Source organism: Streptomyces smyrnaeus (assembly GCF_017676345.1).
Classification (GTDB): domain Bacteria; phylum Actinomycetota; class Actinomycetes; order Streptomycetales; family Streptomycetaceae; genus Streptomyces; species Streptomyces smyrnaeus.
The window spans coordinates 1-112,863 of record NZ_JAFFZM010000002.1 but is presented as its reverse complement, the minus strand read 5'-3'; the positions used below and the strand labels follow the sequence as shown (position 1 = coordinate 112,863).

General features: G+C 70.9%; 103 protein-coding genes, 1 tRNA gene and 2 pseudogenes. 53 read left to right on the top strand and 53 right to left on the bottom strand.

Annotation, left to right across the window (positions count from 1 at the left end):
• Window positions 1–53: 53 nt before the first annotated feature.
• Together JW613_RS03990 and JW613_RS03985 are read left to right on the top strand one after the other, a co-directional pair.
• Complete coding sequence (locus tag JW613_RS03990; protein ID WP_099882779.1) at window positions 54–707, top strand: PadR family transcriptional regulator; 654 nt, start codon at window positions 54–56, stop codon at window positions 705–707.
• A gap of 50 nt (window positions 708–757) precedes the next feature.
• Window positions 758–1,840, top strand: a complete 1,083-nt coding sequence (locus JW613_RS03985; RefSeq protein ID WP_209209323.1) for an inositol-3-phosphate synthase — start codon at window positions 758–760, stop codon at window positions 1,838–1,840.
• 153 nt (window positions 1,841–1,993) lie between these two features.
• On the opposite strand, the gene JW613_RS03980 is transcribed toward JW613_RS03985, so the two are convergent.
• From JW613_RS03980 to JW613_RS03970, 3 genes are all read right to left on the bottom strand, one after another.
• On the bottom strand, window positions 1,994–3,025 hold the full coding sequence (locus tag JW613_RS03980) for an alanine racemase (RefSeq protein WP_209209322.1): 1,032 nt from the start codon (window positions 3,023–3,025) through the stop codon (window positions 1,994–1,996).
• Between the two features lie 74 nt (window positions 3,026–3,099).
• Window positions 3,100–4,230, bottom strand: coding sequence for a lipid II:glycine glycyltransferase FemX (locus JW613_RS03975; RefSeq protein ID WP_099882774.1), 1,131 nt, complete (start codon window positions 4,228–4,230; stop codon window positions 3,100–3,102).
• Window positions 4,231–4,365: 135 nt separating this feature from the next.
• Window positions 4,366–4,668: a hypothetical protein gene (locus JW613_RS03970; RefSeq protein ID WP_099882772.1), complete on the bottom strand. Its 303-nt coding sequence runs from the start codon at window positions 4,666–4,668 to the stop codon at window positions 4,366–4,368.
• 261 nt (window positions 4,669–4,929) lie between these two features.
• Here JW613_RS03970 and rpsF point away from each other — a divergent pair, with 261 nt between their 5' ends.
• The 4 genes from rpsF (at window position 4,930) to rplI (ending at window position 6,651) form a co-directional block, all read left to right on the top strand.
• Window positions 4,930–5,220 (top strand): 30S ribosomal protein S6, encoded by a 291-nt coding sequence (gene rpsF / locus JW613_RS03965; protein WP_185017594.1) that lies wholly within the window; start codon window positions 4,930–4,932, stop codon window positions 5,218–5,220.
• A gap of 103 nt (window positions 5,221–5,323) precedes the next feature.
• A complete protein-coding gene (locus tag JW613_RS03960; RefSeq protein WP_209209321.1) occupies window positions 5,324–5,926 on the top strand; it encodes a single-stranded DNA-binding protein in 603 nt (200 codons plus the stop codon).
• A 23-nt stretch (window positions 5,927–5,949) separates the two neighbouring features.
• The gene (gene rpsR, locus JW613_RS03955; RefSeq protein WP_003978893.1) at window positions 5,950–6,186 is read left to right on the top strand and encodes a 30S ribosomal protein S18; all 237 of its coding nucleotides are present in this window, start codon (window positions 5,950–5,952) and stop codon (window positions 6,184–6,186) included.
• Window positions 6,187–6,204: 18 nt separating this feature from the next.
• Window positions 6,205–6,651 (top strand): 50S ribosomal protein L9, encoded by a 447-nt coding sequence (gene rplI, locus JW613_RS03950; protein WP_209209320.1) that lies wholly within the window; start codon window positions 6,205–6,207, stop codon window positions 6,649–6,651.
• Between the two features lie 200 nt (window positions 6,652–6,851).
• On the opposite strand, the gene JW613_RS03945 is transcribed toward rplI, so the two are convergent.
• Window positions 6,852–8,195, bottom strand: coding sequence for an MATE family efflux transporter (locus JW613_RS03945; protein ID WP_209209319.1), 1,344 nt, complete (start codon window positions 8,193–8,195; stop codon window positions 6,852–6,854).
• 473 nt (window positions 8,196–8,668) lie between these two features.
• Between JW613_RS03945 and JW613_RS03940 the strand changes: the two genes are divergently transcribed.
• Entirely contained in the window at window positions 8,669–12,742 is a 4,074-nt protein-coding gene (locus JW613_RS03940; RefSeq protein WP_209209318.1) for a replicative DNA helicase, read from the top strand.
• Between the two features lie 446 nt (window positions 12,743–13,188).
• Here the strand turns inward: JW613_RS03940 and JW613_RS03935 are convergent, their stop codons facing one another.
• Window positions 13,189–13,593 carry a type II toxin-antitoxin system PemK/MazF family toxin gene (locus tag JW613_RS03935; protein ID WP_209209317.1) on the bottom strand — a complete coding sequence of 135 codons (405 nt, stop codon included), beginning with the start codon at window positions 13,591–13,593 and terminating at the stop codon, window positions 13,189–13,191.
• Window positions 13,594–13,748: 155 nt separating this feature from the next.
• Here JW613_RS03935 and JW613_RS03930 point away from each other — a divergent pair.
• From JW613_RS03930 to JW613_RS03895, 8 genes and pseudogenes are all read left to right on the top strand, one after another.
• Window positions 13,749–14,008: pseudogene (locus tag JW613_RS03930) on the top strand (IS701 family transposase); the annotation flags it as partial.
• A gap of 245 nt (window positions 14,009–14,253) precedes the next feature.
• Window positions 14,254–15,471 carry an NAD(P)/FAD-dependent oxidoreductase gene (locus JW613_RS03925; RefSeq protein ID WP_209209316.1) on the top strand — a complete coding sequence of 406 codons (1,218 nt, stop codon included), beginning with the start codon at window positions 14,254–14,256 and terminating at the stop codon, window positions 15,469–15,471.
• Between the two features lie 91 nt (window positions 15,472–15,562).
• Window positions 15,563–16,459 (top strand): RNA polymerase sigma-70 factor, encoded by an 897-nt coding sequence (locus JW613_RS03920; protein ID WP_209209315.1) that lies wholly within the window; start codon window positions 15,563–15,565, stop codon window positions 16,457–16,459.
• Window positions 16,460–16,556: 97 nt separating this feature from the next.
• The gene (locus JW613_RS03915; RefSeq protein WP_209209314.1) at window positions 16,557–17,621 is read left to right on the top strand and encodes an NADP-dependent oxidoreductase; all 1,065 of its coding nucleotides are present in this window, start codon (window positions 16,557–16,559) and stop codon (window positions 17,619–17,621) included.
• A 214-nt stretch (window positions 17,622–17,835) separates the two neighbouring features.
• On the top strand, window positions 17,836–18,348 hold the full coding sequence (locus JW613_RS03910; RefSeq protein ID WP_307865783.1) for a hypothetical protein: 513 nt from the start codon (window positions 17,836–17,838) through the stop codon (window positions 18,346–18,348).
• A gap of 57 nt (window positions 18,349–18,405) precedes the next feature.
• On the top strand, window positions 18,406–18,708 hold the full coding sequence (locus JW613_RS03905; protein ID WP_209209638.1) for a hypothetical protein: 303 nt from the start codon (window positions 18,406–18,408) through the stop codon (window positions 18,706–18,708).
• A 39-nt stretch (window positions 18,709–18,747) separates the two neighbouring features.
• Window positions 18,748–18,951, top strand: a pseudogene (locus JW613_RS03900) (hypothetical protein); the annotation flags it as partial.
• A 130-nt stretch (window positions 18,952–19,081) separates the two neighbouring features.
• Window positions 19,082–19,918, top strand: coding sequence for a class I SAM-dependent methyltransferase (locus JW613_RS03895; RefSeq protein WP_307865782.1), 837 nt, complete (start codon window positions 19,082–19,084; stop codon window positions 19,916–19,918).
• Window positions 19,919–20,016: 98 nt separating this feature from the next.
• Here JW613_RS03895 and JW613_RS03890 read toward each other — a convergent pair whose 3' ends face one another.
• Entirely contained in the window at window positions 20,017–20,472 is a 456-nt protein-coding gene (locus JW613_RS03890; protein ID WP_209209313.1) for a MarR family winged helix-turn-helix transcriptional regulator, read from the bottom strand.
• Window positions 20,473–20,588: 116 nt separating this feature from the next.
• Between JW613_RS03890 and JW613_RS03885 the strand changes: the two genes are divergently transcribed.
• Entirely contained in the window at window positions 20,589–21,128 is a 540-nt protein-coding gene (locus JW613_RS03885; protein WP_209209312.1) for a hypothetical protein, read from the top strand.
• A 209-nt stretch (window positions 21,129–21,337) separates the two neighbouring features.
• Complete coding sequence (locus tag JW613_RS03880) at window positions 21,338–22,789, top strand: amidase (protein ID WP_209209311.1); 1,452 nt, start codon at window positions 21,338–21,340, stop codon at window positions 22,787–22,789.
• Window positions 22,790–22,840: 51 nt separating this feature from the next.
• Here the strand turns inward: JW613_RS03880 and JW613_RS03875 are convergent, their stop codons facing one another.
• The 4 genes from JW613_RS03875 to JW613_RS03860 form a co-directional block, all read right to left on the bottom strand.
• The gene (locus JW613_RS03875; RefSeq protein WP_209209310.1) at window positions 22,841–23,704 is read right to left on the bottom strand and encodes an alpha/beta fold hydrolase; all 864 of its coding nucleotides are present in this window, start codon (window positions 23,702–23,704) and stop codon (window positions 22,841–22,843) included.
• Window positions 23,705–23,956: 252 nt separating this feature from the next.
• Entirely contained in the window at window positions 23,957–24,682 is a 726-nt protein-coding gene (locus JW613_RS03870) for a dienelactone hydrolase family protein (RefSeq protein ID WP_209209309.1), read from the bottom strand.
• Window positions 24,683–24,839: 157 nt separating this feature from the next.
• Entirely contained in the window at window positions 24,840–25,616 is a 777-nt protein-coding gene (locus JW613_RS03865; RefSeq protein ID WP_372447896.1) for an SDR family NAD(P)-dependent oxidoreductase, read from the bottom strand.
• A gap of 120 nt (window positions 25,617–25,736) precedes the next feature.
• The gene (locus JW613_RS03860) at window positions 25,737–26,504 is read right to left on the bottom strand and encodes an SDR family NAD(P)-dependent oxidoreductase (RefSeq protein ID WP_209209308.1); all 768 of its coding nucleotides are present in this window, start codon (window positions 26,502–26,504) and stop codon (window positions 25,737–25,739) included.
• Window positions 26,505–26,770: 266 nt separating this feature from the next.
• Between JW613_RS03860 and JW613_RS03855 the strand changes: the two genes are divergently transcribed.
• From JW613_RS03855 to JW613_RS03845, 3 genes are all read left to right on the top strand, one after another.
• Window positions 26,771–27,622 (top strand): helix-turn-helix transcriptional regulator, encoded by an 852-nt coding sequence (locus JW613_RS03855; RefSeq protein ID WP_209209307.1) that lies wholly within the window; start codon window positions 26,771–26,773, stop codon window positions 27,620–27,622.
• Window positions 27,623–27,806: 184 nt separating this feature from the next.
• Window positions 27,807–28,409 carry a class I SAM-dependent methyltransferase gene (locus JW613_RS03850; RefSeq protein ID WP_209209306.1) on the top strand — a complete coding sequence of 201 codons (603 nt, stop codon included), beginning with the start codon at window positions 27,807–27,809 and terminating at the stop codon, window positions 28,407–28,409.
• A 107-nt stretch (window positions 28,410–28,516) separates the two neighbouring features.
• The gene (locus JW613_RS03845) at window positions 28,517–29,047 is read left to right on the top strand and encodes a YunG family protein (RefSeq protein ID WP_209209305.1); all 531 of its coding nucleotides are present in this window, start codon (window positions 28,517–28,519) and stop codon (window positions 29,045–29,047) included.
• 57 nt (window positions 29,048–29,104) lie between these two features.
• On the opposite strand, the gene JW613_RS03840 is transcribed toward JW613_RS03845, so the two are convergent.
• The 3 genes from JW613_RS03840 to JW613_RS03830 form a co-directional block, all read right to left on the bottom strand.
• Window positions 29,105–29,608: a GNAT family N-acetyltransferase gene (locus JW613_RS03840; RefSeq protein ID WP_209209304.1), complete on the bottom strand. Its 504-nt coding sequence runs from the start codon at window positions 29,606–29,608 to the stop codon at window positions 29,105–29,107.
• A gap of 125 nt (window positions 29,609–29,733) precedes the next feature.
• Window positions 29,734–30,195: a MarR family winged helix-turn-helix transcriptional regulator gene (locus JW613_RS03835; protein WP_209209303.1), complete on the bottom strand. Its 462-nt coding sequence runs from the start codon at window positions 30,193–30,195 to the stop codon at window positions 29,734–29,736.
• Window positions 30,196–30,297: 102 nt separating this feature from the next.
• On the bottom strand, window positions 30,298–30,849 hold the full coding sequence (locus JW613_RS03830) for a DUF2269 domain-containing protein (RefSeq protein WP_245225000.1): 552 nt from the start codon (window positions 30,847–30,849) through the stop codon (window positions 30,298–30,300).
• Window positions 30,850–30,974: 125 nt separating this feature from the next.
• Here JW613_RS03830 and JW613_RS03825 point away from each other — a divergent pair, with 125 nt between their 5' ends.
• The 3 genes from JW613_RS03825 to JW613_RS36715 all read left to right on the top strand — a co-directional run bounded on the left by JW613_RS03825 (window position 30,975) and on the right by JW613_RS36715 (window position 34,782).
• A complete protein-coding gene (locus tag JW613_RS03825) occupies window positions 30,975–31,685 on the top strand; it encodes an HAD family hydrolase (RefSeq protein ID WP_209209302.1) in 711 nt (236 codons plus the stop codon).
• A gap of 211 nt (window positions 31,686–31,896) precedes the next feature.
• Complete coding sequence (locus JW613_RS03820) at window positions 31,897–33,360, top strand: globin domain-containing protein (RefSeq protein WP_209209301.1); 1,464 nt, start codon at window positions 31,897–31,899, stop codon at window positions 33,358–33,360.
• Between the two features lie 57 nt (window positions 33,361–33,417).
• Window positions 33,418–34,782 carry a pyridoxamine 5'-phosphate oxidase family protein gene (locus JW613_RS36715; RefSeq protein WP_372447895.1) on the top strand — a complete coding sequence of 455 codons (1,365 nt, stop codon included), beginning with the start codon at window positions 33,418–33,420 and terminating at the stop codon, window positions 34,780–34,782.
• Window positions 34,783–34,824: 42 nt separating this feature from the next.
• Here JW613_RS36715 and JW613_RS03810 read toward each other — a convergent pair whose 3' ends face one another.
• Both JW613_RS03810 and thiC read right to left on the bottom strand, forming a co-directional pair.
• Window positions 34,825–35,328 carry an NUDIX domain-containing protein gene (locus JW613_RS03810; protein ID WP_209209300.1) on the bottom strand — a complete coding sequence of 168 codons (504 nt, stop codon included), beginning with the start codon at window positions 35,326–35,328 and terminating at the stop codon, window positions 34,825–34,827.
• A 288-nt stretch (window positions 35,329–35,616) separates the two neighbouring features.
• Complete coding sequence (thiC, locus tag JW613_RS03805; RefSeq protein WP_245224999.1) at window positions 35,617–37,419, bottom strand: phosphomethylpyrimidine synthase ThiC; 1,803 nt, start codon at window positions 37,417–37,419, stop codon at window positions 35,617–35,619.
• Window positions 37,420–37,613: 194 nt separating this feature from the next.
• Here thiC and JW613_RS03800 point away from each other — a divergent pair, with 194 nt between their 5' ends.
• A complete protein-coding gene (locus tag JW613_RS03800; RefSeq protein ID WP_209209299.1) occupies window positions 37,614–39,131 on the top strand; it encodes a YibE/F family protein in 1,518 nt (505 codons plus the stop codon).
• A gap of 63 nt (window positions 39,132–39,194) precedes the next feature.
• Here JW613_RS03800 and JW613_RS03795 read toward each other — a convergent pair whose 3' ends face one another.
• Window positions 39,195–39,413 carry a DUF5326 family protein gene (locus JW613_RS03795; protein ID WP_099886637.1) on the bottom strand — a complete coding sequence of 73 codons (219 nt, stop codon included), beginning with the start codon at window positions 39,411–39,413 and terminating at the stop codon, window positions 39,195–39,197.
• A gap of 167 nt (window positions 39,414–39,580) precedes the next feature.
• A complete protein-coding gene (locus JW613_RS03790) occupies window positions 39,581–39,898 on the bottom strand; it encodes a cupin domain-containing protein (protein ID WP_185017581.1) in 318 nt (105 codons plus the stop codon).
• A gap of 48 nt (window positions 39,899–39,946) precedes the next feature.
• Here JW613_RS03790 and JW613_RS03785 point away from each other — a divergent pair, with 48 nt between their 5' ends.
• From JW613_RS03785 to JW613_RS03770, 4 genes are read left to right on the top strand one after another with little or no spacing between them, the layout of a single operon-like run.
• The gene (locus tag JW613_RS03785) at window positions 39,947–40,324 is read left to right on the top strand and encodes a phage holin family protein (RefSeq protein ID WP_099882742.1); all 378 of its coding nucleotides are present in this window, start codon (window positions 39,947–39,949) and stop codon (window positions 40,322–40,324) included.
• Window positions 40,325–40,330: 6 nt separating this feature from the next.
• Window positions 40,331–40,825 carry a low molecular weight protein-tyrosine-phosphatase gene (locus JW613_RS03780; protein WP_209209298.1) on the top strand — a complete coding sequence of 165 codons (495 nt, stop codon included), beginning with the start codon at window positions 40,331–40,333 and terminating at the stop codon, window positions 40,823–40,825.
• Entirely contained in the window at window positions 40,825–41,832 is a 1,008-nt protein-coding gene (locus tag JW613_RS03775; protein ID WP_209209297.1) for a fructosamine kinase family protein, read from the top strand. The genes JW613_RS03780 and JW613_RS03775 overlap by 1 nt, the downstream gene beginning before the upstream one ends.
• A gap of 43 nt (window positions 41,833–41,875) precedes the next feature.
• Window positions 41,876–43,069: a cystathionine gamma-lyase gene (locus JW613_RS03770; protein WP_372447894.1), complete on the top strand. Its 1,194-nt coding sequence runs from the start codon at window positions 41,876–41,878 to the stop codon at window positions 43,067–43,069.
• A 14-nt stretch (window positions 43,070–43,083) separates the two neighbouring features.
• Here JW613_RS03770 and JW613_RS03765 read toward each other — a convergent pair whose 3' ends face one another.
• The 3 genes from JW613_RS03765 to JW613_RS03755 all read right to left on the bottom strand — a co-directional run bounded on the left by JW613_RS03765 (window position 43,084) and on the right by JW613_RS03755 (window position 47,210).
• Window positions 43,084–44,037 (bottom strand): hypothetical protein, encoded by a 954-nt coding sequence (locus JW613_RS03765; RefSeq protein ID WP_209209295.1) that lies wholly within the window; start codon window positions 44,035–44,037, stop codon window positions 43,084–43,086.
• A 322-nt stretch (window positions 44,038–44,359) separates the two neighbouring features.
• Window positions 44,360–45,739: a metallophosphoesterase family protein gene (locus tag JW613_RS03760; protein WP_245224998.1), complete on the bottom strand. Its 1,380-nt coding sequence runs from the start codon at window positions 45,737–45,739 to the stop codon at window positions 44,360–44,362.
• A 295-nt stretch (window positions 45,740–46,034) separates the two neighbouring features.
• Window positions 46,035–47,210 carry a LacI family DNA-binding transcriptional regulator gene (locus tag JW613_RS03755; protein ID WP_209209294.1) on the bottom strand — a complete coding sequence of 392 codons (1,176 nt, stop codon included), beginning with the start codon at window positions 47,208–47,210 and terminating at the stop codon, window positions 46,035–46,037.
• A 528-nt stretch (window positions 47,211–47,738) separates the two neighbouring features.
• Between JW613_RS03755 and hisC the strand changes: the two genes are divergently transcribed.
• The 4 genes from hisC (at window position 47,739) to cydD (ending at window position 55,210) form a co-directional block, all read left to right on the top strand.
• Window positions 47,739–48,845, top strand: coding sequence for a histidinol-phosphate transaminase (gene hisC, locus JW613_RS03750; RefSeq protein WP_209209293.1), 1,107 nt, complete (start codon window positions 47,739–47,741; stop codon window positions 48,843–48,845).
• A gap of 172 nt (window positions 48,846–49,017) precedes the next feature.
• Complete coding sequence (locus tag JW613_RS03745) at window positions 49,018–50,559, top strand: cytochrome ubiquinol oxidase subunit I (protein WP_209209292.1); 1,542 nt, start codon at window positions 49,018–49,020, stop codon at window positions 50,557–50,559.
• A 29-nt stretch (window positions 50,560–50,588) separates the two neighbouring features.
• On the top strand, window positions 50,589–51,596 hold the full coding sequence (cydB, locus tag JW613_RS03740; RefSeq protein WP_209209291.1) for a cytochrome d ubiquinol oxidase subunit II: 1,008 nt from the start codon (window positions 50,589–50,591) through the stop codon (window positions 51,594–51,596).
• A gap of 29 nt (window positions 51,597–51,625) precedes the next feature.
• Window positions 51,626–55,210 carry a thiol reductant ABC exporter subunit CydD gene (gene cydD / locus JW613_RS03735; RefSeq protein WP_209209290.1) on the top strand — a complete coding sequence of 1,195 codons (3,585 nt, stop codon included), beginning with the start codon at window positions 51,626–51,628 and terminating at the stop codon, window positions 55,208–55,210.
• Between the two features lie 13 nt (window positions 55,211–55,223).
• On the opposite strand, the gene JW613_RS03730 is transcribed toward cydD, so the two are convergent.
• The gene (locus JW613_RS03730; RefSeq protein WP_209209289.1) at window positions 55,224–55,598 is read right to left on the bottom strand and encodes a VOC family protein; all 375 of its coding nucleotides are present in this window, start codon (window positions 55,596–55,598) and stop codon (window positions 55,224–55,226) included.
• A gap of 8 nt (window positions 55,599–55,606) precedes the next feature.
• A complete protein-coding gene (locus JW613_RS03725) occupies window positions 55,607–56,473 on the bottom strand; it encodes an EamA family transporter (protein ID WP_209209632.1) in 867 nt (288 codons plus the stop codon).
• A gap of 210 nt (window positions 56,474–56,683) precedes the next feature.
• Between JW613_RS03725 and JW613_RS03720 the strand changes: the two genes are divergently transcribed.
• Window positions 56,684–57,559: a LysR family transcriptional regulator gene (locus tag JW613_RS03720; RefSeq protein ID WP_209209288.1), complete on the top strand. Its 876-nt coding sequence runs from the start codon at window positions 56,684–56,686 to the stop codon at window positions 57,557–57,559.
• A 52-nt stretch (window positions 57,560–57,611) separates the two neighbouring features.
• Here JW613_RS03720 and JW613_RS03715 read toward each other — a convergent pair whose 3' ends face one another.
• Together JW613_RS03715 and JW613_RS03710 are read right to left on the bottom strand one after the other, a co-directional pair.
• Complete coding sequence (locus tag JW613_RS03715) at window positions 57,612–58,028, bottom strand: nuclear transport factor 2 family protein (RefSeq protein WP_099882718.1); 417 nt, start codon at window positions 58,026–58,028, stop codon at window positions 57,612–57,614.
• 122 nt (window positions 58,029–58,150) lie between these two features.
• On the bottom strand, window positions 58,151–59,035 hold the full coding sequence (locus JW613_RS03710; protein ID WP_307865781.1) for a Cof-type HAD-IIB family hydrolase: 885 nt from the start codon (window positions 59,033–59,035) through the stop codon (window positions 58,151–58,153).
• Between the two features lie 297 nt (window positions 59,036–59,332).
• Here JW613_RS03710 and htpX point away from each other — a divergent pair, with 297 nt between their 5' ends.
• The 6 genes from htpX (at window position 59,333) to JW613_RS03680 (ending at window position 64,525) form a co-directional block, all read left to right on the top strand.
• Complete coding sequence (gene htpX, locus JW613_RS03705; protein ID WP_209209286.1) at window positions 59,333–60,238, top strand: zinc metalloprotease HtpX; 906 nt, start codon at window positions 59,333–59,335, stop codon at window positions 60,236–60,238.
• A 92-nt stretch (window positions 60,239–60,330) separates the two neighbouring features.
• A complete protein-coding gene (gene pspAB, locus JW613_RS03700; protein WP_209209285.1) occupies window positions 60,331–60,918 on the top strand; it encodes a PspA-associated protein PspAB in 588 nt (195 codons plus the stop codon).
• A gap of 185 nt (window positions 60,919–61,103) precedes the next feature.
• Window positions 61,104–61,736 (top strand): hypothetical protein, encoded by a 633-nt coding sequence (locus tag JW613_RS03695; protein WP_209209284.1) that lies wholly within the window; start codon window positions 61,104–61,106, stop codon window positions 61,734–61,736.
• Between the two features lie 295 nt (window positions 61,737–62,031).
• A complete protein-coding gene (locus JW613_RS03690) occupies window positions 62,032–63,018 on the top strand; it encodes an NAD-dependent epimerase/dehydratase family protein (RefSeq protein WP_209209283.1) in 987 nt (328 codons plus the stop codon).
• Between the two features lie 116 nt (window positions 63,019–63,134).
• Window positions 63,135–63,488, top strand: coding sequence for an arsenate reductase (glutaredoxin) (gene arsC, locus JW613_RS03685; protein ID WP_209209282.1), 354 nt, complete (start codon window positions 63,135–63,137; stop codon window positions 63,486–63,488).
• Between the two features lie 95 nt (window positions 63,489–63,583).
• Window positions 63,584–64,525, top strand: coding sequence for an amidohydrolase family protein (locus JW613_RS03680; protein ID WP_209209281.1), 942 nt, complete (start codon window positions 63,584–63,586; stop codon window positions 64,523–64,525).
• A gap of 12 nt (window positions 64,526–64,537) precedes the next feature.
• Here the strand turns inward: JW613_RS03680 and JW613_RS03675 are convergent, their stop codons facing one another.
• Complete coding sequence (locus JW613_RS03675) at window positions 64,538–65,044, bottom strand: hypothetical protein (protein ID WP_209209280.1); 507 nt, start codon at window positions 65,042–65,044, stop codon at window positions 64,538–64,540.
• Between the two features lie 238 nt (window positions 65,045–65,282).
• Here JW613_RS03675 and JW613_RS03670 point away from each other — a divergent pair, with 238 nt between their 5' ends.
• Entirely contained in the window at window positions 65,283–66,179 is an 897-nt protein-coding gene (locus tag JW613_RS03670; protein WP_209209279.1) for an LLM class flavin-dependent oxidoreductase, read from the top strand.
• Between the two features lie 76 nt (window positions 66,180–66,255).
• Here the strand turns inward: JW613_RS03670 and JW613_RS03665 are convergent, their stop codons facing one another.
• The 4 genes from JW613_RS03665 to JW613_RS03650 form a co-directional block, all read right to left on the bottom strand.
• A complete protein-coding gene (locus tag JW613_RS03665; protein ID WP_209209278.1) occupies window positions 66,256–67,449 on the bottom strand; it encodes a hypothetical protein in 1,194 nt (397 codons plus the stop codon).
• A 111-nt stretch (window positions 67,450–67,560) separates the two neighbouring features.
• Entirely contained in the window at window positions 67,561–68,559 is a 999-nt protein-coding gene (locus JW613_RS03660; RefSeq protein ID WP_209209277.1) for a MerR family transcriptional regulator, read from the bottom strand.
• Between the two features lie 104 nt (window positions 68,560–68,663).
• Window positions 68,664–70,475 (bottom strand): SDR family oxidoreductase, encoded by a 1,812-nt coding sequence (locus JW613_RS03655; protein WP_209209276.1) that lies wholly within the window; start codon window positions 70,473–70,475, stop codon window positions 68,664–68,666.
• Complete coding sequence (locus JW613_RS03650; RefSeq protein ID WP_209209275.1) at window positions 70,472–71,323, bottom strand: M24 family metallopeptidase; 852 nt, start codon at window positions 71,321–71,323, stop codon at window positions 70,472–70,474. The genes JW613_RS03655 and JW613_RS03650 overlap by 4 nt, the downstream gene beginning before the upstream one ends.
• A gap of 389 nt (window positions 71,324–71,712) precedes the next feature.
• On the opposite strand from JW613_RS03650, the gene JW613_RS03645 reads away from it, so the two are divergent.
• From JW613_RS03645 to JW613_RS03630, 4 genes are read left to right on the top strand one after another with little or no spacing between them, the layout of a single operon-like run.
• Window positions 71,713–72,687, top strand: a complete 975-nt coding sequence (locus tag JW613_RS03645; protein ID WP_372447908.1) for an ABC transporter ATP-binding protein — start codon at window positions 71,713–71,715, stop codon at window positions 72,685–72,687.
• Window positions 72,677–73,621 carry an ABC transporter permease subunit gene (locus JW613_RS03640; protein ID WP_209209273.1) on the top strand — a complete coding sequence of 315 codons (945 nt, stop codon included), beginning with the start codon at window positions 72,677–72,679 and terminating at the stop codon, window positions 73,619–73,621. Before JW613_RS03645 ends, JW613_RS03640 begins: the two co-directional genes overlap by 11 nt.
• Before the next feature lie 49 nt (window positions 73,622–73,670).
• Window positions 73,671–74,621 (top strand): ABC transporter ATP-binding protein, encoded by a 951-nt coding sequence (locus tag JW613_RS03635; RefSeq protein ID WP_209209272.1) that lies wholly within the window; start codon window positions 73,671–73,673, stop codon window positions 74,619–74,621.
• A gap of 22 nt (window positions 74,622–74,643) precedes the next feature.
• A complete protein-coding gene (locus tag JW613_RS03630; RefSeq protein ID WP_209209271.1) occupies window positions 74,644–75,366 on the top strand; it encodes an ABC transporter permease subunit in 723 nt (240 codons plus the stop codon).
• Between the two features lie 109 nt (window positions 75,367–75,475).
• Here JW613_RS03630 and JW613_RS03625 read toward each other — a convergent pair whose 3' ends face one another.
• The 6 genes from JW613_RS03625 to JW613_RS03600 all read right to left on the bottom strand — a co-directional run bounded on the left by JW613_RS03625 (window position 75,476) and on the right by JW613_RS03600 (window position 81,742).
• The gene (locus JW613_RS03625) at window positions 75,476–76,831 is read right to left on the bottom strand and encodes a CynX/NimT family MFS transporter (RefSeq protein WP_209209270.1); all 1,356 of its coding nucleotides are present in this window, start codon (window positions 76,829–76,831) and stop codon (window positions 75,476–75,478) included.
• A 52-nt stretch (window positions 76,832–76,883) separates the two neighbouring features.
• Window positions 76,884–77,672 (bottom strand): FadR/GntR family transcriptional regulator, encoded by a 789-nt coding sequence (locus tag JW613_RS03620; protein ID WP_245224997.1) that lies wholly within the window; start codon window positions 77,670–77,672, stop codon window positions 76,884–76,886.
• 129 nt (window positions 77,673–77,801) lie between these two features.
• Entirely contained in the window at window positions 77,802–78,383 is a 582-nt protein-coding gene (locus JW613_RS03615) for a chorismate mutase (protein ID WP_307865780.1), read from the bottom strand.
• Between the two features lie 173 nt (window positions 78,384–78,556).
• Window positions 78,557–79,402, bottom strand: coding sequence for a hypothetical protein (locus JW613_RS03610; protein WP_307865779.1), 846 nt, complete (start codon window positions 79,400–79,402; stop codon window positions 78,557–78,559).
• Between the two features lie 273 nt (window positions 79,403–79,675).
• Window positions 79,676–81,079, bottom strand: coding sequence for an FAD-binding oxidoreductase (locus JW613_RS03605; protein WP_209209268.1), 1,404 nt, complete (start codon window positions 81,077–81,079; stop codon window positions 79,676–79,678).
• A gap of 42 nt (window positions 81,080–81,121) precedes the next feature.
• The gene (locus tag JW613_RS03600; protein ID WP_307865778.1) at window positions 81,122–81,742 is read right to left on the bottom strand and encodes a TIGR03086 family metal-binding protein; all 621 of its coding nucleotides are present in this window, start codon (window positions 81,740–81,742) and stop codon (window positions 81,122–81,124) included.
• 120 nt (window positions 81,743–81,862) lie between these two features.
• On the opposite strand from JW613_RS03600, the gene JW613_RS03595 reads away from it, so the two are divergent.
• Window positions 81,863–82,870, top strand: a complete 1,008-nt coding sequence (locus tag JW613_RS03595) for a helix-turn-helix transcriptional regulator (protein ID WP_209209266.1) — start codon at window positions 81,863–81,865, stop codon at window positions 82,868–82,870.
• Here the strand turns inward: JW613_RS03595 and JW613_RS03590 are convergent.
• Complete coding sequence (locus JW613_RS03590; RefSeq protein WP_209209265.1) at window positions 82,852–84,531, bottom strand: MFS transporter; 1,680 nt, start codon at window positions 84,529–84,531, stop codon at window positions 82,852–82,854. The two genes, JW613_RS03595 and JW613_RS03590, sit on opposite strands and share 19 nt — an antisense overlap.
• A gap of 84 nt (window positions 84,532–84,615) precedes the next feature.
• Here JW613_RS03590 and JW613_RS03585 point away from each other — a divergent pair, with 84 nt between their 5' ends.
• The gene (locus tag JW613_RS03585) at window positions 84,616–85,647 is read left to right on the top strand and encodes an Lrp/AsnC family transcriptional regulator (RefSeq protein WP_307865777.1); all 1,032 of its coding nucleotides are present in this window, start codon (window positions 84,616–84,618) and stop codon (window positions 85,645–85,647) included.
• A gap of 28 nt (window positions 85,648–85,675) precedes the next feature.
• Here the strand turns inward: JW613_RS03585 and JW613_RS03580 are convergent, their stop codons facing one another.
• The 9 genes from JW613_RS03580 to JW613_RS03540 form a co-directional block, all read right to left on the bottom strand.
• Window positions 85,676–86,524, bottom strand: a complete 849-nt coding sequence (locus tag JW613_RS03580) for an HAD family hydrolase (RefSeq protein ID WP_209209264.1) — start codon at window positions 86,522–86,524, stop codon at window positions 85,676–85,678.
• A complete protein-coding gene (serS, locus tag JW613_RS03575) occupies window positions 86,521–87,798 on the bottom strand; it encodes a serine--tRNA ligase (protein ID WP_209209263.1) in 1,278 nt (425 codons plus the stop codon). Before serS ends, JW613_RS03580 begins: the two co-directional genes overlap by 4 nt.
• Before the next feature lie 624 nt (window positions 87,799–88,422).
• On the bottom strand, window positions 88,423–89,352 hold the full coding sequence (pheA, locus tag JW613_RS03570) for a prephenate dehydratase (protein ID WP_099882675.1): 930 nt from the start codon (window positions 89,350–89,352) through the stop codon (window positions 88,423–88,425).
• Between the two features lie 42 nt (window positions 89,353–89,394).
• A complete protein-coding gene (efeB, locus tag JW613_RS03565; protein WP_209209262.1) occupies window positions 89,395–90,780 on the bottom strand; it encodes an iron uptake transporter deferrochelatase/peroxidase subunit in 1,386 nt (461 codons plus the stop codon).
• Window positions 90,781–90,799: 19 nt separating this feature from the next.
• Window positions 90,800–92,746, bottom strand: a complete 1,947-nt coding sequence (locus tag JW613_RS03560) for a copper resistance protein CopC (protein ID WP_245225047.1) — start codon at window positions 92,744–92,746, stop codon at window positions 90,800–90,802.
• 134 nt (window positions 92,747–92,880) lie between these two features.
• Entirely contained in the window at window positions 92,881–93,411 is a 531-nt protein-coding gene (locus JW613_RS03555) for a copper chaperone PCu(A)C (RefSeq protein ID WP_209209260.1), read from the bottom strand.
• Entirely contained in the window at window positions 93,408–94,070 is a 663-nt protein-coding gene (locus JW613_RS03550) for an SCO family protein (protein WP_209209259.1), read from the bottom strand. The genes JW613_RS03555 and JW613_RS03550 overlap by 4 nt, the downstream gene beginning before the upstream one ends.
• Window positions 94,071–94,191: 121 nt before the next feature.
• Window positions 94,192–94,920: a YcnI family copper-binding membrane protein gene (locus JW613_RS03545; RefSeq protein ID WP_209209258.1), complete on the bottom strand. Its 729-nt coding sequence runs from the start codon at window positions 94,918–94,920 to the stop codon at window positions 94,192–94,194.
• Window positions 94,921–95,103: 183 nt separating this feature from the next.
• Window positions 95,104–95,994, bottom strand: a complete 891-nt coding sequence (locus JW613_RS03540) for a hypothetical protein (RefSeq protein WP_209209257.1) — start codon at window positions 95,992–95,994, stop codon at window positions 95,104–95,106.
• A 289-nt stretch (window positions 95,995–96,283) separates the two neighbouring features.
• On the opposite strand from JW613_RS03540, the gene JW613_RS03535 reads away from it, so the two are divergent.
• Window positions 96,284–96,727 (top strand): ATP-binding protein, encoded by a 444-nt coding sequence (locus tag JW613_RS03535; protein WP_099882664.1) that lies wholly within the window; start codon window positions 96,284–96,286, stop codon window positions 96,725–96,727.
• Window positions 96,728–96,795: 68 nt separating this feature from the next.
• Here the strand turns inward: JW613_RS03535 and JW613_RS03530 are convergent, their stop codons facing one another.
• The 3 genes from JW613_RS03530 to JW613_RS03520 form a co-directional block, all read right to left on the bottom strand.
• The gene (locus tag JW613_RS03530) at window positions 96,796–97,836 is read right to left on the bottom strand and encodes a PP2C family protein-serine/threonine phosphatase (RefSeq protein WP_245225045.1); all 1,041 of its coding nucleotides are present in this window, start codon (window positions 97,834–97,836) and stop codon (window positions 96,796–96,798) included.
• A 155-nt stretch (window positions 97,837–97,991) separates the two neighbouring features.
• Window positions 97,992–99,431 (bottom strand): aminopeptidase P family protein, encoded by a 1,440-nt coding sequence (locus JW613_RS03525; RefSeq protein ID WP_209209255.1) that lies wholly within the window; start codon window positions 99,429–99,431, stop codon window positions 97,992–97,994.
• 171 nt (window positions 99,432–99,602) lie between these two features.
• Window positions 99,603–101,273: a PP2C family protein-serine/threonine phosphatase gene (locus JW613_RS03520; protein WP_209209254.1), complete on the bottom strand. Its 1,671-nt coding sequence runs from the start codon at window positions 101,271–101,273 to the stop codon at window positions 99,603–99,605.
• A gap of 675 nt (window positions 101,274–101,948) precedes the next feature.
• On the opposite strand from JW613_RS03520, the gene JW613_RS03515 reads away from it, so the two are divergent.
• Together JW613_RS03515 and JW613_RS03510 are read left to right on the top strand one after the other, a co-directional pair.
• Complete coding sequence (locus JW613_RS03515) at window positions 101,949–102,674, top strand: bifunctional DNA primase/polymerase (protein ID WP_209209253.1); 726 nt, start codon at window positions 101,949–101,951, stop codon at window positions 102,672–102,674.
• A gap of 224 nt (window positions 102,675–102,898) precedes the next feature.
• Window positions 102,899–103,555, top strand: coding sequence for a hypothetical protein (locus JW613_RS03510; protein WP_209209252.1), 657 nt, complete (start codon window positions 102,899–102,901; stop codon window positions 103,553–103,555).
• Window positions 103,556–103,824: 269 nt separating this feature from the next.
• On the opposite strand, the gene JW613_RS03505 is transcribed toward JW613_RS03510, so the two are convergent.
• The 3 genes from JW613_RS03505 to JW613_RS03495 all read right to left on the bottom strand — a co-directional run bounded on the left by JW613_RS03505 (window position 103,825) and on the right by JW613_RS03495 (window position 106,853).
• Entirely contained in the window at window positions 103,825–104,838 is a 1,014-nt protein-coding gene (locus JW613_RS03505) for a DUF5926 family protein (protein WP_209209251.1), read from the bottom strand.
• Window positions 104,839–104,983: 145 nt separating this feature from the next.
• The gene (locus JW613_RS03500) at window positions 104,984–105,505 is read right to left on the bottom strand and encodes an ATP-binding protein (RefSeq protein ID WP_372447907.1); all 522 of its coding nucleotides are present in this window, start codon (window positions 105,503–105,505) and stop codon (window positions 104,984–104,986) included.
• A 343-nt stretch (window positions 105,506–105,848) separates the two neighbouring features.
• Window positions 105,849–106,853 carry a glycerophosphodiester phosphodiesterase family protein gene (locus tag JW613_RS03495; protein ID WP_209209250.1) on the bottom strand — a complete coding sequence of 335 codons (1,005 nt, stop codon included), beginning with the start codon at window positions 106,851–106,853 and terminating at the stop codon, window positions 105,849–105,851.
• Window positions 106,854–107,362: 509 nt separating this feature from the next.
• On the opposite strand from JW613_RS03495, the gene JW613_RS03490 reads away from it, so the two are divergent.
• Both JW613_RS03490 and JW613_RS03485 read left to right on the top strand, forming a co-directional pair.
• Window positions 107,363–109,237, top strand: a complete 1,875-nt coding sequence (locus JW613_RS03490) for a S1C family serine protease (RefSeq protein WP_209209249.1) — start codon at window positions 107,363–107,365, stop codon at window positions 109,235–109,237.
• A gap of 42 nt (window positions 109,238–109,279) precedes the next feature.
• A tRNA-Ser gene (locus tag JW613_RS03485) sits at window positions 109,280–109,366 on the top strand.
• A gap of 150 nt (window positions 109,367–109,516) precedes the next feature.
• On the opposite strand, the gene JW613_RS36275 is transcribed toward JW613_RS03485, so the two are convergent.
• On the bottom strand, window positions 109,517–109,711 hold the full coding sequence (locus JW613_RS36275; RefSeq protein WP_209209248.1) for an integrase: 195 nt from the start codon (window positions 109,709–109,711) through the stop codon (window positions 109,517–109,519).
• A 228-nt stretch (window positions 109,712–109,939) separates the two neighbouring features.
• Between JW613_RS36275 and JW613_RS03475 the strand changes: the two genes are divergently transcribed.
• Window positions 109,940–110,338 (top strand): DUF5919 domain-containing protein, encoded by a 399-nt coding sequence (locus tag JW613_RS03475; RefSeq protein ID WP_209209247.1) that lies wholly within the window; start codon window positions 109,940–109,942, stop codon window positions 110,336–110,338.
• Window positions 110,335–111,147 (top strand): inositol monophosphatase family protein, encoded by an 813-nt coding sequence (locus tag JW613_RS03470; RefSeq protein WP_209209246.1) that lies wholly within the window; start codon window positions 110,335–110,337, stop codon window positions 111,145–111,147. Before JW613_RS03475 ends, JW613_RS03470 begins: the two co-directional genes overlap by 4 nt.
• Window positions 111,148–111,339: 192 nt before the next feature.
• Here JW613_RS03470 and JW613_RS03465 read toward each other — a convergent pair whose 3' ends face one another.
• Window positions 111,340–112,203 (bottom strand): hypothetical protein, encoded by an 864-nt coding sequence (locus JW613_RS03465; RefSeq protein WP_209209245.1) that lies wholly within the window; start codon window positions 112,201–112,203, stop codon window positions 111,340–111,342.
• Window positions 112,204–112,863: the final 660 nt, after the last annotated feature.

Below are 112,863 nucleotides of genomic sequence, written 5' to 3'. Positions count from 1 at the left end.
CCACGTGCCAAGACATGTGCGGGACGAGCGGTAGTGGACGGAGGTGGGCGACGATGAGCAGGCGCTCAGGCGTTCTCGAGTTCGCCGTACTCGGTCTGCTGCGCGAGTCACCGATGCACGGGTACGAGCTGCGCAAGCGGCTCAACACCTCGCTCGGCGTCTTCCGTGCCTTCAGCTACGGCTCGCTCTACCCATGCCTCAAAGCGCTGGTACAGCGCGGCTGGCTGGTGGAGGAGCCGAGCGGGCAGCCGGAGGAGCAGCAGCCCGCACGCGCACAGGCGGCACCGCTCGCCGGGCGCCGGGCGAAGATCGTCTACCGGCTGACGGCCGAGGGCAAGGAGCACTTCGAGGACCTCCTCTCCCAGACGGGTCCCGACACCTGGGAGGACGAGCACTTCGGCGTCCGCTTCGCGTTCTTCGGCCAGACCTCGCGCGATGTCCGCATGCGTGTGCTGGAAGGACGCCGCAGCCGGCTGGAGGAGCGGCTCGCGAAGATGCGCGCCTCTCTCGCCCGTACGCGCGAGCGCCTCGACGACTACACGCTCGAACTGCAGCGCCACGGGATGGAATCCGTGGAGCGCGAGGTCCGCTGGCTCAGCGAACTCATCGAGAGCGAGCGGAACGGGACCGAGCGTTCGGGGCGCCCGGCGCGGGAGACCGGTCCGGACCGTCCAGCGCCGGGTCCGTCCGACAACACCGACACATGAGGCCGCGTTCCGTCGCGCGCCTCAGCGAGTACACACAGGGAGCAACCGGAATGGGTTCGGTTCGCGTAGCCATCGCCGGCGTGGGCAACTGCGCCGCATCGCTGGTCCAGGGCGTCGAGTACTACAAGGACGCCGACCCGGACGCCAGGGTGCCGGGTCTGATGCACGTCCAGTTCGGCGACTACCACGTGCGCGACATCGAGTTCGTCGCCGCCTTCGACGTCGACGGCAAGAAGGTGGGCCTCGACCTGGCCGACGCCATCGGCGCCAGCGAGAACAACACCATCAAGATCTGCGACGTGCCGCCCACCGGCATCTCCGTGCAGCGCGGCCACACCTACGACGGTCTGGGCAAGTACTACCGGGAGACCATCGAGGAGTCCGACGCCGCCCCCGTCGACGTCGTTCAGGCGCTCAAGGACTCCCAGGCCGACGTCCTGGTGTGCTACCTGCCCGTCGGCTCCCAGTCGGCCGTCGAGTTCTACGCGCAGTGCGCCATCGACGCCGGGGTCGCCTTCGTCAACGCGCTGCCCGTCTTCATCGCGGGCACCAAGGAGTGGGCGGACAAGTTCACCGCCGCCGGTGTGCCGATCGTCGGTGACGACATCAAGTCGCAGGTCGGCGCCACCATCACCCACCGTGTGATGGCCAAGCTGTTCGAGGACCGCGGTGTGATCCTGGACCGCACGATGCAGCTGAACGTCGGCGGCAACATGGACTTCAAGAACATGCTGGAGCGGGAGCGGCTGGAGTCCAAGAAGATCTCCAAGACGCAGGCCGTCACCTCGCAGATCCCCGACCGGGACCTGGGCGCCGACAATGTGCACATCGGTCCCTCGGACTTCGTCGCCTGGCTCGACGACCGCAAGTGGGCCTACGTGCGGCTGGAGGGGCGCGCCTTCGGTGACGTTCCGCTGAACCTCGAGTACAAGCTGGAGGTGTGGGACTCGCCCAACTCGGCGGGTGTCATCATCGACGCGCTGCGTGCCGCGAAGATCGCCAAGGACCGCGGTATCGGCGGCCCGATCCTGTCCGCGTCGTCGTACTTCATGAAGTCGCCGCCGGTGCAGTACTTCGACGACGTCGCGCGCCAGAACGTGCAGGACTTCATCGAGGGCAAGGCCGAGCGCTGAGCGCTGGCCGCTGCGGCTTAGCCGATGAAGGGGCCCGGGGATTCGTCCCCGGGCCCCTCAGTTCGCCAGGAAGGGGCTGCCCCTGGCGGTGTGTCGCGGGCTGCGGGCGCGTCGTGGCTGGTCGCGCCGTTCCCCGCGCCCCCTTCGGGGCTCTCAGCGATCCACCGTGCGGTCCACCGTCGTGGTCGTGTGGCGCAGGATCGCCGTCAGCTCCTCGCCCACGTGCGGCTCGTGGGCGTCCGAGGGGACGAAGAGGATGGAGACCTGCATGTGCGGGGGCTCCGCGAACCAGCGCTGCTTGCCGGCCCAGACGAACGGGGAGAGGTTGCGGTTGACGGTGGCCAGGCCCGCGCGGGCCACACCCTTGGCGCGGGGCGTGATGCCGTGCAGCGCCTTGGGGGACTCCAGGCCCACACCGTGCGAGGTGCCGCCCGCGACGACGACCAGCCAGCCGTCGCCCGACGCCTTGGCCTGTCGGTAGCCGAACCGCTCACCCTTGGCGATCCGGGTGACGTCCAGGATGGCGCCGCGGTACTCGGTGGCGGCGTGGTCGCCCAGCCACAGCCGGGTGCCGATCCGGGCCCGGAAGCGGGTCTGCGGGAACTGCTGCTGGAGGACGGCGAACTCCTCCGGCTTCAGATGGCTGACGAACATCGTCTCCAGCGGCAGCCGCGCCGCCCGCAGCCGGTCCATCCAGCCGATGACCTCCTCGACCGCGTCCGAGCCGTCGGCCCGGTCCAGGGGCAGATGGATGGCGAAGCCCTCCAGGCGGACCTCGTCGATGGCGGCGTGCAGCCGCGGCAGGTCCTGCTCGGTGACACCGTGCCGCTTCATGCTGCTCATCACCTCGATGACGACCCGGGCGCCGCGCATGAGGCCCACGCCCTCCACCGAGGAGACCGAGCGGATGGCCCGGTCGGGCAGCGGCACCGGCTCCTCGTCCTTGCGGAACGGGGTGAGCACCAGCAGGTCGCCGCCGAACAGGTCCTTGGTGCGGGCCGCCTCGTAGGTCGTACCGACGGCCAGTATGTCGGCCCCGAACTTGGTGGCCTCGTCCGCCAGACGCTCGTGGCCGAAGCCGTAGCCGTTGCCCTTGCAGACCGGAACGATGCCCGGGAACTGCTGAATCACCGTCTGCTGGTGCGCCCGCCAGCGATCGGTGTCGACATAGAGGGAGAGCGCCATGGCCGGTACGGAACCTTTCTGGTGGGGTCTCGGGATGTCAGGCGTTTCAGCGCGTGTCTGGCGCGGGGTGCGCGTCAGCGTCGCGACATATACATGTCGAGCGCCTTGTGCAGCAGCTTGTTGAGCGGGAAGTCCCACTCACCGAGGTACTCGGCCGCCTGCCCACCGGTGCCGACCTTGAACTGGATCAGGCCGAACAGGTGGTCGTTCTCGTCCAGGGAGTCGCTGATGCCGCGCAGGTCGTACACGCTCGCACCCAGTGCGTAGGCGTCCTGGAGCATCCGCCACTGCATCGCGTTGGAGGGCCGCACCTCGCGCTTGTGGTTGGCCGAGGCGCCGTAGGAGTACCAGACGTGACCGCCGACGACGAGCATCGTGGCGGCCGAGATGCGCTCGCCCTCGTGCTCGGCGAAGTACAGCCGCATCCGCTGCGGGTCCTCGGCGTTCAGGACGTTCCACATCCGCTGGAAGTACGCCTTGGGGCGGGGCCGGAACTTGTCGCGCTCGGCGGTGATCTCGTACAGCCGCTGCCACTCGTCCAGGTCGTACGGGTTGGCCATGTTGCCCTGGACCACCTGCACGCCGGCCTTGTCGGCCTTCTTGATGTTGCGGCGCCACAGCTGGTTGAAGCTCTTGTGCACGTCCTCCAGGGAGCGGCCCTCCAGCGGGACCTGGAAGACATAGCGCGGCTGTACGTCGCCGAAGCCCGCGCCGCCGTCCTCGCCCTGCTGCCAGCCCATCTTGCGCAGCTTGTCGGCGACCTCGAAGGCGCGCGGCTCGATATGGGTGGCCTCGATGTCCCGCAGCCGCTTGACGTCCTGGTCCTGGATGCCCTTCTTGATGGCAGCCGCGTCCCAGCGCCGGATCACCACGGGCGGGCCCATCTTCACGGAGAAGGCGCCCTGCTTCTTGAGGTGGTCGAGCATCGGGCGCAGCCACTCGTCCAGGTTGGGCGCGTACCAGTTGATCACCGGGCCCTCGGGCAGGTAGGCGAGGTAGCGCTTGACCTTCGGCAGCTGCCGGTAGAGCACCAGCCCGGCCCCCACCATCTGACCCGTGCGCTCGTCGAACCAGCCCAGGTTCTCCGCGCGCCACTCGTTCTTGACGTCCGCCCAGGCGGGCACCTGACAGTGGCTTGCCGACGGCAGGCTCTGGATATACGCCAGATGCTGCTCTCGGCTGACGGTCCTCAGGGTCAGGCTCATGGCGGGACGCTCCTCCGGCGAACTGACTGATGCTCGCCGGAAGCCTACTGTGCCCCGCAACGCCCCGTTCGGCCCAGGGGCAGGCCCGGTGAGGCGGTTCCGCGCCCCGCCCCCCGGGCTGCCGTGGTGGCCGCGCTACGGCACGAGACCGCCGTGCGCCACACCCAGATAGAAGCCGACCGCCGCGGCACCGAGCCCGATGATCGTGACGAAGCGTTCACCCGTGGTCGCCGAGATGTACTGGCCCCAGGCTCCGGTGAGGATCCCGGCCAGGCCCGTCCACGAGCCGAGTACATGCAGCCCCGGCCACCACGCGGAGATCACGGCGACCAGCCCCAGCAGCATGGTGACGGCCGCGAAGGAGTTCTCCACGGGATGCCGCTTGCCGTCGGAGTTCAGGTAGGAGAGAGGATGGTTCCAGCGCACTGCCTGTGCCATGTACGGCACCTCCCGACACAGCTCCTGACAGTGTGACGCGGCCCCTGGCGGGTGACGCGGCTCCTGACGGAGCGCGACGCGAACTGTAACGCCGCTCACATCTGTGGTGTCCAGATTGCTCCGGGTTGCCCCCGGATTTCAACCGGAAGGCCGCAGCCAGGTAGGCTGGCCCGTCTGCGCCCCTATGGGTGCGGAAACGCATCACGACCCTCCTGCCACGGAACGACCGTGGCCGCTGAGTCCAGAGGAGGTGGGTTCCACATGCGTCACTACGAGGTGATGGTCATCCTCGACCCCGATCTGGAGGAGCGCGCTGTCTCCCCCCTGATCGAGAGCTTCCTTTCCGTCGTCCGCGAGGGCGACGGCAAGGTCGAGAAGGTCGACACCTGGGGCCGTCGTCGTCTCTCCTACGAGATCAACAAGAAGCCCGAGGGCATCTACTCGGTCATCGACCTGCAGGCCGAGCCCGCTGTGGTCAAGGAGCTCGACCGGCAGATGAACCTCAACGAGTCCGTGCTGCGGACCAAGGTCCTCCGCCCGTCGACCCACTGAGGCCGACTCCCGAGTAGCCCCGAACACCGGGCATCACGCACCACAGCTCCACCGAGCACCACCAGGCACCACAGCAGCCAGCAGCACGCCGAGAGGTTCACCCATGGCAGGCGAGACCGTCATCACGGTCGTCGGCAATCTCGTCGACGACCCCGAGCTGCGCTTCACCCCCTCCGGTGCGGCGGTCGCGAAGTTCCGTGTCGCGTCCACCCCCCGCACCTTCGACCGGCAGACCAACGAGTGGAAGGACGGCGAGAGCCTGTTCCTGACCTGCTCGGTCTGGCGGCAGGCGGCGGAGAACGTCGCCGAGTCCCTCACCAAGGGCACCCGCGTCATCGTGCAGGGCCGCCTCAAGCAGCGCTCGTACGAGGACCGTGAGGGGATCAAGCGCACGGTCTACGAGCTGGACGTCGACGAGGTCGGCGCCAGCCTCCGCAACGCCACGGCCAAGGTCACCAAGACCACGGGCCGCGGCGGTCAGGGCGGCGGCTTCGGCGGTGGCGGCGGCCAGGGCGGCGCCTGGGGCAGTGCCCCTGGTGGACCTGGCGGTCCTGGTGGTCCTGGCGGCCAGCAGGGCGGCGGCGCCCCCGGGGGCGACCCGTGGGCCACGGGCGCTCCGGCCGGTGGCGGCCAGGGTGGCGGTGGCGGCTGGGGCGGTGGCCCCGGCGGCAACGGTGGCGGCTACTCGGACGAGCCACCCTTCTGAGCAAAACTCATAGGAGTAGAGACATGGCGAAGCCGCCTGCTCGCAAGCCGAAGAAGAAGGTTTGCGTGTTCTGCAAGGAGAAGATCTCCTACGTCGACTACAAGGACACGAACCTGCTGCGGAAGTTCATTTCCGACCGCGGCAAGATCCGTGCCCGCCGGGTCACCGGCAACTGCACCCAGCACCAGCGCGACGTCGCCACGGCTGTCAAGAACAGCCGTGAGATGGCGCTGCTGCCCTACACCTCGACCGCGCGCTAAGGGAAGGGTGACCACATCATGAAGATCATCCTGACCAATGAGGTCTCCGGCCTCGGTGCCGCCGGCGATGTCGTCGAGGTGAAGGACGGCTACGCCCGCAACTACCTGGTCCCGCGCGGTTTCGCGATCCGCTGGACCAAGGGTGGCGAGAAGGACGTCGAGCAGATCCGCCGCGCCCGCAAGATCCGCGAGATCGCGACGATCGAGCAGGCCAACGAGGTCAAGTCGCAGCTCGAGGGCCTGCGCGTCGGCCTCAAGGTGCGGGCCGGGGAGCAGGGCCGGCTGTTCGGCTCCGTCACCCCGGCGGACATCGCCGAGGCCATCAAGGCCTCGGGCGGCCCAGACGTGGACAAGCGCCGCATCGAGGTGGGCTCGCCCATCAAGTCGCTCGGCGCCCACCAGGTCACCGTGCGGCTGTACGCCGATGTGACCGCCACGGTCGACGTCGACGTCGCGGCCGGCTGACACCGCGCTCGGCCTGAGCCGATGAGAGGGCGTACCCCGTGAGGGGTGCGCCCTCCGTCATTCGTGGGCTTCGCCCCCGTGGCGCTCGGGCAGTCTGCTCCCCCAGCCTCCGGCCGGGAGGTGCCCCCAGGGGCGCAAGGTGGGCAAGCGCGGCACCGTGCGCCGGGTACGTTGCAGTCTGTGGAGCCGTCGTTGCCAGCTCACGCGCGCACCGCGCCCGTCACCGCCCACCGTCCCGAGCGGGCCCGCAGGGCGAGGGTCACCAGCCGGGTGCCCATCATCAGCCCGGCGATGGTCCACCACAGCGCCGTGAGCCCGCCGCCCAGCGCCGGCACCGCCAAGGCCACCGGAGCGAAGGCGGCCAGCGTCACCAGCATGGCGCCCGCCAGATAGGGCCCGTCACCGGCTCCCATCAGCACGCCGTCGAGCACGAACACCACCCCGGCGATGGGCTGGGTGACGGCGACGACCAGCAGCACCGGCGTCAACTGGTCGATCACGGACTGGTCCGTGGTGAAGATCGGCATGAACAGCGGCCGTACCAGTGCGACCAGTGCCCCCAGCACCGCCCCGGACACCACGCCCCACAGCACCATCCTGCGGCACGCCGCCTTCGCCCCCGCCACGTCGGAGGCGCCGAGGTAGCGGCCGATGATGGCCTGCCCCGCGATGGCGATGGCGTCCAGGGCGAAGGCCAGCAGCGACCACAGGGTCAAGGTGATCTGATGGGCCGCGATGTCGGCGTCCCCCAACCGGGCCGCTACCGCCGTGGCGATCATCAGCACGGCACGCAGCGAGAGCGTACGGACCAGCAACGGCACTCCGGCCCGTCCGCTGGCGCGGATTCCGGCGAGGTCGGGCCGCAAGGTGGCGCCGTGCCGTCGCGCTGCCCGCACCACGACGGTCAGATAGACGGCAGCCATGCCCCACTGGGCGAGCACCGTTCCCCAGGCGGAGCCCGCGATACCGAGCCCGGCGCCGTAGACGAGCAGCGCGTTGAGCGCGGCGTTGGCACTGAACCCGCCGACGGCGACGTACAGCGGGGTCTTGGTGTCCTGGAGCCCGCGCAGCACACCGGTCGCGGCGAGGACGACGAGCATGGCGGGGATGCCGAGCGCGCTGATCCGCAGATAGGTGGTGCCGTACGGGGCGGCGGTCGCGGAGGCGCCGAACGCGTCGACGAGCCAGGGCGCTGTCGGCACCACAGTGGCGATGACCAGAGCGCCGAGGATGAGCGCGAGCCAGATGCCGTCCAGCCCTTGGCGGAGTGCGGCGGGCAGATCTCCGGCACCGAGCCGCCGGGCGACGGCGGCGGTGGTGGCGTAGGCGAGGAAGACGAAGATGTTGACGCCGGTCTGGAGGAGCGCCGCGGCGACGCCGAGTCCGGCGAGCTGGGGAGTGCCGAGATGTCCGACGATGGCGCTGTCGGCCATCACGAAGAGGGGTTCCGCGACGAGCGCGCCGAAGGCGGGGAGGGCGAGCGCGATGATCTCACGGTCGTGGCGTCGCACGGCGGTGCGCCCGGTCGGGGAAGCGGGGTTCATAGGTTCGATCCAAACATCCACAGGTAATGAGTGCAAGGGTCGTATGACGCTTACTTGACCGTGTACGCGGCAGGCTTGAACACCCTGGGTGATCCTCCCGGGGAGAGAGTGGAGAAGTTTTTTCCCCGCACAGCTCGTGGACGGTAAAGTTGCAGGTCAGACGTGCAGTGGGCGGAGGAGGCAACAGTAATCCACAGCGCTGTCCCCCGACTCGTGCACAGCTTTCGGCAGCTTCTCCACAGGTTGGCCCCGACTGTCCACACCACCCTGTGGATAAGGTGATTGGCTGAACCGTGCGGGCCGCCTACGGTGTACCAGCGTCCGTCCTCCCGTTCCCCCTTCTTCACCGTCGCACCGACGCGCCGTAACCCGGGCCGGGCGGCTCGATTGCCAGCGTTTGTCAGTGCTGTGCCGTAAGACTGTGGCGTACGACGGGACCTGTTGGGAGGACCGGTGGGAGGAGGCGAGGCGGGGTGACACAGCAGCCCGAACACGTGGAAGACCCCTGGGCCGCCGACCTCGCCGCCGAGGAAGGATTCCCGGTCACGGCGCAGGCGCCCCAGCGCCGCAACGGCTCCGGCAACGGGCGTGGCAACGGATACGGCAACGGCTCCCGCAGCGGCCCCGGCGGTGACCGCTCCGCACCGGCCCTCCCCGAGCAGCACGAGCGCGGCCCCGAGGGCCCCGCCGGCGGGTTCGAACGCGTCCCCCCGCAGGACCTGGAGGCGGAGAAGTCCGTCCTCGGCGGCATGCTGCTGTCCAAGGACGCCATTGCCGATGTCGTCGAGGTCCTCAAGGGCAACGACTTCTACCGGCCCGCGCACGAGACGGTCTACCAGGCCATCCTCGACCTCTACGCCAAGGGCGAGCCCGCCGACCCCATCACCGTCACCGCCGAACTGACCCGCCGCGGGGAGATCGCCCGCGTCGGTGGCCCCGGGTACGTCCAGTCACTCGTCCAGGCGGTCCCCACGGCCGCGAACGCCGAGTACTACGCGGAGATCGTCCACGAGCGGGCCATCCTCCGCAGGCTGGTCGAGGCAGGCACCCGCATCACTCAAATGGGTTATGCAGCCGACGGCGACGTGGACGACATCGTCAACGGCGCCCAGGCGGAGATCTACGCCGTCACCGAGCAGCGCACCTCCGAGGACTACCTACCGCTCGGCGACATCATGGAGGGCGCCCTCGACGAGATCGAGGCCATCGGCTCCCGCAGCGGCCAGATGACCGGTGTCCCCACCGGCTTCACCGACCTCGACTCGCTCACCAACGGGCTGCACCCCGGCCAGATGATCGTCATCGCCGCCCGTCCTGCTATGGGCAAGGCCTTGGCGCTGGACACCCCGCTGCCCACGCCGGACGGGTGGACGACGATGGGGGAGGTCCAGGTCGGGGACGAGCTGCTCGACGCACACGGCAAGCCGACCAGGGTCACGGCGGCGACCGACGTCATGACGGACCGCGACTGCTACGAGGTAACGTTCGACGACGGCACCAACGTTGTCGCGGACGCCGAGCACCAGTGGCTGACCGACACCCGCGCCGCACGCCGTGCCGCACAAGAAGCAGCCGCGAAGGGCGACGGGAGAACTCCACGCGTCCTCCCGTCGGTGAGGACCACCCGGGAAATCGCCGATACGCTGCGCTGCCGAACGGCCGACGCCCGGCTCAACCACTCGGTGCGCAACGCGGCGCCCCTGGACCTTCCCGAACAGGACCTCCCCCTCGCGCCGTACCTGCTGGGTGCGTGGCTCGGTGACGGCCACTCCGCCGCCGCCCGCATCACCACGGTCGACCCGGAAGTGCTGCTCAACATCGAGGCCGAGGGGTACCTCACCTCGCCCGTGGGCGAGGCGACGGCGACCTACGGAATCCAACTGGCCGAGCCCCGCCGACGCCCGGCCGAGCGGGTGTGTGTCGTCTGCGGCAGGTCATTCCTCCCCGAGCTCCCACACGTCAGAAGCTGCGGACGCTCCTGTGGCGGCCGGGCACGGTTCGTCTCACCACCGGAGCCGACGACGAACTGTGCCGACTGCGGAAAGCCGTGCCACTCCGCCATGTCCCCTCCGCGCTGCGGAGACTGCTCGCGCACCAAGGGCAGTGTCCAGGCGATCCTCCGTTCCCTGACCGTGCTGGGGAACAAGCACATTCCCCAGAGCTACCTGCGGGCCTCTCAGGCGCAGCGCCGAGCGCTGCTGGCCGGGCTTCTGGACACGGACGGCACCGCGGACAGCACCGGATCCGTCAGCTTCGCCGTGACCAACCGGCGACTGGCCGAGGACTTCCGGGAGCTGGTCGTGAGCCTCGGCTACCGCTGCGGATGGTCGACGCGTCGCGTGCGTGGCCGCAACAACGAGACGTCAACTTCGTACGAAGTCACGTTCACCACGCCCGACGATGTCTTCCGGCTGGAACGCAAGCGGTTGGCGCACAAGGAACGCGGCCGGGACAGCTACCCCCGCACGCCCACCCGGTTCATCACTTCTGTGCGGCCCGTGGCGAGCGTGCCCGTGCGCTGCGTCCAGGTGGACAACGCGGACCATTTGTACCTCGCCACGAGGTCCATGATCCCCACACACAATTCCACCCTCGCTCTGGATTTCGCCCGGGCCTGCTCCATCAAACACGCCATGCCCAGCGTCATCTTCTCGCTGGAGATGGGCCGCAACGAGATCGCGATGCGGCTGCTGTCCGCCGAGGCCAGAGTGGCCCTGCACCATATGCGGTCCGGGTCCATGACGGACGAGGACTGGACGCGGCTGGCGCGGCAGATGCCGCAGGTCACCGACGCCCCCCTCTACATCGACGACTCGCCGAACCTGTCGATGATGGAGATCCGCGCCAAGTGCCGCCGCCTCAAGCAGCGCAACGACCTCCAGATGATCGTCATCGACTACCTCCAGCTGATGCAGACGGGCGGCTCCCGCCGCCCCGAGAGCCGCCAGCAGGAGGTCTCGGAGATGTCCCGTAACCTCAAGCTGCTGGCCAAGGAGTTGGAAGTCCCGGTCATCGCCCTCTCCCAGCTCAACCGCGGCCCCGAACAGCGCACGGACAAGAAGCCGATGGTGTCGGACTTGCGCGAGTCCGGCTGCCTCACGGCTTCCACCCGGGTGCTGCGCGCCGACACCGGCGCGGAGGTGACGATGGGCGAGCTGCTGGAAAGCGGCGAGCGGAACATTCCCGTCTGGTCCGTGGACGAGCAGCTGCGTCTCGTACCCAGGACGATGACGCATGTCTTCCCCAGTGGGGTGAAGGAGGTCTTCCGGCTGAAGCTGGCCTCCGGCCGGGAGATCGAGGCCACCGCCAACCATCCGTTCCTCACGTACGACGGGTGGAAGCCGCTGGGCGAGCTGCCGGTGGGCGCTCGGCTGGCGGTCCCGCGCAGGCTCGAGGCCCCGCAGCGAACCGCGCCCTGGCCGGAGGCGGAGATCGTCATGTTGGCCCATCTGCTGGGCGACGGATGCGTGGCGCCACGCCAGCCGGTGCACTACACGAGCAACGACGAGGCGAACCTGAACGCCGTCGAGGACGCCGCGGCGCACTTCGGAATCGAGCCGCGGCGGGTGAGCCAGGAAAGCTGGTGGCACGTCCACCTGCCGTCGCCGCATCACCTGACGCACGGTCGCCGTAACCCGGTGGCGGCGTGGCTGGACGGCATGGGGCTTTACGGCAAGCGGGCCCACGAGAAGTTCGTCCCGCCCGAGGTCTTCGGGCTGCCGGACGCGCAGGTGCGGCTGTTCCTCCGTCACTTGTGGGCGACGGACGGTTCGGTCACCGTCTCGGCGGCTTCGGGGGCCGTGCGGATCTGCTACGCGACGACCAGTGAGCGTCTTGCCCGGGACCTCCAGCATCTGCTGCTGAGGACCGACATCCGGGCCAGAGTTCGGGCTGTCGGCAACGACAGGGGCCATCCGCAGTGGACGGTCGACGTTTCAGGCGTGGAGGATCAGAAGCGCTTCCTCGAAGAGATCGGCGTTCACGGTGCGCGGGCCAAGCACGTTGTCGCAGCAGAGGAGCGGCTGCGCGAGGTGAAGGCGAACACCAACCTCGACACCGTGCCGCGCGACATCTGGGACACCGTTCGCGCGGTGCTGCGGGAGCAATCGGTCACGACGCGAGCGTTCCAGGCCGCTCCGGGCACGAAGTACTGCGGCAGCGCCCTGTACAAGTCTGCTCCGAGCCGGGCGCGGCTCTCCCGGGTGGCAGACGTTTTCTCGGACGCCGGGCTGGAGATGCTCGCCACCAGCGATGTGTTCTGGGACGAGGTCGTTTCCATCGAAACGGTCGGAGAGCAAGAGGTCTACGACGCCACGGTTCTCGGCACCCACAATTTCGTCGCCAACGGAATCCATGTCCACAACTCCATCGAGCAGGACGCGGACATGGTGATCCTGCTGCACCGCGAGGACGCCTACGAGAAGGAGTCCCCCCGCGCGGGCGAGGCCGACCTGATCGTCGCCAAGCACCGCAACGGCCCCACCGCCACCATCACGGTCGCCTTCCAGGGCCACTACTCCCGCTTCGTGGACATGGCGCAGACCTGACCTGTAGGTGTAGGGCCCAGGATTTCGCGGCACAGTCTCCGCCGCACTGGCACCAGGTTGGCACTTGTGCCAACAGGTCGAAGAGGTCGGCTGAGGCGGTACGCATGGCAGCGCGTGGTATCGCCCGCGGACCGATGACTGCTCCACGAGCCGCGTTCCTCGGCGTACCTCGGCCGCACCAGGCGGCGTCCTGCATCCCACCACAGCAGCCTGCTGGCCATTGGTGCTCGCAGACGCGGGTTCCCAAAGCCGCCGGCACTGCGGTCAGGGCCGCAGTCGCCCGCCCCTCCCGAAACGCAGTCGGAGCCGCTCCACGCAGCACCGAGGTCACAGGTTGGCAGCGCCTAGCACTCCAGCCATAGACCGTGATCTTGTTGCTGGACTGCAGTGGAGAGGGGACAGCGGTCAGTCGTCGACGAGATCGAGCTGGGCAGCACAGGCGTCCGCTACTCGAGTCCTTCGAGACGGCGGGCATCTTTGATCTCGCTGATCCTGGCAGCCGTCATCGGGGTCCACTCCCTCCTGTCTGCAGCGGCACGGAGGGCTTCTCCAACCTCGCTGAGCTTCACGGAGGACAACACGCCCGCCCGCTCGATCAGGTCGTCCCGGGACACGGTGGTCAGCCATGTGCACGGAGTAAAGCCTGGACGGGGGAACGCGAACCGCAGCACGCCTTCGAAGGGCACTCCTTCCGGGGCTCCTACGGCCACTTCAACGCCCAGGCCGCTGATATCGACGCCCGCTGGCGCAACGACCTGCATCGCCTGAAACCCGGATGACTCCTCGTCCGAGAGCAGCACGACCGGGCGTCGCTCATCGAAGTCGACCCACCAGACTTCACCGCGTTGCATGTGTCCTCCTGGCACGAGACGGCGGGCGAACGCTGCGTGCCCCCTGCGGGACATGGAAGGGATGCGGCCCCGTCTGCCCACGTCGTGACCGAGGGGCGGTGAGGACGGGCGCGGCCACCGTTGATCATCGGCGTGGGAAAACTGAAGATCATGCGGTGGTCGCGAGTCACAGCGTAGACCCTGCCCGCTGGCAGGCGGCGTTCGAGGTCCCGGACAGCGGGCCGGTTCGCGCGGGTTGAATCCCGGCGTCGGGCGCGGGAGTTGGTGCTGGGCTGCTGTCGGAACTGCCGCGCGAGAACTGCTGAAGCATCGCCGAGTGAGCCGGGCAGGCCAGTCGCATGGAATGCAGCACCTGCTCGGTCGGGCTAAGTGGGATGCCGACACCGTGCGCGATGACGTGCGCGAGTACGTGCTGCCTGCTCGTCGTTCGGCCCGTGCACGGTGCAGCCCACCGGCTCGGCTGGTCCGACTGGCGACGCCGCCATCAGGCCCGAGCCCAGGTCGGCCATTACGGCCGCCAAGCCGCGAATCAGACCTGAAGATCACGATCTACGGCTGGAGTGCTGGTGAAGTGATCCGTCTCACAGCTCACTCCGTTCTGTCACAGCCGCCGATGGCGCGGTGACTTAAGGCCGAGCACCTGAAAACGGAGGAGGCACCATGACGGGGAACATGCATGTGGTCGTGATCGGTGGCGGATATGCGGGCGTGATGGCCGCGAACCGGCTGACGCAGCGCGACGACGTGACCGTGACGCTGGTCAACCCGCGCCCGGACCTTGTCCACCGGGTCCGCCTGCACCAGCTGGTGGGCGGGTCCGACGACGCGGTCGTCGCCTACCAGGACGTGCTGTCCGAGCGCGTCCGGCTGGTGGTCGACACGGTGACCCGGATCGACGCGGCCGGGCGCAGCGTGCCGCTGGCGGTCGGCGGCACGCTCGACTACGACTACCTGATCTACGCCGTGGGCAGCGGCAGCGCCGAACCGGGCGTGCCCGGAGCCGCTGAGTTCGCCTACCCGATCGCCACCCTGGAGGAGGCCCAGCGGCTCCGGGCGACCCTCGACGCCACGCCTGCGGCGGCCCCCGTGACGGTGGTCGGCGCCGGTCCTACCGGCATCGAGACCGCCGCCGAGCTGGCGGATGCCGGTCGCCGGGTGACCCTGGTCTGTGGCGGCGTGCTCGGCCCGTACCTGCACACGCGGGGCCGACGCTCGGTCGCCAAGCGACTGGCCAAGCTCGGTGTGACGGTGATCGACGGCTCGGATGCGAAGGTGACGGCCGTGTCCCGCGACACCGTGCGGCTCGCCGACAGCCGTGAGCTGCTGAGCGAGGTCACCGTGTGGACCGTGGGCTTCGGCGTTCCCGACCTGGCCGCGCGCAGCGGGCTGAGCACCGACGCCGTGGGCCGGCTGCTCACGGACGAGACGCTGACGAGCGTGGACGACGCGCGGATCCTCGCGGCCGGGGACTCGGCGGCACCGTCGAACCAGCCGCTGCGGATGAGCTGCCTGAACGCCACGCCGCTGGGCGCGCGGGCCGCCGACACCGTGCTCAGCCGACTCGCGGGCAAGCAGCCGGAGACCATCCACCAGGGGTTCTACGCCCAGTGCATCAGCCTCGGCCGGAGCGCCGGCATTTACCAGTTCGCCAACCGGTCGGACGTCGCCGTGTGGCTGCACGTCGACGAAGGCATGGGCGCCAGGATCAAGGAACTGGTCTGCAAGAGCATCCCCGGCCACCTGTCCGGAGAGGCGCACAAGCCCGGTTCGTTCCGCCTGCACCGCGCACCGGGAGGCGTCGCCAAGCGCCGACGGCTACTGCAGGCCAACGGCGCACGCCAGACCGAGGCACCGACCGCTCCCGGCCGGGCGGCCTGACCGGTGCCTGTCTCGAGGGGCTTGCTGTGAACGCACGCGAACGCGGTCGGCCGCCAAGGCCGACCGCGAAGGACGAGGAGAGTGACGAGTGTTGAGCGACGACGCCACCGAACCGGTGACCGAAACGTTCCTCGCCCACCGCAACCTGCTCTTCACCGTTGCCTACGAGGTGCTCGGATCGGCGGCCGACGCCGAGGACGTCCTCCAGGAGACCTGGCTGCAATGGGCCAAGGCCGACCGGGGGCAGGTGCGCGACCAGCGCGCCTTCCTGGTGCGGATCACCACTCGCCAGGCGCTCAACCGGCTGCGTACCGTGAAGCGTCGCCGGGAGGCGTACGTCGGCCCCTGGCTGCCCGAACCACTGATCACCGCGCCGGACGTGGCCGAGGACGTCGAACTCGCCGAGAGCGTGTCGATGGCCCTGATGCTGGTCCTGGAGACGCTGTCACCGACCGAGCGGGCCGTCTTCGTGCTGCGCGAGGTCTTCGACATCGGCTACGAAGAGATCGCCGCCGCCGTCGACAAGAGCCCCGCGGCCGTCCGCCAGATCGCCCACCGCGCACGCCGGCACGTCGACGCCCGGCGCCCCCGCCAGATGGTCTCCTCGAACGAGGGCCAGGCGGTCCTGGAGTCCTTCCGGCGTGCCGTGGAGACCGGGGACCCGCAGGCCCTCCTCGACGTGCTCGCCCCCGAGGTCGTCCTGATGAGCGACGGCGGCGGCCTCAAGCACGCCGCACAGCGGCCGGTGACCGGCGCCGAGCGCGTGGCCCGGATGTTCGCCGGCGGCATCGGCAAGGTCGAAGGCATGTTCACCACCGAACCGACCCTGGTCAACGGCCACCCGGCCCTGCTCGTGCGCATGGGCGGCGAGATCGACGGTGTCATGGCGATCAGTGTCGAGGACGGCCTCATCACCGGCCTCTACTACGTCCGCAACCCCGAGAAACTCTCGCACGTCACGTCCGCGACCCCGCTCACCCTGCGCTGAACACCAGCAGCCCCGACGAGCGGAGGCCAGCCCTCTTCGCCAAGGGGCCCCAGGGAGATGCCCGATGAGCCTTGAGAGCAAGCGAAAGAGAGAAGTCATGAAGGCAGTGCGCTACCACTCCTACGGCGGCAGCGACGTCCTCATCTACGAGGAGGCGGATCGGCCGGTGGCGGGTGAGGGCGAGGTAGTGGTGCTGGTGGCCGGCACCTCGTACAACGACGCGGACTCGGGCCTGCGCGCGGGACTGCGGCAGGACTTGCTGCCCCTGGCCTTCCCGCACATACCGGGCCTCGACCTGGCCGGAGTCATCACCGAGGTCGGCGAGGGCGTGCCCGACTGGAGCGTGGGGGACACGGTGGTCGCGCTTCTGCCGGCGGACGCGCCCGGCGCGGCAGCTGAATACGTTGCCGCCCCCGCCGAGGCGCTGGCCCCCGCGCCCCGCACCGTCGATCTGGCCGACGCCGCTGCCCTGCCGCTGGTCGGGCTGACGGCCTGGCAGGCCCTGTTCGAAAACGCCGACCTCAAGCCCGGACAGAGCATCCTGATCAACGGAGCGGGCAGCGCGGTGGGCGGCTACGCCGTCCAACTCGCCGTGCAGACCGGTGCGACCGTGACTGCGACCGCGGGTGCGCGCAGCCGCGACCGGATCCGCTCCTACGGCGCGGACCGGATCGTCGAATATGCCGTGACGCCGGTGGTGCAGGTGCTGGCCGGTCAGCACTTCGACGTGGTGCTGCAGCTGGCTCCCGCAGGCCCCGAGGAGAACGCGCGGCTGGTGGACCTGGTCGCCGACGGCGGAGCCTTCGTCAGCGTCACCACCCCCGGCCCGCCGGATACCGGGCGCGGGGTGCGCACGGTGCACGTGTTCGCGCGCAGCGACGCCACCCAGCTCGCCGAGCTGGTGGCCCGCGTCGACGCTGGAGAGCTGGCGATCGAGGTGGCCGAGCGGCTGCCACTGGTCGACCTTCCCGCGGTCCATGCCCGCGCCGCTGGCCGGTTCGCTCGGATCGCCGAGCTGGCCGCCCAGGTCGAGGGCGGAGACCTGGCCGAGCGACTGCGTGCCGACCAGGCCGTGGTCCGCGCCCCGGCCGCTGCCGGAGAACTGGTCGGCAAGACCGTCCTGATCCCCATGTCGTCGGCCAGCGACACTCCCCGCCACTGAGCCCACAGCCCGCCGAGTCAACTCCCTTGCTCGCCGATTCCATCCGGCTCGGTCGAGACCATGAGGAAGTGCCACGTTCGTGAGACTGAGCGCTGTGCCACCGACCTGAGACAGCAAAAGTACCGCCGGTCAGCGAGTACAGCCTGTGCCACGGAACGCGAGACCCCACCCTCACCGGAGCAGCCCGAGACCTCGGCATCCACCAGTCGGCTTGGTGACCCAGGTCAACCATCTCGAAGCGGACCTCGGGCAGCTCCTGCTCGAACGAGCCGAACGCGGCAGAGCCATGAAGCTGACCCGCTTCGGAAAGCGCGTTGTAACGGCAGCCCGGAAGATCCCGGCCCGGGACGGACCTGTTGCCTCGGCGCTGGAGTGCAACAGCAGAGGGGAGAAGGTGGCGCTGAACAAGAAGGGTTCCCGGCGCACAGCCGTTGACGGGATCGAATACCGCTGGCGGATCCGCAGGAAGCCCTCCTACATGCAGGGACTCTGCTGGACGCCGATGACCTATGCGGTCGAGGCGGTCAGCAGTCAGCCGGGCACGCCCCTGATCATCACTAGCGGCCAGGCCCATCCCAGCAACTGGGTGGGCGTCGAAACGGAGCCCATTCGTCCAGCTCACGTCGCTATCAGCATTCGAGAGGCACGAGAGCAAGGCTGGGATCCAGCCTGGGCCGGTTCTCCGTTCCAGCTCGACCGATCCGCAGGATTCATCGCTCAACCATGAGACAAGCGCAGTAGCACGGCGCATCTGGCTCGGCATCATGGCTCGGTGACCACATGGATGCGCTGTTACTGGGACGAGGAAGACACCTGGTTCTACTTCGAGGTCGACGCCGAGGGCTGGGTGACCCGGCAGGTCGAACTCGAAGGACCTGAGCTGATCCCGGTCGCAGCTGCCTCCCTCGCCGAGTGGCAGCGGGCCCGCGACGCAGGCCACCTCGATGAGTACGACAGCAGGTTCGGGGTCACAGCCGAACTGCCCGTTTCGGAATGGGAAGGCCACGACCCCGAACAACTCACCTTTGAGGAGTTCGAGGAAGCCTGGGCTTGTGCCCGTCGGCAGATCATGTCTCGGCTCATCTGACCTCTCGGCGCCGCGGAGGCTTCTTGGGATCATTTCGACATGATCCCGACCCTTCCCCGCACTGTCCGAGCCGTCAACACCGCTCAGCTCCTGGACCTGGCCCAGGAGGCCGCCGTACACAGCTTCAGCCAGCGTCTCCCGGTCGACTGGCTCCAGGAGCACCTCGTCCCAGAGGCGACGCACTACCTGTTCCCGACGCTCGTGCAGCGGCTCACACACCGGCCCGAGACGCCGCTGCAGTGGAGCGATACGGACTGAGGCGACGAGAAGTACCGCGCCCGATGAACCTCTGCCCCCTGCGGTACGTGCTCGATGTCGGCTCTTGTCGTGTCGGTCCGCGATTCACCATTGCGCCCTCAGCGATGAGGGGGCTGTGTGGCTTTCCAGTCGTGACGGGGCTCGGCATAGTGCTCTCATGACCGTCGGGTTCGGTGGGGAAGTGGCCGAGTACTACGCGAAGTTCCGGCGGGGCTATCCCGAGCAAGTGCTCGACTTCGTCCAGGACTACTTCTTGCTGACACCGGAGGACAGCGTTCTGGACCTCGGATGCGGTACAGGGCAGCTCGCCCTCCCGCTCGCCCCCCGAGTCCGATCAGTGATCGGGATGGATCCCGAGCCGGACATGCTTCGCCTCGCTCATGAAGCGGCCGGCCGGCGTGGTGTCCGCAACGCCGTCTGGGTGCTCGGTGCCGACACCGACGTCCCAGCTCTCGGAACACTGCTGGGTCACGAGCCTTCCCTGGCGATGACCGTCGTCGGCCAGGCTCTCCACTGGATGCGGCACGAAGAACTCTTCCGGGACCTGCTTCCCCTGTTCCGCGCAGGCGGAGGCATCGCCGTGATCGCTAACGGGACACCGCTGTGGCTGCAGGACACCGCCTGGTCCCGTGCCCTGCGCAGCTGCCTGGAGCAGCACTTCGGGACAGAACTGACCGCATCCTGCGGAACTGCCGATCAGGACCGGATCCGGTATGCACAGGCCCTTGAAGACGCCGGCTTTTCGGACGTGCGGAGCACGACGGTCTCCTACCCCGACGAGCTGACCTTTCAGCAGGTCATCGGCGGTCTCTACTCCGCCATCCCCGCAGAGCAACTCCCGGGGGCCGAGCAGCGGCCGGCGTTCGAGTACGGCATCCGGAAGGCATTGCCGCACGCGGAGCCCTTCCCCGAGCAGGTCCACGTCTCCGTACTCGTCGGCCGGACTGTCTGACTGGACGCCCGCTGTGCCCGACCGAGGAAATGGCACGCTGCTGAGACAGGAGTCGAGCGACCAGGGCTGAGCTTCCAGCTCCCGAGATACCGGGCGGTTCAGGGCGTGACCGTGTCCGGGAACCGGCGCTGTGTACGGCCGGCGACGAGGAGTTGGTGGAGGCGTTCGAGTGCGGCGATGAGGGCGGCTCGCTCTGTGTCGTCCGCTCCGGCCAGCGCATTGGTCAGGGCCTTGTCGGCGCGTTCGGCCCGGCGCTGTTGGCCGGCGGCGCGGATGGGCTCGGTCACGTCGACCAGCGTTCTGCGTCCGTCGGAGGGGTCGGCTGCGGTGGTGACCCAGCTGCGGCCGACGAGGGCCCGCACGCTGGTGGAGACGCGGCTTTGGGCCAGGCCGGTGCGCTTGGCGATGTCGCCTACGGCACTGCGGCCGTTCAAGAAGAGGTCTTGGAGGACCAGGAATTCGCCGGGGGCGAGATCGGGTGCGTCGGAACCCATGTCGGCGAGGGCGATCTCGGCCAGGCGGCGGCCGAGCTGGTACAGGTCGCTCATCTCCATCTCCCCAAGGTACATCTCCTTTGATGTATCCCCAACATATGCATCTTGACAGATCCATCTCTAGAGATACATCATCCGAGATGTAAACGGCGAGCCCGCACCACTGGAGAGACACCGTGAGCCTCAGCGACTACCTGCTCTACACCGGCGTGTTCATCGCGATACTCGCCACCCAGCTCGGCACACGGCGTCCGGACGCCAGGCGGCTGCTGCTGCCCGTGGGAATCGTCGCGGGCGTCGGTTTCAAGTACCTCAAGGAGATCCCCCCGGGGAGCACGGCCCATCTGATCGAGGCGGCCGGGCTCGCGGCCGGCCTGCTGTTCGGTCTGGCCTCGATCGCCCTGATCCAGGTCCACCGCGATCCGGCAGACTCCCGCCTGGTCACCGTCGCAGGCTGGCCCTACGCCGCACTGTGGACGGCCGCGATGGCCCTGCGCCTCGGCTTCGCCTACGGCTCGACCCACTGGTTCACCCACGCCCTCACGACATTCTCGATCCAGCACCAGGTTCCGGCCGCCACCTACGGCACCGCCTTCGTCCTCATGGTGCTGGCCATGATCACCGTCCGAACCGCCGGCGTCCTCATCCGTGCCCGCCTCGCAGGCGCCACCGTCGACTTCGGAGCGCCGGCCATCGCTCGACGTTTCGCCCGCTGAGCACCCCGGCCGGTCCGCGGATGCTCCGCCACCGGGATCGGGTGTCCACCCCGCTCCGTTTCCTCTTCCCACCGGCGATGTCCACCGCGTGCCCAGTAGGACACGGCGTCTCCGCCCGGAGATCCGCATTGCGAGTAGGGGGTTGTCCAACCGGTTGTGCGGAGCAGTATTTTCTGCCCTCACCCAGGGGCCGCTACGGTCCCCGATTTATGGAGCAGATATTTCCGACGGCCGAGAAAATGGCGGCTGCTTTGCGTGCCGGTGAAGTGACCTCGGCGGAACTGACCGATGAGGCGATTGCCCGTATCGAGCGGGACGACAAGGCGATCAATGCTGTCTGTGTGCCGGACTTCGACCGTGCACGGGCCGCCGCGCGCCGCGCCGACCAGGCGCGTCTTCATGGCGAGGACAGGCCGCTGCTCGGCATTCCGGTAACGGTGAAGGAGTCGTACAACGTCGTGGGAATGCCCACGACGTGGGGCCTGCCGCAACACCGGGACCATGTGCCGGCCGAGGACGCGGTACAGGTCTCGCGGCTCAAGGCCGCAGGCGCGGTGGTGCTCGGCAAAACCAATGTGCCTTTGGGACTGCAAGATATCCAGAGCTTCAACGAGATCTACGGCATCACCAACAATCCGTGGGATCACGCTCGCACGCCGGGCGGATCCTCCGGTGGATCAGCGGCGGCCCTGGCGTCCGGATTCTGCGCGCTGTCCATCGGCTCCGACCTCGCCGGTTCGCTGCGTACCCCCGCGCATTTCTGCGGCATCCATGCGCACAAGCCGACACTCGGACTGGCGGCAACCCGCGGCATGGTGGCGCCGCCGGCGCCGCCACTGCCGGTCGAACTCGACCTCGCCGTCGTCGGTCCGATGGCGCGCAGTGCCCGGGACCTCACGCTCCTGCTCGACGTCATGGCCGGACCGGACCCGCTGACGTTCGGTGTGGCGCACGACTTGACGCTGCCGCCCGCGCGTCACGAGCGGCTCGGCGACTTCCGGGTCCTGGTCGTCGACGAGCATCCGCTGATTCCGACCGGGTCCGCCGTGCGGGCGGGCGTGAACCGGGTGGCCGACGCGCTTGTCGACGGTGGCGCCCACGTCGAACGGCACAGTCCGCTGCTGCCCGATCTGACCGAAGCCGCGACGCTCTACACGCAGTTGCTGTTCTCGGGCTCCGTCGCGCGTTTTCCCGTCGAAGCGTACGAGCAGTTGCGGTCGCGCGCCGCCGGACTGAGCGCGGACGACCGGAGTCTCGATGCGGCGCGGCTGCGCGGCATGGTGCTCAGCCACCGTGACTGGATCGAGGTGAACAACCGGCGCGAGCTCCACCGCCATGGCTGGCGGCAGCTCTTCGCGGAGTTCGACGCCGTGGTGTGTCCCATCACGCCCACTCCCGCGTTCCCGCACGACCACAACCCCGATCCCAGAGAACGCCGGATCGACATCGACGGCGTCGAGCACCCGTATTTCGACCAGCTGGTCTGGGCCGGTGTGGCCACCATGCCCGGTCTGCCCGCCACCGCCGTACCCACGGGCCGGTCTCCCGAGGGTCTGCCGGTGGGAGTGCAGCTCATCGGCCCGATGTTCGAGGACCGCACCCCACTTCGGCTGGCCGAACTACTTGAGGACGAGATCGGCGGCTTCCAGCCGCCGAAGTAGGGCGTACGCCTTCGTTTAGCAGGCGTGCCGCGTGCCGCGACAGGGGCAGCGTCAGGTTTCCTCGGGTGCGTGAGCAGCGTGTCTCTCGGCGAAGGCCAGGAGAAGCGCTGCGGTGCGCGGCGGGTCCTCCAGGATGGGCGTGTGACCGCTGCCGGGCAGCAGCTCGATCTGCGCTTTTGGAACGACGCGGTAGTCGGCTGCGGACGAGGGGCGCCATCTGTGGTCCTGGTCGCCGAAGATCACCTGGAGCGGCTTGCCGAGAGTTGCAAGCCGTTCCGGGAGGGGCTGCTGATTCAGATAGGCGATGGAGGCCTGCATTGCGGCGGCCACCGAGTGGTAGGTCATACCGCGCAGTTCGTCGACGAGGTCTTGTGGGACGTGGAAGCCCTCGCGGAAGCCGGTGCTCGCGAACCGGCGGATCTGGTCGTCGGTCGGCGGCCACTGCGCGGGGTCGAACGCGGTGGTCTCCGGTGCGATGAAGGCGTCCATGCCGGGGCCGGTGTTGATGAGCGCGAGCGCGGTCACCAGGTCGGGGCGTTGCTCGGCGAGAGCGGTGGCCGGGTAGCCGCCGCTGGAGTGACCGACGACCATGGCGTGCTCGACGCGGAGCCGGTCCAGTGCCGTGCCGAGCGTGCGGGCCTGTTCGGGGATCTCGTAGCCGCGGCCGACCGGTTCGGCCGAGCGGCCGTGCCCCGGCAGGTCGATCCGGACGACGCGGTGGGACGTGGTCAGCAGCGGAACCAGCGCGTTCCACGAACGGTTCGAGGTGGCGGTCCCGTGGATGAGCAGGAGGGCGGGGGCGTCACGGGGGCCGTCCTGGCAGACGTGGATGTCGCCGTGTTCCAGGCGGAGGGTCGAATCCTCGGTGGCGCGGGTGTCACCGTCGACATGCGGGTTCCTGTCGCAAGGAGTCATGGGCCCACTGTTGCCGTCGGTGCGCGGCTGTGGCTTGGACGAATGTTCCCTCCTCGTGCTGCGCAGCATCGGGACATGGGGGCCACTACGAGCGAGCGGGACGGACCCCGTGCGTGGGATGTCGCACGCCCGCAGCGGGCCGGCAGGGTGGCCGGTGTCGACATGGCCGGATTCCGGGCCCCGGGCCCGCTCGTCGGTGACCTACGGGTGGTGCCGCGCCCGAGCGGCGCGGTAGGTCCGCCCACGGGCAGCTCACTCGGTGACGGGCAGGCACTCGGTGAGCAGGTCGACGATGTCGCGCCAGGCTCGTTGCGCGTGTTGCGGGTGGTGGTCGACGCCCGGGACCACGGCCTGGTCGACCGGCGGGTGGTGGAAGGCGTGCAGGGCCCCGCCGTAGACCACGAGGCGCCAGTCGACGCCCGCGGCCTGCATCTCGGCGGCGAAGGCGTCGCGTTGCGCGGGCGGCATGATGGGGTCTTCGGACCCGACCCCGGCCCATACGGGGCAGCGGATGCGCGCCGCCTCGCCCGGTCGGCCCGTGGTCAGCGCGTTGACCGTCCCGATGGCCCGCAGGTCGACGCCGTCGCGCCCGAGTTCCAGCGCGACCGCGCCCCCGGTGCCGTAGCCGATGGCGCCGATCCGGTCGGGGTCGGTCCGCGGTTCGGCACGCAGCACGTCGAGTGCCGCGTGGCCGATGTCCCGCAGCCGGTCGGGGTCGGCGAGCAGCGGGGTCACGCGCGCCAGCATCTCCTGCGGGTCGGTGAACCAGCGCCCGCCGTGGAGGTCGAAGGCCAGTGCCACATAACCCAGTTCGGCGAGGGCGTCCGCCCGGCGGCGCTGGAAGTCGTTGAGGCCCGGCCCCTCGGGCCCGATCAGGACCGCGGGCCGGCGGCCTGCACCTGCGGGGAGCGCGAGGTGCCCCTTCATCGTCAGGCCGTCGGCCGGGTAGGTGACCGTGCGCGTGGTGATCGTCGTCATGCGATCGGACTGTAGTGAGCGGCGGGTCCGGTCGGGCCGGTCTTCACCGTCGGCGGAAAGTCTTCACCGTCGGCGAAACAGTGCAGGCAGGAACCACCGATTCCGCAGGCGCAGTCGGTTGCCCCCCTCGCCCGAGAGTCCATCCGGCTCATCCGGGCTAGACGGCCGTGAAGCCGCCGTCGGCGGCGACCACGGCTCCGGTGACGAAGCCGGCGCGTGGTGAGACCAGAAAGCACAGGACTTCGGCGATCTCTTCGGGCTGTGCCACGCGGCCCAGGGGCTGCGCGTCCGCGAAGGACGCCAGATACGCGCGGCTGTCGGAGCGGATCGTGTCGAGGAAGTCGGTCTCGACGACGCCTGCGGCAACGATGTTGGCGCGGATGCCCAGTGGTCCGCCCTCGACGGCGAGCACCTTGGTCAGTTGGGCCAGAGCGCCCTTCGACGCGCTGTAGGCGGCGCCTTCGGGCAGGGCGACGGTGCAGGTGTAGGAGCCGGTGCTGACGATGGCTCCGCCGCCGCGGGCCTGCATGGCCCGGAAGGCTTCGCGGGCGCAGAAGAAGGAGCCGCGGGCGTTGACTGCCAGCACGGCGTCCCAGTCCTCGGCGGTGGTCTCGGTGACGGGCTTGTTCAGGGTGCGTCCGGCGTTGTTCACCAGGATGTCCAGTCCGCCGAATTCGTCGACGGCCGACTGCACCGCGCGGGTGGCGGTCTCTTCCCGGGTGATGTCCCCTCTCATCGCGAGGACGCCGGGCATCTCGTGGGGCAGGTCTTCGATGTCGGGGCGCAGGTCGACGGCGACGACGCGGGCGCCGCGGGCGGTCAGGAGAGCCACCGTCTCCTTGCCCACGCCGCGCGCGGCCCCGGTGACGAGGGCGACTTTTCCGGCGAACTCGGCGGTTTCGGTGGACGGCGAAGTGGCAGATGTCATGGTCATGGTGGTGTTTCCTGGGGAACGGGAGCACCGGCGCTCCGATGCCGCCGAGCGGGCCGGTGCGGCAGGGCGGTGCGGGCGTCGCGGTGGGCGTGGTGGGTGTCGTACGGTCCGGCTGCTCGCTCAGTGCGCGGTGAGCCCGCCGTCGACCACGAGCTCGGAGCCGGTGACGAAGGAGGAGTCGTCGCAGGCGAGGAAGAGGATCGCGGGCGCGATCTCGTCGGCGCGGCCGGCCCGGCGCATGGGGGTACGACGGATGTCCGGCTGCTGGTCGCCCTGGTCGTCCAGGATCTCCTGGATCATCGGCGTGGCGATCACCCCGGGATGCACCGAGTTGACCCGCACTCCCTGCCGGGCGTACTCGACCGCGGCGGTCTTGCTCAACAGGCGCACCGCGCCCTTGGACGCCTGGTAGGCCGCGGCCGCGCCGCTTCCCACCAGGCCGAGCACCGACGACGTGTTGATCACCGAAGCGTTGCCGCTCGCGCGCAGGAGCGGCATCGCCGCCTTCATGCCGAGCCAGGTGCCCTTCTGGTTCACATCGATGACGCGGTTCCAGGCCTCCTCCCGGGTGTCCTCGATGCCCGGCCAGTCCACGATGCCGGCGAGGTTCACCAGGATGTCCAGCGCTCCGAACCGGTCGCGGACGAGAGTGATCACCTCCTCCCACTCCCGCGCGGAGGAGACGTCGAGGCGGGCGGTGACGACCTGCACGCTCGGGCACCCGAGTGCCTCGATCCGATGCGCCAGCTCCCGCAGAGGGGCTTCGGCGACATCGGTCAGTACGATCCGGGCACCTTCTCGGGCGAAGAGCTCGGCGGTCGCGGTGCCGAGGCCCCCGGTTGCACCGGTGATCAGCGCGACCTTGCCGGCGAGTCGTTGTCCTGTCATGGAAGGGTTCTCGTTTCTCGTTGCTGCTGACTGCTGCTGGCTTCCGCTGACTGCTGCGGCACGGCGACTTGTGCTCCCGGTGGAGCACGAGGTGCTCGTGGTAGAGCTGCGCCGCGGTCCCGGCCATGGCGGACCCTCTACCGATCGGTGCGGTCCTGTCCGGCTCCGAACGAGTCTGCGCAGGTCGGCGGCGAGCGACCAGGACGTGTGCTGCCTGGGTGCGACACACCCCGGCAGCACCTCGGGCGGGCGCCTAGCCTGAACACATGGACGACAACCACCTGGGAGACTTCCTGCGCGCCCGCCGCGCCGGTCTGCGGCCGGAGGAGGTCGGCATGGTGAGCTACGGGGCCCGCAGGGTGGCCGGGCTGCGCCGCGAGGAGGTCGCCGTCCTGGCCGGGATGAACGCCGACTACTACACCCGTCTGGAACAGGGCCGCGAGCGCAACCCCTCACCCCAGGTGCTCGAAGCGCTCAGCAGCGCACTGCACCTCGACGCGGACGCCCGGGCGCATCTGTTCCGGCTGGCCGGGACCGTGCCGAGCGACCGCAGCGTCGAGCGCGCCGCCGAGCGGGTCGCTCCCGCGCTGCGCCAGTTGCTGGACGGCTATCCGCACACCCCGGCGTTCGTCATGAGCCGAACGCTGGACATCCTCGCCACCAACGCCCTGGCCGACGCCCTCTACGCCCCGTTCGAGCCGGCGGACAACCTGGCCCGGATGACCTTCCTCGACCCGGCGGGCCGCCACTTCTACGCGGACTGGGACCGGGCGGCCCGGGCGGCCGTCGCCAATCTGCGCCAGGCGGCGGGCTTCGACCCGGACAACCCACGGCTGCGCGAACTCGTCCGCACCCTGACCGGGCACAGCGCGGACTTCACCCGCCTGTGGAACGCCCACACCGTGCGCGGCAAGACGCAGGAAGCCAAGCGACTCGTCCACCCGGACGTCGGCCCTCTCACCCTCACCTACCAGGCCTTCGACGTACGCGACGCCCCCGGCCAGCAGCTGGTCATCTACCACGCCGAACCGGGCGGCCCCAGCGCCGAGGCCCTCCACCTCCTCGGCTCCGTCCACGCCACCCGGCGGCAGGCCGACCCCTGGCCCCGCCGCGGGTGAGGCGGCGCACTGGCGCACCCGGCCCGCCCGGCGCACCCGCGTGCCCGGCGATCGGCGGCAACGGCACGCGTCGCCGGTTTTGCTGTTCCCGCAAGCAGCTTTGCGTCCTGCCCGTCCCGGGGGCAGCTTGGTGGTCACCCGCCGGACCGGCGACGGGCCATCGACCACTACCGAGGCAGGACACATGGACGAACAGTTCTGGGACGAGAAGTACCGCAGCAGCGACCAGGTCTTCAGCGGCGCTCCCAACGGGGTGCTCGTCACCGAGGCGACCGACCTGCCGGCCGGACAGGCGCTCGACGTCGGGTGCGGTGAAGGCGCCGACGCGCTCTGGCTGGCCCGGCGCGGCTGGCAGGTCACCGCGATCGACATCTCCCGCACCGCCCTGCGACGGGCGGCCGCCGCCGGGGCCGACTTCGCGGACCGGGTGACGTGGACCCATATGGACCTGACCGCCACCTCACCCCCGGCCGCCTCCTTCGACCTGGTGTCCGCCCACTACCTCCCGCTCCGGCAGCAGCCGGACCATGCCGCGCTGCGCGGTCTGCTGGACGCCGTGGCCCCCGGCGGGACCCTGCTCTTCGCCGGCCACGACCTCGCCGACCTGCCCCCGCGTTCGGAACTGGGCCTCGACCCCGCCGACTTCTACCAGCCCGACGACGTCGCCGGCCTCCTCGACCACGACTGGGCCGTCCTGATCAACGAGACCCGCCCCCGGACCAGCCCGGCGCCCGCGGGCACGCACCACAGGCACGACGTCGTGCTGCGGGCCCGACGCCTGCGGTGACCGGCGGTCCGACGGCACCCGCGCCGCGCTGGGAACAGCGGTGGGTAACTGCCTTGTGACACGGTCGACAGGGGTCGTTGTCAGTGGGGTGGGGCATGCTTGCGGACATGAGTGTGGATGCGGTCGGGGTTTCCGGTGTGGGCGTGGGTGCTTCGGAGTTGGGCCGGATCGAGGGGGCGTTGCGGGCGTCCTGGGGCGCGGACACCTGTGCCCCGGACGAGCTGGCGCGCGCGGGCTGGAGTCCGGCGAACCCCGCGTGGGGGCAGTGCGATGTGACGGCGCTGGTGGTGCACGACCTGCTGGGCGGGGAACTGATGTGCGGGGAGGTGTACGCGGTGAACGGCGAGCGGCAGGGCTTCCACTGGTGGAACAGGCTGCCGGACGGCTCCGAGGTCGATCTCACCGGTGACCAGTTCCGCGCCGGTCAGGTCGTCATGGAAGGCGTCTCCGTGCCCCGCCCGATGGGTCACTCGCTGCGCAGAGCCGCGGAGTACGCGCTGCTGCGCGGGCGGGTGTGGGAGCGGCTGGGGCTCCGGTCGGCGGGTGCGGCCGGGGGCGCGTGCGGTCCCGGTCCCCGGAGCGGGGCGGCCGTCAGGGGTGCGGCGACACCCTGCCGAGGTCCGCGCGGCGCCGGCTGAGGCGCGGAACGCCTCCTCGGCCCGGCCGAGGGGGCACACGCCGCCGCCGATCGGCCCTCAGGCCAGCGGCATCTTGAAGCCGAGGTGCGACGCCTGGAAGCCCAGGCGCTCGTAGAAGCGGTGTGCGTCGACGCGGGTGGCGTCGGAGGTGAGCTGCACCAGAACACACTCCTGGCGCCGGGATTCGGCGATGGCCCACTCGATGAGCCGGGTGCCCAGACCGCTGCCGCGGAAATCGGCGTGGATGCGTACGGCCTCGATGAGGGCGCGGGCGGCTCCCCGGCGGGACAGCCCCGGGACGACCGTGAGCTGCAGCGTGCCGGCCGTCCTGCCGCCGAGTTCCGCGATGACGAGGTGCTGGTTGGGGTCGGCGTCGATCCGGTCGAACGCGGCGCGGTACGGGGCGAGATCGGACGGCGTCTCACGGGTCGCGCCGAGCGCGTCGTCGGCGAGCATGGCGACGATCTCGGGGATGTCCTCGGCGGTCGCCCGGCGGACGCTGAACTCCTCGGCGGGCGGCTCGGCGGCGGAGGTCGCCGCGCCGGTGGAAGGCGTGGTCATCCTCCGAACCCTACGCCCTGTGGTCACGGCCACAGCGGCGCGGGCACGCTGCGCGCGGTCCCGGCCGGGAAGGTCGATCCGGGTGCTCGACGGTGGGTCCACGCGTTCGGTGGGGCCGGGCTCCGTCAGGCCGTTCGCTCGGCGGGGGCGAGGGTACGGACGGCCGCGGCCAGCGGGGCGAGCTCCGGACGGGCCTCCGCCGCGGTCAGCGCTTCGCGGAGGGCGGCGTCGTGCGTGGGGCGGGCCGCGTCCAGCAGCGCGTGGCCCTCTTCGGTCACGTCCGTGTAGATGCCGCGCCGGTCGTCGGGGCACAGGTACCGGCGCAGCAGCCCCCGGTCCTCCAGCCGCGTGACCAGTCGTGTCGTCGCGCTCTGGCTGAGGACCACGGCGTCGGCGAGCTGATGCATACGGAAGTGGCCGCCGTCCCCGTCGTGCTGCTCGCTCAACACGTCCAGCAGCGAGAACTCACGCACGCTGAGCTCGTGCGCGGCCTGCAGCGCTCGTTCGATGTGTGCCTCGATGCGGCCGTGCAGCGCGGAGAGCGCGCACCAGCCGTGCGCAAGACCGGGGTCGGCACGACGAGACATCGAGGGCTCCTCCTCCTGGCGGCTCCGCCCCGCGCGGGGGCGGATTTCCAGGCTAGGACATATCGGCGGTAGCCCGCGTCGGCGCATGCTCCGTGCCCGCAATCAACGGCCGGGTCGATCGGTCCGGCCACCGGCGGCGGACGGCTGTGGTGGGCGGTGGGGAGCGGGAGCGCGGCGGCGTCCCCGCCTCGTCATCCCCCACGGCTTCAGCACCGAGACGACCGTCATGAACGTGTAGGCGCCCAGCGAGACGACCGGTGGGACCACCAACTCGTACGGCAGGACCGGGCGCCCGGCGAGGACATCGGCAACCGTGCTGTCGATCCGTACGCGGAAGGCGAGGATGCTCGCCGACGCCGCCGCCAGGGTGAGCCAGAACTTGATCCAGACCCACCAGTGGCGTGCCAGCCCCCACCTGGTGCCCAGGGACAGCAGCACTCCGCTGACCAGGGTGGCCAGGGCGAGCGGGCCGAGCAGCCAGTCCCCGAAGACCTTCATGGAGCGGTACGCCGCCTCGGCCACCGCGCCGGAGTCGGTGAGGGCAGCGGTGAGGCCGAGCGCGAGCAGGCACAGCGTCATGCCCAGCCAGCCGGCCGAGGCGCAGACATGGAGCGCGAGGGTGCCTCTGCGGGCACGTCGGGAGAGTTGCCGCATGCTCCCGACTGTGCCGTCGGCCGTGGCGTACGGCGTCCGACGGCGGGAGTATCCGCGACTGCTCGATGCCGAGTACGTGAACGCGTGCATACGGCGGTACGCACCCCGGCCGTACGATCGCGGGTATGCATCGGGTTCAGCATGCGACCGCGCGATCCGCGCCGGGCCGGCCCCGCCCCCGGCTCCACCTCTTCGACCTCGACGGCACGCTGCTGTACGGATCGGCGGCCTCCGTGGAGATATCCCAGCAACTCGGCGTCGAGAAGGAGATCCAAGAGCTCGAACGGGCCTTTGCGGAACGGAAACTGACACCCCCGCAGTTCGCGCTGCGGGCATGCACGCTGTGGTCGGCGCTCAACGAGGAGATCGTGGCCGCCGCCTTCGCCGGAGCGCCGTGGCTGGCGGGTATCCGCGAGGTGTGGTCCCGGATCAGGGCGAACGGGGAGCGGTGCGCCGTGATTTCGCTCTCGCCGGATTTCTTTGTACGGCGACTACTGGATTGGGGGGCCGACGTTACCCACGGTTCACGGTGGCCGGAGGTTCCGCGTGTAATTCCGAACGGAAGTACGAAGTATCCGATGCGTCCCCTCGACCCGGACGGGATTCTTTCACCGTCGTCAAAAGTCAAGATCGCGAAGGAGCTGTGCGCCCAATTCGGGGTCCGGGCCGAGGACTGCGTGGCGTACGGGGACTCCCTCTCCGACGCCGAACTGTTCGCCGCCGTCCCGGTCTCCGTGGCGGTCAACGCCGACGAGCACGTCCGCTCCCTCGCCTCGTACCACTACACCGGCCGTGATCTCCGGGACGCCTACGGGCTGGTCCCCGACGCACGGTAATTCATGTTCCCGTTCCGAATGGCGGAATTCATCGGAACCAGGAACAGGGGTTGTGGCGTGAAGGCTTCACGGTATGGTCGGGTCCCTCCCGCATCGTGCTGTAAGGACAGCAAAGGTTTCTTCACTCGATGCGTGCAGGGGGCGGTTCACCGGAACATTCGGAACGCGGATGTGCACAGAACGTCCGGAAGAGGTACGAGGCGAGGCGAGCATGACCACCATGTCGGGCAGCGACGGTGCGTCCGCCGCTGGCAACGGCGGACGGGGATGGTTCACCCCGGCGTCCGACGCCGAAGCCGCGGAGCGCCCCGCGCCAGGCGCACTGGACGCGACACCGACCCCGCAGGGCCGCACCGGGACGGCCGCAGCTGAGCCGGGACCGGAGCGCAGGGCGGAAGCGGAACCGCAAGCGGAAGCGGCGCCGAGGGCCGAAGCGGCACCGGACCCGGCTGCGAGCCCGGCCCCGGCTGCGAGCCCGGTCCCGGCCGCGGGCTCGGCACCGGCTGCGGGTCCCGCCCCGGCTCCCGCCACCGGACCGCTCGCCGACTCCGAGTTGATCCGGACGTCCATGGACGAGCTCGAACGTTCCGCCGACGCGGCGACCGCGTACTTCTACGCGCTGCTGTTCGTCCAGTACCCGCATCTGCGGGAGATGTTCCCGGCCGCCATGGACAACCAGCGGGACCGGCTCTTCCGCGCCCTGCTGACCGCCGTACGCCTCTACGACGACGGCAAACTCCTCGGCGACTACCTCGCCAACCTGGGCCGCGGCCACCGCAAGTACGGCACCCTGCCCACCCACTACCCGGCCGTCGGCGAGTGTCTGATGGCGGCGATCGCGCGCTACGCCCCCAACAGCTGGGGCCCGCGCACCGAGGCGGCCTGGGTGCGTGCCTACACCGCGATCTCCCAGACGATGATCGACGCGGCGGCCGAGGACGAGCGCCGGGCACCGGCCTGGTGGGACGCGGAGATCGTCTCGCACGAACTCCGCACCCCGGAGATAGCCGTGCTCACCGTCCGCCCGGACCAGCCGTATCCGTTCCGCGCCGGGCAGTACACCAGCCTGGAGACCCCTTGGTGGCCCCGGGTGTGGCGGCACTACTCCTTCGCCTCGGCCCCCCGCCCCGACGGGCTGCTGACCTTCCACGTCAAGTCCGTGCCCGCCGGGTGGGTCTCCACCGCGCTGGTGCAGCGCGCCCGCCCCGGTGACGTGCTGCGGCTCGGCCCGCCGGCCGGCTCGATGGTCGTCGACCACCGCGCCGACAGCGGTCTGCTGTGCCTGGGCGGCGGTACCGGTATCGCTCCCATCAAGGCGCTGGTCGAGGATGTGGCCGGTCAGGGCCGACCACGCCCGGTCGAGGTCTTCTACGGTGCTCGCACCAGCCACGACCTCTACGACCTGGAGACCATGCTGCGCCTGAAGGAGCGCCACCGCTGGCTGTCCGTACGGCCGGTGGTCGCGGCGGGCGCGGCGCAGGCCGCCGCCGAGGCGCTTGCGGGCGAGCTTCCGGACGCGGTACGCAGATACGGCCCCTGGTCCGCGTACGACGGCTATCTGTCCGGACCGCCCGGAATGATCAGAACCGGAGTCGAGACGTTGGTCGGGCTCGGCATCCCCACACATCGCATACGCCACGATTCCCTCGACGAACTGGTCGCGCAGGGGGTCTGAGTGGTGGGGTGTGCGGATCGTGGCTGTCGAGGACCGGCCGGCTGAGGAAAGGGACGAGTGGCGGCGTTGAATGACGCGAACGGAAACGGCGGCGGGGCCGCTGGGCACATAGCGGGCACGGACCACGGCCCGCCGCGGCAGCGGTTGCCCGGCAGCGACGGGGAACACGCGCTGCAGCAGCGGATCGGCTCGGACGGTCGCGCCAACCGGTTCTACCAGGACCAGGTGCTCGACCATCTGAACGAACGGATGCGGGAGTTCACCCGGCAGCAGGAGATGTTCTTCCTCGCCACCGCCGACCGCCACGGCGAGTGCGACAACAGCTTCCGCGCCGGACCGCCCGGATTCCTGCGGGTGCTGGACGAGCGGACGCTGGTCTTCCCCGAGTACCGCGGCAACGGCGTGCACGCCAGCCTCGGCAACATTCAGGAGAACCCCCATGTGGGGCTCCTGCTCATCGACTTCCTCCGCGCCCGGATCGGACTGCACATCAACGGCCGCGCCGAGGTGCTGGACGACGCCGAACTGCGCCCCTGGGTCCCGGACCTGCCGCAGGACCCGGTACCGGGGCGGCGGGCCGTGCTGTGGGTCCGGGTCGAGGTGGAGGAGGCGTACATCCACTGCGCCAAGCACATCCCCCATCTCCAGAAGGCCCCGCGCCGCCCGGCGCGCGAGTGGGGCACCGACGACTACAAGCGCAAGGGCGGCGACTTCTTCGGTGCCGCCCGCGACGCCCGTGAGGCCCGCCGCGATGCTGCGGCCTCGGACGAAAAGGCCCCGAGCACATCGGCGCCCAGCACATCGGCCGCCGGCACATCGGCCGCCAGCGCATCGGCGCCGACTCCGCGGATCCCGAGCCCTCGGGCCGCGGAGGCTCCGGCTCCGAAAACTTCGGCCCCCGGTGGTGCGGACGAGGTCGAAGGCGGCAGGGTCGAGGAGACCCTCACTCTCGCGGCGCCGCCGCTGCCGTCCACGCCCGCCTTGCCGCCCGTGCCCGGCACGCCGCCCGTACCCGGCACACCGCCCGTGACCGTCGAACCGCCCGTGCCGGGGACCGAGCCGGCGCACGCGCAACTCACGGCCGCGGAACCCGCTGTGCGCCCCGATCCCTCCGACGAGCGGGAGCAGGCGGCGGAGCCCGAGCAGGCAGCGAGGACCGCCTCCGGCTCCGGGGCCGGGCCCGCGCCGCTGCCGCGGCGGCGGCATGCCGCCGCGTCGGCCGCCGTTCCCGCCGCGTCCTCGGCGGTCTCCGCCGCGATGTCGGCACGCTCCGGGAACGGGGGGACCGTCGAGCACGCCCGGGACATCTCCGCCTGGCGGCTGGAGGCCGAACGGGCACTGGCCGAGGCGCAGCGCCGGGGCCGGAGCGCCGAGCCGCAGGACGCTCCCGAACCCGCCCCGTTCCAGGGCTGGTTCGGGTAGCGGCAGCCGACGGGCGGCGCGCCTGGGCGGGCGGTGCGGTGCTCAGCCCAGATCAGGCGCGAGCAGGGACCGGACGCCCTCGATGTTGGCGGCGAGATAGGCCTGCAGCGACGGCGGTACGACCTCCACCGAGGTGACGCCCTCCGGGGTGAAGGGCAGCCGTACGATCTCGTACTCCCCCTGCGGCTCCTCCACTTCGGGCCCGTGCCGTAGGCGGGGGTTGAGGGAGACGAGTCGGCACACGAAGAAGTGCTGAACCTTCACTCCACCCGGTGTCTCCTCAGGATCACTCACCGTGTCCACGAAGGCGGGCACCACATCGGTGATCTCGGCCCCCAACTCCTCGGCCACCTCGCGGTGCAGGGCGTCCACCACGGTCCGGTCGACATCGGGTTCGACGCCGCCTCCCGGGGTGATCCAGTACGGCTCCTGACCGGGCTTGGTGCGCTTGATGAGGATCAGCTCCGCGGGTCGGCCCCGGCCGTTCCCGGGCGCGAGGAGGATGGCGCGGGCAGTCCGCTTGACCACGGGACGTTCGACGAACATGCAGGAGGTCTGGCCCACATCGCCCCGGGCCAAACCCTCCGCTTTCGTCACCGTGAGTGGCGGGCCATTAAATCTCCCGATAAGTCCATACCGATAAGTGATTGGACACTGACGTTGAGTCAACTACTCTTGTCGTCTGCGCTGCTTCGCGCGTAGAGCCGGGCGGTTCGTGGCAAGAGGGGGGAGCCACGAACCGCCCTTCACACGCTGTGCGGTCGGCACCGGGCGGACAGTCCTGTGCCGACAGCACAGCGGCTGTCGGCACAGGAACTCATCGCACTGTCGGGCTCACTCCGCCATCGGCAGGTACACCCGGTTGCCGGCTGCAGCGAACTCGCGGGACTTGTCCGCCATTCCGGCCTCGACCTCCTCCATCGTCGCCCCGTGCTGCTCGCGGATCTCCTGGGAGATCTTCATGCTGCAGAACTTCGGGCCGCACATGGAGCAGAAGTGCGCGGTCTTGGCGGGCTCGGCCGGCAGCGTCTCGTCGTGGAAGGAGCGGGCCGTGTCCGGATCGAGGGCCAGGTTGAACTGGTCCTCCCAGCGGAACTCGAAGCGGGCGTCGGACAGGGCGTCGTCCCAGTCCTGCGCTCCCGGGTGGCCCTTGGCCACGTCGGCGGCGTGGGCGGCGATCTTGTAGGTGATCACGCCGGTTTTCACATCGTCCTTGTCCGGCAGCCCCAGATGTTCCTTCGGGGTGACGTAGCAGAGCATCGCCGTGCCCCACCAGCCGATCATCGCCGCGCCGATGCCGCTGGTGATGTGGTCGTAGGCGGGGGCGATGTCCGTGGTGAGGGGGCCCAGTGTGTAGAACGGGGCCTCCTCGCAGACCTCCTGCTGGCGGTCGACGTTCTCCTTGATCTTGTGCATGGGCACATGGCCCGGGCCCTCGATCATGGTCTGCACGTCGTGTGCCTTGGCGATCCGGTTCAGTTCGCCCAGGGTGTCCAACTCGGCCATCTGCGCGGTGTCGTTGGCGTCCGCGATCGAGCCGGGCCGCAGCCCGTCGCCGAGCGAGAACGTCACGTCGTACGCGCGCAGGATCTCGCACAACTCGCTGAAGTGCTCGTACAGGAAGCTCTCCTTGTGGTGCGCCAGGCACCAGGCCGCCATGATCGAGCCGCCGCGCGAGACGATGCCGGTCTTGCGGCGCGCCGTCAGCGGGACGTAGCGCAGCAGCACACCGGCGTGCACCGTCATGTAGTCGACGCCCTGCTCGCACTGTTCGAGGACGGTGTCCTTGTACACCTCCCAGGACAGCTCCTCCGCCTTGCCGTCCACCTTCTCCAGCGCCTGGTAGAGCGGCACCGTGCCGATGGGCACGGGGGAGTTGCGCAGCACCCACTCGCGGGTGGTGTGGATGTTGCGGCCGGTCGAGAGGTCCATCACGGTGTCGGCGCCCCAGCGGGTCGCCCACGTCATCTTCTCGACCTCCTCCTCGATGGAGGAGGTGACGGCGGAGTTGCCGATGTTGGCGTTCACCTTCACCAGGAAGTTCTTCCCGATGATCATGGGCTCGGTCTCGGGGTGGTTCACATTGGCGGGCAGTACGGCGCGGCCCGCCGCGATCTCGTCCCGGACGAACTCGGGCGCCAGGTTCTCGCGGAGCGCGACGTACTCCATCTCCGCGGTGATCTCGCCCCGCTTGGCGTACGCGAGTTGGGTGACGGCCGTACCGTTGCGGCCGCGGCGCGGCTGGCGCGGACGGCCCGGGAAGACCGCGTCCAGGCCTGCCAGATCGGCCTGGTTGCCGCGGACCAGTCCGCCTCGCGGGCTGGTGTGCTTGATGCCGTCGTCCTCGGGCCGCAGCTCCCGGCCCGCGTACTCCTCGGTGTCTCCCCTCTGGATGATCCAGTTCTCGCGCAGCGGTGCCAGCCCGCGGCGCACGTCGGTTTCGATGTCGGGGTCGGTGTACGGCCCGGAGGTGTCGTAGAGCGTCACGTCCGTGCCGTTGGTGAGATGCACCCGTCGGACGGGGACCCGGATGTCCGGGCGTGTTCCTTGCAGATATCCCTTGTGCGAGCCGATGGCCTTCTCGGCCCCGGTGTCCGACGCGTAGTCGGCGCGCGCGTGTGCATCCTGCGTGGTCATGAGACCCACTCCCTACGCCGGCATTACCCGGTAACAGGTTCGGCGGTCGGCGCAGCCGTTTCCGTGGTTCACGGAGGTCAGCGCCCTCTCAGCCCCGTGCTCGGAGCTCCCGCGATGTGCAAAGGCGTCTCTACGCTAACGGCACACCGCCCGCACTGAACACCCCGCATGGCCGTTCTTGCGATGATCGGGCGGTGACCCACTCCAATGTCCCCGGTCCCGCGCATCCGCCGGATCCCGCTTCCGGCCACGGCCACGCACCCGGCCATGACCACGGCCAGGCCCACGGTGTGGCGCATGGCCAGGCCCACGGCCATGTGCACGCGCACGCTCACGCACACGGGCACGGGCCCGCAGCACCCGTCTCCCGGCATTTGCGGAAGGTCATCGCGGCCGTGCTCGTGCCGTTCGCGGTGGCGGTGTTGACGGGGCTGGTGGTGCTGTGGCCGGGAGGCGCCCCGGGCCACGGACACGACCACTCCGGTGTCGGTTTCGACCGGCCGACCTTCGACGCGAAAGTCGTGGAACTGGCCGAGGTGGACTGCGACAAGGTCAACGTCCAGCAACCACCCCCCTCCTCGGGCGGCGGCGCGCAGTCCCCGGGCGGCACACCGCGGGACGGCGAGCACGGACCGTGCCACAAGGCGACGGTGGAGGTCACCGAGGGCAAGGACAAGGGCCATACCTTCACCGAGGTGGTGCCGCCGGACTCCACCCGCACCTACTCCGTCGGTCAGGGCGTCGTCGTCGGGTACTCCGAGAAAGCGCCGCGCAAGCTCCAGTACAGCGTTGTCGACACCGACCGCGATCTGCCGATGGTGCTGCTCGCCGGCGTCTTCGCGCTCGTGGTGGTGCTGGTGGGCCGGCTGCGCGGGGTGCTGGCGCTGGTGGGCCTGATCATCAGCTTCGCCGTACTGACGCTGTTCATCCTGCCCGCGATACTGCAGGGCTCCAATCCGCTGGTGGTCGCGGTGGTCGGGGGCAGCGCCATCATGCTGGCCACGCTGTATCTGTGCCACGGCCTGTCGGCCCGTACCTCGGTGGCGGTGCTGGGGACCCTGGTGTCGCTGCTGCTGATCGGGGTGCTCGGCTCGCTGTTCATCGGCTGGGCGCAGCTGACGGGCAACACCGACGATCAGACCAGCCTGGTGCACGGGCTGTACCCCGGCATCGAGATCCGGGGGCTGCTGCTGGCGGGTGTGCTGATCGGCTCGCTCGGCGTGCTCGACGATGTGACGGTCACCCAGACCTCGGCCGTCTGGGAACTGCGGGAGGCCGATCCGGGGGCGAGCTGGCGGCGGATCTACCGCTCCGCCATGCGGATCGGACGCGATCACATCGCGTCCGTGGTCAACACTCTGGTACTGGCCTACGCGGGTGCGGCGCTACCGCTGCTGCTGCTCTTCTCGATCGCGCGCAGCGATGTGACGATGGTCGCCACGAGTGAGGTGGTCGCCGAGGAGATCATACGTACGCTCGTCGGCTCGATCGGTCTGGTGGCCTCGGTCCCGGTCACCACCCTGCTGGCCGCGCTGGTCGTCTCCGCCGACCGGAGCCGTCCCCAGGAGGCCGCCCCGCGTGTGGAGGGTGGTGCCCCGCCCGGTGCCCCGGCCGGCCCCCCGCCGAGCATCCCGGCCCCCTCCTCCGGCGGCCCGGCAGCGGCTCGCCGCCCGGCCATCGGTGCCCGCGGCAGGCGCCGCAAGCCGAAATGAGGGGTCACTCCGGGCCCGCGCCGCCTGCCGCGGACATCAGGGGCGGCGCGGGGCGCGAGAGGGTCACCAATCGCTGCGGCCGGAGGCGCCGGCCTTGAAGCGGCGGACGAGGTAGACGACGCCGCCGACCAGGGCGACGAAGACCAGCACCTTGAACAGCAGACCGACCAGGAAGCCGACCACGCTGGCGATCAGGCCGCCGAAGACGACCAGCGCGATCACCGGTATCACGATCCATGTGACCCACCACGGCAGGCCGGAGAGGGTGCCTTTCGCGTCCATGACTGTGTGCTCCGTATCCGAGAGTTTTGAAGGCTTTGTGCCCTCTGGCCCCGATGCTAGGCCGCACCGCAAGCCGACGGGGCGGCCCGGGCCCCGGTCCTCCCCTGAAACCGACCCTGAGGCGACCCTGACGGCCGGGGGAGCACGGAGCACGCCGCGAGGCCGGCTCAGCCCTCGGGGGGCGAGAAGACCACCAGGACGCGCAGGTCCTCGGAGATGTGGTGGAACTTGTGCGCCACCCCGGCCGGTACGTAGACGACGCTGCCCCGCGCCACGTGCGTGGTCTCCTCCCCGACGGTGATCGAGCCGCGCCCGCTGACGACGAAGTAGATCTCGTCCTGGGCGTGCGGCTGCTGCCGGTCGGCGGCGCCCGCGTCCAGTGCGTAGAGGCCGGCCGACATGTTGCGCTCGTGCAGGAACCGCAGGTACGCGCCGTCGTTCACGGCGCGCTCCGCCTCCAGTTCCTCCAGCCGGAATGCCTTCACCGCTGTCCCCTCTCCCTGACCGGGCGCCTGTTCTGCAACGATCTGAGTATGAACTTCCTCATCAAGACGCTGGCCAACGCAGCAGCCCTTGCCGTGGCGACCTGGCTGCTCAGCGATATCGAGCTGACCGGCGGCTCCGGAGGTGAGAAGGCGCTGACCCTGCTGGTCGTCGCCCTGATCTTCGGCGTCGTCAACGTCGTGGTCAAGCCGATCGTGAAGCTGCTCTCGCTACCGCTGCTGGTGCTCACGCTCGGGCTCTTCACCCTGGTGATCAACGCGCTGATGCTGATGCTGACCTCCTGGGTGGCGGACAAGCTGGACGTGAGCTTCCACGTGGACGGCTTCGGTACCGCCTTCCTCGGCGGCCTGATCATCTCGATCGTCGCCTGGGCCCTGCACATGGCACTCGACCGGGACCGGGACTGACGGCGCATGTACCACGTGTGCTTCGTGTGTACGGGCAACATCTGCCGCTCCCCCATGGCCGAGGCCGTCTTCCGCGCGCAGGTGCGGGACGCGGGTCTGGACGGGCTGGTGGAGGTCAGCAGCGCCGGCACCGGGAGCTGGCACCTGGGCGACCCGGCCGATCCCCGTACGGCCGCCGTACTGGACACCGCCGGTTACCCGCTCCGGCACATCGCGCGGCTGTTCGAGCCGGACTGGTTCGACCGGCATGATCTCGTCGTAGCGCTCGACGAGGGCCACGCCGCCGAACTGCGGGCCATGGCGCGCAACACGGCCGAGGCCGCGAAGGTGCGGCTGCTGCGCTCCTACGACCCCGAGGCCGACCCGGACGAGCTGAGCGTGCCCGACCCCTACTACGGCGGCGCGGCCGGCTTCGAGGTGTGCCTGACCATGGTGGAGGCCGCCGTCCCGGGGCTGCTGTCGGAGGTCTCGGCCGCCGTCGCGGCCCGGGAGGCGGGCTGATGGGCGGGGCGGCCGGGCCCGGCGCCGGCGGTGGGGCCACCGCCGGACCGCCACGGCCCGTCGCCCGCACGGCCGAACTGCTCGGCCTCCCGGCACGGGCCGCCACCCCGGTCGGCGGCGGCTCGATCTGCGACGCGTACCAGGTACTGCTGTCCCACGACCCGGCCGGCGCACCGGGCGGCGCGGGCCGCCCGGCCGATGCGGGCGGTGCCCGAGGCGCCGCTCCCGCGGGCGAGGACCCGCCCGGTGTCGTCTTCGCCAAGGCGCTGGACGCCGCGCCCGCCGACTTCTTCGCCGCCGAGGCCGCCGGGCTCGCGCGGCTGCGCGCCACCGGAGCCGTCCATGTTCCCCGGGTGTACGCGGCCGAGCGGGACGTGCTCGTCCTGCAGTGGGTGGAGCCGGGCGCCCCCGACCGGTCCGCCGCCGAACGGTTCGGCCGCCAGCTGGCCGCGCTGCACGAGAGCCCGGCCCCGTCCTGGGGCACCCCCGGCGAGCCCTGCTACCTCGGGCCGCTGCCGCTGACCTCGCCGCCCCGGCCGGTCGCCGACCCGGCAGCCTGGCCCCGCTTCCACACCGAGCACCGGCTGCTGCCGCTGCTGCGCGCCACCGTGGACAGCGCCCACATCGGGCCGAGGGACGCGCGGGACATCGAGCGGCTGTGCGAGCGGCTGGACGACGAGGCGGTCATGGGCCCTCCGCAGCCGCCCGCCGTCATCCACGGCGACCTGTGGTCGGGCAATGTGCACTGGGCGGCGGACGGCCGGGCCGTGCTGATCGACCCGGCGGCACAGGGCGGCCACCCGGAGACGGACCTGGCGATGCTCCAACTGTTCGGCTGCCCCGAGCTGCCCCGCATCCTCGCCGCGTACGAGGAGGTGCGCCCGCTGCCCGGCCGCCAGGCCCGCGTACCGCTGCACCAGCTCCAGCACCTCCTCGTCCATGCCGTGCTCTTCGGCGGGGGTTACGGTGCGCAGAGCGGCGCCGCCGCGCGCGCCGCCCTCGGGTGAGCAGAACAACCGTGTCGCCGCCGTCGAAGACGCGGCACACACTGTGGGAGACAGCATGACCGCATCGGACGATCCGCCACTGACCGGTCCCCGGCTCGACCACGGGCCGGCGAACGACGCCGACGGCACCCGCGTGGTACGTGCCGGGCTGCCCGCCGAGGAGCCGTACGAGCCACCGCTGCCCGGCCCGGTCTTCGCCGCCCACTACCACCTGCCCGGCGAGGTGGAAGGCGCGCCGTACGCCTACGGGCGGGACGCCAACCCGACCTGGTCGCGGCTGGAGCGGGCGCTGGCCGAACTGGAGGCGCCGGGCGATCCGGACGCCGAGGTGATCGCTTTCTCCTCCGGGATGGGCGCGATCTCCGCCGTACTGCTCTCCCAGGTCCGGCCGGGCCAGACGGTGGTACTGCCCTCGGACGGCTACAACCTGCTGGCCGCGCTCCGCGAGCGGCTGGAGGGCTTCGGCGTGCGGGTGCGGACGGCGCCGACGAGCGGCGGCGCCCAGCGCGCCGAGCTGGACGGGGCGAGCCTGCTGTGGCTGGAGACGCCCTCCAACCCGGGGCTCGACGTGTGCGACATCCGCGAGTTGGCGGACGCGGCACACGAGCGGGGCGCGCTGGTGGCGGTCGACAACACCCTGGCCACCCCGCTGGGGCAGCGCCCCCTCCTGCTGGGCGCCGACATCTCGGTGGCCAGCGGCACCAAGGCGCTGACCGGGCACGGCGATGTGCTCCTCGGCTACGTCGCCACCCGGAACGCCCAGGTCGCGGCCGCGGCACGGGCCTGGCGCAAGACGGTCGGCGCGATTCCCGGGCCGATGGAGGCGTGGCTGGCGCACCGTTCGCTGGCGACGCTCGATGTCCGTACCCAGCGCCAGGCGGGCAACGCGCTGGCCGTCGCCGAGGCGCTCGCCGCCCGCCCGGAGGTGCGCGACGTCCGCCACCCGGGGCTGCCCGACGACCCCGCACACCCACTGGCGGCCCGTCAGATGAGCCGCTACGGCTGTGTCGTCTCCTTCACCCTGCCCGACCAGGCATATGCCAACCGGTTCCTGGCCCGGCTGCGGCTGGTGAGCGACGCCACCAGCTTCGGCGGGGTCCGCTCGACCGCCGAACGCCGCGGCCGCTGGGGCGGCGACGCGGTGCCGGACGGCTTCGTCCGGATGTCGGTCGGTGTGGAGGACAGCGCGGACCTGGTGACGGACATCCGCCGTGCCCTGGACGAGGCTGCCGGCTGAGCCGACCGGTACGGCTAGGCGGTGGGGGTCTCCGGGCCGCCGTACTCGGGGCTGGAGTAGTCGGGGCTGGAGAAGCGCGGGGGACGGGAGTGCGCCTCTTCCGTCGTCTCGGAGGCGGGACGGCTGGAGAACCCGGGGTGCGAGTAGCCCAGCCGACTGCCCGGCGTCGGTGAGACATAGGCCGTCGGGGCCCGCTCCGGGCCGCTCGGATCGGCCAGCGCCTCCTGGAGGAACGGCACGATGCCGCGCTCCAGCAGCGCCTCCCGCCAGGCGGCGCGGGCCAGCGCCACCTCTTCCGCCAGGCGGCTGCCGCCCGGATCGCCGCGGCGCCCACCCGGGCCCGGGGCCCGGATGGAACTGGCGCCGTTGCGCAGCGCCGCGAACAGCAGACCGGCCATGGCCACCAGGATTCCGGCGGCCGCGAACGCGGCGAACACCCAGCCCGCGCTGCGGATCGGGCCCGCGACGGCGGGTTCGGGGGAGAGCAGTCGCAGCGCGTACCCCAGCAGCAGGAAGATGACGGCGGCCGTGGCCGCCAGCACAGGGGCGAGCACCGAGACGACCGCGACCAGCCCGGCGCCGGACGCCTCGGCGAGGGTCTCGCCGCCCATCGCGCCGACCAGCTTCTCGCTGACGCTGCTGCCGCCCTGGCCAGGTCCGCGCACCTCGGCGGCGCCGTTCCCGTTCCCGGAGCCGCCGTGCGCGCCGGTGCCCGAGACGGAAGGGGCGTTCTCCGGGCGGCGCAGCTCCTCGCGCAGCCGTACGAAGTGCTGGTACTCGGCCTCGGCGCAGGCAGCTATCGCGGTCGCGGCGCTGAGCGCCATCGTGCGCAACTGCTCGGCGTTCAGCCGTTGCCCGACGGCCGCCAGGTCGGGGCGGCGATGGGCGGTTCGCAGTGCCTCGTCGAGGACCCGCTCGAACTCGGGCCGGTCCTCGCGCAGCAGGTGCGGAGCGCTGTTCATGTGCATCCCCCGATGCTCCGTAGGGCCCAGGCGGCCGGTCGAGGGCGGGGCAGGTCAGCAGGCGGACAACTCGCCTCGGCAAGCCGATGGTAGAGCCGTTCGGGCGCTGCCTGACAGAGAGTTTCCAGAATTGACCCGCTACAGCTATGCCCCCCAGCCGATCATTTCTGGGAAAACACCTGCCCGGATATCCGCGCGCGAATCAGAAGCGGTGTGGAACCGTGCTCCGCGCGCCCCCGTCCGCGCCTCACCCGCACGGTGCCCACGCCCCGTCTTCACACCACCCGCCGCCCCGCTCGCCGTCGCGTCCGCGTCCTGTGGCGCGGGGTCACTGCACCAACGGGAGCTGAGCGATGAGGAGCTTTCCGGCCATCGTCACACCGCCGTCCATGGCGACGGCCAGCCCGTCGGCGTACACGTGCGGGCCGGTGACATCGGGTGCGCTCTCGCCGTCCTCGCTGTCGACCTCGCCCAGCAGATACGGGATCGGGCTGTGCCCGTGCACGATCCGCTTGCCGCCGAAGGTCTCCAGCAGCTCCCGTACGGCAGCCGGGCCCGCGGTCTCCTCGCGGAAGGCGAAGCGCTTGGTGAACTTGCGGAACAGCTCCCAGGTCTCCTCCGCGTCGTTGCGCTGGAGGGCCTCGGTGATCGCGTCGTTGACGTCCTCGATCGTGTCGCCGTAGTCCAGGTAGCACGTCGCGTCGGAGTGCACCAGCAGATGGTTGTCGGCCAGCGCGATGGCGTCCAGCCGCGACATCCACTGCACATGGTGGTCGGCCAGCCGCTCCATGTCGCTGCGCTGGCCGCCGTTGAGCAGCCAGGCGGCCTGGAACGAGGCCGTGCCGGCGCCGGAGTTGACCGGAGTCTCCCCGAACCGTTTCGCGCCGAGCAGCAGCAGCTCGTGGTTGCCCATCAGCGCCTTGCAGTACCCGCCGGCCGCCGCGGCCTCGGCGGAGAGCTGCATGACGAGCTCGATGACGCCGACCCCGTCCGGGCCCCGGTCGGTGAAGTCACCCAGGAACCACAGCCGCGCGTTGCCCGCGATCCAGTGGCCGTCCGCGTCGATGATCCCGAACTGGCGGAGCGCCGTACGCAGTTCGTCGAGGTAGCCGTGTACGTCCCCGACGACGTAGAGCGGGCCCTCCCCGTCGTTGACCGTCCCGGCCGGTACCGGTACGTCCACCATCGTCGGCTCCGGCCCCTCGCTGCTTCCCGCGGCGGCCACGGCCCCGAGCACGGGCAGGTCGCGGGCGGTCGGCGTGTACTCCTCGGGCGGGCCGTCCTGGCCGGCCCCGACCGCCGCCGAGCCCGCCTCCCCGGGCTCGCCCGTCCCGTCCCCACCCGGCACGGGGCCGTTCGGTACGGAGGCGTCCGGTGTCCGCCCGGTCGCGGTGCGGGGGTCGGTGTGCGCGGGGGCCGGTGCGCCCGGTACCGCCGACGGCTCGGCCGACGAGCGGACCGCACGCGGGTCGGGCCGCCCGCCCGGGTATCCACGCGTGCCGTCGCCGGTCAGCGGGGCGGCGGACGGGGCCGGTCGGGTGAGCGCCGCTTTCGGTCCTTCCTCCACGGCCGGCTGCGGTGGGACGCGGCTGCCGAGCGGCACCGGAACGTCCTGCGCCGTGCCGGACAACGCCGGGGCGGTACCCGCGCCGTGCGTCGTCGTCCCGCCGTGCCATACGTCGGGTCCCTGACCGGCCCCCTGAGTCATCGACCCCTCCACCATCGCGCCGCCGCCGTGCACCGCAGGCCTCCCCCTTCCGTGGGGCCCCAGTCGCTGGTCTTTCGGCCGGGGTGCCGCCCCAGATCGGGAGCCGGTCCCGGTGTCGTCCTCCCCCGGCCTTCGGCCGGGGGTGCCCCCAATCATAGGAACGCAGGTCGCGGCTTGTGACGCACCTGGGGGCGCGCATTTGGCGAGGGGGCCCGACCCGGTGGGAATTCCTCCTGAATTCTCCGCTGACGTACCTTACGGAATCCGCACTCGGGCAACGGCCCGGCCACGCCACTCACTCGGTCGTGGGGGCGCGGGGCGCGCTCACCGTCGTCCGGGCGCCGTCGCGTTGGGAGGATGTGCGGACGATCAGCTCGGTGGGCATCACCCGGTGGACGGGGCGTGCCGGGGCCAGCCCCTCGATGACGTCGATCAGCAGTTGGACGACGGCGTTGCCGATCCGGCCGGGCTTCAGCGACAGCGTGGTGATGGGCGGGGCCGTGGTGGCGTAGGCGGGGGATTCGCTGCAGCACACCAGCAGCAGGTCCTCCGGCACCCGCAGTCCGTAGCGGCGCGCAGCGGCCAGCAGATCGGTGCCGTTGGGGTCGAAGAGCCCGTACACCGCGTCGGGGCGGTCCGGTCTGGCGAGCAGCCGGTCGGCGGCGACGGCGCCCGCGCACGGGTCGTGTGCGGGGTAGCGCTCGTAGACCGGTTCCTGGCCGACCCGCTCGCACCAGTCCAGATAGGCGCTGGTCGACAGCCGGGTGTAGGTGTCGGTGGTGGTGCCGGTCAGCAGCCCGATACGGCGGGCTCCGGACGCGGCGAGATGGTCGAGGATGCCGTGGACGGCCGCCTCGTGGTCGTTGTCGACCCAGGCGGCCACCGGGAGGGAGTCGCTGGGGCGGCCGTCGGAGACGACGGGCAGTCCGGAGCGGAGCAACTCGCTGACGATGGGGTCCTGGGCCGAGGGGTCGACCACCACGGTGCCGTCGAGCGCGACGTTCGACCACACGTCCGGGCCGCCCGCTCCGGCCGGCCCGCGCCGGGCCGGTGCGGGCAGGATGACCAGCGCATAGCCGCGGGCCAGCGCGGCCGAGGTGGCGGCTGCCGCCATCTCGGCGAAGTAGGCGAACTCCGTGAAGGTGAACGGTTCTTCGCCGTATGTCGTCACGGTCAGGCCGATCAGGCCCGATTTTCCCGTGCGCAGCGTTCGCGCGGCGGCCGACGGGCGGTAGCCCAGCCGCTCTGCGACCTCGCGGACGTGGCTGCGCGTCGCGTCCGGGAGGCGGCCCTTTCCATTGAGGGCGTCGGAGACAGTCGTGATGGAGACACCGGCTGCGGCGGCGACATCCCTGATGCCCGCCCGCCCGTTCAGCCGGGCCCCGCCGCGCGGCGAGGGGCACCTACCGGCCACGGACGGGGGTACGGAGGCCGATGTCCGACCCGCCTGCTGCTTCTCTGCTGCTGTCATGGCGAGCCGATCGTAGGCCCGCAGGATGCTGACGGCGGGGACTGTTCGAGAGCCGGGTGGAGGCACGATTCTGCAGGAGCCACTCGCGCCGACGACCATGAAAACCCCAGCTCGCGAGGGGGTGTCCACCGTTTGCCGGGCTGTGGGGGGTGGGCTGCTGCGGTGCGGGGGCGAGGTGGCGGACAGGTCGCAACTCACCTTCACGAGCGACGCGCGCCACCGCGCCCGCCACCAGCGCGCGGAGCGGCCCGGCGCACGCAGGCGCGTGCGTGGGAGCGCGTGGCGGGAGCGCACGTATGCGTGCCCCGGGGCTCGGAACGGGGTTCCGAGCGGGTTCCGGAGCGGGTCCCGAGCGGGGGCCGGAGTCCCCCGGCTCGCCGGTCGTCGGGAGGCCGCACTCCGTTCGGCGCGGCTCCGTCCCGGTCGGGCTCTACGCCGTGCGGGTGAATCCTCATAAGGTGAAGAGCATTGGCGGCGTGCGGTACGCGGCTGCGCGAGGTCCAGGGTGACGACGGAGGAGGAGCAGCGGTGAGTGACAAGAGCGAGCGGAGTGCGGGTGGCCCGCGGCTGCGCGAGGTGCTGGAGGACATTCCCAGCTACAAGCCGGGGCGCCCGGCCGCTGCCGGCGGTCCCGTCTCCTACAAGCTGTCGTCGAACGAGAACCCCTACCCGCCGCTGCCCGGGGTGCTGGAGTCGGTGACGTCTGCCGCGGCGTCCTTCAACCGCTACCCGGACCTGGCCTGCACGGAACTGTACGCACAGCTGGCCGAGCATTTCGGGGTGCCCGCCGCGCATCTGGCGACCGGCACCGGCTCGGTCGGCGTGGCCCAGCAGCTGCTCCAGGCGACCGCCGGGCCCGGTGACGAGGTGATCTACGCCTGGCGCTCCTTCGAGGCCTACCCGATCATCACCCAGATCTCCGGCGCGGCCTCGGTGCGGGTGCCGCTGACCGGGGGCGCGGAGTCGGAGGCGCACGATCTGGACGCGATGGCGGACGCGATCACCGATCGCACCCGTCTCGTCTTCGTCTGCAATCCCAACAACCCCACGGGTGCCGCCCTCCCCGGCGCGGAGCTGGAGCGCTTCTTGGACCGGGTGCCCGACGAGGTGCTGGTGGTGCTGGACGAGGCGTACCGCGAGTTCGTCCGGGACGAGCGGATGGTCGACGGGCTGGAGCTGTACCGCGACCGGCCGAACGTGTGTGTGCTGCGGACCTTCTCCAAGGCGTACGGTCTGGCCGGGCTGCGGGTCGGCTTCGCGGTCGCCCACGAGCCGGTGGCCGCGGCGCTGCGGAAGACCGCCGTCCCGTTCGGTGTGAGCCAGCTCGCACAGGAGGCCGCCATCGCCTCGCTGCGCAGCGAGGACGCACTGCAGGAGCGGGTCGAGGCGCTTGTGAAAGAGCGCACACGCGTGCTCGCCGAGCTGCGGGGCCAGGGCTGGACGGTGCCCGAATCGCAGGCCAACTTCGTCTGGCTGCGGCTGGGTGAGCGCACCTCGGCCTTCGCGGAGCGCGCGGAGGAGGCCGGCGTCACGGTCCGCCCCTTCGCGGGCGAGGGCGTGCGGGTGACCATCGGGGAGACCGCGGCCAACGACATCTTTTTGCAGGTCGCAGCGGCTTTCCGCAAGGAGGCCTGACCCCCTTCGGCCGTGGGCGCCCGGTCCGCCGCGTGGGCGGGCGGGGCGCCCACCGGTCGCGGGGACCCCCTGACATGTCCGAAATCGTCGCGTCGTACGCTAGGCCTTGTGAATGTGAACGCATTCACGAGAGCTCGCCCGAACGGGGGCGCTGCCTGAAGGAGAGAGCGACGTGAACCTTGCGTTGGCGCCGGAGACACTGGCGCGCTGGCAGTTCGGCATCACGACCGTCTACCACTTCCTCTTCGTCCCGCTGACGATCTCGCTGGCCACCCTCACCGCGGTGCTCCAGACGGCGTGGGTGCGGACGAACAAGGAGAAGTACCTCAAGGCGACCCGCTTCTGGGGCAAGCTCTTCCTGATCAACATCGCCATGGGTGTGGTCACCGGCATCGTGCAGGAGTTCCAGTTCGGGATGAACTGGTCGGCCTACTCCCGCTTCGTCGGGGACATATTCGGCGCGCCGCTCGCCTTCGAGGCGCTGATCGCGTTCTTCATGGAGTCGACGTTCATCGGGCTGTGGATCTTCGGCCGGGACAAGCTGCCGAAGAAGCTGCATCTGGCGACGATCTGGCTGGTCGCCTTCGGCACCATCGCCTCGGCGTACTTCATCCTGGCCGCGAACTCCTGGATGCAGCACCCGGTCGGCTACCGCATCAACGAGGAGACCGGCCGTGCCGAGATGACCGATTTCTTCGGGATCCTGTTCCAGAACACCGCGCTGGCGCAGTTCTTCCACACCATGACGGCGGCCTTCCTCACCGGCGCCGCGTTCATGGTCGGCATATCCGCGTACCACCTGCTCCGCAAGAAGCACATACCCGTGATGCGCAGCTCCCTGCGGCTCGGGCTGATCACCCTGGTGGCCGCCGGACTGCTCACCGTCGTCAGCGGCGACCGGCTCGGCAAGATCATGTACGAGCAGCAGCCGATGAAGATGGCCTCGGCCGAGGCGCTGTGGGAGACCCAGGCGCCGGCCCCGTTCTCCGTCTTCTCCTACGGCGACGTCGACAAGGGCCACAACAAGGTCGCCATCGAGATCCCCGGCGTGCTCTCCTTCCTCGCGCACGACAACTTCCACGAGGCCGTCCCCGGCATCAACGACACCAACGCGCAGCTGCGGGAGAAGTACAAGGCCGGCACCGGCCTGGACGACTACCGGCCCAACATCCCCGTCGCCTACTGGTCGTTCCGCTGGATGATCGGCTTCGGAATGGCCTCCTTCACGCTCGGTGCCGTCGGCCTCTACCTCACCCGCCGCCGGTTCTGGCTGGCCGAGCGGCTGCGGACCGGCGAGGACGAGATGCCGCGGCTCGCCCTGACCAGGAACCGCGAGCTCAACCCGCGGCTGGGCACCTGGTACTGGCGGCTGTCCGTCCTCACCCTCGGCTTCCCGCTGATCGCCAACGCCTGGGGCTGGATCTTCACCGAGACGGGCCGTCAGCCCTGGGTGGTCTACGGCGTACTGCCCACCTCGGCCGCCGTCTCCCCCAGCGTCTCCCAGGTCGAGGTCCTCACCTCCCTGATCGTCTTCACCTCGCTGTACGCGCTGCTCGCCGTGATCGAGGTCCGGCTGCTGGTCAAGTACGTCAAGGCCGGGTCGCCCGAACTGACCGAGGCCGACCTCAATCCGCCCACCCGGATCGGCGGCGGCTCCGCGGGCGCCGATGCCGACGCCGACGCCGAAGACCGGCCGATGGCCTTCTCGTACTGAGCTCTCACCACAGACAGGGGCGCTGAGCAATGCAACTGACCGACGTCTGGTTCGTCGTCATAGCCGTCCTGTGGATCGGCTACTTCTTCCTGGAGGGCTTCGACTTCGGGGTCGGCATCCTCACCAAGCTGCTCGCCCGGGACCGGGCCGAGCGGCGGGTACTGATCAACACCATCGGACCGGTCTGGGACGGCAACGAGGTGTGGCTGCTCAGCGCGGGCGGCGCCACCTTCGCCGCGTTCCCCGAGTGGTACGCCACCCTCTTCTCCGGCTTCTACCTGCCGCTGCTGGTCATCCTCGTCTGCCTGATCGTGCGCGGTGTCGCCTTCGAGTACCGTGCCAAGCGCCCGGAGGAGCGCTGGCAGCGCAACTGGGAGCACGCGATCTTCTGGACGTCGCTGATCACCGCGTTCCTGTGGGGTGTGGCCTTCGCCAACATCGTCCGGGGCGTCAAGATCGACGCGGAGATGGAGTACGTCGGCGGCCTGACCGACCTGTTCAACCCGTACGCGCTGCTGGGCGGCCTGGTCACCCTGACCCTCTTCACCTTCCACGGCGCCGTCTTCACCGCGCTCAAGACCCTCGGCGACATCCGGACCCGCGCCCGCCGGCTGGCCACCGGAGTGGGCGCCGCCGCCGCCGTGCTCGCCGTCGTCTTCCTGCTGTGGACGCAGGCCGACCGGGGAGACACGGCCTCGCTGGTGGCGACGGTGGTCGCGGCCGTGGCGCTGCTCGCCGCGCTCGGCACCAACCTCGCGGGCCGCGAGGGCTGGTCGTTCACCTTCTCCGGGCTGGCCATCGTGGCCGCCGTGGCGATGCTCTTCCTCTCCCTCTTCCCCGACGTCATGCCCTCGACGCTGAACGAGGAGTGGAGCCTCACCGTCACCAACGCGGCCTCCACCCCCTACACGCTGAAGATCATGACCTGGTGCGCGGCCATCGCCACCCCCGTCGTCCTGCTCTACCAGGGCTGGACCTACTGGGTGTTCCGTAAGCGCATCGGCACCCACCACCTCGCCCCCTCCGGCGGGCACTGAGCCGTGCGTCGAGCGGAGGTGAACCGTCCATGAAGCCCGTCGACCCGCGGTTGCTGCGGTACGCCCGCGCCACGCGCGTCTTCCTCGTCGCGGCCGTAGCCCTCGGACTCGCCGGGGCCGGACTCGTCGTCGCCCAGGCCGTGCTGCTCGCCGATGTGATCGTCGGCGCCTACCGGCACGGCGAGTTCGAGCGTGGCGCCCTCCTGCTGCTGGCGGCCGTCTCGCTCGCGCGGGGCCTGGTCTCCTGGCTGACCGAGCTGGCCGCGCACCGGTCCGGGGCCGCCGTCAAGTCGCAGCTGCGCCTGAGGCTGCTGGAGCGGGCCACCACGCTCGGCCCCGGCTTCCTGACCACTCAGCGCACCGGCGAGCTGACCACCCTCGCCACCCGGGGCATCGACGCGCTCGACGACTACTTCGCCCGCTATCTGCCCCAACTGGGCCTCGCCGTCGTGGTGCCCGTCGCGGTACTGGCCCGTATCGTGACCGCCGACTGGATCTCGGCCGCCATCATCGTCGTCACCCTGCCGCTGATCCCGGTGTTCATGGCGCTCATCGGCTGGGCCACCCAGTCGCGCATGGACCGGCAGTGGAAGCTGCTCGCCCGGCTGTCCGGCCACTTCCTCGACGTCGTCGCCGGGCTGCCGACGTTGAAGGTCTTCGGCCGCGCCAAGGCCCAGGCCGACAACATCCGCACCATCACCGCCGACTACCGCCGCGCCACCCTGCGCACGCTGCGCCTGGCGTTCCTCTCGTCGTTCGCGCTGGAACTGCTGGCGACCATCTCCGTCGCCATCGTCGCCGTCAGCATCGGCACCCGGCTCGTCCACGGCGACCTCGACCTGCACACCGGGCTCATGGTGCTCATCCTCGCCCCCGAGGCCTATCTGCCGCTGCGCCAGGTGGGCACCCACTACCACGCCGCCGCCGAAGGGCTCGCCGCCGCGGAGTCCGTCTTCGACGTCCTGGAGCGCCCGGCGCCCACCCGCGGCCATGACCGGGTGGACATCCGGGAGGCCCCACTGACGCTGGAGGGGGTCGCCGTACGGCACGAGGGCCGCACCGGGTGGTCGCTCCCGCCGACGGACCTGGTGATCCGGCCTGGTGAGACGGTCGCCCTGACCGGTCCCTCCGGCGGCGGCAAGTCCACGCTGCTGTCGGTGCTGCTGGGCTTCACCCCGGCGACCCGGGGGCGGGTGCTGGTCGGCGGGGTGCCGCTGTCCTCGCTCGACCCCGCGGCCTGGCACCGACAGATCGCCTGGGTGCCGCAGCACCCCTATCTCTTCGCGGGAACCGTCGCCGACAACGTGCGCCTCGCGCGTCCCGACGCCGACCGGGGCGCCGTCGCCCGCGCCCTCGCCGACGCCGGGGCGCCGGATCTCGACCCGGAGCTGGAGCTGGGGGAGTCCGGTGCCGGGCTGTCCGCGGGGCAGCGCCGCCGCGTCGCGCTGGCGCGGGCCTTCCTCGCCGACCGGCCCCTCGTCCTGCTGGACGAGCCCACGGCGGCCCTGGACGGCGGCACGGAGGCGGCAGTGCTGACCGCCGTCCGCCGTCTGACCAGGACCAAGACGGTGGTGTTGGTGACCCACCGCCCGGCGCTGCTGGCGGCGGCCGACCGGGTGCTCACCCTGTCTCCACCGGTCTCGGCCGCGGAGCCGCCCGACGCCGGGAGCGGCAGCGGGCGAACCCCCGGCCGGAGCCCGGGGGAGTACCGGGGCAGCGCGCAGCCGCCGGCCGGCCCGCAGCACGACACCGCCGTGAGCGCCGCCACGACCCGGAGCCCCGGGGCGGGGGCGGGCGCCACCATCGCGCGGAGCCCGCTCGCCCGGGTGCGGGCCGACGGCCGGGGGGCGGGCCTGGGCCGCAGGTTCGGCCTGGCCCTCGCCCTGGGGGCGCTCGCGCTGGCCAGTGCGGTCGGCCTCATGGCCACCTCGGGGTGGCTGATATCGCGGGCCGCCCAACAGCCCCCGATCCTCTATCTCATGGTGGCGGTCACCGCGACCCGGGCCTTCGGTATCGGTCGCGCCGTCTTCCGCTACGCGGAGCGCCTCGTCTCGCACGATGCCGCCCTCCGCGTCCTGGCGGCCCTCCGCGTCACCGTCTACCGACGTCTGGAGCGCCTGGCCCCGGCGGGACTCAAGCACAAGGCGCGCGGTGACCTCCTCACCCGTCTCGTCGCCGATGTGGACGCGCTCCAGGACTACTTCCTGCGCTGGCTGCTCCCGGCGACAGTCGCCGCAACGGTCGGCGTGGTGACTGTGGCCTTCACCGCATGGCTCCTGCCCGCCGCCGGCGCGGCCCTCGCCGTGGGGCTGGCGGTGGCGGGCGTCGCCGTCCCGGCCCTCACGGCGGTGCTCTCGCGCCGCACCGAGCGCCGACTCGCCCCTGCCCGCGCCGACCTGGCGGTCCGTACGGTGGACCTGCTCACCGGGACCGCGTCCGGTGAACTCCCGGTCTCCGGCGCGCTCGCCGCCCGCCGCGCCGAGGTGACGGCGGCCGACGCCGCGCTGACCCGGATCGCGGCCCGCTCCGCCTCCCGTACGGCGCTGGCGTCCGGGCTGAGCACCCTCGCCGCCGGTCTGACGGTGACGGTGGCGGCCTGGGCGGGTGCGCGCGCCACCACGGGTGGTGCGCTGGACGGCCTGCTGCTGGCCACGGTCGTCCTCACGCCGCTCGCCGTGTTCGAGGTCGTCACGCCGCTGCCGCAGGCGGTGCAGTTCCGGCAGCGGGTACGGCGCTCGGCGGAGCGGGTGCACGAGGTGCTGGACGCGCCCGCACCCGTCCAGGAGCCGGCGGCCCCCCGGCCGCTGCCGGCCGACCCCTTCCCCCTCCGCGTCCGCGGACTGACCGTCCGCTATCCGGACGCTCCGGTCGAGGCGCCGCCCGCCCTCCTCGGCTTCGACCTGGACCTGATGCCGGGCCACCGGGTGGCCGTGGTCGGCGCTTCGGGCTCCGGCAAGACGACCCTCGCCAACGCGCTGCTGCGCTTCGTGGACCCGCGGCACGGCTCCTACACCTTCGGCGCGGCCCCGGCCGTCTCCGCGTTCGACATCCCCACCGACACCGTCCGACAGCAGATCGGCCTCTGCGCCCAGGACGCCCACCTGTTCGACAGCTCGCTCCGGGAGAACCTCCGGCTGGCCCTCCCCCGGCCCCGGGCCGAGCAGCTCCCCACGACGGCGACGGAGTCCCGGATGCACGCGGCCCTCGCCGCCGCCCGGCTCGACGACTGGGTGGCCACCCTGCCGGACGGCCTGGACACCCTCGTCGGTGAGCACGGCGCCAAGCTCTCCGGGGGCCAGCGGCAGCGCCTGGCGCTGGCCCGCGCGCTCCTCGCGGACTTCCCCGTCCTCGTCCTGGACGAGCCCGCCGAGCACCTCGATCTGCCCACCGCCGACGCGCTGACCGCCGATCTGCTGGCGGCGACGGAGGGCCGCACCACCGTGCTGATCACCCACCGGCTCCAGGGTCTGGCAGCGGTGGACGAGATCGTCGTGCTCGACCACGGACGCCCGGTCGAACGCGGCAGTTACCACGAACTCGCCCATGCCGACGGCCCGTTCGCGGCCATGCTGGCCCGCGAGCGCGCGGCGGCGCACGCCGTTGCGGTGCCCTGACCGACCGGCCCGCCTACCGCGCCCGCTCGGTCGCGCTGCGCTCGACGCAGAACTCGTTGCCCTCCGGATCGGCGAGTGTCACCCACCCCAGGCCCTCCGGGGTGCGGTGGTCGGCGACGAGGGTGGCGCCCAGCGCCAGAATGCGCTCGACCTCCTCGTCCCGGGTGCGGTCCTGCGGCTGGAGGTCGAGGTGCACCCGGTTCTTGACGGTCTTGGCGTCGGTGACGTTGACGAACAGCAACGCCGAACCGGGCGCCTCCACCAGCGCTTCGGGATCGCCGGGCCGGTCGTCCTCGGAGAGGGACCCGTCCAGCACCGTGGCCCAGAAGCTGCCGAGCCGGTAGGCGTCGTGGCAGTCGAACGTGAGGTGGCGCACCACAGAAGACATACGACGAACTATCGGCCACCCGGCCCCGTCGGTCCATCGTGTTTCGCCACCGTCCGCGAACGGTGGCCGCGAGGATGGGACTCGGTGCCCACGGCGACGGTGTTCGCGGCGACGATCGCGAGTACGGCTAGCCAGGAGACCGGCGGCAGATGCTGCCCGAGCGCCACCAGACCGATCAGCGCCGCGGCCACCGGGCTCACACTCATGAAGACGCCGAAGAAGTGGGCCGGGACACGGCGCAGCGCCAGCAGGTCGGACAGGAACGGAACGGCGGAGGAGAGCACTCCGGCCGCCAGGGCACAGCCCACCGCGCCGGGGGTGGGCCGGTGGTGCAGCAGTGCGGCGAGGCCGATCGGCAGATACAGCGCTCCCGAGACCAGCGCCGCCGCGGCCGAGCCCTGCGCCCCGGGCAGCCGCTCTCCCACCGTGCGGTTGAGCAGGATGTAGCAGCCCCAGCAGACGGCCGCCAGCAGGGCGAGCGCGATACCGAGGTAGTCGGTGCTCGGCTCGGGGCGCACCAGGACGACCACCGCGGCCGCGGCGACCACCGCGCACCCCAGGTGCAGTCGGCGCCGCGAACCGGCCAGCGCGACGGTCAGCGGGCCGAGGAACTCCAGCGTGACCGCGAGGCCGAGACCGATCCGGTCGATGGCCGAGTACAGCGCCAGGTTCATGGCCGCGAACACCACGGCCAGCCCGAGCACGGGCCGCCACTGGGCGGCCGTGAACGCGGCGAGCCGCGGTCGGCCGGCGGCCAGCAGCAGCACGGCGGCCACCCACTGGCGTACCGCCACCACCCCCACCGGGCCCATCGCCGGGAAGGCGAGGGAGGCGATGGCCGCGCCGGACTGGCTGGAGACGCTGCTGGCCAGCATCAACGCCAGCCCGGTCCACCGGCTCCGACCGGTGGCGCGGGCCGTCTCGGCGGCGGGGGCTGAGTGACGCGCGGGAGCGCCGGGCAGTGCCATGCCCGCACTGTCCACCGCGCCCGTACATACGCAAAATGCATCTGTGGAGCCATCGATACGCCGGCCGTATGGATGGCGTATGAATGGGTGTGTGGGTGGCCGTACGGACGTGGGCGTATGAATGGGACCTCGGAGCTGGAGCTGCGCCAGTTGCGCTGCCTGGTCGCGATCGTCGACACCGGCAGCTTCACCGACGCCGCCCTCGAACTCGGCGTCTCCCAGGCGTCGGTCAGCCGCACCCTGCGGTCGTTGGAGCAACTGCTCGGCGTGCGGCTGCTGCACCGCACCAGCCGCACCGTCAGCACCACCACCGCAGGGGTGGAGGTCCTGGTCCGCGCCCGCCAGCTGCTCGCGGAGGCCGACAACCTGGTGCGCGCGGCCACCACGGGGCACACCCGGCTCCGCCTCGGCCACGCCTGGGCCTCCCTGGGACGGCACACCACCGAGTTCCAGCGCCGCTGGGCCGAGCGCCACCCCGACATCGAGCTGCAGCTGATCCGGCACAACAGCCCGACCGGCGGACTGGCCGAGGGCGTGTGCGACCTGGCCATCGTCCGCACCGCCGTCGACCGGCACCGCTATGCCCACACCGTCCTCGGTGACGAGCGCCGCTGTCTGGCTCTGGCCTCCGACGACCCCTGGGCCAAGCGCCGCAGCATCCGGCTGGAGGAGGTCCGGCAGCGCACCGTCGTGGTGGACCGGCGCACCGGCACCACCACCCTCGACCTGTGGCCGGCGGACGCCCGCCCGGCCATCGAGTACACCCAGGACATCGACGACTGGCTCGCCGCCATCGCGGGCGGTCGCTGTGTCGGCGTCACCCCCGAGGCGACCAGCACCCAGTACCGCCGGGTGGGCATCACCTACCGCCCCCTCCGCGACGCCGCCCCGGTCCCCGTCCAGCTCATCTGGCAACCCCACGACCCCCACCCGGCCACCCACGCGGCGGCCGCCCTCCTCACCGACCTCTACCGCGAACGCCGGCGGCGCTGAGCCGGTGCTCGCCGTCCGGGTCAGGGCGGTGCGGCGAGGGCCGGCCGCCCCGTCAGGGCGTGCAGGCCGCCGCTATCGACACACTGTTCTCGTACAGATGGTGCCGGGTGATCCGGCCGTTCTCGACGGTGAGACGCAGCGCGAAGGGGCCCGCGAAGGACTTGCCCGTCGCGCGGACGGTTCCTGACAGCTGCCCCGTCAAAACGGCGTCGGCGCCGTCGACGAGGAAGGTGTCCACAGACGCGTGGGCGTCCTCCGCCACGGTGTGCTCGGCCAGCTCGGCGGACTGGGCGGCGCACTCGGCAGCGGTGGAGCGGGGCCGGATCCACGGGACCACGGGGTTCTCGGCGAGCTGCCAGTCGACCTCGTCGGCGAACAGCGCGGTGAGCCCCTCGGTGTCCCCGGCGAGGCGGAGGGTGAGGAACTTCTCGACGGTGGCGCGGGTGGCGTCCGCTGTGGTGGTTGTCATGGGCCCCAGCCTGCCGGGCTGCCCGCAGTGCGTCGATTACGCCGGAGGTAAGGGCCGCAGGTGGGCGAGGGCCGCCGGAGGGGCCCGGGAGAAGCTGCCGAGGGGCGGCACCGTCCGACCGGTCAGAGGAAGCTTTCGATGATGGTGGCCACGCCGTCGTCCTCGTTGGACGCCGTGGTGTGGGTGGTGCTGAGAAGGACCTCCGGGTGGGCGTTGGCCATGGCGTAGGAGGTGCCGGCCCAGGTGAGCATGGCCAGGTCGTTGGGCATGTCGCCGAAGGCGACGACCTCTTCCGGGCTGATGCCGCGCTCTTCGCAGGCGAGGGCGAGGGTGCTGGCCTTGCTGACGCCGCGGCCCGAGATCTCCAGCAGGGCGCTGGGGCTGGACCGGGTGAACTCGGCGTGGGAGCCGGCGGCCGTGCGGCCGAGGGCGAGGAACTCGTCGGGGTCGCCCACCGGATGGTGGGCGAGGAGTTTCACGATGGGCTCGGCGCGGTGGCCCTCGTCCCCGTCGGCCAGCAGCTCGTCGACGGGTGCGTAGGAGACGCCGGGGTCCTGGGGGAAGGAGGGGTACGCGGGCTCGTAGTGGATGCCCCCGGTGCGCTCGACGGCGAAGCTGACGCCGGGCGCCGCGGTACGCAGGGCCTGGACGACGGCGAGCGCGTCCCGCCGTGCGAGCTCCCGTACCCGGATCACCCGGCGGCCCGCGTGCAGGTCGACGATGGCCGCGCCGTTGGCGCAGATGGCCAGCCCGTGGCCGTGTACGTGCTCGCTGACGACATCCATCCAGCGGGCGGGGCGGCCGGTGACGAAGAACACCTCGATCCCGGCGGACTCCGCCGCGGCGAGGGCCGCGATGGTGCGGTCGGAGACCGTCTTGTCGTTCCGCAGCAGGGTGCCGTCCAGATCGGTGGCGATCAGCCGGGGCGCGGTGCGCCTGCCGGGCGACGGCCGGTTCTGCGGGGACCGGGAGACCAAGGGGGCGGACGTACGAGTCGGATGAGTCACGAGCACTATCTTCCCGCATATGCCTGAACAAGCGTGCGAAGCTCCGCCCATATGAGAGGTGGATGAGAGCACAACGCGAGGGCCAGGGGGCACGCGAGCGCACGGAAGGGGCGCACGGGGTGGAGTGAGCACCCCCTCAGTCCGGTCGCGGCTGCATGATCAGAGCAGGTCAGAACGGTCTTATCGTCCTCTCACCCACCAAACAGGCACAATCGAAGAAAGCGCCTCATGAGTGCTGTGCTTCCACACCACAGCTTCCGCGCGACAGCTTCCGCACCTCGGGAAGGAGCGGCCGTCATGGCCCGTCACTCGCGCTACGTCGCAGACCGTGGTCTGACCACACGGATGGTCACCACCATGTTCCTGATCGGCCTGCTCTACGTCGTCCTCGTCGGCGTCCTGGTGGCGGTGCTGGGCAACGCCTGGCCCATCGTGCTGGTGATCGCGGGCGCGCTGTTCATCGCCCAGTTCTGGTTCAGCGACAAGATCGCCGCCTTCAGCATGGGGGCTCGCGAGGTCACCCCGCAGCAGGCACCGGAGCTGCACGGCGCGGTCGACCGGCTGTGCGCTCTCGCCGACATGCCCAAGCCGCGGGTCGCCATCGCCGACAGCGACGTGCCCAACGCGTTCGCCACCGGCCGTAACCAGAAGAACGCCCTGGTGTGCGCGACCACCGGACTGATGCGTCGCCTGGAGCGGGACGAACTCGAAGGGGTGCTCTCCCACGAGCTGTCGCACGTCGCACACCGCGACGTCGCCGTCATGACGATCGCCTCGTTCCTCGGTGTGCTGGCGGGGATCATGACCCGGATGGCCCTGTGGGGCGGTATCGGCCGCAGCGCCGGCCGGGACAACAACGGGGTGGGACTGCTCCTGCTGCTCGTTCCGCTGGTCAGCGCGGTGGTCTACGTGATCAGCTTCCTGCTCACCCGGCTGCTGTCCCGCTACCGCGAACTGTCCGCCGACCGTGCCGGCGCCCTGCTGACCGGACGCCCCTCCAGCCTCGCCTCGGCCCTCACCAAGATCAGCGGCGACATGGCCCGCATCCCCACCCGGGACCTGCGCAAGGCCGAGCCGTACAACGCGTTCTTCTTCGTGCCCGCCTTCTCCGGCGAGAGCCTCGCCTCGCTCTTCTCCTCGCACCCGAAGCTGGACAAGCGGCTCGACCAGCTCAGCCGGATATCCGCCCAGCTCGGGCAGTGAGCCCGCCGCCGGACGACATCCGAGCCGCCGACGACCATCCGAGCCGCCGACCACATCCGAGCCGCCGGACGACATTCGAAGGGAGACGGCCCGTGGGCTTTCTGGACGTGCTCCTCGGCCGCAGCAAGCCCAAGCGGCCCGACCTCGACCAGCTCTTCGCGCTGCCCGCCGCCGCGCTGACCCTCCAGGCAGGGACCGCGTTCGAGCCGACCGGTGTCGGCGCCGTGTGCTTCGCCAGCGTTGAGGGCGGCGCCTTCACCCGGCTGCGGCGGGACGTACGGGAGCTGCTGGACGCGGACACCGCGCGGGGCGGAATCCCCGTCGAGTTCGACCAGGACTCCTACGGCTACACATGGCTCACCGCGCGCCAGCCGCCCGACGACATGGCGGCGCTCGTCAACGACCTGCACGCCGTCAACACCCTCCTCGCCGAGGGCGGATTCGGTCCGCAACTGCTCTGCTCGCTCGTGTCCTTCCGACAGGAGGGATCGGGCGCCTCACTCGCCCTGATCTACCTCTACAAGCGCGGCACCTTCTACCCCTTCGCCCCGCTGTCCGGCGGCACCGAGAAGCGGGACAACGGCCTGGAGCTCCAAGTCCGAGGCCTGCTGGCCGACGACCTCGCGGTGGAGGAGGACCTCAGCCGCTGGTTCCCCGTCTGGGGCGCCCCGGGACTGTGATTCCGGGTCCCCAGGTGGCCCTGCGACCTTGCGACACCGCGGCCCTGCGATCCCCTTGGCAACCCCTGCCGGTGAGCGGCGCATTCCGCTCTGGCAGGATCATCCGCCAAAGCAATGGTCCGGTTGTATGGGCGAGCCGCCCCGGCCGGGCGCGGGGAGCTTCAACGGGGAGAGTGAGGAAAAACATGCGTACGTGGACTCGTGCTGTTCCGGCGGTGGCCGGAGCGTTGGTGCTCGCCGTGGCACTGACCGGCTGCAACGACTCGGACGGCTCGGGGAAGAGGAAGGGCAGCTCCGGCTCGCACTCCGACTCCGACTCCGGTTCGGACTCCGGTTCCGACTCGTCCGGCGGCAAGACGACCTTCAGCCTGGGCGAGGCCAGCCCGGTGCAGAAGAGCGACACGAAGGAGTCCAAGGGCGCCACGTACACGGTCACACCGACCAAGGTGCAGACCGGGACGAAGGCCGACATGGACAACTCCGGCCTCAAGAAGGACAAGGAAGACGGTCCGCAGATCCCCGTGTACGTCTGGTCGACGATCTCCCACAAGAGCGGCAAGACCATGGAACTCGGCGACATGGACGACGACCTGGTCGTCAAGACGGACAAGGGCAAGCGCACCAAGGCCCTCATCGTGATCATGGGTGAGGCCAAGTGGCCCAACTGCCCCGCGGTGGACACCGACAAGAAGCTGAACGCGGGCGACTCGGAGAAGATCTGCTCCGCCTTCCTCATCCCCGAGGGCCAGAAGGCCGCAGCGGTCGAACTGAGCCGGGGCTTCTACAAGGACCCGCTGGAGTGGCCGGTCAAGAACTGACCAGGTTCCCAACCCCAGGTCCCGGGGCGCCGCCGGTGACACCGGAGCTCCGCGGACGGTCGACAAGTGCGCGTACCCGCATACGGGTACGCGCACTTGCTGTTTCGCGGGCGCGGACGCGGACGCGGGCGCGGGCGCGGGTTCGGGCGCGGGTTCGGGCGCGCTCGCGGGTTCCTGGGACGGGCCGAGGGGCCGACGGCCGACGGGCCCGGGGCACATCCGCTGTCGGCGAACCCCGGTCCGCTGTCGGCGAATTGGTCTGGGCGTTCGCGTCGCACGGTGCTTGGGTGACCGAATGGAGACCTTGGTTCTGGGCGGAACAGCGTGGGTGGGCCGGGAGCTGTCGCGGCAGGCGATCGAGCGCGGCCACCGGGTGACGTGCCTGGCGCGCGGCGAGAGCGGAGACGTGGCCGAGGGTGCGACGCTGGTCGCCGCCGACCGGCGCGACCCCACAGCGTACGCACCCTTGCTCGACCGCACCTGGGACGCCGTCCTGGAGGTGTCGTGGCAGCCGGGCTTCGTACGCGGGGCGCTCGACGCACTGGGAGCCAGGGCCCGGCACTGGGTGTATGTCTCCTCCGGCAACGTCTACGCCTCCCATGCGGCGGTGGACACGGACGAGACCGCCGCTCTGCTCGCCCCGACCGACCGGGACGAGACCGACAGGTCGCTGTACGGCGAGGCGAAGGTCGCCTGCGAGCAGGCGGCGTCGACCGCCGTGGGCGACCGCCTGCTGATCGCCCGCGCCGGGCTCATCGGCGGGCCGGGGGACGTCAGCGGACGTACGGGCTACTGGGTCGCCCGGGCCGCCCGCGATCCGCACGGGCCGATGCTGGTACCCGACACCCCGGCCCTTCCGACCCAGGTCGTCGACGTACGGGACCTCGCAGCCTGGCTGCTCGACGCCGCCGAGAAGCGCACCACCGGCACCTACAACGCCGTCGGGCCTGTCCTCCCCTTTGCGGAGTGGATCGAGCTGTCCCGCGCCGTGGCCGGGCACACCGGTCCGGTGGTCGCCGCCGACTCGGACTGGCTGCTCGCACAGCAGGTGGCCCAGTACATGGGCCCGGAGTCGCTGCCGATGTGGCTGGTGGAGCCCGGTTGGGAGGGCTTCTCCGCCCGGAACGGATCGGCGGCGCGCGCCGCCGGGCTCCACCACCGGCCGCGCCGGGACATGCTGGCCGACACACTGCGCTGGGAGCGCGAACAGGGCCTCGACCGCCCCCGCCGAGCCGGCCTCGGCGCCGAGCGCGAACGTGAACTGCTCGCGGCGCTGTGCTGAGGTGGCCGGACGCTGATGGCGCCGGACCGGTCGGTGATGGCGACGGGCCGGGGCCGTTGGCGCGACGCCGTCGGCGTGGTGGGCTGCGCTGGTCGGCTGCGGCTTAGCATGACGCCATGGCGAAGACGGCGACGATCTACCACAACACGCGCTGCGGTACGTCCAGGAAGGTCCTGTCCCTCTTGGAGGACGCGGACTACGACATCGAGATCGTGGAGTATCTGAAGACCCCACCGGACGCGGCCACCCTGCGGCAGCTGATCACCGATGCGGGAGTGGGCGTACGGGACGCCGTACGGACGAAGGAGGCCGAGTACAAGGAACTCGGCCTCGACCGGCCGGATGTGACCGACGACGAGCTGATCACGGCCATGACCGAGCACCCGGCCCTGATCCAGCGCCCGTTCGTGGTGACGGACAAGGGCACCCGCCTGGCCCGCCCGGTCGAGGTCGCCGAAGAGGTGCTGTGAGTCCGGCCCCTGCGCTGTCCGCGACAGCGCAGGGGTGGCCGGTACCCCCGCCTCGGCTCATGGACGAGGGCGGACCACGTTCTAGGGTGACGGGCATGGACACTGCGGGTACCGGAGCGGCAAGCGGGGCGGCAACCGGGCCCACGGCTGAGGCCCTGGCCGAGGAGCGGGCGCGGGTGGACGCGTTCCGCGCCCGGATAGCCGCCCCCGCGCTGATCGACGTCCACACGCACTTCATGCCCGAGCGACTGCTGGCGAAGGTGTGGGCGTACTTCGACGCAGCCGGACCGCTGGTCGGGCGGCAGTGGCCGATCAGCTACCGCACCGACGAGCAGCGGCGGTTGGAAGCTCTCCGCGGCTTCGGCGTACGCGCGTTCACCGCGATGCTCTACCCCCACAAGCCGGGCATGGCCCGCTCCCTCAACGACTGGGCGGCCGACTTCGCGGCCCGTACGCCCGACTGCCTGCACACCGCCACCTTCCACGCCGAACCCGGCGCGGCCGACGACGTGCGCCGCGCACTCGACCAGGGGGCCCGCATCTTCAAGTGCCATCTGCAGGTCGGCGGATTCGACCCGCGCGACCCGCAACTGGACGAGGTGTGGGGGCTGCTCGCCGAGGCGCGCGTACCGGTCGTGACGCACTGCGGCTCGGGGCCCGTACCCGGAGCGTTCACAGGTCCGGGTCCGATCGGCGCCGTACTCGACCGGCACCCAGGGCTGCGGCTGGTCGTCGCCCACCTCGGGATGCCGGAGTACACCGACTTCCTCGTGCTGACCGAGCGCCACGCGGCGGTCATGCTGGACACCACGATGGCCTTCACCCACTTCGTCGAGGAGAGCACGCCCTTCCCCCGGGAGGCCCTGCCCCGGCTGGCCGCGCTCGGCGACCGCGTACTGCTGGGCACCGACTTCCCCAACATCCCGTACACCTACGCCGATGCCCTGGAGTCGCTGGAAGAGCGGACCGGGCTCGGAGCGCAGTGGCTGCGGGCCGTCTGCCACGACAACGCGGCCCGCCTCTTCGACCTGTCCTGAGGCCCTTCCGGATCAACCCGGCAGGGAGTTCAGCCAGCGGGGGAGACCGTAGGCCAGGGGGACGACCTCCTTGTAGGACAGCTCGTCGTCCAACGTCACCACCAGTCGGCAGAACGGCGGGTACCAGGTCCTCTTCAGATGGGCGCGCCTGTCGAAAACGGCCTCCAAGAAGCCCGGCGTCGCCTCGCGCGGCAGATCGTGGAAGGTCACCCCGTCGATCGTGATGTGCGCATCGCCCTCTTCGAAGAGCTGAACGACGATCTTCGGGGTGCGCGGCGCCCCGTCGGCGCTCTCCGTCGCGGGGATCTCCAGCAGAGCCTCGTGCGGCAGAGATCCGTCCTCGTCGGTGACGGCGAACGCCCCGGCCGCCGTACGCCGCGACGACTCGTCGGCACCGATGGCATGCTCCACCGAGACCGGGAGCCCCCGGCGCTCCGCCAGTGCGCTGAGCACGGAGACGGCCGACTCGGTGCTGTGGATCTGCGGCGGCATACGGTGCGGATGACGGATATGTTCCATACCACCGAGCATGCCCGCTCCCGCGGCGGATCGCCCAGCGGGTCCGCACACCAGAACGACCGGCGCCCGAACCGTCAGCCTCAGGCGCCCAGGCCCCGACCCACCGGCGGCAAGCGATCAGCGTGTGCGGCCGGCGCGAGCCGCGTCCATGGGGTCGGCCGGTCCATGAGGGCGGAGGTCCATGAGGCGGGGCCGGTCCATGAGGCGGGGCGATGACCGTACGCCTAAGCTCGGGGGTATGCGTCTGAGCACCGTGATCCTCCCTGTCCGCCGCTGGTCCGAGGGCGGACGGGAGATGTGGCGACGGGCCGAGGAACTGGGCTTCCACGCCGCGTACACCTACGACCACCTCTCGTGGCGGGTGCCGTTCCGCGACGGCCCCTGGTTCGGTGCCGTACCCACCCTCACCGCCGCCGCTGCCGCCACCTCCCGGCTGCGACTCGGCACGATGGTGACCTCGCCGAACTTCCGGCACCCCGTTCCGCTCGCCAAGGAACTGCTCACCCTCGACGACATCAGCGACGGCCGCGTCACCCTGGGTATCGGCGCCGGCGGGTCCGGCTTCGACGCGACGGCCCTGGGACGGCACCCGTGGACCCGCCGGGAACGCGCCGACCGCTTCGCCGAGTTCGTTCCGCTGCTCGACCGGCTGCTCACCGAGGACGAGGTCACGGCCGAGGGCACCTACTACGCCGCCCACGAGGCGCGCGGCCTCCCCGGCTGTGTGCAGCGGCCCCGACTGCCGTTCACCGTCGCCGCGACCGGCCCGCGAGGGCTGCGACTGGCCGCCCGCCACGGGCAGGCATGGCTGACCACCGGCGACCCGGCCGCCAACGAGACCGGCACGCCCGCCGACTCGCTGGCGGCCCTCGCCCGCCAGACGGAGGCCCTGGAGAAGGCGTGCGCCGACACCGGTCGCGACACGCACACCCTCGGCCGCACCCTGCTGACCGGCTTCACACCCGACCGCCCGCTGGAGTCGCTCGACGCCTTCGTGGACTTCGCCGGGCGCCTGGCCACCCTCGGCTTCGACGAGGTCGTCCTCCACTGGCCCCTCCCCGGTACCCGCTTCGCGGCCGACGAGCGGGTCTTCGAACGCGTGGCCACCGAGGCCCCCGCCCAACTGGGCAACTGAGCCGGCCGGGGAAGAGCCGGCCGGGGGCAGCGGTACCATCGGTCGGCCGACCGGCCCACGCGATAATGGGGCATTCCTAGCCGTAGCGTTCGATACGGAACCGGACCTCGGCCGCCGGCACATTGCGGGTATGGCCGACCGACCAGGCGGCGCCCTGTGCGCCGGTGCCCGGAATGCTCGCGACGTCGCGCACATACGCGTCGACCCCGTCGGCCGCGCCCCGCTCCCCGGCCCACTCCGTACCGTCCCAGCGCAGATAGTGCGCGGAACTGTCGTCCCAGAAGTCCCACCCCCCGATCAGTCCGGGCCGCCCACCGCCGGTGCCCTCCGTCCCCGTACCGTTCCCTGTGATGGCGTTCAGCGAGCCGATCTTGAACGGCAGGGTGTCACCGTCCACGCGTGTCCACTCCGTGCCGTCGTAACGGGCCAGCACCACGGACGGCGGCTTGCCGGGCGGCCCGCCGACGCCGAACGCCGCGCCGACCGCCCACAGCTCGTCCTCCCCCACGGGAAGCAGATCGTTGACGCCCAGCCGGATACCGGTCAGCGGCGGCAGCACCGTCCAGGAGCCGTGGCCTGCGGCACGCTCGTCCCAGCGCGCGAGGTCCCAGCCGACCGTGTGCACACCTCCGGACGGCGAAACCCGTACCCGCCACGGGGCGTCCGGAGACGTCGCACCCGGAATGGGCGGCGTCCACGTCCACTTGGTGCCGTCGAAGCGCAGCAGCTTGGGCCGCCCCTCGTGCTGGCCCGTGACCCACGCCCTGCCGTCACCGACGGCCGCCACCCAGGTCAGCACGGTGGCCGGATCGTCGTCGCCCGGATACCGCACCTGCCGCCATGTGCTGCCGTCCCAGCGCAGCAGGCGGTCGGCGCCGTCCCTGTCCTGACCGACCGCCCAGGCTGCGTCCGGCGACGCCCCGCTCACCGCACGCAGCGAGCCGTTGAGACCCAGGTGCCCCACCTCCGTGTGCGCCCACGCCGTCCCGTCCCAGCACAGCGCCAGCGGACCGCCGCCCGTGCCCTGCCCCGGCAGGCCTTGCTCGCCCACCGCCCAGGCCAGGTCCGCGCTCGCGGCGGAAACCGACAGCAACCGGGAGGCCGGGGCGGCGGCCGGGGCCGGTGTCAGCCGCCATCCCGCCCGCGCCGTCGTACCCGTGGTCGCGGGGCTGGTGGCGTTCGCCGTCGCCGCGACCGCACTGCTGGGCTGCACGGCTAACCCCGCCAAGCCCGTGGCGGCGGCACCGGCAAGGAAGACGCGTCTTCGCATGATGTGCTCCCCTCGTGTCGTTTCGGTCCTCCACACGCTGGTCCGCCCGCCCACCGTCGGCAAGACACGAGCGTGAGCAATCACGCGGTCGGCCCCCTCTCGACCGTCGCTTTACGCCCGGCCCTGCCGCCCCCCGCTCCGCTGGGCGGTCATCCGGTCCATCGCTCGTGCCCGCACCTCCCGTTCAGCCGCTGCCGTGATGAACTCCGGCACCTGTTCCTCGCCCACCAACTCCCGTACGGCCTCCACCGTTTCCGCCGGCAGCCGTATCTGCTCGCTCCGGCTCGCGCCGTCCGGTACGGCGGCGGACGGTGCGGCGGCTGCCGAGCGGAGGTGGTCGCGGAGGTTGCGGGCCGCGAACTTCTGCATGGCCCGGGCGAGTTCGGCCTCCACCGTCTGCTGGGCCAGCGGACGGAGTCTGCGCACCAGGTCGGCTGCCTCGGAGGCGTCCCCGTCGGACAGGTGGCCGCCCAGATAGCGGACGAAGACGTGTTCGTTGGTGAAGTCCAGGAAGCGGGCCGCTATGTGCTCCACCTGGCCGCGCAGCTCCCGCAGTTGCTCGGTGATGGCCAGCAGCGGCACCCCGGCCTTGTGCAGCTCTGCCGCCACCGACAGCTCCTGGGGGCTGGGAACCCGGAACTCGCCCTCCCGACCCGGCAGCGGCTCCAGCACCCCGAGGGCCACCGCCTCGGAGACCGCCGCCTCGTCGTGCTCACCTCCGAACAGCTCGTCCAGCTCGGCTCGGGTGATCCGGCCCGACTCCTCGTCGGTCCACGGCCCGTCCACCTCCGCGACCAGGCCCAGCACCCCGCCCAGTCCCCGGCCCTCGTCCCACGCCTGGAGCAGTTCCTTTATCGACGCCAGCGTGTAGCCGCGCTCCAGTAGATCGGCGATCTGCCGCAGCCGCGCCAGATGCGAGTCGTCGTACACATTGGCGCGTCCGCGCCGCTCCGGCTTCGGCAGCAGGCCCTTGTCCTGGTAGGCGCGGATCGTGCGCACCGTCGCACCGCTGCGGTGCGCGAGATCCTCGATGCGGTACTCGGGGAGGCGATACTCCGGCTCGGTCGCCGAAGCCGACGCCGGCCCTGATGGCTGAGGGGGCGGAGGCATGGTTGCGGTCTCCTTCTGAACAGCTGGCACGGTGCACTGCGGCGCGGGTGGCCCGCCGCCGGTCGCCGACGGCCGAGACGGACCGGCCGAGGTGGACCAGTGGACTAGGTGGGCGGTTGGATGCGGGCGATGCCGCGCAGGACTCGCGGGGCGAAGCGGGACATCAGCCGCATCCCGCGGGCTTCGGGTGTCACCGGTACCACGGCCTGGTTGCGGACGACGGCCCGCACAATGGCCTCCGCGACCTTCTCCGGCGGATAGTTCCGTATTCCGTACAGCCGGGAGGTGCGGCGCCTGCGGCGCTGCTGCTCCACCTCGTCCACCCCGGCGAAGTGGGCGGTACCGGCGATGTTGGTGTTGACGAAGCCGGGGCAGACAGCTGTCACGCCGATGCCCTGGCCCGCCAGCTCGGCGCGCAGGCACTCGCTGAGCATCAGCACGGCGGCCTTGGAGGTGCTGTAGGCGGGCAGTGCCCGGGAGGGTTGATAGGCGGCGGCGGAGGCGGTGTTGACGATATGACCGCCCTGGCCGCGTTCGGCCATCTGGCGCCCGAAGAGCCGGCAGCCGTGGATGACGCCCCACAGATTCACATCCAGCGTCCGCTTCCAGTCCTCGGTGGTGGTCTCCAGGAAGGCGCCCGCCATGCCGATGCCCGCGTTGTTGACCAGCACGTCCACCGTGCCGTACTCGGCGGCCACTTTTTCGGCCAGCTTCTCCATCGCCTGCTCGTCCGCCACGTCGACCGTTTCCGCCCACGCCTGGGGTGCGCCCACCAGTCGGGCCAGCTCCGCGGTGCGGGCGGCGCTGTCCGCGTCGCGGTCGACGGCGATCACCCTGGCTCCGGCTTCCGCGAACGAGAAGGCCGTCGCCCTGCCGATGCCGCTGCCGGCTCCGGTCACCAGTACCAGCTGCCCGGCGAACCTGTCCGCGTACCTGCCGGTGGCCGTGGGCTCCCGGGCGGGCAACCCCGGTTCGTTGCCGGAGACGAACTCGGTGATCCAGCCGGCCAGCTGGTCGGGCCTGGTGCGCGGCACCCAGTGTTTGGCGGGAAGGGTGCGCCGGGTGAGCCGTGGGGCCCACAGTTCCAGCTCGTCGTAGAGGTGCTCACTCAAGAAGGCGTCCTGGGTGGGCGTGATGAGCTGGACCGGAGCGTGGGCGTAGCAGTCGGTGCGCGGGCGGCGCAGCCGAGCCCGGACGTTGTCGCGGTAGAGCCAGGCGCCGTGCGCCGCGTCCTGGGGCAGGGACGCGGTCGGATAGCTGCCGCCCGGCACCTTCTCGGTCAGTTCCAGGAGGCGGGGCCAGCGCTTGCCGAGCGGGCCCCGCCACGCCAGCTCGGGCAGCACCGGGGTGTGCAGTGCGTACACGTACCAGGACTTGGCACCCTGGCCGAGCAGTTGGGCGGCCCGGCGTGGTGTCGGCCGGGACATCCGCTTTTTGATCCAGTGGCCGAAGTGGTCCAGCGAAGGGCCGGAGATCGAGGTGAACGAGGCGATCCTGCCCTCCGTACGGCGTACCGTCGTGAACTCCCAGCCCTGCACCGAGCCCCAGTCGTGCCCCACCAGGTGCACCGGCTCGTCCGGGCTGACCGCGTCGGCGACCGCCAGGAAGTCGTCGGTGAGCTTCTCCAGGGTGAAGCCGCCGCGCAGCGGCTGGGGCGCCGTCGACCTGCCGCAGCCCCGCACGTCGTAGAGCACCACATGGAAGCGGTCCTCGAGCCGGTGCGCCACCTGGGACCAGACCTCCTTGCTGTCCGGATAGCCGTGCAGCAGCATCACCGTCGGCCGCGTGGCGTCGCCCAGTTCGGCGACGCACAGCTCGATCCCTCCGGTGGCGACCCGGCGCTCCCGCGCGCCATGCAGCAAGCCGCCCCCCATCGGCGTCCCGCCCGGCGCGGTGCCGTCCGTCTTCGCGCTCATACCGCCTGTGCCTCCTTCTGCCGGCGCCGCACATGCGGCAGATCGTCGTCCAGCCAGAACGCGCTCTCCTCGGGGTCCCGGGAGTCGGTGACGACCAGGATCTCCTCGAATTTCGCGCCCGTGCCGCGGAACCCCAGATGCGGCTCCACCGCCCACAGCCCGGGTTGCGGCGGGTGGTCCGAGAAGCGGTACGGACTCCACAGGGGCGACCAGCCGTCCCGGTGCCCGTGCAGCGCGTCCCGTGCGAGCCCGCGCAGCGCATTGGTGCCGAAGCCGAGGACCGTGGGCGACCAGCGGCGCTCCGGAACACGGTCGACCTTGTGCGCGATGACGCCGAAGGGGTAGGCGCGGTGCCGGTTCGCATACCCCTGGGTGACCATCAGCCGCTCCACGTCCTCGTAGATCTCCCGCAGCGAGCGCCGCTCCCGGACGCCGTTGAGGATCAGCTCGCGGTGCTCCAGCAGGTCGGCCATCAGCCGCTCGTGCACCGGGTCGAGTCCCAGGCAGCCGGAGTAGCCGATGTCGGAGGTGCAGCCTCCCAGGATCGGCGCCAGGTCGAGGATGAAGGGCATCCCCGGCTCCAGCTTCCGGTCGGTGGGGAAGAACTGGAGCGGGAGCTTGAAGCCGGTGAATGCCGTGCGGTCCCCGAACCAGGCGAAGGGCAGATGGAACCAGTCCCGAACACCGCGTTCGCGCAGCCACTCGCGCTGCATCCGGGCGGCGTCCCGCTCGGTCACCCCCGGCTTCAGGCGGGCGGCCACCGACTCCGCGCAGGCGTAGGCCAGTTGCTGTACTTCTTGGAACCTCCGCAGGTCGGCGGAGGAATAACCGATCGTCGCCGCGCGCATCGCCGGCCTTCCGTCCGTGGGTGATCGTCGATATCGGTGCGTTGGTCGTCCTCGAACCGGGGGCGGTCCTCGGCAGGGTGCGGTCCGTCGCCACGCTGTGCCGGTGCGTGAGCAACTTGACACCGATGAATGTGACATCGACCCGTGGCGGGGTCAAGGGGCCCTCCCAGCCTGTGGATAACTCCGGATCATGGTCTTCGCCGACGCCCGACGCCCGACGCCCGACGCCCCGCGTCCGCCCGACCCGCGTCCGCCCGGCCCGTCCCCTACGGGGTCCTCCGACCTGAGGGGGACCGACCCAAGCACCTGAGAGGTATGCGGCCGGTGCGGAAACCGGCGCCGCGTCTGACGCGGACGCGACGATCGGCTCATAGCGTCGAAGCGTGACTGTGATCGCGATCGAAAGCCTCAGCAAGCGGTTCCCGCGGGTGACCGCCCTGGACCGGCTGACCGTCGGCATCGAGCCGGGGGTCACCGGCCTGGTGGGCGCCAACGGAGCCGGAAAGTCCACCCTCATCAAGATCCTGCTCGGGCTGTCCCCCGCCAGCGAAGGCACCGCGTCCGTGCTCGGCATGGATGTGGCCACCCAGGGCGGCGCGATCCGGGAGCGGGTGGGGTACATGCCCGAGCACGACTGTCTGCCTCCGGACGTGTCCGCCACCGAGTTCGTCGTCCACATGGCGCGCATGTCGGGGCTGCCGGCGACCGCGGCTCGGGAGCGCACCGCCGACACGCTGCGCCACGTCGGCCTCTACGAGGAGCGCTACCGGCCGATGGGCGGTTACTCGACGGGCATGAAGCAGCGCGTCAAGCTCGCGCAGGCGCTCGTGCACGACCCACGGCTCGTGCTCCTCGACGAGCCGACCAACGGACTCGACCCCGTAGGCCGCGACGAGATGCTCGGCCTGATCCGCCGCGTGCACACCGATTTCGGGATCTCCGTGCTGGTGACCTCGCACCTGCTGGGCGAGTTGGAGCGCACCAGCGACCACATCGTCGTCATCGACGGCGGCAAGCTGCTGCGCTCCTCCTCCACCGCCGAGTTCACCCAGCGCACCGCAGTGCTGGCCGTCGAGGTCACCGACACCGACGAACACCCCGACGGCACCGCGGCTCTGCGTACCGCCCTTCGGAAGGCCGGGCTGGTTCCGCACGAGCCGGCACCCGACAGCGCCATGGCACCAGGCGCCGGGCATTTGGTCACCCTCGACATCGGCGGTGAGGCCCAGGGCGCGGACGAATCGGTCTTCGACACCGTGCGGGACACCGCGGCCGAGCTCGGCCTGGGGCTGGTCCGCATGGAGCAGCGCAGGCACCAGATCTCCGAGGTCTTCACGGAAAGGAGCGCCGGCGATGTCGCCTGACCGCACCCCCGCGCACCCCACGACCGCCCCCGCGCACGGCCAGGCCACCACTGCCGGACGCGGCCAGGACGTCATCCACAACATCGGCTACCGCGGTTACGAGGGCCCCCGGCTGGGCCGCTCCTACGCCCGGCGTGCCCTGTTCACCCAGTCGCTGCGCGGCTCCTACGGGCTGGGTCGCTCGGCGAAGTCCAAGGTGCTGCCGATGCTGCTGTTCGCGGCGGTGTGCGTACCGGCCGCCATCCTGGTGGCGGTCGCGGCCCTCACCAAGAGCAAGGAGCTGGAGGTCGGATACGCGGAGTACGTGCTGCTGATGCAGCCGTTGCTGGGCATCTATCTGGCCGCTGCCGCACCACAGGCCATCTCCATGGACCTGCGCTTCAAGACGACGCCGCTCTACTTCTCCCGCCCCATGGAGCGCAGCGACTACGTGGCCGCCAAGTACGCGGCCCTCTCCGCGGCGCTCTTCCTGTTCACTGCCGTGCCCGTACTGATCATGTACGTCGGCGCCCTGCTGGTGAAGCTCGACTTCGGCGACCAGACCAAGGGAGCAGTCCAAGGCCTCGTCTTCTGCGCACTGTTCGCCCTGCTGCACGCCGCCATCGCCGCCTGGATCGCCGCGCTCACCCCGCGGCGCGGCTTCGGCATCGCCGCCATCATCGTCGCGATCACGGTGCCGTACTTCCTCATCACGGCGCTCCAGGGGATCGCCCTCACCTCCGACAACAGCGGTGCCATCGGCTGGCTCGGGCTGGGGTCGCCCGGGACGCTGCTGGACGGCATCCAGAGCAGGTTCCTGGACGGCCGCTCCGGCTTCCCGGACGCGCAGACCCTCACCGGTACCCAGGGCGCCGTCTATCTCGTCGTCTTCGTCGCGCTGGTCGCCTGCTTCTACGCCCTCCTGCTGCGCCGCTACCGAAAGGCCGGGCTGTGACCTCCCGCCCGTCGCCCGCCACCACCCTGCGAAGGATAGGGCTGCGCCCATGAGCACTCTTTCTATCGACCGCGTCTCCCGCTGGTTCGGAAACGTCGTCGCGGTCAACGACATCACCATGGACATCGGCCCCGGGGTCACCGGCCTCCTCGGCCCCAACGGTGCCGGCAAATCCACGCTCATCCACATGATGGGCGGCTTCCTGGCACCCTCCAACGGCACCGTCTCCCTGGAGCCCTCGCCCGGTCCCGAGGGCAGGCCGACGGTGGCGGCGCCGATCTGGCGCAACGAGGACTCCTACCGGCACATCGGCCTGGTCCCCGAACGCGAGGGGATGTACGACTTCCTCACGGGCCACGAGTTCGTCCTGGCCAACGCCGAACTGCACGGCCTGCCCGATCCGCGCGCAGCGGCTGCCGAGGCTCTTTCGACGGTCGAGATGGAGTACGCGCAGGACCGGCGTATCTCCACCTACTCCAAGGGCATGCGACAGCGCGTGAAAATGGCCTCCGCACTGGTGCACCATCCCTCGGTGCTGCTGCTGGACGAGCCGTTCAACGGGATGGACCCGCGCCAGCGCATGCACCTGATGGAACTGCTGCGCAAGATGGGCGACGAGGGCCGCACCGTGCTGTTCTCCTCGCACATCCTGGAGGAGGTCGAACAGCTCGCCTCCCACATCGAGGTCATCGTCGCCGGGCGGCACGCCGCCAGTGGTGACTTCCGCAAGATCCGCCGTCTGATGACCGACCGCCCGCACCGCTATCTGGTGCGCTCCAGCGACGACCGGCGGCTGGCCGCCGCGCTCATCGCGGACTCCTCCACGGCGGGTATCGAGGTGGACAAGGCCGAGGAGGCGCTGCGCATCCAGGCCGTCGACTTCACCCGCTTCACCACGCTGCTGCCCCGCATCGCACGGGAGCACGGCATCCGGCTCTACACCGTCTCGCCCTCCGACGAGTCCCTGGAGAGCGTCTTCTCGTACCTCGTCGCGGCCTGAGCGGCGGAAAGGAGCTGACCAGATGTACAACCCGACGGTCGCGCGGCTCACCTATCGCGCGCTACTCGGCCGCCGTCGTGCGCTCATCCTGTGTGCGCTGCCGGCACTGCTGCTCGTCGTGGCCGTCGCCGTACGCGCCATGAACGGCGCCGACGACGCGGTCACCAGCGAACTGCTGGGCGGCTTCGCGCTCGCCACGCTGGTGCCGCTGATCGGTGTGATCGCCGGCACGGGCGCCATCGGACCCGAGATCGACGACGGATCGGTCGTCTATCTGCTCTCCAAGCCGGTCTCCCGCACCTCTGTCATCGTCACCAAGCTGGTGGTCGCCACCGGTACGACAGCCGTGTTCTCGGCTGTGCCGGTGCTCGTTGCCGGCTTCGTCCTGAACGGCAACAGCCAGCAGATCGCCGTCGCCTACGCACTCGCCGCGGTGGTCGCCTCCATCGCCTACAGCGCACTGTTCCTGCTGCTGGGCACGGTCAGCAGGCACGCCGTCGTCATCGGTCTGGTGTACGCGCTGATCTGGGAGGCGCTCATCGGCAGCCTGGTGCCGGGCGCCAAGACGCTCAGCGTGCAGCAGTGGGCCCTCGCGCTCGCCGAGAAGGTCGCGGGCAGCGGCGCGGACGTCAGTTCGTCGGTGGGGCTTCCCGCGGCGCTGGTGCTCATCGTGGTCGTCACGGTGGGCGGCACCCTCTTCGCGGGGCAGAAGCTGCGCACGCTGACGCTGGCGGGGGAGGAGTAGGCCGCACCGGACGGGAGGACAGAAGCGGGTGGGCGCGAGCATTCGCTCCCACCCGCTGGACGTTGCGTCGGTTCCGGCTCGACGCCATCCCCTCGGTGCGCCGTAGCACTCAGTGGGCCGTACCGCCGATCCTGCGGTCCCTGCCCGCACCCAGACCCAGCAGCACCAGACCAGCGCACACGCACAGCAGCAGCACGATCGGCACCGTCCAGCCGCCGGTCACCTGATGCACCGCACCCAGCACCACAGGGCCGGCGGCAGCCAGCAGATAGCCCCACGTCTGCGCCATGCCGGACAGCCGTGCCGCAGTGTGCGCGTCACCGGAGCGCAGCACCATCAGCGTGAGCGCCATGCCGAGCGCACCGCCCTGACCCAGCCCCAGCAGTGTCGCCCACAACCAGGCGCCGGCCACCGGAGCCACCAGCAGCCCCGCGATTCCGGCAGCCATGAACAGTGCCACTGTCGTGCACAGCAGTCGCTGTCTGCGCATCCGCCCGGCCAGCGTCGGCACCACGAACGAACCGCCCATCTGCACCAGCGTGCTGAACGCGAAGACCAGCCCGGCGCTCGCCCTGCTCATCCCGTGGTCGGTGAAGACGGTCGGCAGCCAGGCGATGGTCACGTACGCGATCAACGACTGCGAGCCCATGAACAGCGTGATCTGCCAGGCCAGCGCGGACCGGGTCAGTCGGGCCGCCGATCCGTGCGCCGAAGCCGATCCGTGCGCCGGAGCGGGGCCGGGGGCCGGTACGGCAGCGGCCTGGCCGTGCCGCACTCCGCGCCGTGAGAGGAGGGCCTGGGGCAGCCAGACGCAGGCCGCGAGCGCGGCCAGCAGCGCCCAGGAGACCAGTGAACCGCGCCAGCCGCCCAGCGCGTGCTCCAGCGGCACGGCAGCGGCGGCCGAGACGGTCGCGCCCAGGATCATCGCGGTCGAGTAGAGGGCCGTCATACCGGCCGCCTTCTCCGGGAAGTCCCGCTTGATCAGGCCGGGCATCAGCACGTTCAGCAGCGCGATGCCCGAACCGACCACCGCGCATCCCGCGAACAGCGCGACCATCGGCGGTGCGATGCGCAGCGCTATCCCGCCCGCCAGCAGCAGGAGCGCACCGAGCAGCACGGTCTCGGTGCCCCACCGGCGCGCCAGCTTCGGGGCGAGCGGTGAGACGACGCCCATGAAGATCAGCGGAATCGTGGTGACCAGGCTGCTGAGCGTCGACGTCATACCGAAGTCGTCGCTGATCTCCCCCAGGACGGGCGAGACACCGGCGAGCGCGGCACGCATGTTGAGCGAGGCGAGGACGATGCCGACGAGCAGCAGCAGTGGATGCGACCGCAGCCTTCTCCGCGCAGCCGCCACGGAGGGTGCGGGCGCCAGATCCTCCTCGGCGTCGATCAGTTCGACCTTGAGAAGCTCCTCGGTGGAGAGCCCTTCCTCGGAAGACGAGGGGCGCGGGGACGGGGGCATGAAGGTGGTGCCTTTCTCGACGAACAGGGTGGTGCGAGGGACGGGCGAGGGCTCAGCCGCCGCTCGGCGAGCCGGCCGCACTGCCGGCCTCCCCGGGCAGTCCTGCGTCTCCGGGCTGTGCGCTCTCGCCGTCGCCGGTGCCCAGCAGTGCCTCCACGGCCCGCTTCGGCTTGGCGAGCAGCGCTCTCGCGGCGCGTTCGGCGGTCTGCGGATCGCCGGTCGCGATGGCGTCCACGAGGTCGTGGTGGTCGGTCTCGTGGATCCGGGGCATGTGGTGGTCGTGCAGCGAGGCGACCAGTGCGTCCCGCACCGAGCTGCTGAACCAGGCGTACGTCGCACTCAGCGCTGCGTTGTGCGCGGCGTCCACGACGGCGATGTGGAACTCGATGTCGTGCTCCGCGTACAGCTCGTACTGCCCGTGCGTGGGCCGGCCCTGGCTGTCGCGGAAGGCCGCCTGTGCGGCGAGCGCGGCGCGCATCCGCTCCAGGTCCGCGGGCTGGTGCCGGAGAGCCGCCAGGCGGGCGCCCTCGGCCTCCAGGGCGATCCGCAGCTCCAGCACGTCCCGTACGTCGGCGCGCTGCACCCCTCGGACGATCTCGCCGGGGTCGGCGGTGGCCACGACGAAGGTGCCCTCGCCCTGCCGTGAGCGCAGCATTCCGGCGTGCACCAGCACGCGGACCGCCTCACGGACGGTGTTCCGCCCGACCTGGAGCTGCTCGGCCAGTGCGTGCTCCGTCGGAATGCGCTCGCCGACCGGCCACTCGCCCGCTGCGAGCTGAGCCCGCAGTTCACCGACGACGGTGTCGACGAGCGACTGCCGTCCCGCAGCCCGCAGTGCCATGTCTACCGCTCCTTCAGCCCTTCAGTGCCCTCCCGGGATATTCGCCCGGTTGCCCAGTCATCCTACAACTCTCTCGGACGGCACTCTCAGCAGGTGGAAGGAGCTCAGCTGACGGAAGGCTCCCGGCTGTCAGCAGACGGAGGTGAGGGCGCGCAGCAGTGCTCCGGTGTGCAGGCTGTCGAAATGCCGTTCCCGAGCCGCACGGGTGCCGCGCGTCGCAAGCTGTGCGGCGCACGACGGGTGGTCGCGCGCCGGGGCAGCCGCAGCCAGCGCGTTCAGCAGGCGGCTGGTCAGCCGGTCCAGCGCGGGCCGCACCTGTATGGCCAGGTCCGGCTGCTCGGTGGGGCGCTCGGCCGGGTGCGCCGCCCAGCGGGCGTGCAGGCCGCGCTGGACCCGCTTCCCGGCCGCCATCTGGTCGCGGAAGACCGCCTCGGCCCAGCGGGCGCCCAGACCGTGCTCGGCGGACTGCTTCGCCACGTCCTCCAGCACCGCACGCTCACGTACCGGGTCGTCGATCGGTTTCCCCGTCCCGTACTTCGCGGCGGCCACGACATCCGCCAGTGCCAGCCGCTCGGCGGAGACATCGGCGACCAGGTCCGGACCGGTGGCCAGGTGCGGGTGCTCGACCGCCGCTGTCGGCCCCGCCGGGGTGCCGAACGCGAGTGCGGCAGCGCACACAGCGGCTGCCACCACACGGGCCCCGCTCTTCACCACCGCGCTCCTCGCTCTGTGCCGCACGCGGCAGCGCTGCCGGCGCCGCACCAGTAGACGCCGCACCAGTATCTGTCGGGCGGTGCCCCGGCCCGGTACGACAAGCCGGGACACCCCCTGCATCTCCCTTTCTCGGGGAGCCGTTCGGAGAACCGCTCATCCCGAGAGACGGCTCAGGACTCCATGCGCGACTCCGGGGGAGTCGGACCGGCGCCCACGGCGCGGACGACACCTCGTAGTTCCTCGCGCATGGCGCGCATGTCCTCGCCCATGTCGGCGAGCCGCTGACTCATCGCGCACACCACCTGCTCGGTGCGCTCCGTGCGGCGTTCGGTCTCCGCCAGCCGGTGGTCCATGCGTTCGACCCGCGTGGAGATGCGGCCGATGACCGGTGCCAGCTCCTGCAGTACGGTGCCGAGTTCGGCATCGGCCGCCTCCAGGTTGCCGACCCGGCGGTCGAGCGACCCGTAACCGGCAGCCAGGGTGCGGACCGTCTGCCGCAGCTCTTCCGCCGACTGCCGCACCGCCTCCACCCCGGGGTGAGCACGGGCGACCTCCTCGACGTCGAGGAGGTACGCACGGACCCGCTGAGCGACCGCACTGTCGCGCAGCAGCAACGCCACATTGAGGACGGCACGGCGGCTGAAGACGGTGAGCCCACTGCGCCGCTGTGGATAACCGCTGCCCGGCTCGGATGAGACTGACAACGTGTCGGTCTGATATGCGTGCAGGTCAGCGCCTCGCAGGACAGTCATTCCGTTGTTGATGAGCTCTTCGCGGTGCCGTTCGGTGAGCTTTTCCACAGTCTTCACGGGCACTTCGAAGTAGTTGGCCACATCCCGGGTGGTGGCCTGTGCAGCGCCTGTGGAAAACGCCAACGCCTTCACCTTGTCGAGGACTTCGACCCTGTGCGTCATACCGGAGCGCGCACTGCGCGACTCCAAAAGAACGGAATCGGTGTACATGGCAGACCCTCCTGGGCCCTGGTTTTCGGACATGTCTGGGGAGACCCCGATCACCTGGGGGTCGTCAGGTGTCCGTATCCAGGAGCCAGGAGCGGAGATCAGCTCATGTCTTCCCCGTACTGCACCACCGGCAGGAGCCCTCGATGCCCTCCTTCGGGCGACTCCCGACCGGCCACCACCACTTCACACACTCTCGACGTCACGCTCGCCAGTCGTCTCCGCGCAAGGAGTACAACGATGCGACAGTCGTACGGTTACGCGAATCGGGTGGTGCGGGAGTTCTCCTCCCGCACCACCCGGCCTCGCCCCGTATCGCCGAACTGGCCCTCAGCCGCGACCGGCGCCGGTGTCCCACAGGTTGAACCGGAACAGCCCCTGTGGGTCGTACTCGGCCTTCAGGTGCGCCAGCCGCGCAGCCACCTCGTCCGCGTACGCGGCCCGTGCGGTGCCCTGGTCCTGCGGGCCGTGCAGGAAGTTGGTGCTCCGCCCGAGCGCCCGGTCACCCACCGGAGCCAGCACCCGTTCGTGCAGGGCGCGCACCACGTCCTCGCCCGGGTCCGACACCGGGGAGAGCACGTACAGCAGGTAGCCCGCGTCCCGGTAGGACACCGCGTTCGGCACCTGCGGCGCACGGGAGAAGGCTCCGCCCAGATGGCGCATGCTCAGCACGCACATCGCCTCGGCCGACGGCCCGGCAGCTGTCAGAACGGACCGCAGCGCACTGTCGCTCAGCCCCTCGGGGCCCAGCAGCACGTTGGCGCTGCGGTAGGAGTGCGGTGTGTCCGGCTCGCTGAAGACCGACGCGCACTCCTCGTACGGCAGCTCCCGCACTTCGTCCACCAGGAGCGAGCCGATGTCCCGCAGCGGCTCCACCAGTCGTTCACCCTCGTCCCGCGACCCGCTGAAGGCGAGATGCACCTGGGCCAGATAGCGGCCCCGCAAAGGCGCGGGAACGCCGGGCACGTCCGGCATCGGCAGCAGTGTCACCGCGGAGGTCAGCTCGTCGGGTACCGACTCCGTCCATTTCTGCCAGACCCGCAGCACCTCTTCCGCGACCAGGCCCCCGTCGAAGACGAGCCGTCCGCCGAAGATGCGTTCCACCGGCACGAGCTCGATCTCCAGCCCGGTCACGACTCCGAGACCGCCGCCGCCCCCGCGCAGTCCCCAGAACAGTTCCGGGTCGCTCCGGGCCGTCACCTGGCGCAGCCGGGCGTCGGCCGTCACGATGTCGATGCGCCGGACGTGGTCCGCGGCGTAGCCGAACTCCCGCCCCAGCAGCCCCACGCCGCCGCCCAGCGCGTACGAGACGACACCGACGCCCGGGGCCGAGCCGTTGACCGGTGCCAGTCCGTGCCGCGCCGCCTGCGCCACCAGGTCGCCCGCGCGGACGCCCGCCTGGATCCAGGCGGTACGTGCTGTCGGGTCGATCCGGACGTCCGTCATGTGACGCGTGCTCACCAACACGCCCCCGCGCGCCGGTGCGCCCAGGCCGTGCCCGGTCGCCTGTACGGCCAGCGGCAGCCCGTGCTGCCGAGCGTGGTCGACCGCCGCCCGTACGTCCTGGGGTGTGCGCGCCGCGACGACCACGTCAGGGCGGTGCCCGTCCCCGGTCTGGAAACCGGCGCACTCCTGCTCGTACTGCTCGTCCCCGGGGACGAGGACACTGCCGCGCACCGCGTCACGCAGCGCACCCGGTGCCGCTGCCCGTGCCCCGTCCGACTTCCCCGCCATGCTGCTGTCTCCTGTGCTCGTACGATCCGTTCCTGATCCGGCTCACTGCTGTGCCGCGTCAGGTCCCTGCCACTGCGGGTCCCGCCCCAGCCAGGCGGCGAGCTGGGTACTGGTGTCGGCACCCTCCGGGGCCTGCCGCGCCTCGGCGAAGGGCAACTGCTCCCGATCGTTCGCGGGCAGCGCCTGCCGTGCGGTGCCCAGTGCGAACCGGGCCACCTCCTCGTCCAGCTCGCCCGTCCAGCCGATGGCCCGTGCCAGGTCCCAGGTGTGGCCGACCGTCTCCATCACCGAGCCCGCGAGGGCGATCCGGCCCGGCATCCGGCCCCAGGGCACCGTGACGACGGAGTCCATGACCTCGTCGCCCTCCCAGGCGCTGATCATCTGCTTGCGGCTGTCCTCGTAGAGTTCCGGCCACTGCTCGGCAGCTACGTCGGCCGTCCACTCGGGCACGTCGGGGCCCTTGCCCTCGCTGCCCTCGGGGACGGTCGCGATCCTGCGCGCGGCGCTGACCAGGTGGCCGAGCAGGTCCCGTACGTCGTACTCGGCGCACGGCGTGGGGTTGTCGAGCTGCTCGGGCCGGACGGCGGCGATCAGCGTGACCAACTGTGCGCTGGCGCGGGCGTACAGGGGACGGGGGTCGGGGATCTCGGGCGTGCTGTTCACAGTCACTCCTCGGTGCGCGGCAGGCTCCGGCTGTACGGAGCCGCTGGTGGCTTCGACTGAGGAGAGTGTGCCGGGAAAACTTGACATATTCCGTCAACTTTTCTGGTGCACTGTGGACGAGTGAAATCCGACCGCCTGCTGGCCATCCTGTTGCTCCTCCAGACGCGCGGGCGCGTCCCCGCGGACGAGCTGGCGGCGGAGCTGGAAGTCTCCACGCGGACCATCTACCGGGACGTGGAGGCACTGTCGGCCGCCGGGGTGCCCGTGTACGCGGAACGCGGGCGGCACGGTGGCATCACACTGCTGCCCGGCTATCGCACCGATGTGAGCGGCCTGACCAGCGACGAGGCCCGCGCGCTGTTCATCCTGGCCGCACAGGGCGCGCACTCGGCACTGGGGCTCGACAGTGCGCTGGTTTCCGCGCTCCGCAAGGTGATGGCCGCGCTTCCCGCCCCGCACCGCCCGGTCGCCGAACTGACCAGCCGTCGCATCCTCGTCGACCCCGACCGGTGGCTGAACGGGCCCCGCGCCGAGGTCGAACTGGAAGTGCTGCACACCGCCGTCTTCACCGACCGCAGGCTGCGGCTCCGCTACCGGCACAGCGGCGAGAGCCGGCTGCGCTCCTACACAGTCGATCCGTACGGCCTCGTCAGCAAAGCCGGCGTCTGGTACCTGGTCGCCGACCGGCGCCGCTCCCCCGCCCTCTTCCGTGTCGACCGGATCGCCTCGGCGAGTGTGCTGGAGGAGCAGGTACGGCGCCGCGACGGGGCGGAACTCGCCGACGTCTGGCAGACGCTGCGCCGCCGCGTCGAGGACCGGCCCAGACGGGTGCTGGTGACCGCACGGGTGCACCGCTCCCGGTTCGACATGTTCACCCGGATCGTCGGGCCGACCCTGATCGGAACACTCGGCCAGGAGGAGAGGCAGGAGGGACAGGAGGAATGGGTCACTGTCCGCCTCGCCTTCTCCGTCCTCGCCGGTGTCGCGATGCTTCTCCAGTTCGGCCCCTGGGTGGAGGTTCTCGATCCTCCCGAGGCCATCGATCTCCTCCTGCTCCGCGCCGACGAGGTGGCGGCGCTGTACCGGCCGCGGGGCGGCTCCGCAGCGCCCTACGAGCCCGAGGAGTGAACCGGCCGCCGGGCGTCACCCTCTACATGCCCGGCAGCGCCCAGCACGCCCCCGGCGGCAACCTCGTCCCCGTCAGCGTCCGCCTGCCCGGGTCCGTCCGCCTGCCCGGCTGCTGCTTCATGCCCGGACGGGCGTCCGGGCTCGGCCGGGTGGTGCTCGGTCGCCGCCCGGCCCCGTACGAACAGCAGTACGGCGACCCCGGCCACCAGTGCGGTGACTCCGCAGATCACGAAGATCCGGTCGAGGCCGGCTGCGAACGCCTCCCTCGTGAGCTGCGTCGGCACCCCGACCTCCCTGGCGCGTCCACCGCCTGCGGCCTCGGCCGCCGCCGACGGCACCCCGTGGCCGGTCAGCACCTCGTGCACCCGGGAGGCGAAGACAGTGCCGAGTACGGCGATCCCGAGGGCGTAGCCCAGCTGACGGAAGGTGTTCACCGCGCCGCTGGCGACTCCCGCCCGCTCGGGCGGTACGGCCCCCAGGGCCGCGGAGATCAGCACGGTGAGCGCCATTCCCACGCCGATCCCGATCAGTACGAATCCGGGCAGCAGCGCCGTCCAGGAGGAACCCGGTGCCACCAGCGTCTCGGCCAGTGCCCCGAGACCGATCACCAGGACGCCGACACCCAGCGGGTACTGCGGTCGCATCCGCTGCAGCCGTCCCCCGAAGACGCTCGCGACCAGGAAGGAGACAACCGCCATCGACAGTGCGGCCAGCCCGGCGCGCAGGGGGCTCATACCCAGCACCGACTGCATCCACAGTGCGCTGTAGACGAAGTGGGCGAACGCCGCGGCCTGCGTCAGCAGCGCGGTCCCCATGAGGACGGCGAAGGAGCGGTTGCGCAGCAGTGCGAGGTCCAGCAGCGGTGCCGGGCCCGATCGCTCACCCCGCGCGTGTGCCGCGCCGCGCACGTGTTCCACCAGTACGAACCCCGCCCCGGTGGCCATGGCCCCCAGCAGGGCCCAGACCGCCAGGCGGTCGCTCCACCCCGCGTCGCCGCCGCGCACCAGTCCGTACGTCAGCGCGGTGGCGCTCAGTGTGAACAGCACGGCACCCGCCCAGTCGACCCGCGCACCTGCCCGCCGGGGAGCGCGGGACTCGCGCACCGTGCGGAAGGTGATCCACAGGGCCACCAGTGTCAGCGGCACGTTGACGAAGAAGATGGCGCGCCAGTTGACGTACTCGGTCAGCACCCCGCCCAGCGCCAGCCCGCACCCGGCCGCCGCTCCGTTGACGGCTCCCCATACGCCGAACGCGACTCCTCGGTCCCGGCCCTGGTAGGTGGCCGTGATCAGCGGGGCGTTCGCCGCGAAGACCGCGGCCGCTCCCGCGCCCTGGACCGCCCGCGCCGCGATCAATGTGCCGGCGTCCGGCGCGAGCCCGCACGCCAGTGACGCCAGCCCGAACAGCGCCAGCCCGCAGACGAAGACCCGGCGTCTGCCGTGCAGGTCGGCCAGCGAGCCGGTCACCAGCAGCAGTGCGGCCAGTGCGACGGCATAGATGTCCACGACCCACTGCAGGGAGGTGAACGAGGCGTCCAGTGAGGTGGCCATCCGGGGCAGTGCGGTGTTCACGATGGTCACGTCGATCAGCAGCATGAACGCACCGAGGGACAGACCGGCCAGCGGCCACCACTTGCCGTGTTGTGTGTGCTTGTCACTCATGCCGCCAGATTCCGAGTCCTGCTCCCTGTGCCCCAGCCGGCGGCGGAAAGACGGAGCATTTCGACATCATGTACCGTTCCGACGGTGCGAACCGACATCCGTCACCATGCCGGCAGGAACGCCAGGACGCTCCCGCCCCCGGACGACCTCGACCGGCAGATCGCACACGCGCTGCAACTCGACGGCCGGGCCGCCTTCTCCCACATCGCCGAGGTCCTGGGCGTCTCCGACCAGACGGTTGCCCGCCGCTGGGCCAAGCTGCGTGCCGGCCGCAGCATGCGGGTCCTGGGCCTCACGGAGCCGATGGTGCTGGGCGAGACCGTGTGGCTCGTCCGCGTCTCGACCACCCCCGACGCCGCCGTCCCGCTGGCCGAGGCCCTGGCACGCCGTACGGACACCGCGTGGGTGGGGCTGATGGCGGGCGGTACGGAGGTCAGCGCGGTCGCCCGGTCGAGCACCGAATGGTCGCGGGAGGGAGGCGGCGAGGCGCTGCTGCTGCGCGAACTGCCGCGTACGCCTCGCTTGCTCGCCGTACACGCCTACTGTCAGCTGCACCAGTACTTCGGCGGCGCCAAGGGGCTCATCCTCAAGTCCGGGATGCTCTCACCCGCACAGGTCGCGCAGCTCTCCCCGCCCGAGCCCGTCCCGCCCGACGAGCCGGTCCAGCTCACCGCCGACGACCACAAGCTGCTCACCGCCCTCGCGCAGGACGGCCGCACACCGGTGCCCGACCTGGCGGCCGCGACCGGCTGGTCGCTCTCGACGGTGCGGCGGCGGATGGCGGAGCTGCGTGCCACCGGAACGCTCTACTTCGACGTCGACTACGGACCGCACCTCTTCGACCAGGGGCTGCGGGCGGCCGTGTGGCTTTCCGTACGGCCCTCCGAGCTGCACGCGACCGGTCAGGCGCTGGCCGCGCATCCGGAGGTGGCGTTCGCCTGCGCGACCACGGGACCCGCCAATGTGTTCCTGACGGTCGTCTGCCGGGACGCGGCGGCGCTGTACGCCTATGTGACCGGGCCGCTGGCCCGGCTGCCGGGCGTACGGGACTTCGAGACGTACCCGATGGTCCGCAGCCTGAAGGGGCCAGGGCCCTTCGTGAGCGGCTTGCACTGACCCTGCGGGGCCCGCGAGGGCTGCCGGATCACTGGGCGGCGGCCAGCCGCTCCAGCACCAGCGCGATACCGTCCTCGTCGTTGGAGGCGGTCACCTCGTCGGCGACGGTCAGCAGCTCCTCGTGTGCGTTCTCCATGGCGACGCCCCGACCGGCCCAGGCGAACATGGGGAGGTCGTTGGGCATGTCGCCGAAGGCGATGGTCTCCGCGGCGCGGATCTTGAGTCGGCGGGCCGCCAGGGCGAGCCCTTTGGCCTTGGTGAGGCCCAGCGGCAGCAGTTCGACGATGCCTTCGCCGGCCATCACCACACCCACCAGGTCGCCGACGGCGGCACGTGCGGCCTTCGCCAACTCGTCGTCGTCCAGTTGCCCGTGCTGGATGTACAGCTTGTTCAGCGGTTGCCGCCAGATGGTCTCGCGGTTCTCGAACGGAACGTAGGGCAGCGGCCCGTCGTGGACGCGGTAGCCCGGCCCCGCCAGCACCTCACCGTCCACACCGTCGCGGGAGGCGGCCACCGCGACGGTGCCGACCTCCTTCTCCAGTCGCAGGAGTGCCTGTTCGGCGACCCGCCTGTCGAGTGTGACGGACGTCAGCAGCCGACCGGAACCCGCGTCGTAGACCTGGGCGCCCTGTGCGCACACCGCCAGCCCGCGGTAGCCGAGGTTCGCCAGTATCTGCTTCGTCCACGGCACCGCCCGCCCTGTGACGACGATGTGGGCGGCACCCCGCGCGGTGGCGGCGTCCAGCGCGGCACGGGTGCGCTCGGAGACGGTGTCGTCGGAGCGCAGCAGTGTGCCGTCCAGATCGGTGGCGATCAGCCGGTACGGAAACGCTGCCGGGCCGGAAGAGCCGGACGGGACGGCCGGTGACGCGCTCACTTGGCGACCGGCTCCAGCGCCTCACGGCCGCCCAGGTACGGCCGTAGCACCGGCGGCACCCACACCGAGCCGTCCTCCTGCTGGTGGTTCTCCAGCAGCGCCACGATGGTGCGCGGTACGGCGCACAGCGTGCCGTTCAGCGTCGCCAGCGGCTTCACCCGCTTGCCGTCGCGCATCCGGATCGACAGCCGGCGCGACTGGAACTCGGTGCAGTCCGAGGTGGAGGTCAGCTCGCGGTACTTGCCCTGGGTGGGGATCCACGCCTCGCAGTCGAACTTGCGCGCCGCCGAGGACCCCAGGTCGCCGGTGGCCACATCGATCACCTGGAACGGCAGCTCCAGGCTCGTCAGCCACTGCTTCTCCCACTGGAGCAGCCTGCGGTGCTCGGCCTGGGACTCCTCGGGGTCGATGTAGGAGAACATCTCCACCTTGTCGAACTGGTGGACGCGGAAGATGCCCCGGGTGTCCTTGCCGTAGGAGCCGGCCTCGCGCCGGAAGCAGGGCGAGAAGGCGGCGTAGCGCAGCGGCAGCCGGTCGGCTTCGATGATCTCGTCCATGTGATACCCCGCCAGCGCCACCTCCGAGGTGCCCACGAGGTACATGTCGTCCTTGTCCAGGCGGTAGACGTCCTGCGCGGCCTGGCCCAGGAAGCCGGTGCCTTCCATCGCCTGCGGCTTGACCAGCGCGGGCGTCAGCATCGGCGTGAAACCCGCCTCGGTCGCCTGCGCGACGGCCGCGTTGACCAGGGCGAGCTCCAGCAGCGCCCCGACGCCGGTGAGGAAGTAGAAGCGCGAGCCCGACACCTTGGCACCGCGCTCGACGTCGATGGCGCCGAGTTTCTGGCCCAGCTCCAGGTGGTCCTTGGGCTCGAAGCCCTCGGCTGCGAAGTCGCGGGGCGTGCCGATGGTCTCCAGGACGGTGAAGTCCTCCTCGCCGCCGACCGGCACATCCGGGTGCACCAGGTTGCTGAGCCGGCTCAGCAACCGCTGGGTCTCGGCCGCGGCCTCGTCCTGCTCCGCGTCGGCGGCCTTCACCGCGCTCGCCAGCTCCCCGGCGCGGCGCAGCAGCTCCGCCTTCTCATCGCCCTCCGCCTTGGGGATGAGCTTGCCGAGCTGCTTCTGCTCGGAGCGGAGTTCGTCGAAGCGGACGCTTGAGGACCTGCGCCGTTCATCGGCGGAGAGCACCGCGTCGACGAGGTCGACGTCCTCTCCACGGGCGCGCTGGGAGGCGCGCGCACGGTCGGGGTCCTCACGGAGCAGGCGAAGGTCAATCACCCCGCCAGGGTACCGGTGGCCTCGGAGGGCGCTCGATTCGATATCGCTTTGCAGTGTTTTGTCCGAATTGAGCGTTTTGCAGCTCCGGAAAAAATACTGTTCTCTGGGTTTCTCGTTCTTCCGGTTTTCCGGATTTCCGTGAGCGTCGTACCGGGCCCGGCCGATCCCGCCGGGTCGCGTGGACTGGGCGCACTCGCGGGGGAGTTGAGCAGGGGCTCAACGGCACTTATCCACAGCTGTGGCAGACGCCGGTCGAGTTTTCCACAGGGGGAGAAGTGGTGCTGTGGAAATGAGGGACTTCCGTTCCGGCATCTGTTCGGGCGGCGCAGAATTCCCGGGATAAACCAGAAATACCCACTCAATCGAGGGGGATTGACTCACCCCAAAGAGTTGATCACTGGAATTGTGGTGACGGGGTAGGAGCTGAGGGCTGTGGAGGGAGATGCGGTCTGCATGCCGCTTTGTCGACTGAGTCCGTTTTCCCTGTCGACTTGTGCACAGGTCGCCACCCACCCCTGTGGATAACTTTGCCGAGCCTGTGCACGACGCCCACCCGGCCCCCGACCGACCCCCAACCCGGCCCCCGGCCGGCCCCCACCTGGCCCCCGACAGTCCTCCGGCGTCTCAGTCCCGCCCGTCCAGACACCGCGACAGCCAGTCCGCCGACGCCACGAAGTCCTCGTCCGCCGTGCCCGAGCGCACAGTCGGCGGCTGCTCGTCGGCGCGCGGATACGAGCCCAAAAATCGCACCGCACGGCAGGAGCGCTTCAGCCCCATCAGCACATCCCCGACCCTGCGGTCCTGCACATGACCTTCGCAGTCCACCGAGAAGCAGTACTGCCCGATGCCCTCACCCGTGGGCCGCGACTCGATCCGCATCATGTTGACGCCGCGGGAGGCGTACTCGTGCAGCACCTCCAGCAGCGCACCCGGCTGGTCCCCACGCAGCCAGAAGACGACCGAGGTCTTGTCGGCGCCCGTCGGCGCGGCCGGCCGTCCCGGCTGGCCCAGCAGCACGAACCGGGTCGTGGCGTTCTCCGCGTCGTGGATCCCGGTGACCAGCGGCTCCAGACCATAGGTGGCGGCAGCGAACTCACCCGCGAAGGCGGCGTCGTAACGGCCCTCCTGCACCAGCCGGGCACCGTCCGCGTTGGAGGCCGCCGACTCCCACAGCGCGTCCGGCAGATGCTCCGCCAGCCAGTTGCGCACCTGCGGCTGCGCGACCGGATGCCCGGTGACCGTCTTGACCTCCTCCAGCGGCGTGCCGGGCCGTACCAGCAGCGCGAAAGCGATGGGCAGCAGCACCTCACGGTAGATCATCAACCGTCGGCCGCCGGCCAGCTCGTCCAGAGTGGCGGTGACACCGCCCTCCACCGAGTTCTCGATCGGCACGAACGCCGCCTGCGCCTCCCCGTTCCGTACGGCGTCCAGGGCCGCCGGGACCGACACCATCGGGGTGAGCTGGCGGGTGGCGGCCTCGGGAAGGGTGTGCAGCGCGGCTTCGGTGAAGGTTCCCTCGGGGCCGAGGTAGGTGTAGCGGCTCGCAGGTGACATGCCGCCACGGTAGTCGCGCAGGGACCGCACCGGGCGCCGGTCTCAGCCTTCGAGCAGCCGCTGCCCCACGTACTCGCCCTTGAGCGGACCGCCCGGCACGGCGAACAGCCCACTCGCCTCGTGTCGCAGGAAGCGCGAGAGCGCGTCCCCCCGGTCGAGCTTGCGCTGGACGGGCACGAAGCCGCGCAGCGGGTCGGCCTGCCAGGCCAGGAAGAGCAGCCCGGCGTCCGGCGCACCGTCGTCCCGGAAGCCGTCGTGGAAGGAGAACGGACGGCGCAGCATCGTCGCTCCACCGTTGCTCTGCGGAGCCGTCACCCGGATGTGTGCGTTCCCGGCGATCAGCGGCTGCCCGTCCCGGCCGAGCTTGTCCAGATCCGGGTCGGTGTGCTCGTGGCCGCCCGACAGCGGTGCTCCGTCGGACTTGCGGCGCCCTATGACCTTCTCCTGCTCGTGCAGCGAACGCTCGTCCCACTCGTCCAGCAGCATCCGGATACGCCGCTGCACCACATAGGAGCCACCGGCCATCCAGGAGGGCTCACCGGAGGCCGGAACGAAGATCTTCTCGGCGTCCTGCTTGTCGTCCGGATCGGGGTTGTTGGTGCCGTCCACCTGGCCCATCAGATTGCGCACCGTACGGGGTCGGTCGGTGGCACCGGGAGAGCGGTTGAAGCCGGTCATCTGCCAGCGCACCCGCGCGGTGCCCGCCGCCTCGCGCTGCAGGGCGCGCAGCGCGTGGAAGGCGACCAGCGCGTCGTCGGCGCCGATCTGCACCCACAGGTCGCCGTCCGAGCGCTTCTTGTCCAGCGCGTCCGCCGAGAAGTCCGGCAGCGGCGCGAGCTGCGTCGGCAGCCGGTCCTCCAGTCCGGTGCGGGTGAAGAACGTACGGCCGAAGCCGAACGTGACGGTCAGCGACGACGGTCCGGCGTCCAGTGCGATCCCGGTGTCCCGCTCGCCGTCCCTGGGCGGCTCGCCCGCCATCATCCGCCGAGCCGCGTCGGACCAGCGGCGCAGCAGTGCCGCGGCCTGCTTGCGGCCGGAGTCCGCGGCGAGGTCGAAGGCGAGCAGGTGTCCGTGCGCCTGCGCGGGCGTCGCGATGCCGGCCTGGTGCGTGCCGTGGAACGGCACGGTGGTGGACCCCAGCGTGCTCAGCGCGGTGGGCGGCTCCTCCTGGGCCGCCGAGTGCGCCCACGCGCCGCCCGCACCGCCCAGCGCCAGTCCCGCGGCGCCCGCAGCCGAGGCGGTGCCCAGCAGTCGACGGCGCGACAGCCGCACCGCCGCGGGGCGCTGCCCGCCCCGCGCGTCGGAGCCGCTGCCGGTCGCCGAGCCGCCGCTGCCGGTCTTCGCGGCGCCGTCCGCGCTCTTCGCGGTGCTCCGCGCGCTCTGCGTGTTCTTCGTGTTCTTCGGGCGGTTCGGGCTGTTCGTGCTCATGTCGTCGCTCGGTTCCGGCTCAGCCGATGGTGGCGGTGGTGGTCTTGGTGACCTGGTCGATGTCGGAAGTGCGAACGGTGATCGCGACCTTCCATTTTCCGGCCATGGGCAGCTGCAGCCCGGTGGCCTTCCAGTGGCCCTTCTCGCGCTCCACCGGTTTCAGCGGCACCGACAGCGGGCCGATGTCCTTGGCGGGCAGGGTGAAGGCGACCTTCACCTCGGGCGCCTCGACCGGCTTGCCGCTGGGGCCGGTCGTGCGCAGCTCCAGGCTGTTGTCTCCGCTGCTGCCCGGGTCGATCTCCAGCTCGGCGGTGCCCTTGCCGTCGGGGCCTCCGGTGTCGAACGGCACCTTCACATCCACCGGTCCACCGGGTGCGTTCCGTGCGGCGTCGGTCGCTGCGCGCACCTGCTCCTCGGTGCGGCCCGGTTCGGTGCCGGTCAGGGCCGTGGTGACCGCCAGCAGCACGACGGCGACGGCCGCCTCGGTCAGCACCGAGCGGCGCAGCCCGCTGCGCTGCGGGTCGGCCTCCCGCTCTTGACGTTCTCTCGCCGCGTCGGCGGCGGCCCGCTGCCGTGCCAGCTGTGCGGCGCGCACCGGATCGATGGTCCCGACCTGCTGGCCGGCCGGGGCCTCGGGGGCGCTCCGGGCGGACGTTCGGGCAGTGACGCCTTCCGGGCTGCGCCTTGCCGGCACGGTCGTCCCCCGGGCGGAAGCGGAAGCCGCTGCCGGAGATTCGGTCAACCGGGTCGTCCACCGTCGGGAGAACCAGCCCACGGACACCAGCACGCCGACCAGCAGGACCTTCACCATCAGCAACTGTCCGTACGAAGTGCCCGTCAGCGCACTCCAGGACCCCACCTGGCGCCACGACTGGTACAGCCCCGTCGCGGCCAGCACGGTCACACAGGTGAACGCCAGCCGCGAGAACCGCCGCACTGTCGTACCCGTGGGAGCAGGGCCCCAGCGCAGCAGGCAGAACAGCGCGGCGAGGCCGCCCAGCCACAGCGCGACCGCGAGCAGATGCAGCACGTCGACCGGCATCGCCACTCCGGCCTGGATACCGGTGGAGGCGTGTTCGGCCATCGCCCATGTCGCCGCGAGACCGGCCGCCACCACCGTGCCGCCCACGGACAGCCCGTAGCGCAGATCCCGCCGCTGCCGTGCGGCCTCCTGATGTGCTGCCTCCTCCCCGCCGCTGCGCGCGTACGCGCCGAAGAGCACCGAGACGAACAGCGCGGCCGCCGCGAGCAGCAGCAGCCGGGAGACCAGCGCGGCGCCCGGCTTGGTGGCCACCACGTCCTGGAGCGCGCCCAGGTCGAGGACATCGGCGAACCGTCCCGAACCGGTGTAGGGGCCGCGCAGCAGCAACAGCGCCAGCGTCGACGCCGCCAGAGTGGTCCAGCCGGTCACCGTCAGCCGCTGCACCGCCCGGGAGGAAGCCGCGCGCGGCGAGCACACCAGCACGAACGCAGCACCGCCGATCAGCAGCACGAAGCCCGCGTAGGCGGCGTACCGGCCGACCCCGTAGAGGGCACCCACCGTCCCGCCGCCCGCGTCCTTGTCCTGCTGCGGCACTGTCGCGCTCGTCTTGGACGGCTTGCCCACGGAGAAGGTGAACGCGCCCGAGACAGGGTGGCTGTCCGCGGAGACGGCCTGCCAGGCGACCGTGTAGGTGCCCTTGCCGAGCCCCGGCTTCAGCGAGACGGCGCGCTGCACCTTCCCCGCCGTGCCGGTGTCCCGGACCTTCCGGGTGTCGACCCGCTGCCCACGTGGGTCCAGCACCCGGATGGCACCGTCCGACATGGCCACGCCCTCGGAGAAGTCCAGCGTGACCTGCTCAGGCGCGCCGCGCACCACCGAGCCCTTCGCGGGATCGCTGCCCGTCAGCGCGGCGTGCGCCCCGGCCGGTCCCGCGGTCGCCAGCACTCCCAGCAGCGCGACGGCACCCGTGACGAGGGCGAGCAGCGCCCGGGTGGCGGTCGAGCGGGGAGCGGCCGAACGGGGAGCGGTTGCCGAACGGGGAGCGACGGAGCGGCCGACGGCGCGGTGGACAGCCGCGCGGAAGGGGACTCGGGTGGTGGACGGCACGCCTGCGAACCTCACTTCTTCGGTGTGTAGTTCGTCGCTTCGACGGGAGCCTTGACCGTGACGGCACCGGACCGCTCGAAGTGCAGTACGAAGGTGACCGTCTGGCCCTTGGCCGGCTTGCGCTCCAACTCCATGAGCATCAGGTGGTTGCCGCCGCGCTCCAGCCGGAGCGTGCCGTGGGCGGGCACGCGCAGGGACTTCACCTGCTGCATCTGCTGCTCGACGGTCTTGTGCATCTCCACCTTCCCCGCGACGTCGCTGGAGACGGAGGTCAGCTTGTCGGCCTGGCCGCCCCCGTTCCGTACGGTGAGGAAGCCGCCGGCCATCTCCTTCGTCGGCGGCTGCGGCACATAGGCGCCGCTGACCTTCAACTCGGGCCGGCCGTCGCTCTTGGTGGTGCTGTCCTTGTCGTCGGAGGACGAGCAGGCCCCCAGGGCGAGCACGAGCACCGCGCCGGTCGCCACGGCGGCGAGCGGACGGCGGTCGCTGCGGTTGCGGGGCCGGGCGCCGGGGCCGCCGGCGGCGAGGCGCCGGGCGGTCACGGGTTCTTCCCCTCGATGAGCTTGGGCAGGTCCTTCTCCAGGATCTCCGGCCCGGTGTTCTTCTCGGTGTACACGACGTGCGCCTTGTCGTCCTTGGGGGAGAAGACCAGCAGCTGGGCACCGTGGGTGGAGACGATGTCGCCGTTCTTCTTCTTGTACGAGGGCTGGACGCTGACGCCCACGGCACGCGCGCCCGCCTGGATGGTGTCGAAGTCGCCGGTCAGCCCGATGAAGGACGGGTCCTGGCCGTCCAGCCACTCCCCGAGCTCCTTGGGGGTGTCCCGCTTCGGGTCGGTGGTGACGAAGACGACCCGCAGCTTCTTCTGCTGCTCCTTGGGCAGCTTGGACTTGGCCATCGAGATGTTGCTCATGGTCAGCGGGCAGATGTCCGGGCAGTGGGTGTAGCCGAAGTACAGCAGGGTGGGGTGGCCCTTGGTCTCCTTGATCAGGTCGTAGCTCTTGCCGTGTGTGTCGGTGAGCTCCAGATCCGGCTTGGCGAAGGGCTGGTCGAGGACCGTTCCGCCCTTCTTCTCCGGCTTCTCGACCGTCGCCGGCTTGTCGGTGGCCTTGTCGCCGCCGGAGTCGGAGCCGCAGCCCGCCAGGGCGAGTGCGGCGGCCGTGGCGACGGCGGCGGCAGCGGCCTTTCTCATGGTGCGCATAGTGCTTGTCCGCATCGTGCAGTAGGGATCGTGCAGGGAGTGAGGGGCGGTGTGAGGGCGGTGGTGCGGGCGGGCGGCTGACGCCGGACCGCACCACCGCGAAGGAAGGTACGGCCCCGGGTCAGGCGGCGCGGCGGCGCCCCGCCAGGACACCGAAGGCGACGCCGGCGACACCGACGACGATGCCCACCACGCCCAGTACGCGCGCGGTGGTGTCGGAGGTGGACGCCGAGTCGCTGTCGGCGGCAGCCGCGGTCTTCTCGGTGCCCTTGGCGTCGTCCGCCGAGGAACCGGTGGCGGCGGCGCCGTCTCCGGAGTCGTCCGCGGTGAGCTTCAGTACGGGCGCCGGGTTCTCCGGCTCGGCCGCGCCTTCCTCGGGCTCCTCGATCCACCGGACGACATCGTCGTTGTCGTAGGTCTGCAGAGCCTTGAAGACCAACTGGTCCGCATCCTTCGGCAGTTGCCCCATGGAGACGGGGAACTGCTGGAACTGGCCCGGCTCGACCTTCCCGCCGCTCCAGGTGACCTTGGAGACGGCTTCGGTGATCTTCTCGCCGTGCATCTCGATCGGCTTGTCCAGCTTCTTCTTGTCGACCTTGATGTCCCAGCCGGGCACCGGCTGCGGCATCACGGAGGCCAGCGGATGATCCGTCGGGAAGGTGACCTCCAGCTTCACGGTGGAGGAGTCGTCCTTCTCGTTCGGCACCTTGAAGTTGACGGTGCTGTAGCCGCCCTTGGCCGCCTCCTTCGGGTCGACGCTGACGTGCGCCGAAGCGGGCCCCGCGACCAGCAGGACGGTACCGGCGGCGAGCGCGCAGGCGGTGGCGGCGCGGCGGTTGACGATCTTCATGAGCATGCTCCTGAGTGCCCTGTCGGCACAGGGCGAGTGAGACGAGTGACATGGCACGCCGGAGGCGGACGCGCGGGCGCGCGGCGGCCCGCACGGCGCCGCTGCCATCGCTGCGCCCCCACGTCCCCTTGAGCGAAGGGGAGGAGCCGGGGCAACTCGGTCTCAGCGAGCGTCGTGAGTTCGTCAGGCCGCGAGCGCGAAGGCGTCCGCCTGCTGCGCGGGCGGTCCGCGGCGGTGGACGGAGTGCTGGAGCAGCAGCGGCCGGGGCGCCGTCTCGTCGTCCGGCCGGTCGAGGCGGACCCGCACCACAGCCCGGGGCAGCAGCCCGGTGTGCAGCGCCCGGACGAGGGCCAGGGCGGTACGCAGGGCGAGCGCGGCCACCAGTTCCTCCGCCGCCGCAGCGGCGTCCGCCGACAGTCGCACCAGCCGCCACAGCGCGGCCTCGCCCCGCCGCAGCATCCAGCCGAGCAGCAGCGCGGCGCACAGGTGTCCGAGCAGCATCGGAATCTCGCACATGCCTGCCGCCGCCCGTGCGGCTTCGCGCAGGCAGTCGAGCGGGGAGTCGGGGAAGGGCGCCGCGGCGGCGGCCTGGTGTCCGGCGTGCGCGGCATGCTCGGCCGCACCACCCGCGCCGGTGCCCCCGGAGGTGGCCGTCTGCGGATCGAGGCCGGCGCGGACGACGACACGCCGCGCCTCGGCGTCGCTCATACCCGCCGCGCTGTCGTTGCACAGCAGCTTCCCGGCGAGCGCCTGCAGCCCTCCCGAGTCCGGACCCGAACCGGCACCGACGGCGGAGCCGGCTGCCGCCGTCGAATGCTGCCCACCGGCGCCCATCGAGAACACCAGGTGCAGAACGACCTGTCCCAGCGCGAGGAGCCCCGCGATGCCCGGCAGCGAGCGTTCCCGCCCGGCCAGCGCGACGGCGACGACGAAGACACAGCCGAAGCCCAGCGCGAGCGTGCCGAACGGCAGCACGGTGTCGGCGGCCAGTAGATGCCCCGCGGCGGACACGGTGACACAGACCGCGGCGAACACCGCGGCCCGTAGCAGTCTCAGATCCGCACCGGCAGTCATGGCCGCGCCATCATCTCACCGGCCTCCCAGCCCGCACACGGCAGGGCCACAACTGCTCCACCAGCACTCGACCGCCGTACTGGCGCACCGCGTCAGGTTGGCCGGTGCCCTCCGTCATCCAGGGGGCGCGCACCCCGCGTCGCGCTTCCGCCGCACCCGCACGCAGTGCCCCCGAGCTGCACATGGAGCTGCCCTCTTCCGCCGTACGGGGGTCATCGTGACGGCACCGCGTAGTGCTGGAACGCGCAGGCAATAGGTAATCCTGTGTCGAGCCGCATGGAGGGTGAGCATGAGCAGCCTGTGGTGGTCTCTCCGGCTACGGCGCGAAGCCGCCAGTGTGCCGCTCGCGCGGCAGCTCCTGCTGAGCTCGATGGCCTCGGCCGGAGCCGATCCGGACGTGGCCTACGACATGTGCCTCGCTCTGTCCGAGGCGTGCGCGAACGCGATCGAGCACGGCAGCACTGCGGGTGACATGGTCGGTGCGTACCGGGTCTCCGCGTATCTGGAGGGCAACCGTTGCCGTATCGAGGTGGCGGACACCGGGCCGGGTTTCCCCGCTGGCTACAGCCCGGCCCGCTGCCCGAACGAGGCGGAGAGCGGACGGGGCCTGTACCTGATCGAGTCACTGGCCGACCACGTACGGTTCCGCAACCGGCCGGGGCACGGCGGTGCGGTCGTCAGCTTCGACAAGGTTCTGGCCCGCCGCGACGGGCACCTCATGACAGCGTCCTGACGCTCCCCGAACGCCGCCGCTCGGAACGGTGCATGGCGTCCCACACCGCTCCGGCGCCGGGGGCAGCCTCATGCCTCCGCTGCAGCCGGTGGCGGCGGGGCCGGGTTCCGGTAGCGCAGCAGCAGCATGGCCGCGTCGTCGTGCAGCGGGGAGCGCACATGCTCCTGGATGTCCTGCCGTACGGCCTCCAGCGCGGCTTCCGGGTCGGGGTCCTTGAGCAGATGGGCCCGGTGGTCGAGCGGGTAGAAGAGGTTGTCGGGGTCGCGGGCCTCGGTGACGCCGTCGGTGTACAGCAGCAGTTGGTCTCCCGGGGCGAACCGCACCTCGTGCGGGCGCGGCGATTCGCTCCCGTGCAGGCCCAGCCCCAGCGGCAGGGAGCGCTGCGGCGGCTCGGCGAAGTACACACTGCCGTCCTGCCGGACCGCCAGTGGCGCCGGGTGCCCGAAATTCAGCAGTGTCGCACTGGTGGAGTGCGTGCCGTGCGGCACCTCGGCGAGCACCGCCGTCACGAACTTCTCTCCCAGCAGATGCCGGTCCAGGGCGCGCTCCAGGCGTGCGCCGACGGCCGGCAGGTCCGGTTCGTCGTAGGCGGCCTCGCGGAAGGCGCCCACCACCACTGCTGCCGTCTCCACCGCCTCCAGGCCCTTGCCCTGGACGTCACCGATGATGACGCGGACGCCGTTCGGCGAGGTGACCACCTCGTACAGGTCACCACCGATCCGTGCCTCGGCGACGGCCGAGGTGTAGGAGACGGCGACCCGCAGCTGCCCGGCGCTGCGCGGCACCGGGCGCAGCAGCACCCGCTGCGCGGCCTCCGCGATGGAACGCACGTTGGCCAGTTCGGCCTCGCGCTTCTGCCGCATCGCGGTCGCCAGCAGCGCCGCGATGGACACGCCCGCAACGGAGATCAGCGTCGCGTTGCCGCGCCGCTCGCCGAACTGTTCGTTGTAGAGGCTCAGCGCGATCGACAGCGCCATCGCCAGCGCGCCGACCAGTGCGGTGCGCCGCTTGCCACCGGTCAGACCGGCGAAGGCGGGCCCCAGCGCCATCATCGGCTGCAGCCCGATCTTGGGCCCGGCCGTCAGGTCGACGGCACCGACGATGCCCATGGCGAGGAAGGGAAACGCGGACAGCAGTCCGGTCCGCAACCGGGAGACCAAAGCGTGCTCTCTTCCTGAGGGTGACTTCGCTCAGCAGGCTCGTGCCGTGACGTCGTCTCCCGTCCTCGCCGCTGTGCTCGAACAGTTGTGACCTGCCGCCGGGCTCAGCCCCGCAGCTTCGCCATCCAGCTCTCCACGTCGGAACTGCTGCGCGGCAGTGCGGCGGAGAGGTTCCGGTTGCCGTCCTCGGTCACCAGGATGTCGTCCTCGATGCGCACCCCGATACCGCGGTACTCCTCGGGCACCGTCTCGTCGTCCGCCTGGAAGTACAGCCCGGGCTCCACCGTCAGGCACATGCCCGGCTCCAGTGTGCCCTCGGCGTACGTCTCCCGCCGGGCGACCGCGCAGTCGTGCACGTCCATGCCGAGCATGTGGCCGGTGCCGTGCAGCGTCCAGCGCCGCTGGAGGCCCAGCTCCAGCACGCGCTCGACCGGGCCCTCCACCAGGCCCCATTCGACCAGCTTGGTGGCGAGGACGCGCTGTGCCGCGTTGTGGAAGTCGAGGTACTTGGCGCCCGGCTTGACGGCGGCGATGCCCGCCTCCTGCGCCTCGTACACCGCGTCGTAGATCTTGCGCTGCAGCTCGGTGAAGCGGCCGTTGACGGGCAGGGTGCGGGTGACGTCGGCGGTGTAGAGGGTGTGCGTCTCCACGCCCGCGTCGAGCAGCAGCAGCTCGCCCGAACGCACCGGTCCGTCGTTGCGCATCCAGTGCAGTGTGGTGGCGTGCGGTCCGGCCGCGCAGATGGAGCCGTAGCCGACGTCGTTGCCCTCCACCCGGGCGCGCAGGAAGAACGTGCCTTCGATGTAGCGCTCGGAGGTGGCCTCGGCCTTGTCGAGGGAGCGTACGACGTCCTCGAAGCCGCGCACGGTCGAGTCGACGGCCTTCTGCAGCTCGCCGATCTCGAACCCGTCCTTGACCAGTCGCATTTCGGACAGGAAGCTCCGCAGCTCCTCGTCGCGCTCGGCGGTGACCTGGTCCGCCAGAGCGGCCTCGATCCCGGCGTCGTGGCCCCGCACGACCCGGACCGGGCCGCTCGCCCCGCGGAGCAGATCGGCGACCGTCCGCACATCGGCGCAGGGCAGGCCGTAGAGCTTCTCGCTCTCGGTGAGGCTGTGCCGGCGGCCGACCCACAGCTCACCCTGGCTGTCCAGCCAGAACTCGCCGTTCTCCCGGTCGGAGCGGGGCAGGAGGTAGAGCGTGGCGGTGTGGCCCTGCGCACCCGTGGGCTCCAGGACGAGCACACCGTCCTCCGTCTGGTTGCCGGAGAGGTAGGCGTATTCGACGGACGACCTGAAGGGGTACTCGGTGTCGTTGGACCGGGTCTTGAGGTTGCCCGCGGGGATGACCAGACGCTCGCCCGGGAAGCGCGCCGACAGCCGCTCGCGCCGCTCGGCGAGCTCGGCGGCCTGCGCGATCGGCTGCAGATCGTGCAGCTCGGTGTCTCCCCAGCCGGACTTCATGTTCTCCGCCAGCTCATCGGAGACGCCCGTGTACAGGCCGTTCTTCCGCTGCTTGATCGGCTGTTCGTCAGCGGCGTCTGCCACGTCTGCCTCCTCTTCGACGGATAAAACCACCTTCCATCGTATGGGTGGGGCGCGACTGGTCCACAGCTGTACGAATGTGATGTTCGGCTGTACGAACGTGATGTTCGGCGGGTGCCGCTTCGGATGCCCGCGTAGGGGAAGGGGCGGACAAAAGACCGGCGGGCGGTGCGCTCAGAAGCGGGCGGCCAGCAGGACGACGTCCTCGGGGTGGTCCGGCAGGTCGGCCAGCGGTCCGGGCAGCACCGTGCGCAGCACATGGTCGACGAGGGCGTCCGGGTCCTCCCGGGCCGCTCGCGGGGCCGCGGCGGCGGCCGAGCGCAGCCGGGCGAAGGCGCGGTCCATGGAGTGGCCGGTGCGGTGCAGCAGTCCGTCCGTGTAGCACAGAAGCGTTTCGCCTTCCTGCAGCACGATCTCGGCGCTCGGCGCCTCCCAGCAGGCCAGCATTCCCAGCGGCGCCGAGACGGCAGTCTCCACCGGCTCGATGCGCCGGGGGCCGACGATCAGCGGCGCGCAGTGCCCCGCTCCGGCCAGCAGAACCTTGCGGGTGGCGGGCTCGGCGTAGGCGAACAGCGCCGTCGCCGAGCAGGACGGTTCGGTCAGCCGCAGCAGCAGTTCCAGGTCGGACAGGACGGCGACGGGGTCCTCGCCCTCCATCACCGCATACGCGCGCAGGGAGGCCCGCAACCGCCCCATGGCGGCCACCGCGGCCGGGCCGCTGCCTGTGACACCGCCCACCGCGAGCCCCACGGCCCGGTCGGGCAACGGCAGCGCGTCGTACCAGTCCCCGCCGCCGCACCGGCCCGTACGGTGCCGCACCGCCAGCGACACACCGGGGACCCGGGGCAGCGTGCTGGGCAGCAGCTCCTCGCCGAGCGTGGCCATGTCGGCGCGGGTGCGGGCGAGTTCCCCCAGGCGGGCGCAGTGCTCGGTGGCGTGCCGCAGGTAGCTGCCGAGGAGCTCCCGCTGGCGGGGCGTCGGTTCGCCGGGCTCGTCGTAGAGCCAGACGGCGGCCCCCAGCCGGGTGCCGCACTCGGTGGTCAGCGGTACGGCGTAGGTGGCCGCGTAGCCGAGCCGGGCCGCGACCTCCCGGTGCCGGGGGGCGAGGTCCTGGTCGGCGGCGATGTCGGGGCAGGCGATGCCGGGCGCCGGGGCGGGTGCCGCCGGCGTGTCGGGCGTGGTCGGCAGCGCGTCGGGGGCGTCCGGCGCTGCGCTCCCGGCGACGCCGGTGTCATCCAGCCAGGCCGCCACGTCCGTCCGGTCTTCCGGGTCCGAAAGGCCCCCTGACGGGTTCGTCCGGTCCGGCCGGTTCCGCTCACCGCAGGCGGGGGCCGCGTCGAGGATGCGCGCGTACGCGGCGGAAGAGCGCGGGACGGTCTCGATCTGGCCCAGGTCGGCGCGGGCGAGGCCGAGACCGATGGTGCGTTCGGGGGCGCGGCCCGGAGTGGTGGAGGGCTCACTTCCGGGGTCGGTGCCGGGTTCGAGCGCGATCATGCCCCGGGGGGCGCCCAGCAGCGCGGAACCGGCGCGCAGGGTCTCGCGCAGCGCTGTGTCGAGGCTCTTGGTGCGCACAAGGCGCGTGGTCAGGTCGTGGAGCGAGGAGAGGTCGCAGATCCGGTTGCGGTCGGCCAGCGCGCTTTCGGTGTCCGTGGGCGCGGCCCGGGCCGACGGGTCCGCCGCCGTCGGATCGGCCGGGGCGGCGGCCGACGCCGTGGTGGCCGCGGAGCCCGAAGCTGTCGTGGACGCCGTGGGTGCCGCAGCGGAGGAGCCCGCTGCGGTTGTCGAGGTGCTCGAGGAAACCGCCGGTTGGATTCCAGCCACTTTCGGCAGGTGCGGGGAGGTCATGGGCGGCGGCTCAGGCTGCGGGTGAACTGTCCCAATAGCATCGCAAACCCCCATGTCATGCTGCTCCGCTATCAATGCCACTACATCTACACATGCCATTGGGGCATGTCCAGCACGTGCGCTGCAGTGCCGAGAATGTCCGGGGAGCGGGCCCACCTCACGGGGGCAGGCCGAGGTGTGGAAAGATTGGCGGAAAATCGCCCACGTGGCGTGCATACTGCTGTCGACTGAGGCCATTCGGCAGCGCGTTGGCACCGCCGTTGCGGGTACGGAACCCTGTGGGGAGTCATGGCGTCCTAGGGAGCAGCGGGCCCCGCCCCGCCCGCTTCTTGCGGGAGGGCACCAGTCGCAGGATTGCACCAGGCAGCACAGGCGCGGTACGAGCGGATTCTGGGGGGACCTCCTGGCTGCGGCCGGGCAGGTTCTCGGCGAGCAACGAGCAAGTACGAGCAGCATCGGCGCAGGTGGCAGTCCACAGCACGAACGCCATGCGTGCGCCACCCCCCGCCACGTTCCACGCTCGGACCGCACCATGATGCGCTGTTCGGCACGCACGGTCACCAAAGCTACACGTGGTGGATTGAGCTAGAGATCGGTCGGTACGGCCAGTTGGCGATGTTTGCTGTGTTTGCGTAGTAGCCGTTGTTCGGCGTTCACGGAAAGGAACGAGCGCTCATGCGCGAGATCCTCGGAAGGCGACGCTCCCTCCGGGCCTGGGCGCAGCTCCAGGGCCGACGGCTCTGGGCGCGGTCCGGACGGTACAACCACAGGTCATCGACGCGGAGCACGGCGCTGACTGCGGCCGGCGAGTGGCGGTGGCCGGTGGTACCCGGTGCCGCACTCGCGTCCGAGGGGACCCGAGGCGCGGCCGCCACCTGCGCGTGTCCCGACCCCGAGTGCGTGGTGCCGGGCGCACATCCGTTCGAACCCGTGCTGCTGGCCGCCACCACGGACCCGACGATGGTGCGCTGGTGGTGGGAGAACCGCCCGGACGCTCCCGTCATCCTCGCGACCGGAGGCTCCGCGCCCTGCGCGCTGAGCCTGCCGGCCGTCGCCGGGGCACGCGCGCTCGCGACGTTCGACCGCACCGGCGTCCGCGTCGGCCCGGTGATCGCCACGCCGACCCGTTTCTCCGTCCTGGTCGAGCCGTACGCCCTCGAAGAGCTCGGCGACCTGCTGTACGCCCAGGACTGGGTGCCCAGTTCGCTGCGGTTCCACGGTGACGGCGGCTACGTCGCGCTGCCCGGCTCGCTCACGGGTGCGGGCAAGGTCCGCTGGGAGCGGGAGCCCGAGCGCGGCGGCGAGGGGCGGCCGTGGCTGCCCCGGATGGAGACGCTGCTCGACGTCCTGGTCGAGGAGAGCGCGGCGACGCCGGGCAACGGGAGTCGGCTGGCCTACTGAGGCCGGCCCGCCGCCCCGGCGCCGGCCCACCCGGTGTCGGTCCCCGGCGCCGGACCACTGGGGCGGGGCAGGCTCGCGTTCACCCGTACGGGTAGGAGCCGACCGGAGTTATGGGGAAATCGGGACGCTGGTCGCACCGGCGGCCCCTTGACCCCGATATGTTCACCTCATCAGTCGGCCCGGTCCTCTCCCTCCTTCTCGTACGTGTCCCAGGTGGGTCCCTCATGCACCAGCCGCAAGAGCGCTCCTCCCGGCTCCGTGTGGTCACGCTCGCCAGTACGGTGGCGCTCGCCGTCGCACTGCCGCTGGCGGCGGCGGTGGCGGGGCAGGATGCCCGACTGGCGGCCGAGGCGTTCCGGGCCGCACAGCCCCGGCACAGCGACGACCACGCCCGCAGGGTCCACGACTCCCGGAGCCACGAATCCGGCGGTCACGAAACCGGCACGCGCTCTCCCGGCAGCGACTCCTGGACCGGCCACCCTTTTGAGCGCAGTCCGTCCGGGAGTCAGACCTCCGAGGACCGCCCGGGCAGGAGAGGACATCCGGCCTCCTCCTGCGGGCTGGAAATCGTCTCGCCCGAAGGGGTGGCGGCGCGCGCCTGCGTGTTGACGGAGGGCGGTGACAGCTGGGCCCGCGCGTACTACCGCAACCCCACCGGTGACCGGCTGCCCGTCGTTCTCACCCTGCATGGCCCCGATGGCTCGCTGGCCCGCGCGCACTGCACCCTGCGCGGCGATGGCGATCCAGGCATGTGTGAGACCCCTCGCGGCCGTAGTGCGAAGGCCACGGCGGGCAAGGACACGTACACGGCGGTGGCCGACGTTTCGTCAGCTGACGGGCGGAGAGTGCTGCGGGCCGAGAGCGACCGGCGACGCCACTGAGGCGGTAACTGGCCGAGCCGTGACGGGAGTTGACTGTGTGTCGCGAGGCCCCTCCGGAGCCGGGCACAAAAGAACCCGGTCGCTGGCGACGGGGGATGCACCAGCGACCGGGCTCTTAGAACGGTAACAAGAGATCGGCGGTTAGCAAATTCGATCGCCCAGATCCGGACGTCGATTTACCTGCGAGTAGGGCAAGTTGGGGTGCCAGTGTGACCGGAGTCACGGGCACGAGTCCTTCGCAAACCCCTCGCCGAATCCGCCGACAGCCTTCAGCTGAGGGTCACCTGACGGTTGGTGAGACCGTTGCGCGCCCTGCGCTCGTCCGCCGTCAGCGGAGCCGTCACCGCCAGCGCCTCGGCCAGCCGCTCGGCGAACGCGGCGGCGGGCTTCTCGCAGTCCTCCGACCTCATGCCCGACGGAAGGTCCCACACCGGCACGGTCAGGCCGTGGGCGCGGAAGGAGCCCACCAGCCGGGAGCCGTCGCCGTTGCCGGAGGCGTCACCCGGCTCGCCCAGCGCCGAGCCACCGGCCGCGTGCAGCCGTGCGAGGGCGTCCAGCAGCTGCTCCTCGGGGTGGGTCATCACCCAGCGCAGATGGTTCTTCTCGGGCGCCTCGCACCAGTAGGCGCCCTCCACACCCGAGAGCCGGGCCGTGGGGATCGCGGCCTCGTTGGCGCTCTCCAGCGAGGCGGCCACCTCACCGGCCGGCTGCTCGTCACCGTCCAGCCAGAACTCGAACCCCGAGTGCACCTGAGGGACGAACGGCGCGTCCAGGTCCAACAGGTCCTGGAGCCGGGGGCCGTCCGGCGCTGCCCGTCCCGCGTCGACGGGGGTGCCCGGCTCGGCGGCCAGCGCCCGGATCAGCGTGTCCGCCAGGTCGCGGCTGATGTCGCCGGACGCCGTGTCGTTCTGCAGCCCCAGCAGGACCTCACCGGTCTCGCGGCGCAGCGCGGGCCACGCCATCGGCAGCACCGTCGCGAGCGTCACTGCGGGGACGCCCTCGGGCAGCCCGTCCTTGAGCGTGAGACGCGCCGTGGCCGCCGGCACGAGCTCGCGCATCGCGACCCAGTCGCTCTCGTTCGGCAGCCCCTCGAACGGGCGGCGCACCAGTTCGGTGGCCGCCTGCGCGGCTGCCCTGCCGTGGCACGCCTTGTAGCGGCGGCCCGAACCGCAGGGGCACGGCTGCCGGGCTCCCACCACCGGGTAGCTTCCGGCGTCTGCCGCGCCCGCGGAGGTTCCGGCGGGCGCCGCGGCGGCTGTCTGGGGTCGGCGCTTCTTGGCCATACGAGCGGTTCTCCAGGTATGCGGCGGTGTGTGGGCGCCGCGATCCTAGTAGCTGTACGGTGCGCGTCGCTCCCTGTGCGGTGTGCTCCCCGCCGGCGGCCTCTCTCCTGCCGGGCGGTGGCCCGACCCCCGCCGTGTCCGTCGGCTACTTGAGCTCTTCCACCGAGGCGAGGTCGAATCCGCCGTTCGGTCCGCCGCTTCCGGCCCCGAGGTCGCCGTCCAGTTCGCCCTCGAAACCGTTGAGGCTCGCGGCGACCCGGCCGCTGAACGAGCTGTCCGGCCGCAGCACGGCCCAGACCGTCACCCCGGGTGGCTCGTTCGCGCTGGTGTCCGGCTCGGAGCGCACGCCCCAGTCGCGGGCGAGGGCGGAGATGATGGCGAGCCCTCTGCCGCCGCGTGCGGTGACGGAGGGCTTGGCCGGAAGTGGGCGGGTCGGACCGCCACCGTCCGTGACGGCGATGGTCACCTCACCCCGTGCATCCCTGCGCCACGACGCTCTGACGGTGTTGACCGGATTGCTCGCGCCGCCCGTGCCGTTCGCGCCGCCCGGTTCCTCGTGCAGGGGGCGTGCGTGTCGGCACGCGTTGCTGAGCAGTTCGGAAAGAATCAAGATCGCATCATCGACTACCGTTTCGGGCGCGCCACACGCGTGGAGTTCCTCGCGCATCCTGCGCCGCGCGGCGCGTACACCCGACGGACCATGGGGCACGGCCATGGTCGACGAAGTAGGCACCTCCTGTGCCACCACCAACGCCACCCCCGAGACCTCCTTTGCCCCACGCCATCCGGATGAATGCCCCAGCAGAGTGCGGCGGAAACCGGCCACCCCGCTTCTCTTGACGCACTCGCGTGTCTGCAATAAGCGCCGAGTGCGCCGGTGTACTCCGTTCCCCGGACGGCTCCCCGCCCGCCGGGGGCTTCGGCCTCACGAGTGCCGGGGGACTTCGGCGTCACGAGTGCCGGCGGACTTCGCTTCCGCGTACGGGGGTTTCAGCGCGCGTACGGGGGCTTCAGCGCCCGAGTTGGGCGCGGACCTGGCGGGGGCGGTTCGTGATGATCGCGTCCACGCCGAGCCGTACGCACAGCTCGACGTCCTCCGGCTCGTCGACCGTCCACACGTGCACCTCGTTGCCCGCGCGGTGCGCCCGCGCCACGTACTCCGGATGGGCGCGCAGGATGCGGATGCTCGGACCGGCGATGCGCACCCCGTGCGGCAGCCGGCCGTCGCGATGGCGGGGAAGGAGGAACTGCATCAAATAGACCGTCGGAATGTGCGGCGCGGCGGTGCGCACGCGCTGCAGGGAGCGCGCGGAGAAGCTCATGACGCGCACGGGTGTGCGAAGTCGGTGCCGGTCGAGGAGCTCCAGCAACCGCTCCTCCACCCGACCCGCCCAGCGGGTGGGGTGCTTGGTCTCGATGGCCAGTTCGACGGGGCGGGGCGCCTCGGCCACGAGGGTGAGCAGCCGGTCCAGGGTGAGGACGGAGGTGCGCTCGGGGTCCGCCGTACCAGGGTCCCCGGCGGATCCGGAACCTCCCGGCGCCCTCCCGAGGGCCCCCGATTCCCCGGCAGCGGTCGGCCTCGACGGCGTGCCCCGCCCAGGTGCCGCGACCGGCTCCGCCGTTCCGGCGCCTTCCGTGGTCCATGCGCGTTCCGCCGTTCCGGCGCGGGCGTCGGTCCGGTCGGTGTCCAGCGCGCTGTCCGGGGACTCGTACGGGTCGGCGTGCCGGTCCATCCACGAGCCGAAGTCGAGCGCGGCCAGGTCGGCGAGCTCCAGCGCCGAGACGGCACCGCGCCCGTTGGAGGTGCGGTTGACCCTGCGGTCGTGGACGCAGACGAGATGGCCGTCCGCGGTGAGCCGTACGTCGCACTCCAGGCCGTCGGCGCCTTCCTCGATGGCACGGCGGTAGGCGGCCAGCGTGTGTTCCGGTGCCGCCATGGAGGCACCGCGGTGGGCGATGACGGACGGGGGGCGGTCGAGACGGTGGCGCGACCCGGCGTCGATCTCGTTGCTCACCGGGTTATCGTGCCACCGCTCGGGGTGGGCACGCTGTGCAGGGCTCTACGGAGAGCTGCGCGGCCCCGTCCGCCGGCCGCCCGCTGCTGCCGCCGCCGGTCGGCTCCCGTCGGCGCTTTCGCTGCGGTCCGCTGCGGTCCGCTGCCGGTGCCGTCCTCCGGGGCTGTGGTTGCCGAAGGTTGCCGAGGTTGCCGAGGGGCGGTCCGGGCTGGGCGCGCCTAGGCTGGTTGCTGTGATCACGGTGTACAGGAGTGCGAGTGGTGGGGCGTGTGGGTGACGTCGCACCAACGGCGGCTCGTGCGCGCCCGACAGCGACCGGTGACCCTGACAGTGAGGGGAAATCCGGGGGTTCTGTCCGGTGTTGCTCCGATGTAAGGAAGAGGACGCGGACGCTCAGCGTCGGCTTACGCCCGTCTGACGTGTGATGGGAAAAGCTGTCCACGGATACCCGCATACGTGAACACACCCAGCCAGCCCTGCGATGTCGTGTACCTGATGAGGAGTGAGCTGTGAGCACCGAGAACGAGGGCGCTGCCGTGACGCCTGCGGCGGGGCCGGGTCCCACGCCCCCGGCGCCGGCCCGGGCCCCGTCAACCGGCGCCCCGACGAGCCGCGAGGACGGCGACTTCTCGCTGCCCTCCCCTGACTCATCCGCCTCCCCCTCCACCTCGACCGACGCCGCCCCTGCCGCCGCTCCGGCCGCCACTGCGACCGTCGCCGACCGTACGCAGAATGGTCCGGACGTCCAGGACACGGTCGTATCGCCGAGGGAGCCCGCGGGGGACACGCTGGTGCAGTCGCCCCAGGGCGGTACAGGCGCGGCGCCCAGGGAGCCGGAGAGCACGGGGCCGGAGAGCACGGGTGAGGAGCCGACGGTCGTCGCACCGCCGCAGCCCCCGTCGGCACCGGCCGCCCCCGCCGTGTCCGATGCCCCACCCGCCCCAGGGACACCGCCCGCCTCCGGTGCTCCGGCCGTCGCGACGACGGACCCGGGCGGGCCGGGGCGGTCCGGTGACGACGCCGGCGCCGGGTCGGGTGCGGGCGCGGGGCCGGGTGACGGCGGCACGGGACACTCCGGCGGCTGGGGCCAGGACGGCGCGGGCAACCAGACGCCGCCGCCTCCGCCCCCGCCCCCGTACGGCGGTGGCCCCGGCGGTCCGGCAGGCCCCGGCGGTCCGGCGGGGCCCGGTGGCCCGGGCGGCGGCGGGATGCCGCCGTACGACCCCTGGGGGATGCCGGCAGGCCCGTCCGGCCCCGGGCCGGACGGCAGGAAGCGCCGCAGCGGGCTGCTCGTCGGCGTCCTCGTCGCCGCGCTGGTCGCGGGCGGCATCGGCGGTGGAATCGGCTTCTGGGCGGCCGACCGCAGCGACGGCGGTTCGACGACGATCAGCTCCTCCGCCGACCCGGAGAAGCTGAACCGCTCGCCCAGGTCGGTCGCGGGGATAGCCGCCAAGGCGCTGCCGAGCGTCGTGACGATCCGCTCCTCGGGCGGCGGCGAAGAGGGCACCGGCACCGGCTTCGTCTTCGACAAGGAAGGCCACATCCTCACCAACAACCACGTGGTGGCCAACGGTGCGCAGGGCGGCAAGCTGACGGCGACCTTCTCCGACGGCAAGAAGTACGACGCACACGTCGTCGGCAAGGCGCAGGGCTACGACGTCGCCGTGCTCAAACTGAGCGGCGCCGGCGACCGGAAGCTGGACCCGCTGCCGATCGCCGACTCCAACGAAGTGGCCGTCGGTGACGCGACGATCGCCATCGGCGCCCCGTTCGGCCTCTCGGGCACGGTCACCACCGGCATCGTCAGCGCGAAGAACCGTCCGGTGGCCTCCAGCGACGGCCAGGGCAGCCAGGCGTCGTACATGAGTGCGCTGCAGACGGACGCCTCGATCAACCCCGGCAACTCGGGCGGCCCGCTGCTGAACGCCCAGGGCGCGGTCATCGGTGTCAATTCGGCGATCCAGCCGGGCGGTGGCGGCGGCGGTCTCGAAGGCGGCCAGTCCGGCAGCGTCGGCCTGGGCTTCGCGATCCCCTCCAACCAGGCCAAGCGTGTGGCGGAGCAGCTCATCAAGACCGGTCAGCCCGTCTACCCGGTGATCGGCGCGACCGTGCAGCTGGGCGGCGGCGGCAAGGGCGCCGTCATCTCCAACACCGGCGAGGGCGGTTCCGAGCCGATCACCCCGGGCGGCCCCGCGGACAAGGCGGGCCTCAAGCCCGGCGATGTCATCACCAAGCTCGACGACACGTTGATCGACAGCGGTCCCACCCTCATCGGCACCATCTGGACCCACAAACCGGGCGAAGAGGTCGAACTCACCTATGAGCGCGACGGCAAGGAGAAGACCGTCGAGGTGACCCTCGGCTCCCGCAAGGGCGACGACTGACCACACGCTAGGCTGTCCCCGCGCCGTCAGCAGACGACGCGGGGAGGCGTGCCCGAGCGGCCGAAGGGAGCGGTCTTGAAAACCGTAGAGGTGGCAACACCTCCGTGGGTTCAAATCCCACCGCCTCCGCACTGACGGTAAAGCCGCAGGTGAAAGGGGTGCCGCGCACTGCGCGACACCCCTTCGTCATTCGAACAGTCTCACGATTTCTCGCCGGTGTCTCATGTTCGGTCAGTTCGTGTCCCCCAGGCGTGCCCCAGGGAGAGCGGCGAGCTGCGGCTATTCGTCCTGGTCAGGGGGCTGTTCTTCCTCGTCTGGTGGCGGTGGAAGCTCGCCCAGGGCCTTGTCGATCAGTTCGTTCGAGTGGTCCTGTCGGCCTGTGAGGATCTTCGCGTAGACGCGGTAGAGGACGGCGAGGCTGTGGCCGGCCCTTCGGGCTACCTCCGTCGGCTCTACGCCTGCTGTGATCCACAAGGACACTCCGGCATGACGCAGGGAGTACGGGACTTCAGCGAGAGGCGTTTTGGCGTCCTCCGGGCTGAGGACTTCGTGCCGGGCCTTGTGCCAGACCTCGCAGTATTCAGTGAGCGGACGCGTCCGCCGCGGGCGGCACGGAAGACGCGGCCGTCATCTGCGGCGCCATAGGTGTCGAGGTGTCCTCGGAGCAAGGCGACCAGTACAGGAGGATGGGCACCGGACGGGTTGTCTTTCGCGCGCGTTCAGGCGGGTACACGCTTCCAGGCGCTCTTTCTCGAGCCCAACGGTCGCTACATAGCCGACCGTGAGCGAGAGGAGGGCTACCCCGAAGGGCAGTTGTCGGCCTTGACGGCGCTGAACATCGCGATCCTCAAAGAGCGCGTCGTCGGAGAGCTGTCCGAAGAAGCGGCTGGCCGTGTGGAGATCGGCGTTTATGACGAGCCGATCCGGTTCAACCTCACCCTGATCGACAAGCAGATGTGCGTCGCCCAGCCGTATCTCCCGGAGACCCGGGGCGTCGATTCGCCGGTCTTCCTGGTGCGCAAGCGCCGAGCGGTCGGTGGCCTTTACTCGACCTTTGACCAGATCTTCACCAGCATGTGGGAAAGGCGGACCACCGAATGACCGACCTCGCCGCGCTTCTCGAAGTCGCCGACCGAGCCGTCGACCAGGCCGCCGAGCTGGTGACCACCATGTCGCTCGGCAAGGTCACCGCGAAGGGTGACCGGGACACCGTCTCGGAGATCGACCTTGCGGTCGAAGAGAAGCTGCGGACCTTCTTGCTCGCCGAGACGCCGGAGATCGGCTTTCTTGGAGAGGAGCACGGCGCCAGCAATGAGGCGGGTGGCGCCCTCACTTGGTCCTTGGGCCCTGTCGACAGCACCGCGAACTTGGTCAACGGCATGCCGTTGTGCGGGGTCTCGCTGGGGTTGGTCGAGGGGAACCGCTCGGTGCTGGGCGTGATCGACCTTCCGTTCCTGGGCGAGCGCTACCGGGGTGCGGCAGGACAGGGGGCCTTCCGCGGCGAGGAGCGAATCTCTCCTCGCCGCACTACGTCACTGAAGGACGCCATCGTCGCCATCGGCGACTACGCCGTCGGCCACAACGCGGAGAACCGCAACGCCCCCCGTCTCGCGCTGACCAACCTCCTGGCCACCCGCGCCATGCGCGTCCGCATGCTCGGTTCCGCAGCAACCGACCTTGCCTGGGTTGCCGCAGACCGCCTTGATGCCTCGATCGCCTTGAGCAATCACCTGTGGGATACGGCAGCGGGAACGGCAATCGCCAGGGAGGCCGGCGCCAGGGTGGTGGACTGGGACGGGACGCCTCACACGGCGATGTCGACGGCGACAGTGGTGTGTGCGCCGAGTATCGCCGATGAGGTTGCCCGGATTGTGAAAGCCGCGCACGAGGAAGGCTTTGAACTATTCTGATACCAGCACTTCACTATGATATTTGGTGAGCGAGCTTCCGAAGCTGAGGCGACGACATTCAGGTGGACGGGCGGCAGAATCTTCCATGTTGTCTCCGTTGCGCTCAACTCGCGGGATGCATGAGCACTGTTCCCTTCCTCTAATGAACAAGAGGATGGGTGGAGAGTGCTCGACCCATGGCTGGGTCGCAGTCTATTCAGATAGCTTTAGCTGGATAGGTCGAGGGGTGATTTCACCTCGCTGGAGGCGAAGCGCCTTCACTGGCCTCTTTGCGACCCACGCATTCCAAGCCTTGATGTATAGGCCGATTTGACTTCTAGTGTCAGTTCGTCGTCGCGATGCTCCTCCACGCAATTGGTTCATTACCTTGATGAGCGCTAGCCGAGGGTCCGTGGGGCCCAAATTAGCACCAGAGGCTAGCCCTCCTAGCCATTCGCCGGTAGGTGTGTCTGGTGCAGCTTCAGTAGTCAGAAAGTAACCGACAGCGCCAGCAGTGGGGATCATTCCCAGGTTTTGGCAAAGCTGTCGACCTACACGAGCGGCGATTCGAAACTCTTCCTGTTGAGCATCGAACAATTCCAGTAGCCGCATGTTGGTGATGCGCGAGCTAGACCCTACCCACGAGCCTGAGGGTGAGGTCTTCATGAGGTGGATATGACGTACCGTTGAGGCGAGGAGAGTCGGGTCACGTTCATTCTTCAGTGACAAAACATCGCCGCCGCTGCGCCTTTTTCCTGTATCGAGAACTGAGAAGGTGTCGGCTGGGATGTTCTCGAAAACGAGCATTTTCACGGGAATCCCGGCCATCACGATGGCCTTGAGTCGATGCTGGCCATCCAACAATTGGCCATCTTCTACCGAGCCATTCAACGCAATGCCTTGGTGTGTGAGTTGGAAATTTCCTGCCTTGATCTCTGCGGAAAGCTGGGCCACGAGCGCTCGATCTGTTGGTCGATTGGCCTGATTCCGACCGAGGAGGTCTTTCGCGAGTTCAGGAGTTACCAACATGAGTCGAGGTGTGTATGCATCTAGTTCGTTTGAGGCGTTGTGAATCACGACGACCATATTGACGGTAACTGTGCTCTGAGTAGTCCTCGTGCCAGGGTTCTTCCACTGAAAGAGTGACGTGTTGGATGTCATGTAACTGGACCAAATGGAGCAAAATAGGAAATTGAGAGGTTGCATCAAGGGGCTGCTTGACCCCCAGTGTGCTGCTCCTCGCTTCGGGGTCAGTGCCTTTGGATTGCTTGACACCAATAGTTCGTCATCAGTCCAACTGCTGCTGCATAGGGGCTGGCGGATCCAGGCCGATGTGAACGGGAGCTGGGCCGGGTAGTGAGCATCGAGCGTGGACGCGCCATCTCGGAGGGGTTGAAGAAGGTGCTCCGGGGACGTTCCGCTAGGGGTTGGCGCTTCCGCTGTCATGGTGCGAGCCCAAAGGCGCCTTGGCCTCAACGGGCCTTCGTAGGGCTCTCTCCCCCTTATGTCCCCCAAGTTCCTCCCCAGGCGCCTGCGCTTCACCATCCACCCAGGTCAACGCGCCGCACCCCCGTGGCCCATGACCCTCTTGAAAACCGTAGAGGTGGCAACACCTCCGTGGGTTCAAATCCCACCGCCTCCGCACATGCGGTAGCACCGCAGGAGCACTGCGGGCAGCGCGAACGCCGCAACAGCAGCAAAAGAAACAGCAGCAGTAGCAGCAAAGAAGCAGCAGAG

What these genes read in the sequence shown, in the direction of transcription:
- JW613_RS03875 (WP_209209310.1), bottom strand. Translation starts at nt 23,704, where the DNA reads ATGACTCCTTGCGACAGGAACCCGCATGTCGACGGTGACACCCGCGCC.
- JW613_RS03530 (WP_245225045.1), bottom strand. Translation starts at nt 97,836, where the DNA reads ATGGGCATCGTCGGTGCCGTCGACCTGACGGCCGGGCCCAAGATCGGG.
- JW613_RS03970 (WP_099882772.1), bottom strand. Translation starts at nt 4,668, where the DNA reads ATGGCACAGGCAGTGCGCTGGAACCATCCTCTCTCCTACCTGAACTCC.
- JW613_RS03925 (WP_209209316.1), top strand. Translation starts at nt 14,254, where the DNA reads ATGACGGGGAACATGCATGTGGTCGTGATCGGTGGCGGATATGCGGGC.
- JW613_RS03520 (WP_209209254.1), bottom strand. Translation starts at nt 101,273, where the DNA reads ATGACCTCCCCGCACCTGCCGAAAGTGGCTGGAATCCAACCGGCGGTT.
- htpX (WP_209209286.1), top strand. Translation starts at nt 59,333, where the DNA reads ATGGCCCGTCACTCGCGCTACGTCGCAGACCGTGGTCTGACCACACGG.
- rplI (WP_209209320.1), top strand. Translation starts at nt 6,205, where the DNA reads ATGAAGATCATCCTGACCAATGAGGTCTCCGGCCTCGGTGCCGCCGGC.
- arsC (WP_209209282.1), top strand. Translation starts at nt 63,135, where the DNA reads ATGGCGAAGACGGCGACGATCTACCACAACACGCGCTGCGGTACGTCC.
- cydB (WP_209209291.1), top strand. Translation starts at nt 50,589, where the DNA reads ATGCAACTGACCGACGTCTGGTTCGTCGTCATAGCCGTCCTGTGGATC.
- JW613_RS03680 (WP_209209281.1), top strand. Translation starts at nt 63,584, where the DNA reads ATGGACACTGCGGGTACCGGAGCGGCAAGCGGGGCGGCAACCGGGCCC.
- JW613_RS03765 (WP_209209295.1), bottom strand. Translation starts at nt 44,037, where the DNA reads ATGCACATGAACAGCGCTCCGCACCTGCTGCGCGAGGACCGGCCCGAG.
- rpsR (WP_003978893.1), top strand. Translation starts at nt 5,950, where the DNA reads ATGGCGAAGCCGCCTGCTCGCAAGCCGAAGAAGAAGGTTTGCGTGTTC.
- JW613_RS03725 (WP_209209632.1), bottom strand. Translation starts at nt 56,473, where the DNA reads ATGCTGGCCAGCAGCGTCTCCAGCCAGTCCGGCGCGGCCATCGCCTCC.
- JW613_RS03730 (WP_209209289.1), bottom strand. Translation starts at nt 55,598, where the DNA reads ATGTCTTCTGTGGTGCGCCACCTCACGTTCGACTGCCACGACGCCTAC.
- JW613_RS03830 (WP_245225000.1), bottom strand. Translation starts at nt 30,849, where the DNA reads ATGCGGCAACTCTCCCGACGTGCCCGCAGAGGCACCCTCGCGCTCCAT.
- JW613_RS03715 (WP_099882718.1), bottom strand. Translation starts at nt 58,028, where the DNA reads ATGACAACCACCACAGCGGACGCCACCCGCGCCACCGTCGAGAAGTTC.
- JW613_RS03820 (WP_209209301.1), top strand. Translation starts at nt 31,897, where the DNA reads ATGACCACCATGTCGGGCAGCGACGGTGCGTCCGCCGCTGGCAACGGC.
- JW613_RS03550 (WP_209209259.1), bottom strand. Translation starts at nt 94,070, where the DNA reads ATGCGCACCATGAGAAAGGCCGCTGCCGCCGCCGTCGCCACGGCCGCC.
- JW613_RS03720 (WP_209209288.1), top strand. Translation starts at nt 56,684, where the DNA reads ATGAATGGGACCTCGGAGCTGGAGCTGCGCCAGTTGCGCTGCCTGGTC.
- JW613_RS03690 (WP_209209283.1), top strand. Translation starts at nt 62,032, where the DNA reads ATGGAGACCTTGGTTCTGGGCGGAACAGCGTGGGTGGGCCGGGAGCTG.
- JW613_RS03670 (WP_209209279.1), top strand. Translation starts at nt 65,283, where the DNA reads ATGCGTCTGAGCACCGTGATCCTCCCTGTCCGCCGCTGGTCCGAGGGC.
- JW613_RS03590 (WP_209209265.1), bottom strand. Translation starts at nt 84,531, where the DNA reads ATGAGTGACAAGCACACACAACACGGCAAGTGGTGGCCGCTGGCCGGT.
- JW613_RS03780 (WP_209209298.1), top strand. Translation starts at nt 40,331, where the DNA reads ATGTACCACGTGTGCTTCGTGTGTACGGGCAACATCTGCCGCTCCCCC.
- JW613_RS03655 (WP_209209276.1), bottom strand. Translation starts at nt 70,475, where the DNA reads ATGAGCGCGAAGACGGACGGCACCGCGCCGGGCGGGACGCCGATGGGG.
- rpsF (WP_185017594.1), top strand. Translation starts at nt 4,930, where the DNA reads ATGCGTCACTACGAGGTGATGGTCATCCTCGACCCCGATCTGGAGGAG.
- JW613_RS03775 (WP_209209297.1), top strand. Translation starts at nt 40,825, where the DNA reads ATGGGCGGGGCGGCCGGGCCCGGCGCCGGCGGTGGGGCCACCGCCGGA.
- JW613_RS03905 (WP_209209638.1), top strand. Translation starts at nt 18,406, where the DNA reads ATGCGCTGTTACTGGGACGAGGAAGACACCTGGTTCTACTTCGAGGTC.
- JW613_RS03650 (WP_209209275.1), bottom strand. Translation starts at nt 71,323, where the DNA reads ATGCGCGCGGCGACGATCGGTTATTCCTCCGCCGACCTGCGGAGGTTC.
- JW613_RS03840 (WP_209209304.1), bottom strand. Translation starts at nt 29,608, where the DNA reads ATGACCACGCCTTCCACCGGCGCGGCGACCTCCGCCGCCGAGCCGCCC.
- JW613_RS03850 (WP_209209306.1), top strand. Translation starts at nt 27,807, where the DNA reads ATGGACGAACAGTTCTGGGACGAGAAGTACCGCAGCAGCGACCAGGTC.
- JW613_RS03975 (WP_099882774.1), bottom strand. Translation starts at nt 4,230, where the DNA reads ATGAGCCTGACCCTGAGGACCGTCAGCCGAGAGCAGCATCTGGCGTAT.
- JW613_RS03510 (WP_209209252.1), top strand. Translation starts at nt 102,899, where the DNA reads ATGCACCAGCCGCAAGAGCGCTCCTCCCGGCTCCGTGTGGTCACGCTC.
- JW613_RS03785 (WP_099882742.1), top strand. Translation starts at nt 39,947, where the DNA reads ATGAACTTCCTCATCAAGACGCTGGCCAACGCAGCAGCCCTTGCCGTG.
- JW613_RS03990 (WP_099882779.1), top strand. Translation starts at nt 54, where the DNA reads ATGAGCAGGCGCTCAGGCGTTCTCGAGTTCGCCGTACTCGGTCTGCTG.
- JW613_RS03960 (WP_209209321.1), top strand. Translation starts at nt 5,324, where the DNA reads ATGGCAGGCGAGACCGTCATCACGGTCGTCGGCAATCTCGTCGACGAC.
- JW613_RS03675 (WP_209209280.1), bottom strand. Translation starts at nt 65,044, where the DNA reads ATGGAACATATCCGTCATCCGCACCGTATGCCGCCGCAGATCCACAGC.
- JW613_RS03605 (WP_209209268.1), bottom strand. Translation starts at nt 81,079, where the DNA reads ATGGCGGGGAAGTCGGACGGGGCACGGGCAGCGGCACCGGGTGCGCTG.
- JW613_RS03845 (WP_209209305.1), top strand. Translation starts at nt 28,517, where the DNA reads ATGAGTGTGGATGCGGTCGGGGTTTCCGGTGTGGGCGTGGGTGCTTCG.
- JW613_RS03760 (WP_245224998.1), bottom strand. Translation starts at nt 45,739, where the DNA reads ATGACTCAGGGGGCCGGTCAGGGACCCGACGTATGGCACGGCGGGACG.
- JW613_RS03665 (WP_209209278.1), bottom strand. Translation starts at nt 67,449, where the DNA reads ATGCGAAGACGCGTCTTCCTTGCCGGTGCCGCCGCCACGGGCTTGGCG.
- JW613_RS03935 (WP_209209317.1), bottom strand. Translation starts at nt 13,593, where the DNA reads ATGCAACGCGGTGAAGTCTGGTGGGTCGACTTCGATGAGCGACGCCCG.
- thiC (WP_245224999.1), bottom strand. Translation starts at nt 37,419, where the DNA reads ATGACCACGCAGGATGCACACGCGCGCGCCGACTACGCGTCGGACACC.
- JW613_RS03890 (WP_209209313.1), bottom strand. Translation starts at nt 20,472, where the DNA reads ATGGAGATGAGCGACCTGTACCAGCTCGGCCGCCGCCTGGCCGAGATC.
- JW613_RS03535 (WP_099882664.1), top strand. Translation starts at nt 96,284, where the DNA reads ATGAGCAGCCTGTGGTGGTCTCTCCGGCTACGGCGCGAAGCCGCCAGT.
- JW613_RS03630 (WP_209209271.1), top strand. Translation starts at nt 74,644, where the DNA reads ATGTACAACCCGACGGTCGCGCGGCTCACCTATCGCGCGCTACTCGGC.
- JW613_RS03860 (WP_209209308.1), bottom strand. Translation starts at nt 26,504, where the DNA reads ATGACAGGACAACGACTCGCCGGCAAGGTCGCGCTGATCACCGGTGCA.
- JW613_RS03870 (WP_209209309.1), bottom strand. Translation starts at nt 24,682, where the DNA reads ATGACGACGATCACCACGCGCACGGTCACCTACCCGGCCGACGGCCTG.
- JW613_RS03540 (WP_209209257.1), bottom strand. Translation starts at nt 95,994, where the DNA reads ATGACTGCCGGTGCGGATCTGAGACTGCTACGGGCCGCGGTGTTCGCC.
- JW613_RS03915 (WP_209209314.1), top strand. Translation starts at nt 16,557, where the DNA reads ATGAAGGCAGTGCGCTACCACTCCTACGGCGGCAGCGACGTCCTCATC.
- pheA (WP_099882675.1), bottom strand. Translation starts at nt 89,352, where the DNA reads ATGTCACCTGCGAGCCGCTACACCTACCTCGGCCCCGAGGGAACCTTC.
- JW613_RS03470 (WP_209209246.1), top strand. Translation starts at nt 110,335, where the DNA reads ATGACCGACCTCGCCGCGCTTCTCGAAGTCGCCGACCGAGCCGTCGAC.
- JW613_RS03640 (WP_209209273.1), top strand. Translation starts at nt 72,677, where the DNA reads ATGTCGCCTGACCGCACCCCCGCGCACCCCACGACCGCCCCCGCGCAC.
- JW613_RS03945 (WP_209209319.1), bottom strand. Translation starts at nt 8,195, where the DNA reads ATGAACCCCGCTTCCCCGACCGGGCGCACCGCCGTGCGACGCCACGAC.
- JW613_RS03825 (WP_209209302.1), top strand. Translation starts at nt 30,975, where the DNA reads ATGCATCGGGTTCAGCATGCGACCGCGCGATCCGCGCCGGGCCGGCCC.
- JW613_RS03625 (WP_209209270.1), bottom strand. Translation starts at nt 76,831, where the DNA reads ATGCCCCCGTCCCCGCGCCCCTCGTCTTCCGAGGAAGGGCTCTCCACC.
- JW613_RS03855 (WP_209209307.1), top strand. Translation starts at nt 26,771, where the DNA reads ATGGACGACAACCACCTGGGAGACTTCCTGCGCGCCCGCCGCGCCGGT.
- JW613_RS03660 (WP_209209277.1), bottom strand. Translation starts at nt 68,559, where the DNA reads ATGCCTCCGCCCCCTCAGCCATCAGGGCCGGCGTCGGCTTCGGCGACC.
- JW613_RS03515 (WP_209209253.1), top strand. Translation starts at nt 101,949, where the DNA reads ATGCGCGAGATCCTCGGAAGGCGACGCTCCCTCCGGGCCTGGGCGCAG.
- cydD (WP_209209290.1), top strand. Translation starts at nt 51,626, where the DNA reads ATGAAGCCCGTCGACCCGCGGTTGCTGCGGTACGCCCGCGCCACGCGC.
- JW613_RS03635 (WP_209209272.1), top strand. Translation starts at nt 73,671, where the DNA reads ATGAGCACTCTTTCTATCGACCGCGTCTCCCGCTGGTTCGGAAACGTC.
- JW613_RS03500 (WP_372447907.1), bottom strand. Translation starts at nt 105,505, where the DNA reads ATGCGCGAGGAACTCCACGCGTGTGGCGCGCCCGAAACGGTAGTCGAT.
- JW613_RS03795 (WP_099886637.1), bottom strand. Translation starts at nt 39,413, where the DNA reads ATGGACGCGAAAGGCACCCTCTCCGGCCTGCCGTGGTGGGTCACATGG.
- efeB (WP_209209262.1), bottom strand. Translation starts at nt 90,780, where the DNA reads ATGAGCACGAACAGCCCGAACCGCCCGAAGAACACGAAGAACACGCAG.
- JW613_RS03980 (WP_209209322.1), bottom strand. Translation starts at nt 3,025, where the DNA reads ATGGCGCTCTCCCTCTATGTCGACACCGATCGCTGGCGGGCGCACCAG.
- JW613_RS03835 (WP_209209303.1), bottom strand. Translation starts at nt 30,195, where the DNA reads ATGTCTCGTCGTGCCGACCCCGGTCTTGCGCACGGCTGGTGCGCGCTC.
- JW613_RS03810 (WP_209209300.1), bottom strand. Translation starts at nt 35,328, where the DNA reads ATGTTCGTCGAACGTCCCGTGGTCAAGCGGACTGCCCGCGCCATCCTC.
- JW613_RS03865 (WP_372447896.1), bottom strand. Translation starts at nt 25,616, where the DNA reads ATGACCATGACATCTGCCACTTCGCCGTCCACCGAAACCGCCGAGTTC.
- JW613_RS03545 (WP_209209258.1), bottom strand. Translation starts at nt 94,920, where the DNA reads ATGAAGATCGTCAACCGCCGCGCCGCCACCGCCTGCGCGCTCGCCGCC.
- JW613_RS03695 (WP_209209284.1), top strand. Translation starts at nt 61,104, where the DNA reads ATGCGTACGTGGACTCGTGCTGTTCCGGCGGTGGCCGGAGCGTTGGTG.
- JW613_RS03505 (WP_209209251.1), bottom strand. Translation starts at nt 104,838, where the DNA reads ATGGCCAAGAAGCGCCGACCCCAGACAGCCGCCGCGGCGCCCGCCGGA.
- JW613_RS03880 (WP_209209311.1), top strand. Translation starts at nt 21,338, where the DNA reads ATGGAGCAGATATTTCCGACGGCCGAGAAAATGGCGGCTGCTTTGCGT.
- JW613_RS03755 (WP_209209294.1), bottom strand. Translation starts at nt 47,210, where the DNA reads ATGACAGCAGCAGAGAAGCAGCAGGCGGGTCGGACATCGGCCTCCGTA.
- JW613_RS03620 (WP_245224997.1), bottom strand. Translation starts at nt 77,672, where the DNA reads ATGGCACTGCGGGCTGCGGGACGGCAGTCGCTCGTCGACACCGTCGTC.
- JW613_RS03985 (WP_209209323.1), top strand. Translation starts at nt 758, where the DNA reads ATGGGTTCGGTTCGCGTAGCCATCGCCGGCGTGGGCAACTGCGCCGCA.